The sequence below is a fragment of the Arthrobacter mobilis genome (assembly GCF_012395835.1).
Classification (GTDB): domain Bacteria; phylum Actinomycetota; class Actinomycetes; order Actinomycetales; family Micrococcaceae; genus Crystallibacter; species Crystallibacter mobilis.
In genome coordinates this window covers 27098-142440 of record NZ_JAAZSQ010000008.1, presented here as the reverse complement: position 1 = coordinate 142440, position 115343 = coordinate 27098, and the positions used below count along the sequence as shown (strand labels likewise).

Genomic DNA, 115343 nt, shown 5'->3' with positions numbered 1-115343 from the left:
CGAATAGATGTCGCTGCGCGCATCGGCCGCGGCATTGGAGACCAGCTCCGGGGCAATGTAGGCGACTGTGCCGATCAACGTGGCGGTGCTTGAACTGACGGAGGCTGCGCGCGCGAGGCCGAAATCGCTGATCTTGATGCGGCCGTCCGCGGACATCAGCACGTTTTCCGGCTTCACGTCCCGGTGCACCAGTCCTGCCTGGTGGGCGGCAGCAAGTCCTTCCACCACCGGATCCAGCAGGGCCAGGGCCAGCCGGGGCGTCAGGGCGCCCTTTTCATTGAGCGTATCGCGCAGTGTGTGGCCGGGGATGTACTCCATGGCCAGGTAGGCCACGTCGGCGTCATAGCCCTGGTCGAGGACGCCGACGACGTGGGGGTGCGACAGCTTGGCCGCGGACTTGGCTTCGCGTTCGAAGCGCTCGAGGAAAAAACGGTCCGCGGCCAGGTGCGGGTACAGGATCTTCAGGGCCACCGGCCGGTCCAGGCGGGTATCCGTGGCCAGGTAGACGGTCGACATGCCGCCGCGGGCCAGCCGCGAGGCCACCAGGTAGCGCCCGTCCACGGTGGCGCCGACCAGCGGATCTGCTACATGTTCCTGCACTCTTCGATACTAAGCCGTAGCGGCCTACCTGAAGTTCTTCATGTGGGCCTTCACAGCCTTCACATAGGCCTTGGTGTCGTCGTACATGCCATGCGTGGTCACCGAGTACTGGCCCTGGTAGTAGGAGGCGATGGCGATGTCCAGCGTGTCGCTGGTGCGGACCAGCGAGCGGATGATGGCAACGCCGGCGGCAGCGTTGTCATGCGGGTCCAGCAGGTTCAGCTTGCGCCCGACCAGCTCCGAGGCCCAGACACCCGAGGAGGGGATCACCTGCATGGCGCCGATCGCGTTGGCGGGGGAGACGGCGGTCTGCTGGAAGCCGGATTCCTGGTAGGCGAAGGCCAGGGCCAGGGCCGGGTCCACTCCCATGGCGACCGCCGTGTCCCGGATGATCTGCTTCATCTGCGACTGGTCCGGCTGCGGGGTGGACAGCAGCAGGGCTTTGTTCTTGTTTGCGTCGGCCACCACTTCGTCCGGGTAGGTGTAGTGCAGGAAGGTGTTCGGCACCAGCGGCTCGATGGTCGAGGAGGAAACATCCGTCGTCGCACCGCTGCCGGCCACCTTCAGCTGCTGGCCCGGGTAGATGATTGAGGACGCGGTCAGGCCGTTGGCCGCGAGCAGCTTGCTCAGACCGATGCCCAGACGTTCGGCGATGCCGGAGAGGGTGTCGCCGGCCTTGACCGTATAGCTGCCGGCGGCACCGGAGGTTGCGGCCGCGGCCGGTGCCTTGGCCGTGCCGGCGACCTTGAGCTTCTGGCCCGGGTAGATGATCGAGGTGGCCTTCAGCCCGTTGGCCGAGAGCAGCCGGGCCAGGGTGGTGCCGGGGCGGGCGGCGATGCCGGAGAGGGTGTCGCCGGCCTTGACCGTGTACGTCGAGGCCGCGGATGTCCTGGCCGGGGAGCCGGCCGGTGCCTTGGCCGTGCCGGCGACCTTGAGCTTCTGGCCCGGGTAGATGGTCGAGGTGGCCTTCAGCCTGTTGGCCGAGAGCAGCCGGGCCAGGGTGGTGCCGGGGCGGGCGGCGATGCCGGAGAGGGTGTCGCCGGCCTGGACCGTGTAGCTGCCGGAGGTCCGGGTGATCCTGGCAGTGCTCCCGGCGGCTGCCGGGGACGACTTGGCGGCGCCGGTGAGCCGGATCTTCTGCCCGGGGTAGATGGTCGAGGTGGCCTTCAGTCCGTTGGCCGAGAGCAGCTTGGCCAGGGTGATGCCGTAGCGCGAGGCGATCCCGGAAAGGGTGTCGCCGGCCTTGACCGTGTACATGGAAACGGCGGCGGAGGACCTGACCGCGGTCTGCGCGGCGCGGCCGGCGGTGCCGGGGAGCTTCAGCTTCTGGCCCGGATGGATGATCGAGGTGCTGCGCAGGCCGTTGAGGCTGAGGACCTTGGAGGTGCTCAGCCCGTAGCGGGCCGCGATCGCACTGACGGTGTCACCGGCGCGCACCACGTAGCTGGCGGGAACCTGGGCCGGACGGAGCATGGACGGCAGCTGTACGGCGACCTGGCCGGCGGGGACCACACGGGTTGGCAGGGAAGCGGCCGCGCCGTCGGCCAGCCGCGGCAGCAGGGACGCGCGGGGCGCCTGCTCGGCCGCCTGCGCAGGCAGCGCCAAGGCCGCGGAGGACAGGACGACGGCGGGAATGGCGGCGGTGGCGGCGGCGGAAAGGAACATCCTGGACGGCTGGCCGCTGGCCTCCGTCTGGGTGCCGAGCGGACTGATGGACGGTCGCTGGTCAGACATCGATGGTTCCTCACAATGGTCGGCGGCGTGTGCCGGGCCGGTGGGCTGGTACCGGACGGTGCGTGTGCTCCTGGGCGTCCCCGTTGTCGTTGCTGATGTTTCCGGTGTTATTGCTGTGACAACTGTGACTGTAGTGAATCTACACTATCGCCACATAACACAAAAGGTCGGGCGGGGGATCCAGTGGAGGCCGCGGCGTGTCGGCCGGGTGAATGGCTGCCGGTGCCCGGCCCGTGGCACGCTTGTTAAGTGAGTGAACTTGAAGAACTGATTACCGACTGGCTCCCCATCCCGGACGTTGCCGAACGGCTGGGACTGCCCTTGAAGAAAGTCCACAGCCTGATCGACGACCGTACCCTCGTCGCCGCCCGGGTGGGGGAGGGGAACATCCGCTGCGTTCCCGCGGAATTCCTGGTCGAGGACCATGTCCTGGAAAGCCTTAAAGGGACCATTGCCGTGCTGACGGATGCGGGCTTCAACGACGAGGAGATCCTCCGCTGGCTCTATACAGCCGACGAATCGCTTCCCGGACGTCCGATCGACGCCCTGCGCGAAGGCCGCAAGACCGAGATCCGGCGCCGGGCACAGGCCCTGGCCTGGTAACCGCGGGGCGGGGGCTGAACGCTAGGAATTCCGGCGGACGGCGGCGTCGGCGAGGGTGCGCAGGGCGCCTGAGACCTCGGGGCTGACCGCCAGCTGCTCCAGGTGGCCGTAGGCGGCCGAGGTCAGGTCCGCGATCATCCGCTCCGCTGCTGCCAAGGCTCCGGAGCGGATGATCAGGGCACGCAATTCCTCGATCGTCGAGTCCTCGATCAGCGGCGAGCCCAGATGCTCCTCGAGGTAGCGGCGTTCGGCCTTGGAGCAGTTGTTCAGGGTGTGGCCGATCAGCACCGTGCGCTTGCCTTCCCGCAGGTCGTCCCCGGCCGGCTTGCCGGTAGCTGCCGGATCCCCGAAGACCCCGAGCACGTCGTCGCGGATCTGGAACGCTTCCCCGAGAGGCAAGGCGAAGTCGGCGTAGGACTGCAGCAGCTGGCGGCTGCCGCCGGCCAGCGCACCGCCCAGACACAGCGGGTGCACCGTCGAGTACTTGGCGGACTTGAAGCGCAGGATCTGCAGGGCCCGCTCCACTGCGGTGCCTGCCGGCCGGGACGGGCCTGCCGCTTCCTCCAGGACGTCCAGGTACTGTCCGGCCATGACTTCGGTGCGCATCTGGTTGAAGATGCGCCGTGCCTCGCTGCCGCTGCCGGCCCCGGCATCGATGGAGCTGAAGGCTTCCTCGCTCAGCGACAAACACAGGTCCCCGGTCAGCAGTGCCGCGGCCAGGCCGTAACGGTCCGCGGCCAGCGACCAGCCCCGGCTGCGGTGCAGGCTTTCGAACTGCCGGTGCACGCTCGGCTTGCCGCGGCGGGTGTCCGACCGGTCAATGATGTCGTCATGGATCAGGGCGGCCGCCTGGAACAGCTCCAGGGCCACGCCGGCCCGGACGGCTTCCGGGGCGGCTTCACTGCCGCCGGCGCCGCGCCAGCCCCAGTAAGCCAGCAATGCCCGCAGCCGCTTGCCGCCTTCGGTCAGGTCGGCAATGGCATCAACCAGCGCAGCAGCATCCGGTGCCGCCGCCAGCAGTTCCCGGCGCTTGAGGTCCAGGAAGCTGCCCAGTCCGTCGGCGACGGCCTGGCGGTAGACCGCCTGCTCGGCCACGGTGCCGGCTGCGGGCAGGGGGCGAAGATGGTTCATCCGGCCAGTTTAGCGGCCGAGGGTCCCGCCGCGAGCTTGCGGGCGGGGGGAGGCCGCTGAACGTTAGCGGCCTAGGGTCCCGCCGCGAGCTTGCGGGCGGGGGGAGCCGGCAGCGGGGGCGGCCGGATGACGGTGGCGGGACCTACCATTGGGGGGGTGGGCAATGAACCGGCGGGCCAGAAGCAGGACGGCTCCGCGAACTGCAACATCATGCACGTGGACATGGACGCCTTCTTCGTGTCCGTGGAACTGCTGCAGCGGCCGGACCTGCGCGGCAGATGCGTCATCGTGGGGTCCGCATCCGGCCGGTCCGTGGTGCTGTCGGCCTCCTACGAGGCCCGCCGCTACGGGGTGCGCTCGGCGATGCCGATGGCCCGGGCACTGCGCCTGTGCCCGCAGGCGGTGGTCATCGAACCGAGCCAGGCAAAATACCGGGAGGTGTCGGCCCGGGTCATGCAGATCTTCAGGGACGTCACGCCCCAGGTGGAACAGCTCAGCGTGGACGAGGCCTTCCTGGACATCTCGGGATCCCGGCGCCGGCTGGGACCGCCGCTGCAGATCGGGGAGCTGATCCGCAGGACCATCCGGGATGAACTGGGAATCACCGCCACCGTCGGGATCGCCGCCAGCAAGTTCGTCGCGAAGATCGCCTCCACCCAGGCCAAGCCGGACGGCCTGCTGCTGGTGCCTGAGGACGACACCGTCCGGTTCCTCCATGCGCTGCCCGTCGGCGCGCTGTGGGGCGTAGGGGAGAAAACCCGGGAGATACTGGCCCGGCTGGGTATCCGCACGATCGCGGACCTGGCCCATACGCCGCCACCGGTGCTGCACAAGCTGCTGGGCGCGGCGGGGGACCAGGTCCACCAGCTGGCGTGGGGCATCGACGGCCGGCAGGTCACGCCCGAACGGGCCGGAAAGAGCATCGGCGCCGAGGAGACCTTCGAGGACGATGTGGACGGCACCGACCAGCTGCGGCGCGAGCTGCTGCGCCTGGCCCACCGGACTGCCGCCCGGCTGCGCGGTTCCGGGCAGCAATGCAGGACAGTGGCCCTGAAGCTGCGCTATGCGGACTTCACCACTATTAATAGATCGCGCCGGCTTCCGGAGCCGGCCGACAGTGCCCGGGAACTTTATGCGGCCGCGGTGCACCTGCTGGAGGCACTGGGCCCGCGGCCCCAGCCGGTCCGGCTGGTCGGGCTCCGGGCCGAGCAGCTCGAACCCTCCGGCGGCGGCCGGCAGCTCTCCTTCGACGGCAGCGAAGACCACTGGCGCAGCGCGGAGCAGGCCCTGGATCAGGTGAACCGGAAATTCGGCGGCGCACAGGTGGTGCCGGCAGCGCTTCTGGGCACTCCCCAGCGGCGGCCAAAGCCCGGTCTGCCGCGGCAGTAGCGGCCGCGCCAGCTTTCAGTTAGGCGCCTGGCAATCTATCCTTAGTGGTAAGGAAATACAGGTGTGCGGGAGGTTCCTGGAACTCTTCGCCCGCGGAGTTCGTTGAGCCGGTAGATGGCTCACGCAAGGGAATAACTCGTAGGGAATAAGGAGGCTCTGATGCCACTCTCAGAGCATGAACAGCGGTTGCTGGAGCAGCTGGAGCAGCAGCTGCATGCTGACGACCCGAAGTTTGCCAGCCACATGGAGGCTGCGGGCAGCAGGTCCCTTTCCACGCGGCACATCGTGGTCGGGTCACTGGTGGCCGTGGCAGGCATCCTTGTTCTGCTCATCGGGATCTGGAACCAGATTATTGCCGTCGGCGTCCTGGGCTTTGTGATCATGGGTGCCGGTGTCTACTGGGCCACCACCCGGCGGCCTTCCCGCGGCCAGGGCTCCGGTGCGCGCCGGACGTCCCAGTCCAAGGGCGGCTTCATGTCCGGCCTCGAGGACCGCTGGGACCAGCGCCGCAACGGCGAGGACCGCTGACCTTTCCCTCCCGAGCCTCCGCCGCGGAATGGACGCCGCGCGGAGTCCCTCCGCCTGCCAGGCCGGACGGCTACGACGGCGGCTTGACGTCCCGGAAGACCCGCACCTGCGGGTCTTCCGGCGTTTAACGACCGAAATCCCTCCACTTCGCTCCACCCCGGCGTGTCCGCCTTTCTTCCCTGTGCCGGCGCGGAATTCCCTGGTCCCGGAGGTGCGACACGCCCAGCAGTGGGGAGTGTGTCGTGTTGACCGGGGTAGTTGGTGGAGTAAAGTGGAGGACATCAGAGGGTAGTGGTGGACGTAGGGGGTCGACGGTCTCCTTTTGAGTCGGCAAGGCGGTGGGGATGTTCCTTGGAACGCACTCTCCGCGGCTCGACGAGAAGGGCCGCCTGATTCTTCCTGCCAAATTCCGTGAGGAACTGGCCGACGGCCTCGTGCTGACACGGGGCCAGGAACGTTGCATCTACGTCTTCAGCCAGAAGGAATTTGAACGGGTCCACGAGCAGATGCGGCAGGCGCCAATTTCGTCGCGGCAGGCTCGTGACTACATTCGGATCTTTCTGTCCGGGGCCTCTGATGAAATCCCTGACAAGCAGGGCCGGGTAACGATTCCGCCCGCGCTGCGTGCTTATGCAGGGCTGGACCGGGAACTGGCAGTGATCGGCGCGGGCACCCGCGCGGAGATCTGGGACGCCACGGCCTGGAATGCGTACCTGGAGGAGAAGGAAGCTGCCTTCTCCGAAACGGACGAAGAGGCTATACCCGGAATCTTCTGACCGCGGGCAGCCGGCCACAAGCCGGGGAACTCAGTCGGAAAACATAGTTGGACAGTGCGGGATTCTTGAATGAGATCTCCAGCCGCCCGGCGGTACCGTCCTGGCTCACCTTCCCCGGAGCCAGGCCGGTCGCACCAGGCGCGGATGGGGGTCTGGTCCAAGAATCCGCATGCTTAAAGGACTGATGAAGACCAAGCAGGACTGACGATGTGAGCGGCGGCCGGCACCGGCCGGCGGTAGAGGCAGCATGCCGGAGAGGACCAGACGCGGATGAGCGAGGAACGCCCCACCGCGGAACGGCATGTTCCGGTGCTGCGCGAGCGCTGCGTCAACCTGCTGGCCCCCTCCATCGAGCGCGCCGCCGAAGCGTCCGGCCGGGCCGTCGTCGTCGATGCGACCCTTGGCATGGGCGGCCACTCCGAAGCCATGCTCCGGCGCTTTCCGCGGCTGCACCTGATCGGCATCGACCGTGACGAGCAGGCCCTGGCCCTGGCCGGCGAACGGCTGGCGGAATTCCGCGACCGCACGGACCTGGTCCATGCGGTCTACGACCAGATCGGCGAGGTCCTGGCGGATCTGGGCGTGGAGGCGGTCGACGGCGCCCTGTTCGACCTGGGCGTCTCCTCGCTCCAGCTGGACGAGCGTGAGCGCGGCTTTGCCTATTCCTACGATGCGCCGCTGGATATGCGCATGGACACCAGCCGCGGGATGACCGCCGCCGACGTGGTCAACGGCTACAGCCAGGAGGAACTGGCCCGGATCATCAGGATGTGGGGCGAGGAGAAGTTCGCCGGGCGGATCGCCGCAGCCATCGTGGCTGCCCGGCAGGCCGAGGCATTCGCCACCACCGGGCAGCTCGTGGAGACGATCCGCAAGGTCGTGCCGGCGGCGGCTGCCAGGACCGGCGGGCATCCGGCCAAGCGGACCTTCCAGGCCCTGCGGATCGAAGTCAACGAAGAGCTCCACGTGCTCGAACGGGCCATCCCGGCGACCATGGAAGCCCTCGCACTGGGGGGCCGGATAGTGGTGATGTCCTACCACTCGCTGGAGGACAAGATCGTCAAGGGCTTCTTCGCCACCGGTTCCCGCTCCTCCGCACCGCCGGGCTTCCCGGTCGAGCTGGACGAGCACAAGGCCCAGTTCAAACGTCTAACCAAGGGCACCGAGGTGCCCACCGAGGAAGAAATCAGGGAAAATCCGCGGGCGGCGTCGGCCAGGCTGCGGGCAGTGGAACGGATACGGAACAGGAGCGCCTCATGAGTGCAGCAGCGATGAACGCCAGGGGCGGCCGCCAGCCTGCGGTCGTGGGCAGCAGCGCCCCGGCGCTGGCCGGCCCCCGGCAGCGCGGCAGCGTTGCTCCGGAATCTTCGCCGCGGCGCACCCCGCTGTCGCTGGTGGCCACCGCCCCGGCGCGCCGGCGGGTTCCGTTCGCCCTGTTCTGCTTTGCCGTGCTGGTCGCCGCACTCGGCTGCGTGCTGATGCTCAACATCTCCGTGTCCGGGGCCCAGTACGAGATCGTCGAGCTGCGCGGCCGGCAGGTCAGCCTCGAGCAGCAGAACGAGAAGCTGACCCAGCAGCTGGAAAACAACCGCGCCCCCCAGAATCTGGCGGCCGAGGCGGCCAAGCTGGGCATGGTGGCCTCGCCCTCGGTCGGCTCCATCGACCTGGAGACCATGAAGGTCGTCGGCCAGCCCGAGGCCGCCGCGGCCGGAACCTCGCCAGACGGGCTGGTAGCCCGCCCGGAGGTGCCGGGACAGGCGCCGGCCCGGACGGACCAGGACCGGGCCGCGGCGGCTGCCAAGGAGAAGGCAGCCAAGGAGAAGGCAGCCAAAGCCAAGCAGGCCAAGGAAGCGGCCGAGGCGGCCAGGGCCAGGCAGCAGCAGGGGGCACCGTCGTCGTCCGCCCGGACCGGCAGCGAACGCAAGTTCACCGAAGCCGAGCTGAACGGCGGCACCATCCCGGCGCCGCAGCAGCGGGGCGGACAGTAGGCAGGCAGCAGGTACAGGCAGGGAACGCATAGGACCGAACGTGGCAAAAGCGCAGGACGCAGGCCGGGACCGCAGATCGACGGTCATGGCCGCCAGGGTGCGGACCGGCCTGGTCCTGGTGCTGCTGGCCCTGGTGGTGCTCGGAGGCAGGCTCTTCCAGCTGCAGGGCCTGGACACCGCCGGCATGGCCCAGGCTGCGGTGGAGAAGCGGCTGCGGACCACCGAGATCCCTGCCCTCCGCGGGGAGATCCTGGACGCAAACAACAATGTGCTGGCCCGCAGTGTGCAGCGTTTCGACATCGTGGTGGACCAGCGCCTGGTCAAGGACTACACCCGGTTCAACCCGAAGACCAAGCAGCCCGAGGACGTCAGGATCACCGACGCCATCGCCCGGCTCGCGGAGGTGCTCGGCCAGGAAACGGACACCGTCGCCGATGCGGTGCTCGGTGACCGCCCGTTCAACTATGTGGCCAAGGCGGTGACCCCGGAGGTGAAGAACCGGGTGGAGCGGCTGTCCTTTCCAGGGCTGCAGGCCCGGGAGACCACCATCCGCAACTACCCGAACGGCGAGGTGGCCGGCTCGGTCATCGGCTTCCTGGGCTCGGACGGCAACCCGCTGGCCGGCATCGAGGCCACCCAGGACGAGGTCCTGTCCGGGACGCCGGGCGAGCGTACCTATGAGATCGGTGCGGACGGCATCCGGATTCCGGTGGCGACCAATGAGGAGGTTCCGGCCGAGGACGGCCGGAACGTCAAGCTGACGCTGAACACGGACGTGCAGTGGTTCGCCCAGGAAACCATCGCCGAACAGGTCAGGGACTACGGGGCCGAGTACGGCACGATCGTGGTCGTCAATGCCAGGACCGGCGACATTATCGCCATGGCGGAGTCCACCACCCCGGACCCGAACGACCCCGGGGCCACGCCGGTGGAACAGCGCCAGCCGTTCTCCGTCACCAAGGCGTTCGAGCCCGGCTCGACCACCAAGATGATCACCATGGCCGCGGCGATCGAAGAAGGCATCACCACCCCGACCACCCGGTACACCATTCCGCCCAGCTACTCGGTCAACGGCCAGCGGTTCACCGACGCGGTGCCCCACGGGACGGTGCAGCGCACGACGGCGGGCATCTTCGCCAAGTCCATGAACACCGGCACGGTGATGATCGGCCAGCACCTGACCCGGCAGCAGCGCTATGACTACCTGCGCAAGTTCGGCATCGGCGAGCTCTACGACATCGGCCTGACCGGCATGACCTCCGGCCTGCTGGCCAAGCCCGGGCAGTGGGACGGCCGGCAGGAATATACCGTCCTGTTCGGCCAGGGCCTGGCCCAGACCGCCCTGCATACGGCCATGGCCTACGCGGCCATCGCCAACGACGGCGTGCGGATGCAGCCTCGGCTGATCGACAGCTACGTGGACCCGGACGGCACCGAGCACAAGCTGCCGCGCGAAAAGGGCGTCAAGGTGGTCTCGAAGAAGACCGCCGGCCAGGTCCAGGACCTGCTGGAGACCGTCTCCACCCAGGGCGGCGGCCTGCCCGGTAAAGTGGAGGATTACCGGGTTGGCGTCAAGACCGGCACCGCCGAGGCGCCCTCGGACGACGGCGGCTTCAGCGGCTACACCATTTCGATGGCGGGAATAGCGCCCATGGAGGACCCCGAGTTCGTGGTCGTGGCCACCATCCAGCGGCCGAAGGGCGGGGTCTTCTCGCTGACGGCCGGCCCGCCGTTCAAGAAGGTCATGGGCCAGGTGCTCAGCACCTACAACGTGCCGCCGTCGACCACCAAGCCGGTGAAGCTGCCGCTCGAGTAGTCCCTGCCGCCGGCAGCAGCGACGTACAGCAACCAAGATGAAACCGGAGAAGTTCTTGCCCTCGACCACCCCGTCCCGCCGGTCCGCCCCGCCCATGCGCCCCGAGGTGGTCCGCCCCCTGCCCCTGGGCCGGCTCAACGCCGTGCTGCAACAGCTGGGCCTGCCGCCGATGGTGCCGGCCCCGGGCGCCGCGGTGGACTGGGAGCTCACCGTGACCGGCCTGTCCATCGACTCGCGCGCCGTGGAGCCGGGAGACCTGTACGTGGCGCTGCCCGGGGCCAGGGCCCACGGGGCACAGTTCGCCGCCGTGGCCGCCGCGGCCGGAGCGGCGGCCATGCTGACCGACGAGGACGGCGCCCGGCTGGCCGCCGCCCAGGACCTCGGCGGGCTGCCGGTGCTGCTGGCCCGGAACCTGCGGGCACTGGTGGGGCCGCTGTCCGCCGCCGTCTTCGACAGCCAGCCCGGCCAGGGGCCGCGGCCGGTGCTCTTCGGGGTGACCGGCACCAACGGCAAGACCACCACCACGTACTTCGTCAACTCCCTGCTGCGTGCCCTCGGACGCACCACCGGACTGATCGGCACCATCGAGATCCTGGCCGGCGGGGAGCCGGTCCCCAGCGCGCTGACCACTCCGGAGTCCCCTCAGGTGCACGGCATCCTGGCCCTGATGCGCGAGCGCGGGCTGGACGCGGCGGCGATGGAGGTTTCCTCGCACGCCGTCTCCTACCGCCGGGTGGACGGGGTGGTCTACGATGTGGCGGGCTTCACGAACCTGACCCAGGATCATCTGGACCTGCACGGCAGCATGGACGAGTACTTCGAGACCAAGGCGGAGCTGTTCACCCCCGCCCGGGCGCGGCGGGCCGTGGTCTGCGTCGACGATGCCTGGGGCCGGACGCTGGCCGCCCGGCTCGACGAGGGCGGCGCCGTGCCGGTACTGACCTTGAGCACGGCGGCACAGCCGGCCACCGGGCCGGAAACAGCGGACTGGAGCGTGCAGGCGCTGGTCCGCGACGGGCTCGGGCACCGCTTCGAGCTGCACGGGCCGGAGGGGGCGCGGCTGCGGCTGCGCACCGGCCTGCCCGGTACCTTCAATGTGGCCAATGCCGCCCTGGCCGCCGTGATGGTCCTGGCCTCCGGGGTGGAGCCGCGGGTGCTGCAGCAGGCCTGCGACGCGCACGACCCGTTCACCATCGAGGTGCCCGGCAGGATGCAGCTGGTCGGCAGGCGGCCGGCAGCGATCGTGGACTTCGCGCACAACCCCGATGCCCTCGAACGCACCATCTCCTCCGTGCGGACGCCGGGCACCGACGCCCGGGTGATCGTGGTCTTCGGGGCCACCGGGGAGCGCGACGCCGGCAAGCGCCCGCTGATGGGCGCCATTGCCGCGCGGCTGGCCGACGTCGTCGTCGTCACCGACGACGACCCGCACGGCGAGGACCCGGCGGCGATCCGCCGCGAGGTGATGGCCGGCGCCCTGGCCGCCCGGCAGCAGGAGCAGCTGGCCACCGAGATCCTGGAAGTCTTCCCGCGGGCCGCGGCGATCGAGCGCGCCGTCGCCCTGGCCGGTCCGGCGGACACCGTGCTGGTGGCCGGCCGCGGCCACGAAGTGTGGCAGGACGTCAACGGCGAGAACCTCGCGTTCGATGACCGGGTGGAGCTGCGCGAGGCCCTGCGGCGGCACGGATTCGAAGTGGCCGAGGGCGACACGGTAAAGTCCTGACTCGACATGATAGAACTTTCTGCAGCCGAAATTGCCGCCATTACGGGCGGAAAAGCCTTGGGAGAGACGGCCGGCGGTGCGGCAGCCGCCTCAGTCTGCGTGACAAGCGCCACTACCGACTCGCGCGAGGTCCGTCCCGGGGCGCTGTTCGTCGCCAAGCCGGGGGAATACGCGGACGGCCACCTGTTCGTGCCCCGGGCCTTCGAGGCCGGCGCCGTGCTGGCGCTGACCGAACGCGAAATCCGCGACGACGCCGGCCGGCTCCTGCCGCAGGTCGTGGTGCCGGATTCCGTCCTGGCCATGGGCGCCCTTGCTGCCGCGGTCGTGGCCCGGCTGCGGGCCGGGAGCGGGCTCCAGGTGGTGGGCATCACCGGCAGCGCCGGCAAGACCACCACCAAGGACCTGCTGGCCGGCATCCTGACCCAGGTGGCCCCCACGGTGGCCCCGGTGGGCTCCTACAACGGCGAGGTCGGCGTGCCGCTGACGGTGTTCGAGACCGACTATTCCACCCGCTACCTGGTGGCCGAAATGGGAGCCACCGGCATCGGTCACATCGAGTACCTGGCGCAGATGGTCAAGCCGGAGGTCGGCGTCGTGCTCGGCGTCGGCACTGCGCACGCCGGCGAATTCGGCGGCGTGGACAACATCGCCCGGGCCAAGGGCGAACTGGTCGAGGCGCTCGATGCGGCCGGCACCGCCGTGCTCAATGCCGACGACGCGCGGGTGCGCGCCATGGCGGCGCGGACCTCCGCGGCCGTCCTCTACTTCACTGCCGACGAAGGCTTCGAGCCCGCAGACGCCGGCGCCCGCGTGCTGCGCGCCGCCGGTGTCCGCACGGCCGCCGGCGGCCACCCTGAGTTCACCCTGCACTTCCCGGACGGCTCCGCCGAACACATCGTGTCCGGCCTGATCGGCAGCCACCACGTGGCGAACCTGCTTGCCGCGGCGGCAGCGGCCTGGGCCCTGGGCATCGACGCGAAGATGATCGCTGCCGGCCTCCGGGGGCGCGGCCCGGCCAGCCGCTGGCGGATGGAGCGCACCGAGCGGCCGGACGGGGTCACGGTGATCAACGATGCCTACAATGCCAACCCCGAGTCCATGCGGGCCGCGCTGCGCACGCTGGCCGAGCTGGGCCGGGGACGGCGCACCTGGGCGGTCCTGGGCGAGATGCTCGAACTGGGGGAGGACTCCGTCCAGGAGCACGACGCCCTCGGCCGGATCGCGGTGCGGCTGAACATTTCGCGGCTGGTCGTGGTCGGCGCCGGAGCCAAGGCAATGCACAACGCGGCAGTGCTGGAAGGGTCCTGGGGTGAGGAATCGATGTATGTCGACACCCCGGAGGAAGCCTACGACGTGCTGGCGGAGCAGCTGCGGCCGGGGGACCTGGTCCTCTTCAAGTCCTCCAACGGCGCCGGCCTGCGGTTCCTGGGTGACCGGATCGCCGCGGCTGCCGGCGGTGCCGGGGAAGGCGGGCCGGCATGATTTCCCTGCTGATCGGTTCCGCGCTCGCGCTGGTGCTGTCCCTGCTCGGCACGCCGCTGTTCATCCGGCTGCTGGTCAGCCGGGGCTACGGCCAGTTCATCCGCGACGACGGACCCACCGCCCACCACACCAAGCGCGGCACGCCCACCATGGGCGGGGCGGTGATTGTCGGCTCGGTGCTCGCGGCGTACCTGCTCACCCACCTGGTGCTCTGGCTGGCCGACGGCAGCCACACGGGGCCGACGATCTCCGGCGGAGTCCTGCTGCTGCTGACCGGGGGCATGGGTTTGGTGGGATTCCTGGACGACTTCATCAAGATCTCCCGCCAGCGCAGCCTGGGACTGCGGGCCCGCAGCAAGGTCATCCTGCAGGGCCTCGTCGGCACGCTGTTCGCCGTGCTGGCGCTGAACTTCCCGAACGCGCTCGGGCGCACGCCGGCGTCCATGAACATCTCGCTGGTGCGGGACATCCCCTGGCTGAACCTGGCCTTCGCCGGCACCCTGGTGGGCACCCTTCTGTTCATTGTCTGGTCCAACCTGATCGTCACCGCCGCGACCAACGGCGTCAACCTCACCGACGGTCTGGACGGGCTGGCGGCGGGGGCAGCGGTGATGGTCTTCGGCGCCTACATGCTCATGGGCATCTGGCAGTTCAACCAGAGCTGCGGCTCGGTCAAGGTCACCGGCGAGGTCTGCTACGAGGTCCGCGACCCGATGGACCTGGCGCTGCTCTCCAGCGCCATGGTCGGGGCCCTGATCGGCTTCCTGTGGTGGAACACTTCGCCGGCGAAGATCTTCATGGGAGACACCGGCTCGCTGGCCCTCGGCGGCGCCATTGCCGGCCTGGCGATCCTGTCCCGGACCCAGCTGCTGCTGGTGATCCTGGCCGGGCTGTTCGTGATCATCACGATGTCCGTCATCATCCAGGTGGTCTTCTTCCGGCTCACCGGCGGAAAGCGGGTGTTCAAGATGGCCCCGCTGCAGCACCATTTCGAGCTCAAGGGCTGGGCCGAGGTCACGGTGGTGGTCCGCTTCTGGATCATCGCCGGGCTGTGCGTGGCCGGCGCCCTGGGCATCTTCTACGCCGAATGGGTGGTCGGGCTATGACCGGGACAAACAGCGGCCGGCTTCAGGCGCTTGACAGCTGGGACGCCGACTGGGCCGGGCTGCGGGTGGTCGTCACCGGCATCGGGCTCTCCGGCTTCTCCGCCGCGGACACCCTGATCGAACTGGGCGCGCACGTGGTGCTGGTGGACGCCGTCGAGTCCGAGCAGACCCTGGCCAAGGCCGATACGCTCCGGATCGTCGGGATCAGGGACGTGCTGCTGGGCGAGGAGCACACCCGCACGCTGCCGCTGGTCGGCGGCCAGCCGCCGGAACTGGTGGTGACCTCGCCCGGGTGGAGCCCAAGGCATCCGCTGCTGGCGGCGGCTGCACAGGCAGGCATCCCCATCTGGGGGGATGTGGAGCTGGCCTGGCGGGTGCGCCGGCGCGCCGGCCGGCGGACCGCCGAGTGGCTGACGATCACCGGCACCAACGGCAAGACCACCACGGTGGGGCTGGTCGAATCCATGCTGCAGGCCGCCGGCCTGCGGGCCATCGCCGCCGGCAACGTGGGCACCCCGATCCTGGACGCGGTGCGCGACCCGGTGGGCTACGACGTGATTGCCGTGGAGCTCTCCAGCTTCCAGCTGCACTGGTCTTCCTCGCTCTCCCCGCTGGCCAGCGTCTGCCTGAACGTGGCCCCGGACCATGTGGACTGGCACGGTTCCTTCGGGCAGTACCTGGCGGACAAGGCCAAGGTCTACGCCAACACCCAGATCGCCTGCATCTACAACGCCGAGCAGCGCGAGACCGAAGCGATGGTGGAGGAGGCCGACGTCGTCGAAGGCTGCCGTGCGGTCGGGTTCACCACCGGGATTCCGGCGGTGAGCATGCTCGGCGTGGTCGACGACCTCCTGGTGGACCGCGCCTTCATCGAGAACCGCCGGACGTCGGCCGCCGAACTGGCCGCGCTCAGCGATTTGGGCGACGTCGTCCCCCGCCACCTGGTCGCCAATGCCCTGGCGGCCGCCGGGCTCGTGCGGGCCTACGGCATCGAACCCGGGGCGGTGCGGGCCGGGATCCGCAACTTCAAGCACGGTGCCCACCGGATCCAGCAGGTGGCCGTCATCGGCGGCGTGCGCTGGATCAACGACTCCAAGGCGACCAACCCGCACGCCGCGGCGGCGTCGCTGAGCGCCTACGATCCGGTGGTCTGGATCGCCGGAGGGCTGTCCAAGGGCGTGAACTATGACGTGCTGGTCACCGAGCATGCCACCCGGCTCCGGGCGGTCGTGCTGATCGGCCTCGACAGCTCGGACCTGCAGGGTTCGCTGCGGCGACACGCCCCGGATGTGCCGGTCATCAGCGTGCCGCCGGGAGACACTGAAGAAGGACAGCTTCCTGGCGGGGAGGTCATGGCTGCGGCCGTGGCCGCAGCGGCCGGGATCGCCGTCGCAGGCGACACCGTGCTGATGGCCCCGGCTTCCGCGTCCATGGACCAGTTCCCCTCCTACGCCCACCGGGGCGACGCCTTCATCGCGGCGGTCCGCCGGCTTCAGGAAGGACAGGAGCAGACCGCAGAGGAGCACTAGGTAAGTGAGCAGCCAGGGGTCCCCGCGCGCCAGGCGTGCGGGGGAGGCAGCGAACGGCAGCCAGGGGTCCGCGCGCGCCGAGAGTGCCGCGGAGCGGCTGAAGCGGTTCGTGGAATTCGTGGACGGCACCGGCAGGGAGCCCTCCGGCCTGAGTTACTACCTGATCCTGGGCACCGCGCTGGCGCTGACCGCCATCGGCCTGCTGATGGTGCTCTCCTCCTCCGCGGTCGAATCCATCGCCGAGGGTGAATCGCCCTTCGGACTGTTCCTGAAGCAGGGCATCTTCGCCGTGGTCGGCGTGGTGCTGATGCTGGTGCTGTCCCGGTTTTCCGTGGCCCGGTTCAAGGCGCTGGCCTGGCCGGCACTCGGACTGTCCCTGCTGCTGCTGTTGCTGGTCTTCACCCCGCTGGGCATCGACGTCAACGGCAACCGCAACTGGATCCAGCTGGGCCCGGGGATGACCGGGCAGCCGTCGGAGGCGGCAAAGCTGGGCCTGAGCCTGTGGATGGCCAACGTGCTGGTCCGCAAGGCGCACCTGCTGCACCAGTTCAAGCACGTGCTGGTGCCGGTCGGCGCCGTCGCCGGGCTGGTGGTCCTGCTGGTGATGGCCGGAAACGACCTGGGCACCACCATGATCATCCTGCTGATCGTGGCCGGGGCGCTGTTCATTGCCGGTGTGCCGATGAAGTTCTTCGCCATGGCCGGCGGGGCGGTCGCCGCGGTGGTGCTGCTGCTGGCGCTGACCAACTCGAACCGGCTCGGCCGCATCACGGTGTGGCTGGACCAAAGCTGCGAGGACACCACCGGCCTGAACATGCAGTCCTGCAACGGCCTCTTCGCCCTGGCCTCCGGCGGCTGGTGGGGAGTGGGCCTGGGCCAGAGCCGGCAGAAGTACAGCTGGATCCCGGAGGCGCACAACGACTACATCTTCGCGATCATCGGGGAGGAGCTGGGCCTGCTCGGCACGTTCGTGGTGCTCGCCCTGTTCGGCATCCTGGCCATCGCCCTGGTGCGCACCGTGCTGCGCCAGCCGGACCCGTTCGTGCGGATCCTGGCCGGGGCCATCATGGTGTGGATCATCGGCCAGGCGTTCGTGAACATCGGCGTGGTCACCGGACTGCTGCCGGTGATCGGCGTGCCGCTGCCGTTCATTTCCTACGGCGGTTCGGCGCTGACCATCACGCTCGCGGCGGTCGGTGTACTGTTGTCCTTTGCCCGGCCCGCCCGCAAGACCGCCAGGGCCTGACCTGAGCAACGACCGAAGGTGCATCAGCAAGAGATGAAGAACCAGAACCTGTCAGTGGTGCTCGCCGGCGGCGGTACCGCCGGCCACATCAGCCCCCTGCTGGCCATCGCCCGGGCCATCCGTGCCGGGGCGCCGGAAGCGGAAATCCTGGCCGTCGGGACCGCCGCCGGGATGGAGACACGCCTGGTACCGGCCGCCGGCTTCGACCTGGCCACCATCGAGCGGGTGCCGATGCCGCGCAGGCCGTCCCTGGACCTGCTGAAGCTGCCGCTGCGGCTGGCCGCCGCGGTCCGGCAGGCCGGACGGATCCTCGACGAAGCCGGCGCGGACGTCGTCGTCGGCGTCGGCGGCTATGTGAGCACGCCGATCTACCTGGCCGCGCGCCGGCGCGGCGTGCCGCTGGTGGTCCACGAGGCCAACGCCCGCCCGGGACTGGCCAACCGGATCGGTGCCCGGCTGACCAGCCATGTGGGAACCGCCTTCCGGAACACCCCGCTGCCCAATGCCCGCTGGGTGGGGATGCCGATGCGCCGGGAGATCGCCCGGCTGGACCGTCCGGCGGCCCGGGAGGAGGCCCGTGCCCGGCTCGGCTTCGAGCCCGGCCGGCCGGCGCTGGTCGTCACGGGAGGCTCCTCCGGGGCCGCCAGCATCAACCGCACCATCGCCTCGGCGCTGCCTGCCCTGGCCGCCGCCGGCATCCAGGTGCTGCACATTACCGGCCGCGGCAAGGTGCAGCTGGATGGATCCGGGGCGCCGCTCGCCGCTCCCGGTTACCGCCAGGTGGAGTACGTGGACGGCATGGAGGATGTCTATGCCGCGGCCGACGTGCTGCTGGCGCGCGCCGGGGCAGCCACGGTGTGCGAGGTGGCGGCGGTGGGTGTGCCGGCCGTGCTGGTGCCCTTGCCGCACGGCAACGGCGAGCAGGCCCTGAACGCCGCCAGCCTGGTGGAGGCGCACGCCGCCGTGCTCGTGGCGGACCGGGACTTCACGCCCGAATGGGCGGTCCGGGAGCTGGTGCCGCTGCTGCAGGACTCCGGCCGGCTGGCGGCCATGGAGGCCGCCGCCCGTTCCCTGGGCATCCGCGATGCGGACGAGCGCATGGCCGCGATGGTCTTCGAAGCCGCCGGCTACCGGACCGGGAACGGCGGCGCCGGGAGCGGCGGCACCGGGAACAGCAGCGCCGGAAAGGACACCGATGAAATCCGCTGACTTCCACACGACCGACCGGCTGCGTCTGGAGGACCTGGGGCGGGTGCATTTCATCGGCCTCGGCGGCGCCGGCATGTCCGCCGTCGCCCGGATCCTGCTGGCCCGCGGGGTTCCGGTGTCCGGCTCCGATGCCAAGGATTCGAAGGTCCTCGAACAGCTGCGCGGCCTGGGGGCGGTGGTCCATGTCGGCCATGACGCGGCGAACGTGGCCGGTGCCGACACCGTGGTGGTGTCCACTGCGATCCGGCCCGGGAATCCGGAACTGCAGGCGGCCGCCGCCGCCGGCCTGGCCATCGTGCACCGGTCGGTGGCGCTGGCCGCGTCCATGGGGACCCAGGAGCTGGTCGCCGTCGCCGGCACCCACGGCAAGACGACGACGTCGTCGATGACCGCCGTCATGCTCCGCCATGCCGGGCTGGATCCGTCCTTCGCCATTGGCGGGGACGTCGCGGCCCTGGGCGTGAACGCGGCCTGCGGCGCCGGCCGCTGGTTCGTGGCCGAGGCCGATGAATCCGACGGCTCCTTCCTGAACTACCGGCCGCGTATCGCCGTGGTCACCAACGTGGAGGCGGACCACCTGGACCACTACGGCACCGCCGAGGCCGTGCACGAGGCCTTCGGCCGGTTCGCCGCGCTGCTGCCGGCCGACGGCGTGCTGGTGGCGTGCGTGGATGATCCGGGGGCCCGCGCCCTGGCCGGACGCGTGGCTGCCGCGGCAGGCGGTCCGCGGGTCGTCGGCTACGGCTACGGCCCGGAGGCCGACGTGCGCATCACCGGCGGCGGCTTCTCCGCCACCTCGAGCACCAGCACGCTGGGCTACCCCGGCGGCGAGCAGCTGCTGCGGCTGCAGGTGCCGGGCGAGCACAACGTGCGCAATGCCGCGGCGGCCTTCGCCGCCGCGCTCAGCCTGGGCCTGGATGCGGCAGCGGCAGCCGCTGGCCTGGCGGAGTTCACCGGCGCCGCACGGCGCTTCGAGGCCAAGGGGCAGGGCCGCGGCGTGCGGGTCTTCGACGACTACGCCCACCATCCCACCGAGGTGGCCGCAGCCCTGCGGGCCGCCCGGGACGTGGCGGGCACCGCCGGAGTCCATGTGCTGTTCCAGCCGCACCTGTACTCGCGCACCCGCCAGTTCGCGGCCGAATTCGCCGAGGCGCTGTCCCTGGCCGATTCCGCGACCGTGCTGGAGATCTACGCGGCGCGCGAGGATCCGGTCCCCGGGGTGACCAGCGAGCTGATCGCCGGGCAGCTGCAGGTGCCCGGCGGCTATGAGCCCGATCCGCGCAGGGCTGTCGAGGCCGTGGCCCGGCGGGCCAGGCCCGGGGACATCATCCTGACTGTCGGCGCGGGCGACGTGACGCAGTACGGGCCGCAGATCGTCACCGCCCTGCAGGCAGGTGCCGCCGCGGAGCATCCGTGACCGGCCGCAAGCCGCGCCGTCCGGCCGCGGTGCCTGCCGGCGGGACTCCCCAAACCGGTGCGCCGAAGACCGGTGCATCCACCTCCGGTGCTGCCCCGCCCGGCCCCGCCAAGGCCGACCCAGCCAAGGCCAATGCCGCAAAAGCCAATCCTGCCAAGGCCAACCCTGCCAGGGTCCAGGTGCTGCGGGAGGAAACCGCCGGCCCCCGCGCAGCCGCCGGACCGACGGTACTGCGCTTTCCGGAGCCCGCGCGGCGCAGGGTCCGGCGGCGCCTGTGGATGGGCACGGCCGCCGTGCTGGTGCTGGCGGCCGCCGCCGTGGGCGTGCTGGTCTTCTCCCCGCTGCTGGCGGTGAAGTCCATCACGGTGCAGGGCACCTCGCTGGTGCCGTCGGCGAAGGTCGACGAACTGCTGGCGCCGCTGGCGGGCACGCCGCTGCCGCAGGTGACCGAGTCCGAGGTGCGTTCCCTGCTGTCCGGGCTGCCGGCAGTGGCGGATGTCAAGGTCGAAGCCCGTCCGCCGTCGGAGCTGGCGGTCCGGATCACCGAACGGGTGCCGGTGGCGGTCCTGCGCAGTGGCAAGCGCTACGCCCTGATCGATGCCGAAGGCCGCCGGCTGACCAGCGTGAAGTCCCGGGAGGCCGTGAAGCTGCCGCTGATCGACGCGGCCAAGGCCAAGAAGGACCCGGAGGTCTTCAAAACCATCGCCGCCGTGCTCGGGGCACTGCCGCAGAAGGTGCTGGCACGGCTGGACCATGCCTCGGCGAAATCCGTGGACTCGGTCCAGCTCGAACTCAAGGACGGCACCTCCGTGCTGTGGGGGAATGCGGGGGAGCGGGTGCTGAAGGCCAAGGTGCTTGAGGCGCTGCTGAACGCGGATCCCGAGGTGCCCATCCAGGTCTACGACGTGAGCACTCCGACCCGCCCGGTGACCCGGTGACGGTCCAGCGGCGGGGGCTATGGAAATATCCGCAACTTCATCCGACACGCGGAGCCGGTAATTGCATGAGGCCGGGCTTGCGCCTAGCGTCTCGGATTAGAAGTTACTTGACATAACTTTAACCCTCAAGCTGAAGGTTAGGGTTAGGTACGGTAAGCCGGCAGGCCGGATCCGCAGGAAGCGGCCTGAACGCCCGGCATCGATCAGTGCACAGATTCGAACAAGGGACACAGGACGTGGCAGCACCGCAGAATTACTTGGCCGTCATCAAAGTCGTCGGCATCGGCGGCGGTGGGGTGAATGCCGTCAACCGCATGATCGAGGTTGGTCTCCGCGGGGTGGAGTTCATTGCCATCAACACCGATGCGCAGGCTCTGCTCATGAGTGATGCCGACGTCAAGCTCGACGTCGGGCGCGAACTGACCCGGGGTCTGGGTGCCGGTGCGGACCCGGAGGTGGGCCGGAAGGCCGCCGAGGACCACTCCGAGGAGATCGAGGAGGTCCTGCGGGGCGCCGACATGGTCTTCGTGACCGCCGGCGAGGGCGGCGGCACCGGCACCGGCGGCGCGCCGGTAGTGGCCCGGATTGCGCGCTCGCTGGGCGCGTTGACCATTGGCGTCGTGACCCGTCCGTTCACCTTCGAAGGCCGCCGCCGCTCCAACCAGGCCGAGAGCGGCATCGAGACCCTGCGCGACGAAGTCGACACGCTGATCGTCATCCCGAACGACCGGCTGCTCTCGATCAGCGACCGCAACGTGTCCATGCTGGACGCCTTCCGCTCCGCCGACCAGGTGCTGCTCTCCGGTGTCCAGGGCATCACCGACCTGATCACCACCCCCGGCCTGATCAACCTGGACTTCGCCGACGTCAAGTCCGTCATGCAGGGGGCGGGTTCGGCCCTGATGGGCATCGGCTCGGCCCGCGGCGAGGACCGCGCGGTCAAGGCCGCCGAACTGGCCATTGCCTCCCCGCTGCTGGAAGCCTCCATCGACGGCGCCCACGGCGTGCTGCTGTCCATCCAGGGCGGTTCGGACCTGGGGCTGTTCGAAATCAACGAAGCGGCCCGGCTGGTCCAGGAAGTGGCGCACCCGGAGGCCAATATCATCTTCGGCGCCGTCATCGACGATGCTCTGGGCGACGAGGCCCGGGTCACCGTGATCGCGGCCGGGTTCGACCAGGTGGACGTGACCAGCGCACCGCAGGCGGCCAGGCAGGCTGCCGCCCCGGCAGTGCCGGCCAACGCGCCGCAGTCGCTGCCGGTGGCCCAGCCGGCCACCGCCCAGTTCGCCGCCGCCTCGGTGCAGAACAACGGCTGGGGACACCTGCCGCAGGGCCAGGGCGCTTCCGTGATCCCGGCCGACGGCTTCGAGGTGGACCTGCCGGCAGTGGTCGAACCCGACCTGGCCGCAGGCCGGACCGACGACCTCGACGTGCCCGACTTCCTCAAGTAGGACGGACAGGTGGGCGGATTGCCGGACGGTTTCTGGTGGCGCGGGGAAGTGGGGGACGGCCTGTGGGCAGCCTTCACGGACTCCGCCACAGGCAATCTCGCCCTGCACGTCGGTGACGATCCTGCCGCCGTGCAGGCGCGCCGGACGGGGCTGGAGGAGCGGATGGGCGTGATGCCCGGGTCCCTGCGCTTCATGAACCAGGTCCACTCCGCCCGGGTCGGCACGGTGGCGGCCGGGGATGGGCCGGCCGCCGGAACCGGTCCGGAGCTGGACGGGCTGCTCTGCCCCGATGCCGGCATTCCGCTGGCCGTCATGGTGGCCGACTGCCTGCCGGTGCTCTTCGCCGCCGAGGCCCCGGACGGCGGCTGGATGACCGCCGCAGTCCACGCCGGGCGCCGCGGGCTGCTCGGGGGCATCCTGGCCGCCACCGCCGCCGGCCTGGTCCGTGCCGGCGGCACCGGCCTGCAGGCCTGGATCGGCCCGTCCATCTGCGGACGCTGCTACGAGGTGCCGGCTGACCTGCAGGCCGAGGCCTGCGCCCAGTTGCCGGCGCTGCGCTCGGAAACGTCCTGGGGCACTCCGGCGCTGGACCTGGCCGCCGGGGCCGCCGCCGCGCTCGAGGAACTGGCGGTCCGGGTTCACCGGGTGCCCGGGTGCACCCGGGAAACCCCGGAGCTCTTCTCCTACCGCAGGGATCCCGGCTGCGGCCGGTTCGCCGGCCTGATCTGGGCTGCGGCGTGACCGCGCGCAAGGCCGAACTCGCGGCCAACCTTCAGCAGGTGCGCGCCCGGATCGACCGTGCGGCAGCCGGACGCACCGTACCCGAGCTGATTGTGGTCACCAAGTATTTCCCGGCATCCGACGTGGCCGCGCTGGCGGAGCTGGGTGTCCGGGACGTGGGCGAAAACCGGGACCAGGAAGCCTCCGCCAAGGCCGCCGAACTGTCCGCGCAGGCCGGCAGCCCCGCGGCGGACCTGCGCTGGCACTTCATTGGGCAGCTGCAGACCAACAAGGCCAAGTCGGTGGTCCGCTACGCCCACGCCGTGCATTCGGTGGACCGCGCCCCGCTGGTCGCGGCGCTGTCCAAGGCCATGCTGGCCGAGCAGGAACGCCGCCGCGACGCCGGCCTGCCCGCGCGGGCGGACCTGGTCTGCCTGGTCCAGGTGGACCTGGAGAACCGCCCGTCCCACGACCGCCCCCGCTCCGCCCCGGGCCGGGGCGGAGCATCCCCGGACGAGGTTCCCGGGCTGGCCGGCCTGATCGACGCGGCCGACGGCCTGGTGCTGGGCGGGCTGATGGCGGTCGCGCCGCTCGGCGCGGACCCGGCCGAGGCCTTTGGCAGACTGGCAGGCTACGCCGGCGAACTGCGCCGCAGCCATCCCGGCGCCACCATGATGTCGGCCGGAATGAGCCAGGACCTTGAGGCGGCCGTCGCTGCCGGTGCGACACACCTGCGTGTCGGATCAGATGTCCTCGGCGACAGACCCGCGGTGGGGTAGCGTTTTTCCAGACGGGCGGGCAGGACTGCGGGCTTGACGATCCGTGCGTCGGAACAGCCGCGGGTACGAGACGTGAGGAGCCAACCATGGCCGGTGCACTGCGCAAGACAATGATTTATCTTGGGCTTGCCGACGGCGACGAGCACTACGAATCCGAGCAGATCCGCCTTCCCGAGCGGACCGAGGCGCCGGAGCCCGAGCGCAAGGAACAGGACGGCCGGGAGGAGCCCCCGGCACGCGAGGAACGCCGCCCCGAGCGCGCCGAAACGGCGCCGGCAGTGCTGAAGCCGGTGCCGGAGGAGTACCGGGCCCCCGTGACCCCGATCAAGCGTGCCCCATCAACCCGCGAGGAGTCGTCCGTGCTGCGGCAGATCACCACCGTCCACCCGCGTTCCTACAATGACGCCAAGATCATCGGCGAGAGCTTCCGCGACGGCATCCCCGTCATCATGAACGTGACGGACATGGGCGAAGCGGACGCGAAGCGGCTCGTGGACTTCTCGGCAGGCCTGGTCTTCGGCCTGCACGGAAGCATCGAGCGGGTGACCAACAAGGTGTTCCTGCTGTCGCCCTCGACCATCGAGGTGCTGGGCGAGGACCGCAAGGCCACGGACCAGCAGTCCACGGTCTTCAACCAGAGCTAAGAAGTCCGGCAGCGGCCCGCTCTCCCGGGACGGCAGGTGCCGCCCCGCTGGCGGAAGGCCCCGGGCATGGGGCAATATTTAGCCTGAACAGTTCCTCTTCTACCGTTGGGAATCGCGGATCACCGGTGTCCATTATTTTTGCTCTGCTCTACCTCGTGCTGATGCTCTTCCAGACCGCGCTCATCGTCCGCATCGTCTTCGAAGTGGTGCAGAGCTTCGCCCGGCAGTGGCGCCCGCGCGGGCTGGCCCTGGTGGCCGCCTCGGCCATCTACGGCGCCACCGACCCGGCCCTGCGCGCCCTGCGCCGGATCATCCCGCCGCTGCGCATCGGCGGCTTCGCCCTCGACCTGGCCTTCCTGGTGCTGTTCATCGTGATTTCCATCGCCAAGGCCGTCGTTGCCGGCCTGGGCGCCAACGCGGCCGCAGCCCTGGCCTGACGCGGCGTTACACGCTGCAGCGGCTCTCCCGGCGGGGCTCCCCGGCCCCGCGTGTGTCGTTCGGTCGCGGGGTCGGCAAGGGGATATTCTGAGGTGAAGGCTCCTGTGCCTGTAAAGTGTCACAGAGAGTATTCGCAACCGTTGTCATGTGTCCGGTCAAGCAACCAGACCCGGAGCCATGATCCACACAGAACCAGTATGAGGTGACCAGATGGCTCTGACGCCAGAAGACGTTGTCAACAAGCGGTTCCAGCCCACGAAGTTCCGGGAGGGTTACGACCAGGACGAGGTCGACGACTTCCTGGACGAGATCGTCGTTGAGCTGCGCCGCTTGAACCAGGAGAACGAAGAGCTCCGCAAGAAGCTCGCCGAGGCCACCTCCCGGCAGGGCAGCGAGGCTGCCGCTGTCCCCGCCCCCGTTGCCGCCGCCCCGGCCGCACAGGAGGCACCGGCTGCCCAGAAGCCGGCGGCTCCGGCCGTCAAGGAACAGCCCAAGACGCAGGCCGCCCCGGCCGTTCCCGCCGCTGCCCAGTCCAGCACCCAGCACACGGCCGTCGCCGAATCCGCCGCCGGCGTGCTGGCCATGGCCCAGAAGCTGCACGACGAGTACGTCAATGCCGGTATCGAGCAGCGCGACAAGATCATCGCCGAGGCCCAGCTGGAGGCCAGCACCCTGGTCAACGACGCCCAGGAAAAGAGCCGCAAGACGCTCGGCGCACTGGAGCAGCAGAAGGCCGTGCTGGAGCGCAAGCTCGAGCAGCTGCGCGGATTCGAGCGGGACTACCGGTCCCGCCTCAAGGCCTACATCGAAGGCCAGCTGAGGGACCTGGAAGCGCGCGGTTCGTTCTCCGAAGCGAAGGACCCCGCCAACTCCTAGTTCCTCAGGGAGTCGCTGCCTCCGGTCCGGCCAGCGGGCCGTGCCGGAGGCTGTTGGCCGGTGCCGGGACCAGTGCCCGGTCACCGGCCAATCGTTTAGCCTGCGGCGCCTGCCGGCGCCGCGGGCCTACCGCACGGAAGTACTATGCCTGAATCACCGTCTGCCGAAGAACTCCCTACCGGCGGGACCGCCGGACCCTCCACCGGCTCCCCGCGGCCGCGCCGCAAGTTCGTGCTGATCCTGGCCGGCTGCGCTGCCTTCGCGTACGTGCTGGACCAGCTGACCAAGTTCTGGGTGGTCAGCACCATGACCGAAGGCCAGATCACCCCGGTGCTGCCGCCGCTGCTGAGCTGGCACTTCATCCGCAATCCGGGGGCCGCGTTCTCCATTGGCCAGGACTTCACCTGGGTCTTCAGCATCGTGATGGTGCTGGTGGCCGGGGCCATCCTGTTCTACGCGCGGCGGATCCGCTCCGTCTGGTGGTCGATCGCCCTGGGCTTCCTGCTGGGCGGCGCGCTGGGCAACCTGACGGACAGGCTCTTCCGCGAGCCGTCCTTCGGCATGGGCCACGTGGTGGACTTCATCGCCTTCCCGAACTTTGCGATCTTCAACATCGCCGATTCGGCCATCGTCGGCGCGGTGATCCTCTGGTGCATCCTGACCCTGATGGGCATTGGCATGGACGGCCGGCGGGTCCCCTCCCGCGGCACCGGGCCGGAGGAGGAGCCCGGAGCAGAGCGCGGGGACGGCGATGGCCGCCGCTGACGGTCCGCTGCGCAGCATCGAACTGGCGCCGGGGACTGCAGGCCAGCGCGCCGACGCCGGGCTGGCGGCGCTGCTGGGCATCTCCCGCTCCGCGGCGGCGGTGCTGCTGGGCGAGGGCAATGTGCGGCTGGACGGCCGCAGGATCGCCAAATCCGAGCGGCTGCCTGCGGCCGGCCTGCTCGAGGTGGCCGTTCCGGAACGCCCGGACCCGCTGAAGATCGTGGTGGAAGAGGTAGAAGACTTGAAAATCCTCGGCGACGACGAGGACTTCGTGGTGATCGACAAGCCCGTCGGCGTGGCGGCGCATCCCTCGCCCGGCTGGGTGGGACCCACCGTGGTGGGTGCGCTGGCCGCCCGCGGCTACCGGATTTCCACCTCCGGGGCGGCCGAGCGCGCCGGCATTGTGCACCGGCTCGACGTCGGCACCTCCGGGGTGATGGTCGTGGCCAAGACCGAGCACGGTTACACGCTGCTCAAGCGCGCCTTCAAGGAGCGCACCGTGGAGAAGGTCTACCATGCGCTGGTCCAGGGCCTGCCGGACCCGCTGGAGGGCACCATCGAGGCCCCGATCGGCCGGCACCCCGGCTACGACTGGCGGTTCGCCGTCGTCGAGGACGGCCGGCACTCGGTGACGCACTACGAGGTCCTGGAGGCCTTCGGCCGGGCCTCGCTGGTGGAGGTGCATCTGGAAACCGGCAGGACGCACCAGATCCGCGTGCATTTCGCCGCCCTGCACCACCCCTGCGCCGGGGACCTGACCTATGGCGCCGACCCGAAGCTGGCGGCCGACCTGGGGCTGACCCGGCAGTGGCTGCACGCCCGCCGGCTCGGCTTCGCCCACCCGCGTACCGGCGAATGGGTCGAATTCACCAGCGATTACCCCGCCGACCTGGCCTACGCGCTGCAGGCGCTGGCCGAGAATAGAATCTAGAAGCAGGACACGGAAGAGGTACGACGTGAGCAGCACCAAAACCGGCACGGATTCCTTCGTCCACCTGCACAACCACACCGAGTACTCGATGCTCGACGGCGCCGCCCGGCTCAACGACCTGTTCAGCCACGCCGGGGAGCTGGGCATGAACGCGCTGGCCACCACCGACCACGGCTTCGTGTTCGGCGCCTTCGACTTCTGGAACAAGGCCCGCAACGCCGGCATCAAGCCGATTGTCGGCGTGGAGGCCTACCTGACCCCGGGCACGGCCCGGCAGGACAAGACCCGCGTGCGCTGGGGCGACGGCGGCCGCGACGACGTCTCCGGCGCCGGCGCCTACACCCACATGACCATGTGGGCCCAGACCACCGAGGGCATGCACAACCTCTTCCGGATGTCCTCGCTGGCCTCGCTGGAGGGCTACCTGTACAAGCCGCGCATGGACCGGGAGCTGCTGCAGACCTACGGCAAGGGCCTGATCGCCACCACCGGCTGCCCCTCGGGGGAGGTACAGACCAAGCTGCGGCTGGGCCTGTACCGGGAGGCCAGGCAGGCCGCCTCGGACTTCCGTGACATCTTCGGCGCGGAGAACTTCTTCTGCGAGCTGATGGACCACGGCCTGGACATCGAGCGCGGTGTGCAGGCGGACCTGATCAAGCTGGCGCGCGAGCTGGACCTGCCGCTGGTGGCGACCAACGACCTGCACTACACCCATGCCGAGGACGCCGCCGCGCACGCGGCCCTGCTGTGCGTGCAGTCCGGCTCCACGCTGGCCGACCCGAAGCGGTTCAAGTTCGACGCCGACGAGTTCTACCTGAAGTCGCCGGCGGAAATGCGCGCGCTGTTCCGCGACTATCCCGAAGCCTGCGACAACACCCTGCTGATCGCCGAACGCTGCGACGTCGAATTCAACACCCAGGCCAACTACATGCCCCGCTTCCCCTGCCCGCCGGGGGAGAACGAGGAGTCCTGGTTCGTCAAGGAAGTCGAAAAGGGCCTGCACTACCGCTACCCCCAGGGCATCCCGGACGAGGTGCGCAAGCAGGCGAACTACGAGATCGGCGTCATCACCCAGATGGGCTTCCCCGGCTACTTCCTGGTGGTGGCCGACTTCATCAACTGGGCCAAGAACAACGGCATCCGCGTCGGACCGGGCCGCGGCTCCGGTGCCGGCTCGATGGCCGCCTATGCCATGCGCATCACCGACCTGGACCCGCTCCAGCACGGCCTGATCTTCGAACGGTTCCTGAACCCGGACCGCGTCTCCATGCCCGACTTCGACGTCGACTTCGACGACCGCCGCCGGCCGGAAGTGATCAAGTACGTCACCGACAAGTATGGCGACGAGCGCGTGGCCATGATCGTCACCTACGGCACCATCAAGGGCAAGCAGGCCCTCAAGGACGCCTCGCGCGTGATGGGCTATCCGTTCTCGGTGGGCGAGCGCCTGACCAAGGCGATGCCCCCGGACGTGATGGGCAAGGGCATCTCCCTGACCGATGTGCACAATCCGGAGGCCAAGCGCTACAGCGAGGCCGAGGAGCTGCGCGAGCTGCTCAAGTCCGATGCCGACTCGGCCAAGGTCTTCGAAACCGCGCTGGGCCTGGAAGGCCTGAAGCGGCAGTGGGGCGTGCACGCGGCCGGCGTGATCATGTCCTCGGACCCGCTGATCGACATCATCCCAATCATGCGCCGCGAACAGGACGGCCAGGTCATCACCCAGTTCGATTACCCCACCTGCGAAGGCCTGGGGCTGATCAAGATGGACTTCCTGGGCCTGCGCAACCTGACGATCATCTCGGACGCGATCGAGAACATCAAGCTCAACCGCCACGAGGACCTGGTTCTGGAGGACCTGGCCCTGGACGACAAGGCCTCCTACGAGCTGCTGGCCCGCGGCGACACCCTGGGGGTCTTCCAGCTCGACGGCGGGCCGATGCGCTCGCTGCTCAAGCTCATGCGCCCGGACAACTTCGAAGACATCTCCGCCGTGCTCGCGCTGTACCGGCCGGGGCCCATGGGCGCGAACGCGCACACCAACTACGCGCTGCGCAAGAACGGCCTGCAGGAGATCACCCCGATCCACCCCGAGCTCGAGGAGCCGCTGAAGGAAATCCTCGGCGGCACGTACGGCCTGATCGTGTACCAGGAACAGGTCATGGCGATCGCGCAGAAGCTGGCCGGCTACTCGCTGGGCCAGGCCGACATTCTGCGCCGGGCGATGGGCAAGAAGAAGAAGTCGGAGCTGGACAAGCAGTTCGCCGGCTTCTCCCAGGGCATGAAGGACCGCGGCTACTCCGAGGCGGCCATCCAGACGCTCTGGGACATCCTGCTGCCGTTCTCCGACTACGCCTTCAACAAGGCGCACTCGGCGGCCTACGGCGTCGTCTCCTACTGGACCGCGTACCTGAAGGCGCACTACCCGGCCGAATACATGGCCGCCCTGCTCACCTCCGTGGGCGATGACAAGGACAAGCTGGCCATGTACCTGAACGAGTGCCGGCACATGGGAATCACGGTGCTGCCGCCGGACGTGAACGAGTCCAGCGTCAACTTCACCCCGGTGGGCACGGACATCCGCTTCGGCATGGGGGCCATCCGCAATGTCGGGGCGAACGTGGTCCACGCCATGGTGGCCGCGCGCGAGGAGAAGGGCGCCTTCACCTCCTTCAGCGACTACCTGCAGAAGGTGCCGGCCGTGGTCTGCAACAAGCGCACCATCGAATCGCTGATCAAGGCCGGGGCCTTCGACTCGCTCGGCCACCCGCGCCGGGCCCTGGCCATGGTCCACGAAGAGGCGGTGGACTCGGTGATCGTGCTCAAGCGCAACGAGGCGGCCAACCAGTTCGACCTGTTCAGCACCCTGATGGGCGACGGCGACGGCGGCGGGGCGGCGGACGCCGGCCTGGCCGTGGACATTCCGGACCTGCCCGAATGGGAGAAGAAGGACAAGCTCGCCTTCGAACGCGAAATGCTCGGCCTCTACGTCTCGGACCACCCGTTGCAGGGCCTCGAAGGGGTGCTCAGCCAGCACGCGGACCAGTCCATCACCTCGGTGATCGGCGAAGACGGGCCCGCCGACGGCGCCATGGTCACCATTGCCGGCATGATCACCTCGCTGCAGCGGCGCATTGCCAAGAACAGCGGCAACGCCTACGCCCGGGCCGAGATCGAGGACCTCGGCGGCTCGATGGAGGTCATGTTCTTCGGCCAGGTCTACGGGCCGATCTCCTCGATCCTGGCCGAGGACCTGATCGTGGTGGTCCGCGGCCGGATCCAGCGGCGCGACGACGGGGCGGTGACGCTGAACGCCCAGGAGCTGACCGTCCCGGACCTCAGCGACGGGCACTCCGGGCCGGTGGTCATTTCGCTGGCCAACCACAAGGCCACCGAGGACGTGGTCACGGCGCTGGGCGATGTGCTCCGGACGCACCCGGGCAATACCGACGTGCAGGTGCGGCTGAACCATGCCCGGAAGATCGAGGTGATGCGCCTAGGGCTCAACTTCCGCGTGAACCCCACGCCGTCGCTGTTCGGCGACCTGAAGGTCCTGCTCGGACCCACCTGCCTCGACGTGTGAGCTGACGCGTGGGAAGCCGGCACCGGCGGCCCGGGGCCGCCGGTGCCCCGTCAGATTTCGTATTCGATCGGCTGCGGGCGGACGTAGCTGCCGCTGTGGTAGAGCAGCGGGGCCGTTTCGTCGCCCAGCGAGCCCTCGACCACGTCGACCACCACCACGGCGTTGTTCTCGAACGAGAGCCGCAGCCCGATCCTGCCCACCAGATAGGCCGGCACGTCCTTGAGCAGCGGCACGCCGTGCGGGCCGGTCTCCCAGTGGTCCCCGCCGAACCTGTCCTTGGTCCGGGCGAAGCGCTCGGCCAGCTCCCGGTTCTCCAGGCCCAGCATGTGCACGCCCAGGTAGGTGGAATTCGCCACCGCCGGCCAGGAAGAACTGGTCCGGGACATGTTGAAGGTGAACCGCGGCGGCTCCGCGGACAGCGACGCCACGGAGGTGGCGGTGAAACCGAACGGCAGCCCGCCGTAGTTGACCGTCAGGATCGCCACCCCGGACGCATGGCGCCGGAAGACTTCACGGAAAGTCCGGGCAAAGAGCTGGTCGTTGGCGGCATCGGCCGGGCTGATGGCATTCTCAGGTCTGGCGTTCACAGGTTCTCCCGGTGGTTCGACGGCGGGCGGCTGCCCAGGTCCCGTATACCAGCCTATTCCGGCAACGGACCTGCCGGACCTATTGTGTTACCGGCCGTGGCAAACCCGGCAGCACCTGCGTCAGTAGAATGAAGGGGTGAATGCTGAGACTGCTGCCGGGATCCCCGTCGATTTCCCCACCCTGGACCTGCGCGGCCGCCATCCGGGCCCTGCCGAGCTCAAGGCCGCCATGCCGCGTGCCGAGACAACGTTCGACGTGGCCACCGGAGCGGTCGAGGCGATCATCAAGGACGTGCGGGTACGCGGTTTCGAGGCGCTGGGCGAGCTGGCCGCGCGGTTCGACGGCGTGGCCCAGGAGCATCCGCTCGTTCCGGCCGGCGCCCTGGACGAGGCGCTGGAGTCGCTGGATCCGGCGGTCCGGGCCGGGCTGGAGGAGTCCATAGCCCGCGCCCGCGCCTTCGCCGCGGCGCAGAAGCCGGCCGATGCCGCCGTCGAAATCGCCGCCGGCGCCGTGGTCCGGCACAAGTGGGTGCCGGTGGCCCGGGTGGGGCTGTATGTTCCCGGCGGGCTGGCGGTCTACCCGTCCTCGGTGGTGATGAACGTGGTGCCGGCCCAGGCCGCGGGCGTGGGGTCGCTGGCGCTGGCCTCCCCGCCGCAGAAGGAATTCGGCGGCCTGCCGCATCCGACCATCCTGGCCGCGGCGAGGCTGCTGGGCATCGACGAGGTCTACGCCATCGGCGGTGCCCAGGCGGTGGCAGCCTTCGCCTACGGCATTCCGGCCGGCGAGGCGGGCCCGGCGCTGGAACCGGTGGACGTGGTCACCGGGCCCGGCAATGTCTACGTGGCCACGGCCAAGCGGCTGGTCAAGTCGGTGGTGGGCATCGACGCCGAGGCCGGAACCACCGAAATCGCCATCTTGGCCGACGACTCGGCGGTGCCCGCCTACGTGGCCGCGGACCTGGTCAGCCAGGCCGAGCACGATCCGCACGCGGCCTCGGTCCTGATCACCCCGTCGGTGGCGCTGGCCGACGCCGTCCGGGCCGAACTGGTCCGGCAGGTGGCGGCCACCAAGCACACGGACCGCGTGCGGCAGGCGCTCTCCGGGCCGCAGTCCGGCGTGATCCTGGTCGACGACCTCGAGCAGGGCCTGCAGGTCTGCGACGCGTACGCCGCCGAGCACCTGGAAATCCAGACCGCCAATGCCGCGGAACTGGCCGGCCGGGTCCGCAACGCCGGGGCCGTGTTCGTGGGTGACTACAGCCCGGTCAGCCTGGGCGACTACTGCGCCGGCTCCAACCACGTGCTGCCCACCAGCGGGACGGCCACCTTCGCCTCCGGGCTGAACGTGACGACCTTCCTGCGCGCCATCCAGGTCGTGGACTACAGCCGCGAGGCGCTGGCCGAAGTCAGCGGGCACATCGTGGCCCTGTCCCGGGCCGAGGACCTGCCGGCGCACGGGGACGCGGTGTCCGTGCGCTTCAGCCAGGGCTGAAGCACGGAACCACATCCTTGTAACTCCATTCGATGTATTCCTATGATGGGGCCGTAACCGGCGCCCACGAAGGAGGTGCGGCATGTATTGTCCGTTCTGCCGCAACCCGGATTCGCGGGTGGTGGACAGCCGGGTTGCCGACGACGGCTCGGCCATCCGGCGCCGCCGCCAGTGTTCGGAGTGCGGGCGGCGGTTCACCACCGTGGAGACCACGAGCCTGACCGTGATCAAGCGCTCCGGCGCGGGCGAACCGTTCAGCCGCAGCAAGATCATCAGCGGGGTGCGCAAGGCCTGCCAGGGCCGTCCGGTCTCGGACGACGACCTGGCGCTGCTGGCCCAGGAAGTCGAGGAAACGGTGCGGGCCAGCGGGGCGGCCGAGATCAACGCGCACGAAGTCGGGCTGGCGATCCTGGGTCCGCTGAAGAAGCTGGACCTGGTCGCCTACCTGCGCTTCGCCAGCGTCTACCAGGGATTCGAGTCGCTGGAGGACTTCGAGGCGGCCATTGAGCAGCTGCGCAGCGAGGCAGCGGCGGCCGCCGGCCGCAGCCCCGCCGGCACCCAGCGCCCGCTGACCGCCAAATAGCCGGCCCGAGTCCCCGTCCCTGGCCGGCGGGGCCGCTCAGGCCGTGCCGAGGCTGAGCGAGGACTGCAGGGCGGCGCCGACAATGCCCGCGTTGTTCTTCAGCTTCGCCGGCACAATCGGCGTCTTGAGCCTGAGCTTGGGCAGGAAATCCTCGCTGCGCTTGGAGATGCCGCCGCCGACGATGAACAGTTCGGGGGAGAAGAGGAACTCGAGGTGGGAGAAGTAGCGCTGCAGGCGCTGCACGTACCCGTCCCAGTCCAGGCCGTCCCGTTCCCGGGCCGAGGCTGCCGCCCTCGTTTCGGCGTCGAAGCCGTCCAGCTCCAGGTGGCCCAGTTCGGCGTTGGGCACCAGCACGCCGTTGAAAATGAAGGCCGAGCCGATCCCGGTGCCCAGGGTGATGACCAGCACCGTCCCGGCCACGCCCTTGCCCGCTCCGAAGCGGACCTCGGCCAGTCCGGCCGCGTCGGCGTCGTTGATCATCTGGACCGGCCGGCCCAGCTTGCCGGTCAGCAGGGTGTCCACGTCCGTGCCGATCCAGGACTTGTCCACGTTGGCCGCCGACAGCGCCACCCCGTGCCGGATGATCGCCGGAAAGGTGACCCCCACCGGGCTGTCCGGCGCCGGGGCCTCCGGGCGCGAGTCCAGTTCGGCGGCAATCGCCGCGACCACCTCGGCCACGGCGTCCGGCGTCGCCGGTTTCGGCGTATCGATCCGGTAGCGCTCGCCCACCAGCTTGCCCTTGCGCAGGTCCACGATGCCGCCCTTGATGCCGGTGCCGCCGACATCGATGCCCAGGCCGTGGCGCTCCTTGCGGACGACCTTCTCCGCCTTCTCTTTCTTGCCCATGTCCCCTCCGTCGGTCCCGGGCCGGGGGTCCGGCCGGCGCGTTCCTGCCGTGCAGACTACCCGAGGATCACGGCAGCGTCAGGATCTCCGCGCCTGAGTCCGTCACCACCAGGGTGTGCTCGAACTGGGCCGTGCGCTTGCGGTCCTTGGTCACCACTGTCCAGTCATCGTCCCACATCTCCCACTCGATGGTGCCCAGCGTCAGCATCGGTTCGATGGTGAAGACCATGCCCGGCTCCATCACCTTGCTGTAGGCCGGGGCGGCGTCGTAATGCGGGATGATCAGCCCGGTGTGGAAGGCTTCGCCCACGCCGTGGCCGGTAAAGTCACGGACCACTCCGTAGCCGAAGCGCTTGGCGTAGGACTCGATGGCCCGGCCGATGACGTTGATCTCGCGGCCGGGGGCCACTGCCTTGATGGCCCGCCTCAGCGCCTCCTGGGTCCGTTCCACCAGCAGCCGGGACTCCTCGTCCACGTCGCCGACCAGGAAGGTGTAGTTGGTGTCCCCGTGGACACCGTCCAGGTAGGCGGTGATGTCCAGGTTGATGATGTCCCCGTCCTGCAGCACGGTGCTGTCGGGGATCCCGTGGCAGATGACTTCGTTGACCGAGGTGCACAGGGACTTCGGGAAGCCGCGGTAGCCCAGGGTGGAGGGGTAGGCGTGGTGCGCCAGGAGGAACTCGTGCCCGACCCGGTCCAGTTCGTCGGTGGTCACGCCGGGACGGATGTGCCGGCCGACCTCGACGATGGCCTGGGCGGCGATGCGGCCGGCGGCACGGATCTTCTCGATGGTTTCCGCATCCTTGATCTCGGATCCGGTGAACTTGGCCGGCGCCGGCTTCCAGGCGTACTCGGGCCGGGGGATCGAGGGCGGAACCGGCAGGACGGGGGAGACGGTGCCCTGGACCAAGGTACCCAGGGGTGCTGTTGCTGCGATGTGGGGCATACCATCGATCTTATCGGTGCTTTGCCGCCGCCGCTTCGGGCTGCCGGCTGCCGGCCGGACGCCGGGACCGAACATCATCACAGGCTTCGGAAGAGCAGGAGGAACGCCCATGGCCAACTACTGGTTCAACGTCGTGACCCACCAGGTCGAGGAGGGGCCGCAGTCGGACTGGACGCAGCTGATCGGACCCTACGAGACCCGCGAAGAGGCCGAGAAGGCACTGGAGAAGGTCAGGGAACGCAACGAGGCCTGGGACGCCGGCGAAGAGGACTGAGCGCTCGGCGGCTGCCCCGGCCTCGCACGCTCGGCCGGGGGCCCTGCCGCTTCCCTTGGGGCGCTCCTGGGAAGCGCCTTAGAACGAGTGCTCGGGGCCGGGGAAGGCGCCGGAGCGGACCTCGTCCGCGTAGGCAGCCGCAGCACCGGCCAGCACCGTGCGCAGGTCCGCGTACTGCTTGACGAACCGGGCCATCCGGCCGCCGCGCAGCCCGGCCATGTCCTGCCAGACCAGAACCTGCCCGGTGGTGGCATTGCCCGCGCCGATGCCGACGGTAGGGACCGTGAGCGCCCGGTCCACCGCGGCCGCCGCCGCGGCCGGCACCATTTCCATCAGGACGGCGAAGGCACCGGCGTTCTGCAGGGCGACCGCATCCTCGATCAGCCGCTCGGCGTCGTCGCCGCGGCCCTGCACCCGGTAGCCGCCGAGGGCGTGTTCGCTCTGCGGGGTGAAGCCGATATGGGCCATCACCGGAATGCCTGCCTGGACCATGGCGCGGACGTGGTCGGCATAGAAGGCGCCGCCTTCCATCTTGACCGCATGGGCGCCGGCTTCCTTCAGCAGCCGCACCGACGATTCAACAGCCTGGGCGGGGGAAACCTCGTAACTGCCGAACGGCAGGTCGACGACGACGAGCGCGCGCCGGGTGCTGCGTGCGACCGCCCGGCACAGCGGGATCATCTCGTCGAGCGTCACCGGCAGGGAGGTCTCGTGGCCGAAGACATTGTTCGAGGCCGAATCGCCCACCAGCAGGACCTCGATGCCTGCCTCGTCGAAGATCTGGGCGCTGTACTGCTCGTAGGCGGTGAGCATGGCGAAGCGCCCGCCGGTGTCCTTGAGCTGCTGCAGGTGGTGGACGCGGACCCGGGCTGCGGGCAGGGGAGCCGGGGCCCCGGGGGTGGAAGACTGTGGCATGGTCTTCAGAGTAGTAGCCGAGGGCCCGGCCCTGAAACTCGTTTCGGGGCCGGGAGGCCGATGCCCCTCGGCGGGTCAGGCAGGACCTGCCGTGCCGTGCCGGGGGCGTGCTGCTGCGGTACCGACATGCAGGCCGGAATACGGCAGCTGCGGGCAGATCCCGGGCGGGACGATTAGGCTTGGGTACAAGAGAACTGTTCCCAAGCCGCCGGCTGCGCCCGTTGACGCTGACCAGCCGGAAAGGCTGCCCATGGAAGCAGCCGCGGCCGCACCTGGAAGGTGGCATATGGACCGTCAGCAGGAGTTTGTGCTCCGTACCATCGAAGAGCGCGACGTGCATTTCGTGCGCCTGTGGTTTACCGACGTGCTCGGCTCGCTTAAGTCCGTGGCGCTGGCCCCGGCCGAGGTCGAGGGCGCGTTCGAGGAGGGACTGGGCTTCGACGGCTCCTCGATCGAGGGCCTCGCCCGCGTGTTCGAATCGGACATGCTGGTCCAGCCCGATCCTTCCACCTTCCAGATCCTGCCGTGGCGCGGGGAACGGGAACAGACCTCGCGGATGTTCTGCGATGTGCTGACCCCGGACGGCGAACCGGCGGCCGCGGACCCGCGCAATGTGCTCAAGCGGACGCTGGCCAAGGCCAGCGGCATGGGCTTCACCTGCTACACCCATCCGGAGATCGAGTTCTACCTGCTCGAATCCAGCCAGCTCGGCCCCGACGGGGTGCCGGTGCCGGTGGACGGCGCCGGCTATTTCGACCACGTGCCCGGCGGCGTGGCGCAGGATTTCCGCCGCATGGCCGTGGCCATGCTTGAATCGGTGGGCATTTCGGTGGAATTCAGCCACCACGAGGCGGGGCCGGGCCAGAACGAGATCGACCTGCGCTATGCCGACGCCCTGCAGACGGCCGACAACATCATGACCTTCCGGACGGTGGTCAAGGAGGTGGCCCTGATGCAGGGCATCTACGCGACCTTCATGCCCAAGCCCTTCTCGGAGCATCCCGGGTCCGGCATGCACACCCACTTCTCGCTCTTCGAAGGGGATACCAACGCCTTCTTCGAGGCCGGGGCAGAGTTCCAGCTCTCCAAGACGGCGCGCCAGTTCATCGCCGGCATCCTGCGCCACGCCCCCGAGTTCACCGCCGTGACCAACCAGTTCGTCAATTCCTACAAGCGGCTGTGGGGCGGCGGCGAGGCCCCGAGCTTCGTCTCCTGGGGCCACAACAACCGCTCGGCACTGGTCCGGGTCCCGCTCTACAAGCCGGGCAAGGGCCAGTCTTCCCGGATCGAGTACCGCGGCATCGACTCCGCGGCCAACCCGTACCTGGCCTATGCGGTGCTGCTCGGGGCCGGCCTGAAGGGCATCGAGGAAGGCTACGACCTGCCTGCCGGGGCCGAGGACGACGTCTGGAGCCTCAGCGGGGCCGAACGCCGCGCGCTGGGCCTGGACCCGCTGCCGACCAGCCTGCACGACGCGGTCGGGAAGATGGAGGAATCGGACTTCGTGGCCGAAGTTTTGGGCGAGCAGGTCTTCGAGATCTTCCTGCGGAACAAGCGCGCCGAATGGCACGAATACAGCCTGCAGGTGACCCCGCATGAGCTGAAGCGGAACATCGGACTCCTGTAGGACACACCATGAGCCTGAACCGCCAGCTGATCGCCACCGGCTTCAACGACCTGGAGAAGGCCAACCGTTTCCTGGCCGCCCGCGAGTTGGAGGGCATCGACCGGGGGCTGCTGCTGGAAGGTTTCGCGCTCTCCGCCGATCCGGACCTGGCGCTGGTGTCGCTGGTGCGCCTGCTGGAGAGGTCCCCGCAGCTGGCCGAGCTGGTCAACGGCGGGGAACGCCGCAGCGAGGCACTCTTCCGGCTGCTCGGTGCCTCCGAAGCCCTGGCCGACTTCCTGCTGCGCCGGCCCGAGCACCTGGACGTCCTCGAGGCGAAGGTCAGCCCGGAGCCGGCCGGCGTGCCGGCGCCGCTGCTGCGCCGCAGCCTGCTCGAGGCCGTCGGAGCGGACCCGGAGGCGGAGAACCCGGTGGCGGCGGTGACCGGGACGGCCGCCTACACGGCGCTGCGGGCCTCTTACCGCAGGCATCTGGCCGAGCTGGCCATCCGCGACCTGGGGGCGGCCTCGCCGGAGGACTTCATGCCGACTGCCGGGCGGGAGCTGGCGGACCTGGCGGCTGCGGCGCTGGAGGCGGGACTGGCGGTCTCGCGGGCGGACCTGGCCGGACGGTATCCGCCCGAGGACGTCGCGGCGGTGCGCCTGGCCGTGATCGGCATGGGCAAATGCGGGGCCGCGGAACTGAACTATATTTCGGACGTGGACGTGGTCTACGTGGTTGAGGCGGACGGCATGGACGAGGCCAGGGCCGCCGCGATCGGTACGGGCCTGGCCGCGGGCATGACCCGGGCCGTGTCCTCGCCCGGGCCCGAACCGGCCCTTTGGGAGGTTGACGCCAACCTGCGCCCCGAGGGCAAGGACGGCCCGCTGGTGCGCACCTTGGATTCGCACCTGACCTACTACCGGCGCTGGGCCCACAGCTGGGAATTCCAGGCCCTGCTCAAGGCCCGGGCCGTCGCCGGCGATCCAGGGCTCGGGAAGCGCTATGAGGAAGCCGTCGCGCCGCTGATCTGGACGTCGTCCGAACGCGAAGGCTTTGTCGAATCGGTCCAGGCCATGCGCGGACGGGTGACCGAGAACATCCCGGTCAACGAGCGCGGCCGCCAGATCAAGTTGGGCCGCGGCGGACTGCGGGACGTGGAATTCACCGTCCAGCTGCTCCAACTGGTGCACGCCAAGGTGGACGAATCGATCCGCGTCCGGGATACGACGTCGGCGATCGCAGCACTGAGCGCGGCCGGCTACATCGGCCGCGCCGATGCCCGCGAACTGGACGCCGCCTACCGCTACCTTCGTGTGCTGGAACACCGGATCCAGCTGGTGCGGCTGCGCCGCACCCACCTGATGCCGGAGGCCCCGGATGCCCTGCGGGCCTTGGCTAAGGCAGCGCTCGGCTCGCTAAGCACCCACCGGCCTGCCCCGGAGGCCCTGCTGGAGTCCTGGCAGCGGACCAAACGCCGCGTGCGCGCGCTGCATGAAAGCATCTTCTTCCGCCCGCTGCTGGCCACTACCGCCACCCTGAGCGCGGACGAGGTGCAGCTGACGCCCGAGGCCGCCCGGGCCCGGCTGGCCGCGCTGGGCTACCTGGATCCGCGCGGGGCGGTGCGGCACATCGAGGCCCTGACCGCCGGCATCAGCCGGCGCTCGCAGCTGCAGCGGCAGCTGCTGCCGGTGCTGCTGGAATGGATTGCCGACGGCGTGGATCCGGATGCGGGCCTGCTCGGCTTCCGCCGGCTCAGCGAGGCGCTGGGCGATTCCCACTGGTACCTGGGCATGCTGCGCGACTCGAGTTCGGCGGCCGAGCGACTCTGCCATGTGCTCTCCAGCAGCCGGTTCATCACCGACCTGCTGGAGGTCTCGCCCGAATCGGCTGCCTGGCTGGGGACCGACAAGGACCTGGCGCCGCGGGACTTCGACACGCTCTGGCAGGAGATCCGGCACCAGATGTCCCGCCACCCGGAGGCGCGGGAGGCGATGCGCCTGATCCGGCTGATCCGGCGCCGGGAGATGCTGCGGATCGCGATTGCCGACGCGGCCGGGATCCTGGACCAGACCCAGGTCGGCTTCGCGCTCTCGGACGCGGACCGGGCGGCCATCCTGGGCGCCCTGCACGTGGCCGAGGCCGGGGTGGCCGGGACCGAAGGCCGGCTCACCAACATGCTGGTGGTGGCCATGGGCCGGCAGGGCGGACGTGAAATCGGCTATGGGTCCGATGCCGACGTGATGTATGTCCACCGGCCGCTGCCCGGGGCCGACCCGGACGCTGCCCAGCAGCAGGCACTGCGTATTGTCAGCCAGCTCTCGGCCCTGCTCCAGCAGCCCTGCACTCCGCCGGTGCTGGCCGAACGCCCGCTGGAAATCGACGCCGCGCTGCGGCCGGAAGGCAAGAACGGGCCGATGGTGCGCTCGCTGGACTCCTACCGGGAGTACTACCAGCGGTGGTCGCTGATCTGGGAAGCGCAGGCGCTCCTGCGGGCCCGCCCGATCGCCGGGGACGATGCCCTGGCTGCCGACTTCCTGGAGTTGGTCGACCCGATCCGCTACCCGGAGCAGATCACCGCCGACGATGTGCGCGAGATCCGCCGGATCAAGGCGCGGGTGGAGTCCGAGCGCCTGCCGCGGGGCGCCGATCCGGCCCGGCACCTCAAGCTGGGGCGCGGGGCGCTCAGCGACGTCGAATGGCTGGTCCAGCTCAAGCAGCTCCAGCACGCAGCCGCTGTGCCCGCGCTGCGCACCACCAATACCCTCGAAGCCCTGGCCGCCATCGAGGAGGCGGCGCTGCTGCCGGCAGCCGACGTGCGGACGCTGCGCGAGAGCTGGTGCCTGGCCACGCGGATCCGCTCCGGCAATATCGTCTCCAGCGGCAGGAGCTCGGACCTGCTGCCCTCCTCGCGCCGGGACCTGGAGGCGGTGGCGCGCTGGTGCGGGTACCGGCCGGGCGGGGCCGGTGCCCTCGAGGAGGACTATCTGCGCGTGACCCGCCATGCCCGCGGGATTTTCGATCGGCACTTCTACGGCGAGCCCGCCTGAGCCTGCGGTTCCTCCGCCCGGGCTTTGTGGGTAGGCTCGGGGCAGCATCACCGCCGGCGGACGGCTGCCGGCGGCCGGGAAGGGGAGGCGCGATGACCGATATTGACCTGGTAGCGCGGGAGCATCTGGCCGCGGCCGTGGACTCGCCGCACGGCCGCAGCGCCGTGATGGTGGCGCAGGATGGTCCGCTGCGGCAGACAGTCATCGCGCTCAAGGCAGGAACCGTGATGGGCAAGCACAATGCGCCGCTGGCCGGCACCATCTACGTGCTGGAGGGATCCATCACCGTGGTGTCGGCCTCCGGGCGGACGCCCATCCACGAAAACCAGCTGTCGCTGGTGCCGCAGGAACGGCATTCGGTCGAGGCTGCGGAGGACGCTGTCTTCCTGCTCACCGCCGTCACCGAGACATAGGCGCGGGAAGGGCCCGGCAGAACGAAGAGGACACGGCTACCAGGACGCGTACTAGGCAGGACACGGCGAAGGCCGGTGCCCCGCGGCGATCCGCGGGGCACCGGCCTTCGTGCCGGTGCCTGGTCGATCAGGCCTTAGCAGCCGTAGTACAGCTCGAACTCGTAGGGGTTCGGACGCAGCAGCAGCGGGGCGATTTCGTACTCGCGCTTGTAGGCGATCCAGGTGTCGATCAGGTCCTGGGTGAAGACGCCGCCGGCCTGCAGGAACTCGTTGTCCTCCTCCAGGGCGTTCAGCGCCTCCTCCAGCGAACCGGGGGCCTTCTGGATGTCCTTGGCCTCCTCGGCGGGCAGCTCGTAGAGGTCCTTGTCGATCGGGTCGGCCGGTTCGATCCGGTTCTTGATCCCGTCCAGGCCGGCCATCAGCTGCGCCGCGAAGGCCAGGTACGGGTTGGACGAGGCGTCCGGAGCGCGGAACTCGATGCGCTTGGCCTTCGGGTTGGACCCGGTGATCGGGATGCGGATGCCGGCGGAGCGGTTGCCCTGCGAGTAGACCATGTTCACCGGGGCCTCGAAGCCCTTGACCAGGCGGCGGTAGGAGTTGACCGTCGGGTTGGTGAACGCCAGCACGGCGGAGGCGTGCTTGAGCAGGCCGCCGATGTACCAGCGGGCGGTGTCGGACAGGCCGGCATAGCCCTTCTCGTCGTAGAACAGCGGCTGGCCGTTCAGCCACAGGGACTGGTGGCAGTGCATGCCGGAGCCGTTGTCGCCGAAGACCGGCTTGGGCATGAAGGTGGCGGACTTGCCCCAGGCGTCGGCGACGTTCTTGACGATGTACTTGAACTTCAGCAGGTCGTCGGCAGCGTGGACCAAGGTGTCGAACTTGTAGTTGATCTCGGCCTGGCCGGGGGCACCGACCTCGTGGTGGGAGCGCTCGACCTCCAGGCCCACGGCGTCCAGCTCGACGCAGATGGCATCGCGCAGGTCCGCCTGCTTGTCGGTCGGGGCCACCGGGAAGTAGCCGCCCTTGACCGCGGTCTTGTAGCCCTGGTTGCCGCCTTCGTCCTTGCGGCCGGAGTTCCAGTGGGCCTCGATGGAGTCCACCGCGTAGAAGGAGCCCTGCGGGCTGGATTCGTAGCGGACATCGTCGAAGATGAAGAATTCGGCTTCGGGGGCGAAGAAGGCAGTGTCGGCGATGCCGGTGGAGGCCAGGTAGGCCTCGGCACGCTCGGCGACGCCGCGCGGGTCACGGTGGTAGGGGTCGCCGGTGCGCGGGTTCACGATGGAGAAGTTCAGCGCCAGGGTCTTCTCGACGCGGAAGGGGTCGATGAACGCGGTGGTGACATCCGGGATCAGCTGCATGTCGGATTCGGCGATGCCCTGGAAGCCGCGGATGGAGGAGCCGTCGAACAGCTGCCCGTTGACGAAGAAGTCCTTGTCCACGGTCTTGGCCGGCACATTGAAGTGCTGCTGCACGCCGGGCAGATCCGTGAACCGGATGTCGACGAACTTCACCTCTTCGTCGGCGATGTACTTGAGGACCTCGTCCGCATTGTTGAACATCTTCGGTCATGCTCCTTACACATTCAGGGGATCGGCCGGCCGCCGCGCGGGCACCGGCATTGCGTCCAGAGTAGGGGGAGGGAATTTCCCGCTGGTGTCGCCATTGTTTCCGGCTTGTTACATACGCTTCCCAGCCTAACCGTCCTTGGAATCCGACACGCCCGGCCACGGGTACAGGGCCGCTCCGGCCGCGAATGGTGCCTGCCGCCGGGCCGCCGGTAATCTTGAGGGGTGGTTGACAGAAGAGACTTAGCATCCTGGCTGGAAGGCCCGCCCACTCCGGCCGGGCAGTGGCCCGGCCGCCGGCTGGGACTGCCCCAAAGCGGATCCGGTTCCATTGCCCGCCCGGGCCGGCGCCTGGCCGCATTGTGCATCGACTGGGGCATGAGCTACCTGATCGCCTGGTGGCTGGCCGGCGGCAACCAAGGCAACGAATTCCTGATCCTGGCCGTCTTCGCCGCCGAACAGATCCTGCTGCTGGGCACCTTGGGCTACAGCTTCGGCCACCGGCTGCTGGGCCTGCGCGTCCGCCGGCTCGACGGCGGTGCCCCGGGACCGCTGGCCGCCATTGTGCGTACGCTGCTGCTGTGCCTGGTCATCCCCGCCCTGGTCTTCGATGTCGACCAGCGCGGGCTGCATGACCGGGCGATGGGCACGGTGCTGGTACGGAACTGAGCCAGCACCCCCGGAGGCTTAAAGACCGGGCAGGGCCCGCCGTACGGCGGGCCCTGCCCGGTCTTTAAGCTGTGTCCGCAGACTGCCGGCTCAGCGGCCCCGCATCGCCCGGCGGTCGGGACGCACCCGGAACGGGTCCACGCCCTTGGGAATCGGCAGCTTGCTGCTGCCCAGGGCCTGCAGCCGCTTGTCCACGGCGGCGACTTCCTGCTTGGTCAGTTCCTTCTTGAGCTTCTGCACGGTCTTGGCAACCTTGCTCAGCTCCACCTGGCCTTCGCCGCGTCCGGTCTCGATGACATGGACCTTGACGTTGGGCAGGATGCGGTTCAGCTTGCGCCGCTCGGCGTCCACCAGCTGCTTGACCCGGTGGGAGGGGCCCTCGGTTACCAGGACCACGCCCGGACGGCCGACGGCCCGGAAGACGGCGTCCTGGGTGCGCGGGTTCACGGCCACCGGCTGCTCCTGCAGGATCCAGCCGCGGCGCAGCACGCTCAATGCAGCGCCGGAAGCACCGGGCTGGCCCTCGATCTGGGCGAAGGCGGCACGCTCGGCCCGGCGGGACAGGATGAAGGTGGCCGCGAGCAGGCCCAGCGGCAGGGAGATGATCAGCAGGGTGATCCAGTTCTGGATCAGCAGGCCGATGATCAGGCAGACAGCCACCACGGCCAGGAAGGCCAGCAGCATCAGCCAGACGACGTTCGGGTCGTTGCGCCGGGTCATCTGGAAGACCTGGGCGATCTGCTTCAGCCGTCCGGGCTGCTTGTTCGCCTTGGCGGCGGCTTTGTCCGCGGCGGACTTGCGGGAAAAGAGTCCCCGCCGGCGGTCCGCAGCTGAGTTGGCAGGGGAATCGGTGCTATTGGCCATAATGGCTCAATTCTAACCTGTGCGGGCCCGTGCTCCGAGTCCTGCACAGGCATGACGGGGCGGCCCCGGCCACCGGCCGGAACCGCCCCGTCATGCCCGAAGTATGGCGTCCGGGTCCTAGCGGGGGAGCAGGCTGGCTGCTTCCTGGCGGGTGGAACCGGAGTCTTCGATGCCTTCGGCAATGTGCGCGAGCTGTTCGGGCAGTGCGCGGCCCTTCTTGCGCATGGCGGTGGCCCAGAGCCGGCCGGCGCGGTAGGAGGAGCGCACCAGCGGTCCGCTCATCACGCCCAGGAAGCCGATCTCCTCGGCCTCGTCGCGCAGTTCGACGAACTCTGCCGGCTTGACCCAGCGCTCCACCGGGTGGTGGCGCTCGGTCGGGCGCAGGTACTGGGTGATGGTGATCAGGTCGCAGCCGGCAGCGTGCAGGTCGGCCAGGGCCTCGGAGACCTCCTCGCGGGTCTCGCCCATGCCCAGGATCAGGTTCGACTTGGTGACCATGCCCGCGGCCCGGCCCTGGCTGATCACATCCAGGGAGCGCTCGTAGCGGAAGGCCGGACGGATGCTCTTGAAGATCCGCGGGACGGTCTCCACGTTGTGCGCGAACACCTCGGGGGCGGCCTCGCAGATGGCCCGGATGTGCTCGGGCTTGCCGGAGAAGTCCGGAATGAGGATTTCGACGCCGGTGCCCGGGTTCAGCTCCTTGATCTTGCGGATGGTTTCGGCGTACAGCCACGCGCCCTCGTCGGGCAGGTCGTCCCGGGCGACGCCGGTGACGGTCGCGTAGCGCAGGTTCATCTGCTGGACGGAGCGGGCGACCTTTTCCGGCTCGAGCAGATCCAGCGGCGAGGGCCTGCCGGTGTCGATCTGGCAGAAGTCGCAGCGCCGGGTGCACTCGGAGCCGCCGATCAGGAAGGTGGCCTCGCGGTCCTCCCAGCATTCGAAGATGTTCGGGCAGCCGGCCTCCTCGCAGACGGTGTGCAGGCCTTCCTTTTTGACCAGGTTCTTCATCCCGACGTACTCGGGACCGATATTGACCTTAGCCTTGATCCAGTCGGGCTTGCGCTCCACCGGCGTGGCCGCGTTGCGGGCCTCGATGCGCAGCATGCGCCGGCCTTCGGGGGCGAGCGTCACAGCAGGGCTCCTTCCTGGGCAGCGGCGTCCTTGACCAGCCGCGCCTCGAATGTACGCAGTTCTTCTTCCACCCGGCCGGCAATGTCGGCGGGAAGCACCTTCTGCCCTGTTTCGGCCTCGATCGAGGTGGTGCCGGCGTCGGTAATGCCGCAGGCGATGATCTGCGAGTACGGGGCCAGGTCGTTGCTGCAGTTCAAGGCAAAGCCGTGCATGGTCACCCGCCGGTTGACCCGGATGCCGATGGCGGCGATCTTGCGCGCTGGCCCCTGGGCGTCGGCCTCGATCCATACGCCGGAGCGGCCCTCGATCCGGGTGCCCGCAATGCCGAAGCCGGCCAGGACGTTGATCAGCACCTGCTCAAGGATCTCCACGTAGTCGGCAACCCTGGTCGGGTCCGGAAGGGCGACGATCGGGTAGCCGACCAGCTGGCCCGGACCGTGCCAGGTGAGCTTGCCGCCGCGGTCGACATTGACCACCGGGGTGCCGTCGAAGGGACGTTCATGGTCTTCGGTGCGCTTGCCTGCAGTGTAGACCGGGCTATGTTCGAGCAGCAGGACGGTGCTGGATGCCGCACCGGCCACCACTGCTTCATGGATCCGGCGCTGTAGCGCCCAGCCCTCCTCGTAATCAACGTAATCGGGGGCAAATCCAACCCGGGAAAACTCAAGAGTCATGGGCCAAGCCTACGCCGCGGGCTCGGTCGGACTCCATTCGGGCCGTCGATTGTGTACGAGTGGGCGGTTCCGGGCGGCTGTGGATAACTTCTGCACGCCAGCCGCCGGGCGTGTAGAACATCCTTCCATGGATGCACTGCAGCCTTCCGTCCAGCTACAGCAGCCGGAGCCTCCCGCCGGACAGAGCGGTCCGGAACCGCCGCGGCCGGAAGCGGCCGGCCTGCGGATCGTGCGTTGGCTCGGCAGCGGGGCATCGGCGTCGGTCTGGCTGGCGGCGGCCGAGGACGGGACGGAATATGCGCTCAAAGTCTTCACCGGGCCGGACGGTGCCCGCGGCAGCGCAGGCGGCAGCGGGGCAGACGGGGAGCAGGTACTGCTGGCCGGGGTGGAGCACGAGCACCTGGTCCAGGCCTACCGGCAGGTGGCCACGAGCCTGGGCCCGGGACTGCTGCTGACGTTTGCGGCCGGCGGTTCGCTCGCCGGGCTGGTGGCCGCCCGCGGTCCGCTGTCGACCGGCGAGACGGTCACCGTGCTGACCCCGCTGGGGCAGGTACTGGCGTTCCTGCATGCCCAGGGGATTGCCCACGGGGACGTTTCCCCCGGCAATGTCCTCTTCACTGCGGCCGGCAAGCCCCTGCTGGCGGACCTGGCTGCAGGACAGGTGGCCGGTTCGGCCCCCGTCCGGCCGGCCGCGACGCCCGGCTTCCACCCGGGCACCGAAGCCGCCGGGCCCGCCGCGGACGTCTATGCGCTGGCCGCGCTGGGCTGGTACGCGCTGACCGGGCGGGTTCCCGCGGCCACCCAGGCCCGTCCGCCGCTGGGCATTCTCTGTCCGGGCGTGCCCGCCGAGCTGGCGGAGGTGCTTGAAGAAGGCCTGGACGACAGCCCGGCCGCACGTCCGGCCGCCGCCGAATTCGCCCGGCGGGTGTACCGCTGCGCGGCGGCCGAGCCGGTGGACCTCGCCGCCGCGGTGCACCCCAGCGTGGTGCCCCAGCTGCTGACCCGGCGGCGCCCGGACCAGCGGGAACGGTCCGGGCGCCGCCGTTCCGTGCCGCCGGAACCGGCCGGGGCCGGCAGGACCCGGGCCGGCAGACCGCGGCCGGACCTGGGCCGGCTGCTGCTGGCGGGCACCGCCTTGACGGCGGGCCTGGGCCTGGTTGCTGCGCTGCTGGGGATGCTTGCCGGCGGTCCGGGGCCCGGGGCCGGTGCTGCCCCGGCGGCGGGACCGGCTGCGTCCCCAGGACCGGCTCGGCCTGCGGGACGGCCGGTGCCGGGCAGGATCAGCGCCGCTCTGGCCTCGAAGGATCCGGTGGCGGCGCTGTCCGGATTGGCCTGGCTGCGCACCGAAGCCATCCGCATGCGCAGCACCACGCTGCTCCAGGACGTCAACGTTGCCGGTTCGGCGGCCATGGAGGCGGACCGCCGGATCATGGCAGCCCTGCTGGACCAGGACCATTGGTTCAGCGGACTGGATGCGACCGTGCAGAAGGCCGAGCTGGTGGCTGCCTCCGATACCGAGGCGGAGGTTTTCGCGGTCGTGTCCACCTCCGCGTTCCAGGAGCACAGTGCGGCGTCGGGGCTGGTCCGGGAGGTAGCCGGACCCAAGCAGCAGCAGCTGACGCTGAGGCTCGAGCAGTCAGGCGGACGCTGGCTGGTCAGCGCGGTGCTGCCGCCCCCGGATCCGGCGGAGGACTGAGCGTCCATGCTGTCCGCGGCGGCCGGTCAGGCGGCCCGGCCCGCTACCCAGCGGGCGAGGTCCGCCACCGCGGGCTGGGCGAACGCGAACCCTGCGGCAGTCAGCCGCGACGGCAGCATGCGGGCGCTGGGCAGCACCAGGTTTTCCGCCATTTCCCCCAGGGCCGCCTTCAACACTGCCTCCGGGGCCCGGAACCGGGCCGGCCGGCCCAGGGCCGCGGCCACGGCCGCGACCAATTCCCCGGCCCGGGCTGGTTCCGGGGCGCAGAGATTGACCGGGCCGGACAGGTCAGCCTCGAGCAGGAAGGCCAGCGCCGCGGCTTCATCCTCCAGGGTGATCCAGGGCCACCACTGCCGGCCGCTGCCGGGCGGACCGCCGACCCCGAGCCTGACAGGCAGCAGCAGCCGCGGCAGGGCGCCGGCCTGCGGGGCCATGACGATGCCCGTGCGGGTCACGACGGTCCGGCCCGGGGCACCGAGGACGGCGTGCTCCCAGGCACGGCAGACAGCCGACATGAACAGGTCCCCGGACGCCGCTTCCTCCGTCAGCACCTCGTCACCCCGGTCCCCGTAGTAGCCGGAACCGGACTGGCTGATGAAGACGCCCGGCGGTTGTTCGGCGGCGGCCATGGCGGCGGCCAGAGTGCGGGTGCTCCCGACCCGGGACGAGAGCAGGTCTTCCTTGGTGGACCGGGTCCACGGGCGCAGGTGCAGGGCGGAGCCGGCGAGGTTGACCACCGCGTCCTGGCCGCTCACGGCCCGGGGATCCAGGCTGCCCGCGGCAGGATCCCACGGTACTTCCGCTGCGCTGCGGGCCGGCCGCCGGACCAGCCGGCTGACCGTGTGCCCCCGGGTTTCCAGCAGCCGGGCCAGTGCGCTGCCGATCAGGCCTGAGGCGCCGGCGATCAGGACTTTCATGGCTACATCCCAGCATGTAAAGCTGCGGGTGGGAACATGGCAGCAACAGATCGGCCAGCGGGCAGCAGCAGGGCACCCCCGCTGTCCGGGGCCGTAACAGCGGCCCGGCCCCGCCTGCAACGGTGGCTAAGATCGATCCCATGACTTCGTCGAGCTACTTCCGTTATCCCCATCTGCACGATGATTTGCTGGCGTTCGTCGCGGAGGACGACGTCTGGGTGGCTCCGCTCGACGGCGGACGGGCCTGGCGGGTCTCCTCGCTGCAGCTGCCGGCGCGGAACCCCAGGTTTTCCCCCGATGGCCGGAGCCTGGCCTGGAGCGTGGTCCAGGGCAGCGCCCCCGAGGCCGTCACCGCCGCCGTGGACGGGGGCGGCTTCCGGCGCCTGACCTTCTTCGGCCACCCGTCCACGCGCGTGAAGGGTTTCACCGCAGCCGGTGAAGTCATCGTCACCAGCGCCTACCAGCGCGAGGAACCGCGCCACACCTGGGCACATGCGGTGCCGCTGGACGGCTCGGCGGGCCGGGTGCTGCCGTTCGGTCCGGTGGACTCGATCACCTTCGGGCCGGCCGTCGGGGACGAGCGTCCCGTAGTGGTCGGCAGCGTATGCTCGCGCGAGCCGGCCTGGTGGAAGCGCTACCGGGGCGGAACCACGGGCAAGCTCTGGCTGGACCGCGACGGGTCGGGGGACTTCGCGCGGCTGGTCCCGGAACTGGCCGGGAACCTGGTGGACCCGATGTGGATCGGCGGGCGGATCGCCTTCCTGAGCGACCACGAGGGCTATGGCAACCTGTATTCGGTGGCAGCCGACGGGACCGGGCTGCGCCGGCACACCGACCATGAAGACTTCTATGTCCGCCATGCGGCCAGCGACGGCCGGCGTGTGGTCTTCGAATCGGCAGGCGGGCTGTGGCTGCTGGAGGACCTGGACTCCGAGGCGCGGAAGCTGGAGATCACCCTCGGCTCGGCGTCCACGGCCCGGCGGCCGGCTCCGCTGAATGCCGCCGCGCACCTGAAGGCAGCGGTCCCGAATGCCGACGGCACTGCCTCCGTGGTGGAAACCCACGGCACGGTGCACTGGCTCACGCACCGGGACGGGCCCTCCCGCTCCGTCGAATCCACGCCCGGCGTGCGTGCGCGGCTGGCCCGGCCGCTCGGAACGGACAAAGTCATCTACGTGGCGGACCACGGCGGCGAGGAGGCCCTGTACATCCGCAACGTCTTCGACGCCTTGGGCTGGGCCGCCGGCAGCGCCGCGCCTTCCCAGGCAGAGCTGCCGGAAACGGAGCTGGCGGAATCGGGCGCGGCCCTGCCGCGGCCGGTCGCGGCCTCCGCCGTCGTCGCCGCGGACGGCCTGCCGGCACGTCCGGCGCCGGAACCGCCGGCTTCCGGGCCGGACGGCGCCGGCAGCGCCCGGGAGGCCGAACCCAGCGGCACGGCCCCGCTGCGGCGCGTGGACTTTGACGGACCGACCCGGGTCAGTGCGGTCTGCCCCAGTCCGGACGGCACCTTCGCTGCCGTGGCCACCGAGTTCGGCCAGCTGCTGGTAGTGGCCGCCGATACTGGCGCGCTGACCGAGATCGCTGCGACCGACCACGGTGCCATCGAGGAAGTGGCTGTGTCCCCGGACTCCCGCTGGCTCCTGTGGGCCGAACCGGTGACCACCGAGGGCACGCGCACGCGGCTGCGCCTGGCCCCCGCCTCGGGCGAAGGGCAGCCGGTGGACATCACCGACGGGCGCTTCCGCGACCACGGCCCGGCGTTTACCCCGGACGGAAAGTTCGCTGCCTTCCTGTCCGAGCGCAGCTTCGACCCGGTCTACGACACGCACAGCTTCGACCTGAGCTTCCCGCAGTCCACCAAGCCCTTCCTGGTGGCGCTGGCTGCCGGCACGCCCTCGCCGTTCGGTCCGGCCGTGCATGGCACGGCACCGGCCGGTGACGGGCACGACGCCGGGCACAATGCCGGCGGGGCAGCGGGCGGCACCGTCCCCAAGGTCGCCGTCGATCCCGAACAGATTGCCGGACGGATCATCCCGCTGCCGGTCCCGCAGGGACGCTACAGCCGGCTCGCGGCCGTGGACGGCGCGCTGCTCTGGCTGGCCACGGACGCCGCCGGGGTGACCGGGGAAGGCCGGGCCAGTGCGGAGGAGCCGGCGCAGCCGCACCGGCTGGAGCGCTTCGACCTGGTCCGCCGCGAGGTCAGCACGCTGGCGCCGGCGCTGTCCGCCTACGAGGTTTCCGGGGACCGCAAGCGCATTGTCTACATCAACAAGCAGCAGGTGCGTGCCGTGCCGGCCGCCGGGAAGGTCGAGGACGAGTCTCCGGACAGTGTGGCGGTGGACCTGGGCCGGATCCGGGTCATGCTGGATCCGCTCAAGGTCTGGGAACAGGCCTTCGACGAGACCTGGCGCCTGCAGCGGGACTTCTACTGGGATGCCGACATGGCCGGGCTGGACTGGGAAGGCGTCCGCCGGCGCTATCGTCCGCTGGTGCAGCGGCTGGGCTCGCACGATGATCTGGTGGACCTGCTCTGGGAGGTGCACGGGGAGCTGGGCACCTCGCATGCCTACGTGAGCCCGCCTCCTGCAGCCGAACCTGGTGCCGGCAGGCAGGGCCTGCTCGGCGCCGACCTGGAGCGTACCGGCGCCGGCTGGGCGGTGCGCAGCATCCTTCCGGGCGAGTCCTCGGATCCGCTGGCGCGCTCGCCGCTGGCCGCTCCTGGCGCCGCGGTCCGCAGCGGGGACATCATTGCCGCGGTGGACGGGCTTCCGGTGGACCTGGCGGCCGGACCCGGCCCGCTGCTGGTCAGTGCCGCCGGGCGGACCGTGGAACTGACCATCGTCAACGGCCCGGGACCGGACGAGGGCCGGCAGCGCCGGATCGCAGTGGTGCCGGTCGCCGACGAGGAGCGGCTGCGCTACCAGAACTGGGTGTCGGCCAACCGGCGTGCCGTGCGGACCGCTTCCGGGGGCCGGTTCGGCTATCTGCACATCCCCGACATGGTGGCCCGGGGCTGGTCGCAGCTGCACCGGGACCTGGACGTGGAGACCGCCAAGGACGCGCTCATCGTCGATGTCCGGCGCAACCGCGGCGGACACACCTCGCAGCTGGTGGCGGAGCTGATCGGCCGGAAGGTCACGGCCTGGAACCTGGCCCGCGGCGAGCAGCCGGGCACCTACCCGGCGCACGCCCCGCGCGGACCGGTTGTCGTGCTGGCAGACGAGTACGCCGGGTCCGACGGAGACATCATCACCCAGGTCTGCAAGCTGCGCGGGATCGGCCCGGTGATCGGCGTGCGCACCTGGGGAGGCGTGGTCGGCATTGACGGCAAGTTCACGCTGGCCGACGGCACGGGGGTGACCCAGCCGCGCTATGCCTTCTGGTTCACCCAGGGGGTCGGGTGGAACGTGGAGAATCACGGAGTGGATCCGGACATCGAGGTGCCCTACCCGCCGCACGCCTACGCCGCGGGCGAGGACCCGCAGCTCGAATACGGCGTCGGGGTCCTGAAGGAGATGCTCCAGGAACTGCCCACCGACAGGCCGCCGGCGCGCACCGGCCACCCGTCGCTGCGGCCGGGGCCGCTGCCGGCGCGTCCGCAGCCGGCCGGCCTGGCAGGCCGCTGACACAGCCGGCAGGCAGCACCCGGTTAAACCAAAGCTGCCGGTTGATCCTGTTGCCGGCGCCGCCGGGGCGGGCGCCCGGCCGTTAGCTGTTGAGCGCGGCCTGCAGGGTGATGCTCGGTACCGAGGCGAGAGCCTGGGAGACCGGGCAGCCGGTCTTGGCCTCGCCGGCGATGCGCTGGAAGTCCTCCTCGCTGATGCCCGGGATGCTGGCGCTGACAGCCAGGCGGATCTCAGTGATGCCCTGGCCGGGCACGAAGTCCACGTCGGCACGGGTCTCGATGCTGTCGGCCACGTGGCCGGCTTCCTTGAGCATGTTGCTGAAGGCCATCGAGAAGCAGGAGGCGTGGGCAGCGGCGATCAGCTCCTCGGGGCTGGTCTTGCCCTCGGACTGCTCGGCACGCGCCTTCCAGGTCACGTCGTAGGTGCCGAGACCGGAGCTGTCCAGGGTGGTCTGGCCGGAGCCAGTGAACAGGTCGCCCTTCCAGATGGTGTGGGCAGAACGGGTTGCAGCCATGTGTGTTCCTCCTCGTACAGGGAATGGGTGCCGTGGCATGCGTAGCCACCGGTGCCCGGCGGTGCCGGGGCCTCTGCTTCATCCTATGGGGGAGCAGGCCTGCTGGCTACCGGACGCGCGGCGGCCGGCTCCCCGAGGGGAGCCGGCCGCCGCGCCCGGTGCTAGTTCCAGAGCGTTGCCAGCGCGATGTTCAGCAGCGCGAGGCCGCCGACGGCGTGCGCCATGCCGGCTGCCACGGGCTGGTTCCGCTTGTACTTGCGCGCACCGAGGAAGGCCAGGACGGCTACCACGAGCCCGATGGCGAGCTTGATGCCGAGCTTGACGTAGTTCGCATCGATGTCCAGGGCGGGAATGAGGCCCATCATGGCAACGCCGGTGAGCACCTGGAGGGCTGCGCCGTCGAACTGCCGCGGGTGCACGGTGGGCTTCTTCATATTGCCGATCCAGATGCCCACGATCATGGCCGCACCGACGATGTGCAGGAAAACGAGAATGTTGTAGAGGATCTGCATAGAGTCGATCCTACCGACCCCGCACTGCCATCCGGGCGGATCTTTGCCCATGTCGCGGCAACTTTTCTACCCTCTGTAGTAGGAAAGCTGCGGGTGCGGCGACGGCGGGTGCCGCCTCCCGTACGGAAGCGGCACCCGCCGTCGTCTTGGAATGGAGCGGGCCCTGCTCCCTAGAGGCCGAGGTCGGACTCGAAGGCACCCTCTTCCAGCCGGGCCTTCAGCGTCTGCAGGAAGCGTCCGGCATCGGCGCCGTCGACCAGGCGGTGGTCGTAGGTCAGCGACAGGTAGACCATCGAACGGATGGCAATCGTGTCGTCGCCGTCCGCGTTGGTGATCACCACGGGCCGCTTCACGATCGCGCCGGTGCCCAGGATGCCCACCTGCGGCTGGTTGATGATCGGGGTGTCGAACAGCGCGCCCACGCTGCCGATGTTGGTGATGCTGAACGTACCGCCCGAAAGCTCGTCCGGGGCGATCTTGTTGCTGCGGGTGCGCGCGGCAACGTCGGCGATCCGCCCGGCCAGGCCGGCCAGGTTCAGGCTGCCGGCGTCGTTGATCACCGGAACCAGCAGGCCCTTGTCGGTGTCCACAGCAATCGCCAGGTGCTCGGCGTTGTGGTAGGTGATTTCCTGCGTGGCCTCGTCGTAGGAAGCGTTCAGCTTCGGGTGCTGCTTCAGGGCCTCGGCCACGGCCTTGGCGAAGAAGGGCAGGAAGGTCAGCTTCACGCCGTTCTGAGCCAGGAACTTGTCCTTGGCAGCCGCGCGGAGCTTGGCGATCCGGGTCACGTCCACCTCGATGACCTGGGTCAGCTGGGTGGAGATGTCCAGGGACTCGCGCATGCGGCGGGCGATGACCTGGCGGATGCGCGAGGCCTTCTCGACAGTGCCGCGCCGGGCGTCGGGGGCCGGAGCCGCTGCCGACGGCGCCGCAGCGGCCGCAGCGGCCGCAGGGGCTTCCGCCGGGGCGGCTGCCGGGGCCTTGGCCACGGCGTCGAGTACGTCCTGCTTGCGGATGCGCCCGCCGACGCCGGTGCCGGAGACGGCAGCCAGGTCCACGCCGTGCTGGTTGGCCAGCTTGCGCACCAGCGGGGTGACATAGCCGGCGTCGCCGGATTCGGCAGCAGCAGCCGGGGCGGCCTCGGCCGGAGCGGCAGGCCGGGCCGGAGCCGCGGGCTGGGCCGGGGCAGGAGCGGCTGCGGCGGCCGGCTGTGCCACCGGGGCTTCGCGTTCTTCGGCGGGGGCAGCGGCGACCGGCTCGGCGGCAGCCGGCGCGGCAGCAGCCGGGGCAGCGGCAGCGGGCGCGGCGCCGGAGCCGATCACGGCCAGGACGGAGCCGACCTCGGCGGTCTCGTCTTCCTGGACCCGGATCTCCAGCACGGTACCGGCAACGGGGGAGGGGATCTCGGTGTCGACCTTGTCCGTGGAAACCTCCAGCAGCGCCTCGTCCACTGCCACGGTGTCGCCGACCTGCTTCAGCCAGCGGGTCACGGTACCTTCGGTGACGCTTTCACCCAGGGCCGGCAGTGTCACGTCGGTGCCCTCGGCGGCGCCCGCCTGCGGGGCAGCCTCCGCGGCGGGGGCCGGGGCGGCTTCGGCGGCGGGGGCCGGGGCGGCTTCGGCAGGGGCCGCTTCGGCAGCGGGAGCGGCCGGTGCGGCGGCAGCAGCAGTTCCCTCGCCGGTGCCGATCCGGACCAGCGGGGCGCCGACGTCGGCGGTCTCATCCTCAGCCACCAGGATTTCCTCGATCACGCCGGCGACCGGGGACGGGATTTCCGTGTCGACCTTGTCGGTCGAAACCTCCAGCAGGGGCTCGTCTACTGCGACCCGGTCACCGACCTGCTTCAGCCAGCGGGTCACGGTACCTTCGGTGACACTTTCACCGAGGGCGGGCAAGTTCACGGTTTCAGACATTTCGTCCCCGTTTCTCCTTATTAGTGTTTCTCCAAGTCAGCGCGCGGCTGAGGAATGATGCGGGCCCGGCAGACCCCCGGACACCAATGGTCCGGGGGCGTGGGCGGGGGACCGGTGCTAGCCGTGCAGCGGGCGGCCGGCCAGGGCCATGGCGGCCTCGCCCAGGGATTCGTTCTGCGTCGGGTGGGCGTGGATCAGGGCGGCGACATCCTCCGGGTAGGCTTCCCAGCTGACGATCAGCTGGGCCTCGCCGATCTGCTCGCCGATACGTCCGCCGATCATGTGCATGCCGACGATGGGGCCGTCCTTCTGGCGGACCATCTTGATAATGCCGCTGGTGCCCAGGATGGAGCTCTTGCCGTTGCCGGCCAGGTTGTACTCGGCGGTCTCGACGTTCTCCTTGCCGAACTTCTCCTCGGCCTGGGGCTGGTTCAGGCCGACGGAGGCGATCTCCGGCTCGCAGAAGGTCACCTTCGGGATGTTGATGTCCTCGACCACCGCCGGGTTGCGGCCGGCGATTTCCTCGGCCACGAAGATGCCCTGCTGGAAGCCGCGGTGGGCCAGCTGCACGCCCGGGACGATGTCGCCGACGGCGTAGATGTTGCCCACACCGGTGTGGCAGCGCTCGTTGGTGATCACGAAACCGCGGTCCACGGTAATGCCGGCGTCCTCGAAGCCCAGCCCGGCGGTGCTCGGGCCGCGGCCAACGGCCACCAGCAGCAGGTCGGCTTCGAACGTCTTGCCGTCGGCCAGGGTGACGGTGACGCCATTGGCCGTCTGCTCGACCTTCTCGAAGAAGACGCCCGTGTTGAACTTGATGCCGCGCTTCTTGAAGGCCCGCTCGAGGTTCTTGATGATCGCCGGGTCTTCGTTCGGGACCAGGGAGGGCAGGCCCTCGACGATGGTCACGTCCACGCCGAAGGACTTCCAGACCGAGGCGAATTCGACGCCGATGACGCCGCCGCCGAGGATCACGACGCTCTGCGGCAGTTCGGTCATTTCCAAGGCCTGGTCGGAGGTGATGACGCGGCCGCCGATTTCGAGGCCGGGCAGGGTGCGGGAGTAGGAGCCCGTGGCCAGGATGATGTGCTTGCCCTTGTAGGCGGTGCCGTTGACCTCGATGGTGTCCTGGCCGGTGAGCTTGCCTTCGCCTTCGATGACGGTGATGCCCTTGGCCTTGATCAGCCCGGACAGGCCCTTGAACTTGCCGGCGACGATGCCGTCCTTGTAGGCCTTCACAGCGTTCAGGTCGATGGAGTCAAGCGTGACGTTGATGCCGTACTTCGCCGATTCCCGTGCGTGGTCGGCCAGCTCAGCCGAGTGGAGCAGCGCCTTGGTGGGGATGCAGCCGTTGTGCAGGCAGGTGCCGCCCAGCTTGCCCTTCTCGACCAGACCTACGGTGAAGCCCAGCTGCACGGCACGCAGGGCAGCTGCGTAACCGCCGCTGCCGCCACCGAGTACCAGGATGTCGAATTCTTGCGCAGTTGCCGAATCGGCCACTTGAACGCTCCCTCGTGTGATCAGGACGTGCTGGTGCACATCGACTGGTGATGGGCTGTAGTGATGCTAACTGACCACCTTAGACCTACGTTCTACCATCATCTACTTGGTTAAGGCCGCTGGGGGCCGGAATGTGCGCGGGCTCACGCTGCGGCGCCCGTCCGGCTTCCGCAGCGTGGAAAACGAGGCCCCGGAGCACCCTCCAGGGCAGCCGGTCAGCGGGCCCGGGCCGCCACGTCTTCCGCATAGGCCAGCAGGGTCCGCACGGCCATGCCGGTGCCTTCCTTGGGGGTGTAGCCGTAGGCGGCACCCTCGTTGAAGGCAGGCCCGGCAATATCCAGGTGGGCCCAGGGGATGCGCTCGCCGCGGACTTCGCCCACGAACTCGCGCAGGAAGACTGCGGCAGTCATCATGCCGCCGAACTTCTCGCCCATGTTGGCCAGGTCCGCGACCTGGGAGTCCAGGCTGGGGCGCAGTTCCTCGGGCAGCGGCATCGGCCAGAACAGCTCGCCGGCACGATCGGCCGCGGCCTTGACCGCGTCCCGGACGCCGTCGTCGCCCATTACCGCGCCCACGCGGCTGCCCAAGGCCACCATCTGCGCGCCGGTCAGGGTGGCGACGTCGATAAGCACATCCGGGGTCTCTTCGCTGGCCGCAGCCAGGCCGTCGGCCATGACCAGCCGGCCCTCGGCGTCGGTATTGAGCACTTCCACGGTCTTGCCGCCGTAGACGGTGAGCACGTCCGAGGGCCGCTGGGCCGTGCCCGAGGGCATGTTCTCGGCCAGGCACAGCCAGCCGGTGGCTTTGAGCGGCAGGCCCAGTTCGGCGATCGCCAGGACGGTGTTGAGCACGACGGCGGCACCTGCCATATCGCACTTCATGGTCACCATGCCGGTAGCCGGCTTCAGCGACAGGCCGCCGGAGTCGAAGGTGATGCCCTTGCCCACGAACGCGAGCCGGGCCTTGGCCCGGGCGGGGGAGTATTCGAGCTTGACCAGGCGCGGCGGCCGGGTGGATCCCTTGCCGACGCCGGTCAGGCCGCCGTAGCCGTCCTTTTCCAGCCGCTTTTCGTCCAACACGGTGACCTTCACCGGCAGGTTCCCGGCCAGTTCCTTGGCCGCCGCGGCGAAGGTCTCCGGGTACAGGTGGCTCGGCGGCTGGTTCACCAGGGTGCGCGTGGCGTTGACGGCGCGGCCGATCAGCCGTGCGCGGTCCAGGGCGGCCGGCAGGGCTTTCTCGCCCGCCGCCGGCGTCAGGATGGTGACTTCCCGCACCGCCGCAGGGGCCTTGGCGGCGGTGCGGCTGCGGTGTTCGGTAAAGGCGTAGGCGCCCAGGGCCGCCCCCTCGGCGACGGCGGCGGCCGCCTCGACGGTCGCCGCCGGCAAAGCCAGGGCCACCGTGGACAGGCCGGCCAGCTGCCGCACGGCCGAACCGGCGGCGCGGCGCAGGTCCTCGCCGGGAGCTGATCCGTCGGCAGCTGCCTTGCCCAGCCCGGCCAGGACCAGGACGTCCGCATGCAGCTCGGGCAGGCCCGGCAGGCGGCGCACTTCGTCGCGGGCGCCGGTGATGCCCAGCGCCCCGAGCGAGTCATTCAGGGCCTTGGAGGACGCCGACGGCAGCGGGTTCTCGAGCAGGACCGGACCGCCGGGTCCTTCGGCCACGCCCACCACCAGCGCATCGGCGCGGACCTTCCTGTCCTTGGCAGCGGCACTGATTTTGAGCTCGGGGGTTGTGGCCACGCAGATCCGTCCTCACTTCGCGTCGTCGATGTACGTCACAATGCGTTCTGTCCCGGGGTCTGGCGCGGTGCCGCCCGGCAGCAGGGCCTGCGCCGGACGGGCGCGGCGCCGTCCCCTAACGTTGTGTCTACAGTAGTGCCGCCGAAGATGCTTCGGAATTATTTCGCCCCCGTGCGCGCTATGCGGAGGCGATGTCGTCTCGCAGCCGGACGCCGTCCGGGCCATGGTGTCCGGCCGGCGCGGCTGCCGGAATGGAGAAAGTGATGCTGGATCCCCAAGCCCTGGTCAGTACGAACCCGCAGTTGATTGATGCCGATGCACTGCGCGGACTGAACCTGATCGTGGGGTTCACCGGCGTTGCCGAGGCCGGCCACGTGGTCTCCCAGATCGGCAGCGAGCTGCTGGGGCAGCTCGACCACGTCCGGGTGGCACGGTTCGACACCGACCAGCTGGTGGACTACCGCGGCAACCGGCCGCGGATTTCCTTTGTCGGGGACCACTTCGGGGACTACCAGGCACCGGCGATCGAGCTGTACCGGGTCCGCGACGGCCTGGGCAGGCCCTTCCTGCTGTTGACCGGCGTCGAGCCCGACTACCAGTGGGAGCGCTTCTGCCGCGCGGTGCTGCGCCTGGTGGAGCGCCTGGATGTGCGCCTGGTGGCGTGGGTCCAGTCGCTGCCGCTGCCGGTCCCGCATACCCGCCCGATCGGGGTGACCGCGCACGGCAACCGGCCGGAGCTGATCGAGGGGATCACGTCCTGGAAGCCGACCGCTGACCTTCAGGCCGGCGTCGCGCCGCTGCTGGAGGTGCGGCTGGCCGAGGCCGGCCGCGACGTCGTTGGCTATTCGGTGCACGTGCCGCACTACCTGGCGGACTCGGTGTACCCGCAGGCGGCCGTGGCGGCCCTGGAGTATCTCGGGGCGGCAACGTCCCTGGTGCTGCCCACGGACAAGCTGCGTGAGGCCGGCCGGGACGTGGGGGTCCAGATCGCCGAGCAGGTCAGGGACTCGGCCGAAGTGGCCCGGATCGTGGACAGGCTGGAACAGCGCTACGACGAACACGCGCACACCACCTCCCGCCGCTCCCTGCTGACCAAGGAGAACGACGAGCTGCCGGACGCCGACGAAATCGGTGCGGCGGTGGAAGCTTTCCTGGCGGCCCGCCCCCAGGAGGCGGAAGGGCAGCCCGGGGCGGCGGACTAGTGCGGCGCTGTCCCGTCCGTTTCGTGTCCGCGTCCGGGCGCGTCGATAATGGCGGGGTGGATACGCGGCGTGCATGGTGGGTATGGGGAACCGGAGTCTTCGCCTATCTGGTGGCCATCACGCAGCGGACGTCCTTCGGGGTCGCGGGGCTGGCCGCCACCGAGCGGTTCGATGCCTCCGCGGCCGCCCTGTCCGCCTTCACCGTGATCCAGCTGATCGTCTATGCCGGGCTCCAGGTCCCCGTCGGCCTGCTCGTGGACAGGTTCGGTTCCCGCGTGATGATCGCCGGCGGGGCGGTACTGATGTGCCTGGGCCAGCTGCAGCTGGCTTTTGCCGCCACGGTGCCCGGGGGGCTGGCCGGACGCCTGCTCGTGGGTGCCGGCGACGCCATGACCTTTGTCTCGGTGATGCGCCTGCTGCCGGTCTGGTTCGGCCCGAAGCGTATTCCGGTGCTGACACAGCTGACCGGCATGCTGGGGATGCTGGGGCAGATCATCAGCGCCGTGCCGTTCGCGGCCCTGCTGCACCTGCGCGGCTGGACGGGTGCGTTCCTCGCCGCCGGGGCGCTGTCCGTGCTGGCCGCGGTGCTGGCCGCCGCGCTTATCCGCGATGTTCCCGCCGGCGCAGTGCGGCCCGTACCCCAGACACTGCGGCAGACCGGCCTGTCCCTGTCCGGGGCGTGGAAGCAGGCGGGCACGCGGCTGGGGCTCTGGTCGCACTTTACCGTGCAGTTCGCGGGCAACGTGTTCGTGCTGGCCTGGGGCTACCCCTTCCTGGCTTCGGCGCAGGGCCTGGGGCCGGGCACGGCGTCGGTGCTGATGACGCTCTTTGTCCTGGTGGCGCTGGTCTGCGGGCCGTTCGTGGGCACGTTCGTCTCCCGCCATCCGATGCGCCGCTCCAGCCTGGTGCTGCTGATCACCGCCGCCACAGCGGCGGTGTGGCTGGCCGTCATCCTGTACCCGGGACGGGCGCCGCTGTGGCTGCTGGTGCTGCTGGTGGTGGTGCTCGCGGGGGGCGGACCGGGGTCGATGATCGCCTTCGATTTCGCCAGGACCTTCAACCCGGTCAGCCGGGTGGGTACGGCGACCGGGATCGTGAATGTGGGCGGATTCGTCGCGGCGCTGCTGGTGATGTTCGGCATCGGCCTCATCCTGGACGCGCTCCTGGCCGGAGGGTTCTCCGGCGGCCAGCTGTACGCGCTTGAATCGTTCAAGCTGGCCCTGAGCCTGCAGTTCGTGTTCCTGGCCGGCGGCGCGGTGGCGCTGCTGGCCACGAGGCGGCGGGTCCGCGCCCAGTTGGCCGAGCAGGGCGTGATCATCCAGCCGCTGTGGAAGGTCCTGGTGAGCCGGACCCGCACCGTGCGCCCGGACGCGCGGACCGGACGCAACAGCCGCCCTGGCGCACCCCAGGATGCAGGGGAGCCCGGCGCCCGCGGCTGACCGGTCCTCCACAGGCAGCCGCCGAAGGCCCGGCTGCCCACACCCGGGCCTTCGGTCCTTATCCAGTCCCGGTCCGGCGGCCAGACTCGGGGCATGGATACCACACCCGCCCCGGCGCCGCTGCCGGACCCCTTCAAGGCACAGCAGGCCCGGGACATCCTCGGCTACGTGCCCCATGCCCTGGGCTTTGTCCCGGCCGAAAGTGCCGTGCTGCTGTCCCTGGCCGGCCGCCGCCTGGGGGCGACCCTGCGGCTGGACCTGCCGCAGCGCCGCGACCCGGAGACCCTCAACCGCTTTGTCGCTCTTGCTGCCGGCTACCTGCGCCGGCACCGGGCGGCCGACGGCTCGCTGCTGGTCATCTATACGGGAGCGGGCTGGGAGGGTGCCGGGCCGGTGGCCGGGGACCTGGCCACCCCGCTGTGTGCGGCGCTGGCCCGTGCGGGGCTGCCGGCGAGGGACGGCTGGGTTGTCGGCCCGCACTACTGGCGCGGGCTGTACTGCGCCGATCGGGACTGCTGTCCTTTCCCGGGGCACAGCATCGACAGCATCGCCGACAGCGCCTTGAATGCCGAGATGATCTACCGGGGGAGCCGGGTGGCCGCGAGCCCGGAAGCTGCCCTCTGCCTGCCGGAGGCCGTGCCAGGCTGGACCCCGGAGCGGCTGCGGGCGGCAGCACGCGGATATGCCGGCAGCTTCGCGGGCCGGTGGACCGAGGCCGGCACCTTCCGGCGGACCCTGGACTGCTGGGAGCGGGCCGCCACCGGCGCCGGCCTGCCGGACCAGGACATGGCGGCGTTCCTGCTGGCCAGCCTGGAATGCACCGCGGTGCGCGATGCGCTGGTGGTCCAGATCTGCCTGGGCCTTGATGCTGCCTGCGGAGGCGCGCACAGCTGCGGCCTGCTCACCGGGACTACGCCCGGCACTGACTTCCCGGCCGGCGCCCGGACAGCGCTGCCGGAATGGTCGCCGGGCCGGTCCCCGCAGGAGTACGGCAGCGACTTTGCCCGGATCCTGACCGGAAGCACCGCCGCACCGCCGGACTGGGGCCGGGTGGAGGCGGCCGCCCAGCTGCTCGGCTGCCTCTATGCCGCCGCCGGGACGGTATCCAGGGCCGCCTGCGGAACCATCCTGACCTGGCTGGAATGGGCCCGTGCCCGCGGTTCTCGGGCGCAGTCGATGGTCGACGCGGTCCTGGCCGAATGTCCGGATTACCGGCTGGCGGTTTTGGTGGACGGATTGCTGGCCACCGGAATGCTGCCCGAGTGGTCCTTCGATCCGGACACTGCCTGGCCGGGGGCGGCACCGCGGGTGGCCTGAGTCCTGCGCACGGGCCGACCGGGAACGGGGTGCTACCGGGGCGCAACGGTTCCATTCACGCGGGATGGGAAATCATGAGACAATGGGAACCGAGACCCGGTCGGGTTCGTGTTTCAGGCGGTATTCCCAAGATTCTTCACGGAGACGGGAATACCTGTACCGCGGGACAGGTTCTGTTGTGCAGACCCTGCGTCCGCGGATCGATCTTGAATCAAAACACGGACTTGACAGGGTCATAGTGGTGTTACCCGCAGGTAGCTCCGCAGAACGCCGTATGAAAGGTTCTCTGTGTCACCCGACAAGAAGACTGCAGCAGCTCCTGCCGAGGAGACTGCGACCTCTGCGACTACGTCGTCGACCAAGACCGCGGGCGCAAAGCCGGCCGCCGCCCGTTCAGGAACCAAGGCCCGGACCCGGCAGGCTGCAGGCCCGGACGATGCCCCCAAGCGCCGCGGCCGCAAGCCCGGCGCCGCAGCTGCCAAGAAGGGCCAGGACACGGCTGCCGCCCCCGCCGAAGCGGAAGAGGAGGTTGGGGAGCTCGACGACGAAAACCTGGACATCGAGCCGGACCTGAGCGACGTCGAGGAAGTCGATGTGGCCGAGGACGCCGAGGAAGTTCCGGAGAAGAAGGCCTCCGAAACCGGCACCGGCTTCGTGTACTCGGATGCCGACGACGACGACGCCCCGGCCCAGCAGGTCGTCTCCGCCGGCGCCACTGCCGACCCGGTCAAGGACTACCTGAAGCAGATTGGCAAGGTCGCGCTGCTCAATGCGGAGCAGGAGGTGGACCTGGCCCTGAAGATCGAGGCGGGCCTGTTCGCCGAGGAGAAGCTGGCCAAGGACGACGGCAGCATGGACATCCGCCTGCGCCGGGACCTGGAGCAGATCGTCCACGAGGGCAAGCGCGCCAAGAACCACCTGCTCGAGGCCAACCTGCGCCTGGTCGTCTCCCTGGCCAAGCGCTACACCGGCCGCGGCATGCTCTTCCTGGACCTGATCCAGGAGGGCAACCTGGGCCTGATCCGCGCGGTCGAGAAGTTCGACTACACCAAGGGCTTCAAGTTCTCCACCTACGCCACCTGGTGGATCCGCCAGGCCATTACCCGTGCCATGGCGGACCAGGCCCGCACCATCCGCATCCCGGTGCACATGGTCGAGGTCATCAACAAGCTCGCCCGCGTCCAGCGCCAGATGCTCCAGGACCTGGGCCGGGAGCCCACTCCGGAAGAGCTGGCCCTTGAACTGGACATGACCCCGGAAAAGGTGGTCGAGGTCCAGAAGTACGGCCGCGAGCCCATCTCGCTGCACACCCCGCTGGGCGAGGACGGCGACTCCGAGTTCGGCGACCTGATCGAAGATTCCGAGGCCGTCGTGCCTGCCGACGCGGTCAGCTTCACGCTGCTGCAGGAGCAGCTGCACTCCGTGCTGGACACCCTCTCCGAACGCGAAGCCGGCGTGGTCGCCATGCGCTTCGGGCTCACCGACGGCCAGCCGAAGACTTTAGACGAAATTGGCAAGGTCTACGGCGTGACCCGCGAACGCATCCGCCAGATCGAATCCAAGACCATGTCCAAGCTGCGCCACCCCTCGCGGTCGCAGGTGTTGCGCGACTACCTGGACTAGAAGCCGGCAAGGCATCCCGGGGCAGCCCCGGGATGCCGCCGCAGGGGCGGTGCCCCTCCCGCTGAGGGAGGGGCACCGCCCTTTCGCATTGCCGCCCGGGCGGGCCGGCAGGGCCGGACTGGGGGCAGGCCGCCAACAAGCCGCTAAACCCGTTAAGCACGGAAGGAGGGGACCGGCCAGGTCCCCTCCTTCCACAGGCGTGTGGTGCTGCCGCGCAGCGCCGTCAGTCGGCCGCTGCCGCCGACTTCTCCTGCAGCCGGCCGGTCTCGTCCTGCCATTCGGCGGCAATCGGGCGCAGCTGCGGCTCGTGCTGGCGGGCGTGGTGGCCGCAGAACAGCAGCTCACCGCCGGAGGAACCCAGCACGACGCGGACGTAGGCCTGGGCTCCGCACCGGTCGCAACGATCCATTGCGGTCAGTTCGCGGGTGGCTACTGCTGTTGTCATGACGGCCTCCTTCATAAGCGTTATGCCTATATAACCACCCGGCCGCCGGATTCCTTCATGTTCCTGGCCCACTTTCGCTCAGCGCGTAGAGCTTGCCCTCCGGGGCGGCCGCAGCCGACGCGCGGGACGGGGTGTGCAGCAGGGCGGCCCAAGGGGGACTAGCCTAGTAATGGCCTGTTTTCCGAAGCATACGGCCGTCAGGGACTTGCCAGTGCGGTCCCCACACCCCGTACAAGGAGTAGCTTTACCTGTGACGCCCCCGAGTTCCGACTACACCGCCCGGCATCTGTCCGTCCTGGAAGGCCTCGAGGCCGTGCGCAAGCGGCCCGGCATGTACATCGGGTCCACCGACTCGCGCGGCCTGATGCACTGTCTGTGGGAGATCATCGACAATTCGGTGGACGAGGCCCTGGCCGGGTTTGGGCAGAACATCAAGGTCATCCTGCATCCGGACGGCTCGGTGGAGGTCCACGACGACGGCCGCGGCATCCCCGTCGACGTCGAACCGAAGACCGGCCTGAGCGGCGTCGAGGTCGTCTTCACCAAGCTGCATGCCGGCGGCAAGTTCGGCGGCGGGTCCTACACCGCCTCGGGCGGCCTGCACGGGGTGGGCGCCAGCGTCGTCAACGCGCTGTCGGCCCGGCTCGACGTGCAGGTGGACCGGGGCGGGAAGACCTACCAGATGTCCTTCCGCCGCGGCGAGCCCGGCAGCTTCGCGGACACCGGCAGGACTCCGGACCCCGCGGCCAAGTTCGAGCCGTTCGTCGACAGTTCCCGGCTCGCCGTCGTCGGCAGCACCAAGCGCGGGGTGACCGGCACCCGGATCCGCTACTGGGCGGACCGGCAGATCTTCACCCCCGACGCCAGGTTCTCCTACGAGGAGCTGCAGGCGCGGGCCCGGCAGACGTCCTTCCTGGTGCCGGGGCTGCGCCTGACGCTGCGGGACGAGCGCCGGCTGCCCGGCACCCCGGGGGAGGACGGGCCGGTGGAGGAGGTGTTCCACCATGACGGCGGCATTTCCGAGTTCGTCGACTTCCTGGCCGCGGACAGTGCCGTCACCGATGTCTGGCGGATCCACGGGGCCGGCAAGTTCAAGGAAACCGTGCCCGTGCTGGACGAGAAGGGGCACAGCCGGATTGCCGAGGTGGAGCGCGACTGCGAGGTGGACGTGGCCCTGCGCTGGGGCATCGGCTACGACACGACGGTGCGCAGTTTCGTCAATATCATCGCCACACCCAAGGGCGGCACGCACCAGAGCGGCTTCGAGCAGGCCCTGCTGAAGACCTTCCGCAAGGTCATCGAGGCCAACGCGCGCAAGCTGAAGGCCGGCAACGACAAGATCGAGAAGGACGACGTGTTCGCGGGACTGACCGCGGTGCTCACGGTCCGGCTGGCCGAGCCGCAGTTCGAGGGCCAGACCAAGGAGATCCTCGGCACGTCCGCCGTGCGCGCGATTGTCTCGCGCGTGGTGGAGAAGGAGATCACCGCGAAGCTGAACTCGACCGCGCGCGCGGACAAGGCGCAGTCGGCGCTGCTGCTGGAGAAGGTCGTCAACGAGATGAAGTCGCGCATCTCCGCGCGCGTGCACAAGGAGACGCAGCGGCGCAAGAACGCGCTGGAGACTTCGACCATGCCGGCCAAGCTGCTGGACTGCCGCACCGACGACGTGGAGCGTTCCGAGCTGTTCATCGTCGAGGGCGACAGCGCGCTGGGCACGGCCCGGCTGGCCCGGTCCTCCGAGCAGCAGGCCCTGCTGCCGATCCGGGGCAAGATCCTCAATGTCCAGAAGGCCTCGGTCGGGGACATGCTCTCGAATGCCGAATGCGCGGCGCTGATCCAGGTGGTCGGCGCCGGCTCCGGGCGCAGCTTCCAGCTGGAGGCGGCCCGCTACGGCAAGGTGATCCTGATGACGGATGCGGACGTGGACGGGGCGCACATCCGCACGCTGCTGCTGACCCTGTTCTTCCGCTACATGCGGCCGCTGGTCGAGGCCGGCCGGGTATACGCGGCCGTGCCGCCGCTGCACCGCGTGGAAGTGGTCAACGCCGGATCCAAGCCCAACGAGATGGTGTACACCTACTCGGAGGGCCAACTGGTACAGCTGCTGGCCACGCTGGAGAAGGACGGGCGCAAGTACAAGGAGCCGATCCAGCGCTACAAGGGCCTGGGCGAAATGGATGCGGACCAGCTGGCCGAGACCACCATGGATCCCCGCCACCGCACGCTGCGCCGGGTCCGGATCGAGGACGCGGAGGCCGCCGAGCGTGCCTTCGACCTGCTGATGGGCTCGGATGTGGCCCCGCGCAAGGAGTTCATCATCGCCGGGGCTACCATGCTGGACCGCGAGCGGATCGACGCCTAGGATCGCGGTCCGGCCGGGACGTGGGGCGCCCGCGGCGGCGGGCAGGAGTTGACACGGGAGTGTGATCCGTGACATCTTTTTGCACGTGAACCTGTCAGACAGCTGGACAGCAGGACAGCCGATTGCACGAGTGAGTGCCGCCGAGGCCGTATTCAGTTCCCTGCGCCAGGCCATCGAGGATGGCCGGCTCGCCGTGGGGACGCGGCTGAGTTCGGAGGCGGCCCTGGCCCAGCAGTTCGGAGTCAGCAGGTCGGTGGTCCGCGAGGCGCTGCGCTCCTGCGCGTCGCTGGGCCTGACCGAAACCCGGACGGGCAAGGGCACTTTCGTGATTGCCGACCGGGTGGGCGGCGACCTGACGCTGGGCCAGTATTCGGCGCGGGAGCTGACCGAGGCCCGGCCGCACATCGAGGTACCTGCCGCGGGCCTGGCGGCCCGGCGCCGCAGCGAGGACGACCTGCAGCACCTGCGCGACATCGTGGACTCGATGAGCCGCGAGGACGACCCGGAGGCCTGGGTGGCCCTGGACGCCGCCTTCCACGCGGCAATTGCCCGGTTCAGCGGCAACCGGGTCTTCGAGAAGGTCGTGGCGGATATCCGCGACGCGATGGCGAACCAGTCGGAGACCCTGAACATGGTGGCCGGACGGCAGCAGGATTCGGATGCCGAGCACCGGGAAATCCTCGCCGCCATCGAGACGGGATCTGCGGCCCAGGCCTCCGAAGCCATGCGCCGGCATCTTGAAGCGGTGGACGCCGCCCTTGGCCTGATCCTGGGCAGCTGACCGGCCCCTTCCCCGCAAGCCTTCCCGGGCCGGCCGAAGCCGGGCACCGGGTACCCAACACGAACCAAAGGACATTATCTCTATGCTGCCCCAGCCCCTTGCGACCGATCCTGCCATCGTGCGGCCTGCCCACGTTCCGGTGGCGGAACAGATCCGCGACGGACTGGTGGAGAGCGTCCACTACGGCTCGGTAATCGCCCTGGCGGCCGACGGCGGCACGATCTTCTCCGCCGGAGATCCGCTGGCGCTGTTCTATCCGCGGTCCTCGCTCAAGCCGCTGCAGGCCGTCGCCATGGTGCGCGCGGGGCTCCGGCTGCCGGCGCCGCTGCTGGCGCTGTCCGCTGCGAGCCACTCCGGTGCCGGCATGCACCAGGACGGGGCCCGGCGGATCCTGGACCTGCACGGACTGGACGAGCAGGCCCTGGAAAACGCACCGGACCTGCCCTACGGCCGCGCCGAGAGCAGCGAGTGGCTGCGCGGCGGCGGAGCGGCCAGCCGGCTCGCGCAGAACTGCTCGGGCAAGCACGCGGCCATGGCCGCGACCTGCGTGCTCAACGGCTGGCCCGTGCGCGGCTACCTGGAGCCGCAGCACCCACTGCAGCAGGCGATTGCCGGCGTCGTCAGCGAGCTCACCGGCGAGGAGCCCGCCCTGGTCAGCACCGACGGGTGCGGAACCCCCTTGTTCGCGCTGACGCTGCGCGGCATGGCCCGGGCCTTCGGGCTGATCGCTTCCGCCGCCCCGGGAACTGCCGAGGCAACGGTGGCGGCGGCGATGCGGGCGCATCCGGAGCAGGTGGCCGGCGATGGCCGGGACGTCACCGAGCTCATGCGCCGGCTGCCGGGCCTGCTCGCCAAGGACGGCTTCGAGGGCCTCCAGCTGGCCGGGCTGCCGGACGGGCGCGCCCTGGCCATCAAGATCGCCGACGGGTCCGACCGTGCCCGGCTGCCGGTTACCCTCCATGCCCTGCAGGCCATGGGGCTGGACGACGGCGCGCTCGGCGTGCTGGGACCGGAGCCGGTCCTCGGCGGCGGCCGGCCGGTCGGCCGCCTGCGCGCCGTGGACTTTACCCGCTGACCACTTCCCTGCGACCCCTTCCTGCGACAACGACGTCACCCACCGAAGTAAAGGACATCATGACTGCTGCCTCTTTCCGCTCCGACCACGACCTGCTGGGGGAGCGCGACATCCCTGCCGACGCCTACTGGGGCGTGCACACCCTGCGGGCGGTGGAGAATTTCCCGATCACCGGCCAGCCCCTGTCCACCAACGCGCAGCTGGTCCGCGGCCTGGCCGCGGTCAAGCTGGCCGCGGCCCGCGCGAACCAGGAACTCGGACTGCTGGATGCGGTCCGGGCGGACGCCATTGCCCAAGCATGCCGGGAGATCCTCGACGGCAAGCTGCACGGGCAGTTCATCGTCGACGTCATCCAGGGCGGTGCCGGCACCTCGTCGAACATGAACGCGAACGAGGTCATCGCCAACCGGGCGCTGGAGATCCTGGGCTACGGCAAGGGCGACTACTCCCGGCTGCACCCCAACGACCATGTCAATCTGAGCCAGTCCACCAACGACGTCTACCCGACGGCCGTGCGCGTGGCCACGATCCTGGGCGTGCGCGGGCTGCTCGACGCGCTCGAAACCCTGGAGGCGGCCTTCGCCGCCAAGGCGGCCGAGTTCCGCACCGTGGTCAAGATGGGCCGGACCCAGCTCCAGGACGCGGTGCCGATGACCCTGGGACAGGAATTCGGCACGTACGCGGTCACCATCGGCGAGGACCGGCAGCGCCTCGCCGAGGCCGGGCTGCTGATCCATGAGATCAACCTGGGCGCCACCGCCATCGGCACGGGCCTGAACGCCCCGGCCGGCTACAGCGCCGCGGCCTGCCGGCACCTGGCGGCGATCACCGGCCTGCCGCTGGTGACCTCGCCCGATTTGATCGAGGCCACCCAGGACGTCGGCGCGTTCGTGCACCTGTCGGGGGTGCTCAAGCGGGTGGCACTGAAACTGTCCAAGATCTGCAACGACCTGCGCCTGCTCTCCTCCGGCCCGCGCGCCGGGCTGGGCGAGATCAACCTGCCGGCAGTGCAGTCCGGTTCCTCGATCATGCCGGGCAAGATCAACCCGGTCATCCCCGAAGTCGTCAGCCAGGTCGCCTACGAAGTCGTCGGCAACGACGTCACCATCAGCATGGCCGCCGAATCCGGGCAGCTGCAGCTGAACGCCTTCGAACCGATCATCGTCCACAGCCTGGACAAGAGCATCTCGCACCTGGAGAACGCCTGCCGCACCCTGACCGAACGGTGCGTGCGCGGCATCACCGCCAACACCGAGCGGCTGCGGCTCTCGGTCGAGCAGTCCATCGGCCTGGTCACCGCCCTGAACCCGCACCTGGGCTACGCCGCCGCCACCGCCATCGCCCAGGAAGCCCTGGCCACCGGCCGCGGCGTGGCCGACCTGGTCCTCGAACACCGGCTGCTCTCCGCCGACCGGCTCGAAGAACTGCTCCAGCCCCAGCGCCTGGCCAACCTCAGCAACTAAGACCCCCGTTCACAGCATCTTCCCCTCCACCCCGCAAGGATTGTCATGACTTCCTCCCCCCAGGGAGTGCGCCGCGCTGCGCCCTCCGACGACGGCCACATCTCCGAAGCCGCCCTGCACGCCGAGGACCAGGGCTACCACAAAGGCCTCAAACCCCGGCAGATCCAGATGATCGCCATCGGCGGTGCGATCGGCACCGGCCTGTTCATGGGAGCCGGCGGCCGGCTGGCCAACGCCGGCCCGGCCCTGGTGCTCACCTACGCGGTCTGCGGCCTGTTCGCCTTTTTGATCCTGCGGGCCCTGGGCGAACTGATCATGCACCGGCCCTCCTCCGGCTCCTTTGTGTCCTACGCCCGGGAGTTTTTCGGCGAGAAGGCAGCCTTCGCCACGGGCTGGCTGTACTGGCTGAACTGGGTGATGACCGCCATCGTCGACGTCACGGCAGTGGCCCTGTACATGAACTTCTTCGCCAAATACTGGGAACCCATCGGCGACGTCCCGCAGTGGGTCTTCGCCCTGGCCGCGCTGCTGCTGGTCCTCGGCCTGAACCTGGTCTCGGTGAAGGTCTTCGGCGAACTTGAATTCTGGTTCGCGCTGATCAAGGTCGTTGCGTTGGTGGCCTTCCTGCTCGTGGGCGTCTACTTCGTCATCTTCGGCACGCCGGTTGACGGCCAGGAGGTCGGCTTCAGCCTGATCTCCGGCAACGGCGGGATCTTCCCCAACGGCCTGATGCCCGCCATCGTCGTCATCCAGGGCGTGGTCTTCGCCTACGCCTCGATCGAGCTGATCGGTACCGCCGCCGGCGAGACCCGGAACCCGGAGAAGGTCATCCCGCGCGCCATCAACACCGTGGTGCTGCGCATCGCAGTGTTCTACGTCGGTTCGCTGATCCTGCTCTCGCTGCTGCTGCCCTACACCGCCTACAAGGCCGGGGAAAGCCCGTTCGTGACCTTCTTCGGCACCATCGGGGTGGCCGGCGTTGATGCCATCATGAACCTGGTGGTCCTGACCGCGGCCATGTCCTCCCTGAACGCCGGCCTCTACTCGACCGGGCGGATCCTGCGCTCGATGGCGGTTGCCGGTTCCGCCCCGCGTTTTGCGCTGCGGATGAACAAGTCCGGCGTCCCCTACGGCGGCATCGCGCTGACCTCGGTGATCGCCCTGTTCGGTGTCGTGCTCAACGCCGTGGTGCCCGCCCAGGCCTTCGAGATCGTGCTCAACGCCGCCGCCATCGGCATCATCAGTGCGTGGGGCATGATCATCCTGTGCCAGCTGAAGCTGGCGCACTGGGCCAAGCAGGGCCTGGCCGCCCGCCCGTCCTTCCGGATGCCCGGTGCCCCCGTCACCGGCTACGTCACCCTGGCCTTCCTGCTGGCGGTGCTGGTCCTGATGGCGTTCGATTCCCCGGTGGGCACGTGGACCGTGGCCTCGCTGGCCATTATCGTCCCGCTGCTCATCCTCAGCTGGTACCGCTGCCGCGACCGGATCCGGGCCATCGCCGCCGCCCGGGAGGAAGAAGAGGAGGCCCGCCGGCCGGTGGCTGCGCAGGGCGCACCGCACAGCCGCTGACAGCTGACCTCCGGCCGGTGAAGCCCGGCGGCGGGACCCTTCCGGGGTGCCGCCGCCGGGCTTTTCGCGCGCTGGGGGCGGGACGTCCGTGCTCAGTACGTCTAGCCGGCGAGGCCGGGGGCGATGAGCAGGACGGTGGGTACCGACAGCAGCAGTGCCGCGCCGAGCACGACCAGGGACTGCCCGCCGGCGGCCAGCGCCGGCTGCGGAGTGAGCAGGCGGCGCAGTCGGTGGGCGGTGCTGGCTGCTTCCGCTTCGGCCGCGCCGGGCAGCCCTGCCGCAGGGCCGGCCGGCGGCAGGGCTGCCGCACCGGCATCCCGCCCGCCGGAGGCAACGACGGCGATGGCCCGGATCAGGGTTTCGCGCCGTGCGCTGCCCAGGGCGGCGTCGTCGGCCAGCATCTCGGTCAGTTCGCTCACTGCCCGCTGGGCCAGCTGCGAGGTCGGCAGCCAGGGCAGCGCGGTGCGCCAGGCGGCGAAAGCCAGCAGCAGCAGGTCATGGCGCTGGGCCAGGTGCGCCCGCTCATGCGTGAGCACCGCGTCAAGTTCCTCGGGGGAGAGCAGCTCGAGCAGTCCTTCGGAGAGCACGGTCACCGGCCCTTCGCCGCCGGGCAGGCAGTAGGCCACCGGGGCCGGGTGGCTGATGACCAGCGTGGCGGGCGAATGGGCCGAGGGGGAGCTGAGCAGGTTCAGCAGGTCGCGGTGGCGGTTGCGCTGCCGGCGGATGCGCAGGTAGGTCAGCAGCAGGGTGAACACCAGATGGACGGTCAGCAGCAGCGCCGCGCTGAGGGCGAAGACATGGACCGGGTCCAGACCATGGTCGGTGGCCGGGCCGGCCGGGCGGCCGACCAGCAGGCCGGCCAGGCCCCGCAGGCCCGCCAGCAGGTTCTCGCCCAGCGGCTCCAGCCCCCAGGTCAGCATGGCCCCGATCATCGACAGGCCGCCGGCAAGCGCGATCGCCTGCCAGAGGATGAGCGCGGCCATCGGGGCGCGGGCGGTCCAGCGGGCCTTCGAGAGCAGGACCGGGACCGGCCAGGCCAGGAGGACCGCCAGGGCGGCCAGCAGGTAGGAGGCCCAGAACATCCTCAGGCTAGCCGGCGGCGAGGATCTTGCGCAGCGTTTCGGCTTCCTGCTCGCTCACCGTGCCGATGAAGCGGGCCAGCACGGCCTCGCGGTCGGGCGCGGACCCCAGGACCTCGTGCATCAGTTCGACGGTGTGCTCCTCGCGGCTGGTCACGGCCCGGTAACGGTGCGGGCGGATGTCCCGCTCGCGCTGGACCAGCCCCTTCTTCTCCAGGCGGGAGAGCACGGTGAGCACGGTGGTGACGGCCAGTTCCTTGCCGTCGGCGGAGCTGCTGCGGGCCAGCCGGTCGCGCAGCGTGTTCGCCGTCAGGGCGGCATCCTCCGCGCCGGCGGAGTCAATCTGGTTCCACAGCAGGTCCATGACTGCGCGCTCCAGTTCGCCGAGAGTGGCCATGTGTTTCCTCCGTTTACCCCAGGTGCTGTACTGCGTGGCTCTGTCCGACCGCACAGTCCGGGCCGGCCCGGTTTGTGCGCTCACTATCCAATTTACGGCCTTCCGGAAAATTGTTCTACAGTACGTAGAAAGAGACATTTCTACCGAGTGTAGAAGTTGGCGCCACCCCGCCCGGATGGCCCGTCTGGAGGACAGTTCCATGGAAGCTCTCGAGATTGCCCGCTGGCAGTTCGGCATCACCACCGTCTACCACTTCCTGATGGTCCCGCTGACCATCGGCCTGGGACTGGTGGTGGCGTCGCTGCAGACTGCCTGGTTCGTGACCGGCGGGGAACAGTACCTGCGGATGACCAAGTTCTGGGGCAAGCTGTTCCTGATCAACTTCATCATGGGCGTGGCCACCGGCCTGGTCCAGGAATTCCAGTTCGGCCTGGCCTGGAGCGAGTACAGCCGCTTCGTCGGGGACGTGTTCGGTGCCCCGCTGGCGATGGAATCCCTGCTGGCCTTCTTCACCGAGTCCATCTTCCTGGGCCTGTGGATCTTCGGATGGCAGCGCCTGCCCCGGGCCGTGCACCTGTTGAGCATCTGGGCCGCGACCCTGGCCTCGATCGGCTCGGCCTACTTCATCCTGGCGGCCAACTCCTGGATGCAGCACCCCGTGGGGGTGGAAATGGTCGACGGCCGGCCGGTGCTGGTGGACATCTGGGCCGTGCTGACCAACAACACGCTGCTGGTGGCCTTCCCGCACACCGTCCTCGGTGCCTTCTCCGTCGCCGGCGGCTTCCTGCTCGGCATCGCCTGGTACCACCTGTGGAAGCGCCGCCGGGACGGCATCGACACGGTGGACGCCGGCGGCCGGGTGGTGGTGGGCTCGCAGCCGGCCACCGGCCGGGACGCCGCCGACCACAAAGTCTGGCTGCAGTCGCTGCGGATTGGCGCCGTCGTCGCCCTGGTCTCCTTCGCCGGGGTGTCGCTGACCGGAGACGTGCAGGCGAAGCTGATGTTCCAGCAGCAGCCGATGAAGATGGCCGCCGCCGAGGCTGCCTGCCACGACGGCACCGGGTTCTCCGTGCTCTCCGTCGGTGACCTGGGCTCGCAGGACTGTGACGAAATCGTGGCGGTGATCGAGGTGCCCGGCCTGCTCTCCTTCCTAGCCAACGGCGACTTCACCACCGAGGTCAAGGGGGTCAATACGCTGATCCCCGAATATCAGGAGCGGTACGGGACCACCGTGCCGGAGAACCCGGCCTACGGCGAGCGCGCCGGGCAGCCGGTCGATTACGTGCCGGTCATGGAGGTGACGTACTGGGGCTTCCGGATCATGATCACCTTCGGCATGCTTGCTGCCGCGGCCGCGCTGGTGGCGCTCTGGCTGGTCCGCAAGGGCACGGTGCCGGCGTCCCGGTGGCTGATGCGCCTGGCGGTGCTGGGCATCCTGGCTCCCTTCGGTGCGAATTCCGCCGGCTGGATCTTCACCGAGATGGGCCGCCAGCCGTTCGTGGTGGCGCCGAATCCTGATCCGAACGGCATCGACGACGTGTTCATGTTCACCGCCGCGGCGGTCTCGCCGGGGGTTTCACTGCCCGAGCTGGTCTTCTCGCTCAGTGCCTTCACCCTGGTCTACCTGGCACTGCTGGTGGTGGAGGTGAAGCTGCTGGCCGCCTACTGCCGGGGCGGGGTGCCGGCGGCCATGCCGGAGCTGCTGCCCGGGCACGGCGGCAGCAGCCAGGACCGCCACGATGACGGCGACGGCGGCAGCGGCCCCGGCACCGGCGGCAAGGACGGCGGCGATGTGCTCGCCTTCGCCTACTGAACCCGGCCCGGCCCGGCTGACCGCACCCGTGAAGATCCAATTGGAGAACTGAGATGGAATCCCTGCCCACCCTGTGGTTTGTCATGATCGGGTTTTTCTTCACCGGCTACCTGTTCCTGGAGGGCTTCGACCTGGGGGTCGGGATGCTGATGAAGCTCTTCGCCCGCAGCAATACCGAGCGCCGGGTGCTGCTGAACACCATCGGCCCGGTGTGGGACGGCAACGAGGTCTGGCTGATCACCGCCGGAGCCATGCTCTTCGCCGCCTTCCCGCACTGGTACGCCTCGCTCCTGGCCGGCCTGTACGTGCCGCTGGTGCTGGTGCTGCTGGCGCTGATTTTCCGTGCCGTCGGCTTCGAATACCGGGGCAAGGCGGATTCGGACCGCTGGCGGGCCGGCTGGGACTGGGCCATCGCCCTCGGCTCGCTGGTCTCGGCCTTCGGGGTCGGCGCCATGCTGGCGGTGACCACCACCGGCCTGCCGCTGGATGCCAACGGGGACCGGGTGGGCGGGCCGTTCGTGTGGCTGACCGGCTACGCCGTGCTGGGCGGGCTGGCCGTGACCGGATTCTGCCTCATCCATGCGCTGGCGTTCCTGATGCTCAAGACCGACGGCGAGGTGCGCCACCGCGCGCGGCGGGCGCTGTGCCGGTGGCTGCCCCTGGGCCTGGTGCCGCTGGCGGCCTGGGCGCTGCTGGTGGTCTTGGCCCACGGCAAGGCCACCACATGGGCGGCGCTCGCCGTCGCGGCCCTCGGCGCCGCGGCCGCCCGGCTGCTGGCCGGCCGGGGGCTGGAGGGGCCGGCCTTCGCGGCCCTGGGCGTCTTCCTGCTGGCCGGCGCCGGGGCCATCTTCGCCGCCGTCTACCCCACGGTGCTGCCCTCGACCGTCGACCCGGCCTTCAGCCTGACGGTGGCCAACGCCTCCTCGTCGGACTACACGCTGGGGGTGATGAGCGTGGTGGCGCTGTTCGGCATCCCGGCCGTGCTGGCCTACCAGATCTACACCTACTGGGTGTTCCGCAAGCGGGTGGGCCCGGCCCACATTCCGGCGGCGCACGCGGTCCGGCCGCAGTGAAACGCGCCCTGGCAATCACCCCTGCCGGCCGGCGGGCGCTCTACCTGCTGGGCCTGCTGGCTGCGGCCAAGGCCGCCGGACTGGTGCTGCTGGCCGGAGCCGTGGCCGCCGGCATCGCCGGACTGGCCGGCGGCGGCCTGGACTGGCAGGCCGTCACGGCTGCCGGTGCGGCCGGTGCGCTGCTGCGCTCGCTGTCCGTCTGGGGCCAGGAGACGGTGGCCCAGCGTGCGGCCGCCGGGGTCAAGAACGAACTGCGGGCCGCGCTGGTGGACACGGTGCTCGACGCCGGCGGCGGTGTTCCCGGCGGCGAGGCCGCGGCAGGCCATGGTGCGCTGAGCGTGCTGGCCACCCGGGGCCTGGACGCCCTGGACGACTATTACTGCAAGTACCTGCCGGCCCTGGTCACCTGCGCCGTGGTGCCGCTGCTGGTGGGGCTGCGGATCCTGGCCGCGGACTGGATCAGCGCGCTGATCGTGGTGCTGACCATCCCGCTGGTGCCGGTGTTCATGGTGCTGATCGGCCTGCACACCCAGGACAAGGCGCGCGAAGCCGCCGAGGCGCTGCACCGGCTCTCGGACCACCTGCTGGAGTTGGCCCGCGGCCTGCCGGTGCTGGTGGGCCTGGGCCGGGCCGCGGCGCAGACCCGCGCGCTGGCCGACGTCGCCCGCGCCTACCGCACCCGGACCATGGCCACCCTGCGCGTGGCCTTCCTGTCCTCGCTGGCACTGGAACTGATCGCCACCTTGTCCGTGGCCCTGGTGGCCGTGTTCATCGGCGTGCGCCTGGTGCACGGCCAGATGCCGCTGGAGGCAGGGCTGCTGGCCCTGATCCTGGCCCCGGAGTGCTACCAGCCGCTGCGGGACCTGGGCGCCGCCCACCACGCGAGCGAGGACGGCATCGAGGCACTTCGGCGCACCGGCAGCATCCTGCGCGCCCCGGCCGGCCGGGCCCTGGCAACCGGCACGGACACCCGGTGCGGCACCGTGGGCGTCCGCGGCCTGAGCGTGCGCTACCCCGGCCGGCCGGAGGCGGTGCTCGACGGCCTGGACTTCACCGTGCCGGCCGGCAGCATCGCCGCGCTGGCCGGAGCCAGCGGCACCGGCAAGACCACGGTGCTGGAGGTCCTGGCCGGGCTGCGCCGGGACGGGGCCGGCGCAGAGATCTCCGGGACGGTGGAAGGCATCCGGCCCGCAGCCGTGGCCTGGATCCCGCAGCACCCGGTGCCGGTGGCCGCCACCGTGGCCGCCGAAGTCGCCCTGTACGCGGGACTGGCCGACGGCCCGGAGACCCGGGAGGCCGTTGTCCGCGCCCTGGCCGGGGCCAATGCCGCCGGCCTGGCCGACGCACAAACCGGGGAGCTGAGCCCGGGGGAGCTGCGCCGGGTGGCGGTGGCCCGCGCCCTGGCCCGGCTGGAGCACGTCCCCGGCGTGGACGTGCTGCTGGCGGATGAGCCTACCGCCCATGTGGACGAGGTCTCCGCCCGGACCATCGAACGGTCCCTGGCCGGGCTGCGCGGCCGGGCGACGGTCATCCTGGTCTCCCACGACCCGGCCACCGCGGCGCTTGCGGACCGGATCATCCCGGTCACCGGTTCCGCCGGTGCCCCTGCCCCGCTGCGCGCCGGCATGCCGGATAACTTCGTTTCCACCGCGGAACAGGGGGGCCTGGCCGGACCGGCCGGCCAAAGGAGCCGGAACGGGGCCCGGAGCACCGCCGGGCGTGCTGCGGCGGCCGGTGCCGCCCGGCAGCGGCCGGGTCTGGGGCGACACCTGGCCCTGCTGCGGCCCCGGAACCGCCGGTTCGCCGCCGCGCTGTGCTTCGGCGTGGGGGCCACGCTGTGCGCCATCGCCCTGGCCGGGCTCTCCGGCTGGCTGATTGTCGCCGCCAGCGAACAGCCGCCCATGCTGCACCTCATGACGGCGGTCGTCGGCGTGCGCTTCTTCGGCATCGGCCGCGCGGTGCTGCGCTACCAGGAACGGCTGCACCTGCATGAGGCGGTCTTCGAAAGCACCGACAGGCTGCGCGTGCAGCTCTGGAACGGCCTGCTGCAGCGTCCGGAAGGCTGGCGCCGGCTGGCCCGCGGCGGCGGTGCCCTCGAACGGCTGGTCGGCGATGTCGACGAGCTGCGCGACGTCGCCCCGCGCGCGGTCTTCGCCCCGCTGGTCGGGCTGCTGACCACCGCGGCCTCCTGCCTGGTTACCGCGCTGCTGCTGCCGGCGGGACTGGGCTGGCAGCTGCTGCTCGGGCTCGCCGGAGTACTGGGTGCCCCGGCCCTGACCCGGTGGGCCGACCGCTCGGCACAGGCCGCCGCCGTCGGCCTCAAGGGCCGCTCGCTGACTGGCGTGTCCCGGCTGCTGGGCGCAGCCGGGGACCTGGCCGCCAATGGCGCCGCCGGCCCGGTGCGGGCCGAGGTGCTGGCCCTCGGGGACGCCACGGTGGCGCAGCTGCGGCGCAGCGCCTGGGCGCAGGGCCTGGGGCACGCGGTGACGGCACTGGCCTGCTCACTGTCCGCGCTGGCAATGACCGCGGCGGCGGAAACAGCGGTAGCCGGCGGAACGGCGCCCGGCGCCGCCGCCGTCGTCATCCTGATGCAGCTGGCGCTGATCGAGCCCTACACGGCGGTGAACACCGCGGTGCAGCAGTGGGGTGCCTGGCGCCGGCTGGGGGAGCGGGTGCTGCCGGACCTGGGCAGCCCGGACCCGGATGCTGCCCGGCCGGAGGTTCCGGGGCCGGAAGCCGGCCCGGTCGCCTCGCTCGCGCTGCGCGGGACAACCTACCGCTATCCCGGGCAGGCGCAGCCGGTGTTCGCCGGCCTGGACCTGCAGGTGCGGCGCGGGGAGTGGCTGGCGGTGACCGGGACCTCGGGCAGCGGCAAGTCCACCCTGCTGGGGGTGCTGCTCGGCTTCCTGGCACCCGAGGAAGGCAGCTGCCTGGTCAACGGCCGGCCCGGCAGTGCCGCCGGCCGGCTGGCCTGGACTCCGCAGGAAGCCCACCTGTTCGATTCCAGCCTGCGCGCGAACCTGCTGCTGGCCCGCAGCCGGCAGGATCGGCCTGCGGAGGAGGACCTGCTGGCCGTGCTGGAGGCCGTGGGCCTGGGATCCTTCGTCGCGGGACTGCCGGACGGCCTGGAGACGCGGATCGGCCCGGGCGGGCACCACCTCTCCGGGGGCCAGCGCCAGCGGGTGGCGGTGGCACGCGCCCTGCTCACGTCCGCCGACGTCGTGCTGCTGGACGAACCGGCGGCGCACCTGGACCGGGAGGCCGCGGCGGACCTGCTGGCCGACCTGCGCCGCGCCCTCGCGGACAAGGCAGTGGTCCTGGTCACCCACGACCCGCGGGAGGCAGCCGCCTGCGACCGCCAGCTGCGGCTGGGTTCCGCCAATCCGGCAGCCGCGCTAGCCTAGGCCGATGACCATCGCGAGGCCGAACTACCCGGATACCGCCGGCACCGGGCTGCACTGGCGGGCGCTGACCCCGGCGGACACCGCGGCCTGGTACGGCCTGGTCCGCCGGATGGCCGCGGTGGACCAGCCGCCGTGGTCCGAAACCCGGGAGGACCTGGCCGAGTACCTCGCGTCCGCAGCCAACGACCCGGAGCTGACCACCGTGGCCGGCTTCGACAGCGGCGGCGTGTTGCGGGCGGCCGGCCGGGTGGCCGCGAACCCGGGCTCCGCCGTCGCCCACACCTGGGGCGGGGTGGATCCGGCCTGGCGCCGCCGCGGCATCGGTGCCGCCGTCTACGCCTGGCAGCGCGAATGCCAGCGCCGCCGGTTCGAGGCAGCCGGGATCACCGGCGGGGTGCTGCGCACGCACGCCGAGGAACAGGACCAGTCCCACAACGCGCTGCTGGCCGCGGCCGGGGCCGCGGTGGTGCGGTATTTCACCGAGATGACCCGCCCGCTCGCCGGTCCGCTGCCGGAACCTCCGCTGCCGCCGGGCTTCAGCTTCGCTGTCCTGGACCCGGAGGACAGCGAGCCGGTGCGGCTGGCCCACAACGAGGCGTTCGCCGACCACTGGGGCAGCGAGCCGCGGGACGCGCAACGCTGGGCCTTCACCGTGCGGCACCCGCAGCTGAAGCCGGAATGGAGCCTGTCCGTGGTGGAGACCGCCACCGGCGAAACGGTGGCCTACCAGCTGGCCAGCTTCGATCCGGAATTCCGGCTGCGGCACGGCTACGACGAGGGCTTCACCGACCTGCTCGGGGTCCGGCGGGCCTGGCGGGGCCGCGGACTGGCCGCTGCGCTGCTGGCCGAGGCGATGCGGCGGTTCAAGGCCGCCGGCATGGACCATGCAGGCCTGGGCGTGGACACGGAGAACCCCAGCGGGGCGCTCGGCCTGTACACGCGGCTGGGCTACACCCCGACCACCCGCAGCCTTGCCTGGGAGTTCCCGCTGACCTGAAATTGGGACGCTCCCGCAGGTGGCCAGGGCCCCTGCTCAGGCGCCGACGTCGTACATGTGGTGTACGACTTCGTGCAGGAAGTAGGACCCCAGCGTGGTCACGGTGAAGGGCGTACCGTTGCTGCGCCGGCCGGGCCGCTGCCACTGCTCCGGGGTGACTGCTTCGAAGGCCGAGGCCGTGGCGGTGGCGGCGGCCTCGAGCTGCCGGGCCACCTCGGCCGGATCCTGCTCGCCGTAGCGCCCGTCGACGGCGGCCGCGTCCGCGTCCCAGTTCGCGAAGCCCGGATCCTCCTGCGTCAGCATCTGCTCCAGCCGCGAGCGGAACAGCGTGCAGACATCCCGGACATGGGAGGCGTATTCCAGCGGCGACCAGGTGGAGTCGTCCGGCCGCTCGCGCACCTGCGGGCGGGCCAGCACCTGGTGCCAGCGCGGTACCGCGGCGCGCAGCGCCGGGCCCACGGTGGCCGGGGTGACGCCGGCCGGGTCGAACCCGCAGTCCGGGCAGCTGCGTCCGGTGACCCACATCCAGTCCTTGGTGTCCGGAATGATTGCCATGCCGCCAGTTTATGCCCGCCCCGGCGCCGCGGTGCCCCGGAGCGGGCGGGCTGCGAAGCCGGCACTGCGGGCGCGCCCCACTCCCTAGCTGAGGCTGGGACCGATGGCGTCGACGGTCTGGCTCAGCGGCACGCCGGAGCCGTCGCGGCGGCCGTGCTCGGTGGGCAGGGCCCGGGAGGCTCCGTTGTCCGCGGCGGCCTTGGCCGGTCCGTGGCCGGCCCAGGCCAGGCTGAGCAGGTCCTCGCCCTTGAGGAAACGGTGGGCGCGCACGCCGCCGGTGGCCCGGCCCTTCACCGGGTATTCGGCAAGCGCCGTCACCTTGGCGGAGCCGGCGGACAGCCCCGGCAGGGACTCCGAACCGGAGGCGATGGTCACCACCACCGCTGCCTCGTCCGCGGGGGAGACGGGGCCGAAGAAGATCACCGAGTCCCCGCCGGCCAGGCGGATGCCGGCCATGCCGCCCGCGGTCCGGCCCTGCGGGCGGACGGCCGTGGCCGGGAAGCGCAGCAGCTGGGCCTGGGCGGTGAGGAAGACCAGATCGTCCTCCTCGGTGGCCGCGGCGGCGCCAACCACCGTGTCCTTGTCCTTGAGGGTGATGATCTCCCAGTCCTCGCGGTTGAGCGGGTAGTCGGGGGTGACCCGCTTGACCACGCCCTGCGTGGTGCCCACGGCCAGCACGGTGTTCAGCGGCACCAGCGAGACCAGGGACTCGCCCTTGGCCAGCGTGAGGAATTCCTTCACCGGCACACCGCCGGTGAGGTTCGGCACACCGGCGGTTGCCGGCAGCACGGGCATGTCCATGACCTGCAGCCGCAACATCCGGCCGGCGGAGGTGACGGCGCCGATCTCGCCGCGGGCCGAGCTGGGGACCACGGAGGTGAAGACGTCGTGGCGCACCCGCTGGCCGCCGTCGGCGAACGGGTCCTGGGTCATGGTGCGGGCCAGCTGCCCGGAGGCCGAGAGGATCACCCAGCAGGGATCGTCGGGAATCTCCAGCGGCAGCACCGCCTTGGCGGCCTTGCCCGCGCTGGCGGACGTGCCGCTTCCGCCGGCCAGCGCGGCCGCCCCGGCCGGGTCGACGGCCTCGGATTCGAGCAGCACGGTGCGCCGGGGCGTGGCATGCAGCGCGGCCATCTCGCCCAGCTCGTCCGAGACGAGCCGGCGCAGCCGGGTGTCCGAGCCGAGGATCTCCTCGAGCACGGCGATGTCGCGGCGCAGTTCCTCCTGCTCCTTCTCCAGTTCGATCCGGGAGAACTTGGTCAGCTGGCGCAGGCGCAGTTCGAGGATGTAGTTGGCCTGGATCTCGGTCAGGTCGTAGATGGACATCAGCCGTTCGCGGGCCGCGCTGGCCTCATCGGAGCTGCGGATGATCTGGATGACCTCGTCGATGTCCACGATGGCCACCAGCAGGCCCTCGACCAGGTGCAGGCGGTCCTTCTTCCGCCCGAGCCGGTAGGCGGTGCGCCGGCGCACCACGGACAGGCGGTGGTCCACGTAGACCTGCAGCAGCTCGAGCAGGCCCAGCGTGCGCGGCTGGCCCTGGACCAGGGCGACGTTGTTGATGCCGAAGGAATCCTCCAGCGGCGTGTACCGGTAGAGCTGTGCCAGCACCGCCTTGGGGTTGAAGCCGTTCTTCAGCTCGATGACCAGGCGCAGCCCGTGGGTGCGGTCGGTCAGGTCCACCACGTCCGAAATCCCGGCCAGCTTCTTGGAGGTCACCGCGTCCTTGATCTTCTCGATCACCTTCTCCGGCCCCACCATGTAGGGCAGCTCGGTGACCACCAGGCCGGTGCGCCGCGCGTTCAGCTGCTCGATCTCCACCTTCGCGCGGGTCTTGAACGAACCGCGGCCCGTGGCGTAGGCGTCCCTGATGCCGGCCAGGCCCACGATCCGCCCGCCCCCGGGCAGATCCGGGCCGGGGACGAACTCCATGATCTCGTCCAAGGTGGCGTCCGGATGCTGGATCAGGTGCCGGGCGGCGGCCACCACCTCGCCCAGGTTGTGCGGGGCCATGTTGGTGGCCATGCCCACGGCAATGCCCGCCGAGCCGTTGACCAAAAGGTTCGGGAAGGCGGCCGGCAGCACCTCCGGCTGCATCAGCTGGTTGTCGTAGTTGGGCACGAAGTCCACCACGTCTTCGTCCAGGTGGTCCGTCAGCGCCAGGGCCGGGGCGGCCAGCCGGGCCTCGGTGTAGCGCGGGGCGGCCGGGCCGTCGTCGAGCGAGCCGAAGTTGCCGTGGCCGTCAATCAGCGGGATGCGCAGCGAGAAGTCCTGCGCCATGCGCACCATGGCGTCGTAGATGGCCGCATCCCCGTGCGGGTGCAGCTTGCCCATGACCTCGCCCACCACGCGGGCGGACTTCACATGGCCGCGGTCAGGGCGCAGGCCCATGTCGGTCATCATGAACAGGATGCGGCGCTGGACCGGCTTCAGCCCGTCCCTGGCATCGGGCAGGGCCCGCGAGTAGATGACCGAATAGGCGTACTCCAGGAAGGACCCCTCCATCTCCGAGGTGACGTCGATGTCGACGATGTTCTCGGTGAAGTTCTGCGGGTAGTCCTTGCCGGAGGCGGGTTTCTGACGGCGGGCCATGGGAAAAGCGCGGATCCTTTGCGTAAATGATTGCGGATACAGTGAGTTTATGTCTGATGCGGCCGAATCCGAGGATTATCCCGAATACTGGGAGGCGGACGTGGTCCTGCGCGACGGTGGCACGGCCCACCTGCGGCCGATCACCCCCGCCGACGCCGATGCCTTGCAGGCCTTCCACGCGGGCCAGTCGGAGAGCTCGATCTACCTGCGGTTCTTCACCTACAAGTCGAGCCTCAGCCCGCGGGAACTGGAGCGCTTCACGAACGTGGACCACCACAACCGGGTCGCCTTCGTCATTACCATCCGGGGCCAGATTGTCGCCGTCGGCCGCTACGACCGGCTGGACGATCCCACGGATGCCGAGGTGGCATTCAACGTCTCCGATGCCCACCAGGGCCGGGGCCTGGGCTCGATCCTGCTCGAGCACCTGGCCGCCGCCGCGCGCGAGCACGGCATCCGCAGGTTCTCCGCCGAGGTGCTGCCGGAGAACCGCAAAATGCTCACCGTCTTCAACGACGCCGGCTACGAGGTCAGCCGCCATTTCGAAGACGGCGTGGTCATGCTCGAGTTCGGCATCGACCCGACCGAGCGCTCCCGGGCCGTAATGGAATCGCGCGAGCACCGGGCCGAGGCCCGCAGCGTCGCCTCCCTGCTGGCTCCCGGCACGGTGGCCGTCATCGGCGCCGGCCCGGACGCCGGCGGCATCGGGCAGGTCCTGCTCGGGCACATCCTCGAGGGCCGCTTCTCCGGCCGGGTCTACGCCGTCACCCCCGGGGGTGCGGAACCGGCCGGCCTCCCCGCCGGTATCCCCTGCTACTCGGGCATCGCCGAGGTGCCCGAGCCCGTGCAGCTGGCAGTCGTGGCGGTGCCCTACGAGCAGGTGCAGCAGGTGGTGGCCGACTGCGCCGCCGCGGGCGTCAGGGGCGTGGTGGTCGCCACCGCAGGCTTCGCGGACGACGGCGCGCGGGGGCTGGCCCGGCAGCGGGCCCTGGTGCGCAATGCCCGCGCCTACGGGATGCGCGTGATCGGCCCGGCCTCGCTGGGCATCCTCAACACCGATCCCGCGGTCTCGCTGAACGCGTCCCTGGTCCCCGGGCTGCCGCGCACCGGCCCGATGGGCCTGTTCAGCCAGTCCTCGGCGATCGGCGTGCTGCTCGACGCCGCGGCCCGGCGGCGCGGGATCGGAGTCTCCTCGGCGGTCTCCGCGGGCAACCGGGCCGATGTTTCGGGCAATGACCTGATGCAGTACTGGGAGGACGATCCGGCGACCCTGGCGGCCGGCCTCTACCTGGAATCCTTCGGCAATCCGCGCAAGTTTTCCCGGATTGCCCGCCGGCTGGCCCGCAGCAAACCGGTCGTCGTCGCCAAGTCGGACCTGATGGGACTGCGGCTGCCCCCGGGCCACTCGGTGCGCACCACCCAGGCCCCGGCCGGCGCCCTGGACGCGATGCTGCGCCAGTCCGGGGTGATCCGGGTGGCCACCAACGAGCAGTTGATGGACATCGCCCAGATCCTGGTCAGCCAGCCGCTGCCGGCCGGGCCGGGCCTGGCGGTGCTGGGCAATTCCGGCGCCCTCGGCCGGGTCGTGGCGGATGCGGCGACCACCCACGAACTCATTGTGGAGGAAATGGACGCCGGCCTGGACCTGGCCGGCGGCCAGGCGGCCCCGGTGCTGGGCGGGCGGCTGGCCGCGGCGCTGGCCGGGGACCGGATCCATGCCGCCGTCGTCGTCCTGCTGCCGGTGCCGGGAGCTGCGGTGGAGGAGCTGGCCGCGGCCCTGCAGCAGGCAGCCGCGGCAGCCGGCAAGCCGGTCGTCGCCGCCTTTACCGGGCTGGCGGACCCGGCCCAGAGCGTCGAGGGGCTGCTCGGCGACGGGCCGGCCGCCGCAGCGGGGCAGCGGCAGCAGGCCGTGCCCTGCTACGCCAGCCCGGGGGCCGCCGTTGCCGCGCTCGCCGACGTCGTCCGCTACACGCAGTGGGCGGCCCGGGACCAGGGCGAACCGGCAGTGGCCGCCGGACTGCAGACGCACCGCGCGGCCGCGCTGATCGATACCCTGGTGGAGGGCATCGGCGGCACCGAACTGCTTCGGCCCACCCTGGAACAGACGGCAGAACTGCTGGCCTGCTACGGGATCAGCGTGCTGCCCTCGGCCGGTTTCGACACCCCCGACGAGGCGGTGGCGGCCGCGGACCGGCTCGGCTGGCCGGTGGCGCTGAAGACCACGGATGAGCGGCTGCGCCAGCGGCTGGACCTGGGCGGGGTCCGGCTGAACATCGTGGACGCGCAGTCCCTGCGGCGCAATATCGAGCAGATGCGCCGGCTGCTGGCTCCCTTCGGGGACGTGCCGCTGGAAGTGCAGTCCATGGCGCCGGCCGGCCAGGCCTGCGTGCTGCGCGCGATCGAGGATCCGCTGCTGGGCCCGGTGGTGTCCTTCGGGCTGGCCGGGGACGCGGTCAACCTGCTCGAAGACTGGGCGCACCGCATCCCGCCGCTGACGACGGTGGACGTGGCCGACCTGGTCCGCGGCCCGCGCGCGGCGCGCAAGCTCTTCGGCTACCAGGGGCTGCCGCCGGTCGACGTCGCCGCACTGGAGGACCTGGTGGGACGGGTGGCCGTGATGAAGGACGAGCACCCGGAAATTGCGCTGCTGGAGTTCAACCCGGTACTGGTGGCCGGAAACTCGCTGACGGTGCTCAGCGCGGACCTGCGGCTGGGCAACCACACCCAGCGCACCGACAGCGCCCGGCGGGCCATGCGGGACTAGGCGTTGCCGCCGGTTCGCGTTCCCCGCACCGGCTTTGCGAGAATGGATCCATGACTCCTTCCGCGACTTCCGCACGCCGCAGCCTCGACGAGGACCTGAACCGGGCAGGTTTCTACCCGCTGCTGGTGGCCGACGTGGTGCACGACGCGCTGGACGAGCGGACCCCGCTGTCCCACCTGGTGCATCTGGAAACGCACATCGACCGCAACGCGGTGCACCGGCACATCACCGTACTGGTGCTGACCGAGGACATGCTGGTGGTCACCCACGTGGACGACCAGCAGCTGGACGAGGCCGGCGAGCAGGTGATGGCCCAGATCTCCACCGAGTCCGTGCCGGTGAGCCAGATCCGCTCCGTGGTGCTCAGCTACGTGTACGCCCAGCCGCAGAACTACCAGCCCTCGGACCCGGCCCGCGAACTGACCCTGTCGATCGCCTGGTCCGGCGGGCAGCGCCTGGACATGGGGCCGGCCGGCTGCGCGGACCCGCAGTGCGACGCCGACCACGGCTACACCGGCACGATTGTCCAGGACGACATCGTGATCCGGGTCAGCGCCGAGGCGGACGGCCAGCAGGCGGTGCTCAACGCGAAGGCCTTCGCGCGCGCCCTGCGCAAGCTCAGCACGGCTCCGGCCGCCGCGCCCCGGGCCCCCGAACTGGCCGGAGCACGCCCGCGGCTGGCCGGCCGGCTGACGCGCAGCCACCACCAGCGGTGATGCCCGGCACCGTGCCGTCCCTGCAGGAGCCGCTGCCTGCGCCGCCCGGTTACGGCCGGGACAGCATCGCCGATGTCTTCACCAGCGCGGCCGCCGCGCTGGGCCTGGATTCCTTCCCCAACGCGCTTGGCCTGCCCGCGGCCCGGCGGGTGTGCGTGGTCATGGTCGACGGACTCGGCAAGGCGCTGCTGAAGCAGCGCGGCGGCCATGCGCCGTTCCTGCGCAAGTGCCTGGAGAATTCGCGCACCCTCGGCAGCGCCTTTCCCTCGACGACCGCGGCGTCGCTGGCGTCCCTGGGTACCGGCCTGGAGCCCGGGCGGCACGGCATGGTCGGCTACGATGTGCTGGATCCGCAGCAGGACAAGGTGGTGAACCAGCTCGGCAGCTGGGACGACGGCGTGGATCCGCTGCGCTGGCAGCCGAACCCCACCGTGCTGGAACAGGTGGCGGCCGAGGTGCCGGTGGTGACCGTGAGCCTGCCGCAGTTCGCCGCCTCCGGGATGACCCGGGCGGCACTGCGCGGGGGAGCCTTTGTCCCCGCCTCCTCCGGGCACGCCCGCACCGGCGCGGCCGCCGAGCAGCTGGCCGGGCAGGACAAGATGCTGATGTACCTGTACTTCAACGAACTGGACAAGGCGGGCCACCGGCACGGCTGCGGATCAGTGCAGTGGGGGCACGCGCTGGAGGAACTGGACTCGGACATGCGCCGGCTGAGCGCGCACCTGCCGGCGGATACGCTGCTGCTGCTGACCGCGGACCACGGAATGCTGGATGTGGCCCCGGAGCACCGGATCGACTTTTCCGCGGATCCGGCGCTGACGGCCGGACTGCGCCACACGGCCGGCGAGCCGCGGATGCTGCACTTGTACTTCGAGCCGGATGCCTCCGCCGCCCACCGGGAACAGCTGCTCCGGGCCTGGCAGTCGGCCTATGGCCGGCGGGCGTGGATCCTGACCCGGGACGAGGCCGTCGCCCACGGGCTCTTCGGCCGGGTGGAACCGGCGGTGATGCCGCGGATCGGGGACGTGCTGGTGGCCGCGCGGGAGCCGCTCGCGCTCTACGACATGCGCCGGCTGCCTGCTTCGGCGCTGGAGCTGGTGGGCCAGCACGGTTCGCTGACCCGCGCCGAGCGCGACGTGCCGCTGCTGACCTTGGCCCATACCGGCCGGGGCGGATCCTCCGGCCATTTGGTCGGCACCAAAACCGCCCGCAAGGGGCGCACCCGGCACTGAGCGGACGCGGCGCTAATCGCCCTTGGTGCCGAAAACGATCTCGTCCCAGCTGGGAATGGAGGAGCGCTTCGGCTTCACCGTCCGCTTGGCCGGGGCTTCGTCGCGCAGTGTGCCGTCACCGGCCGGTTCTCCGGAGTACGGGACCGGTTCCGCAGCCTCCGGCTCTGCTGCCGGCTCTGCAGCCGGTTGGCCGGACTGCTCCCCGGACTGGGTGGACTGCGCGGCAGTGTCCCCGGAAACGGGTTCCGGCCCGCTGTCAGGTGCCGTGTCCCGGACGGCGTCCTGGACCGGCGCGGTCCGCGGTTCGCCGGAGAGGGTGATTTCGCGCGTGATGGTGCTGATGCCGGCATGCAGCTCCAGCGGCGACGGGCCGGTGCCGCGCACCGAGGCCAGGCCCAGCGGCGGGAAGAGCGGATTCCGCAGCCCCGCGCCGGAGTCCTCCGGCGGCAGCACGCCCATGACCGGCAGCTTGCCGGTGGACGGATGGGCCTCGGTGGACTCGCGGCGCGGATGGGCGGGGGGAATATGGCCGCGGTTGAGCATCAGCGCCAGTGCGTCGTCGGGTTCGTCGTCGATTCCCAGCCGGTGTCCGCGGCGCGAGCGCAGCACCTCCAGCAGATTGTCCGAGGCCGAGGTTTCCTGCTCCCCGGCGTCGTCCTGGCCGCCGTCCGCTTCGTCGGCGCTGTCGGCCTCGAAGTCGAACACCCGGTCCGCGACGGCCGCCAGCCGGCGGGCCGGCAGGGCCCCGTCCACGGGTTCCAGCTCGCTCAGCTGCTGGGCCCAGCGGTTGGCGTTGCGGATGGTCTTGCGGAGGGGGCTGTAAATCCAGCGCGCGGGCGGTTCCTCACCGACGCTCGGCGTTCCGTCCTTGGGCAGGGTGAAGGCGGCCACCACTTCCCAGGTACCGTCCTGCAGGCGCCAGGCGTCCCAGACGAGCGACGCCTCATCGATGCCGAAGTCCCGCAGCCGGTGGCTGACCATATCGCCCAAGGTCGCCGGTTCGTCATCGAAGGACGAGCGGCTGCCGTCGGCTGCCGGCAGGGCGGACGAGAGCTCCACCTGCCGGGCCATGGCGGCCATGTAGTCGCGCTCGGCCCGGACCGGGCCCTCGAAGCGCATGATCCGCTGCAGGTCCTCGCCGGATTCGGCCGCAACCTCTTCCACCGTGGCGCCGGCACGGATGCGCGCCTGGATTTCCCGGGGGGTCATGGCCGCACCGGAATCCGCGCCCGCCTGGACCCGGGGTGCCGGCCGGGCCGCGGCGCGGAGAGCCTCGTCGATGGCCAGCCGGTAGCTGGCTCCGCTTCCACCGCTCAACAGCAGATGTTCGCCATCCTCATGGACACCCACCAGCCGCAGATCCTGCATGAAAACCCTCCACTGAACGACATTGCCTGCCTGAAACTCTGCCACCGAAAGTAACCATTTCCTATTGTTTTCGGCGGTGTGGCGCGCAGAGAATACAGGTTTCACCGTGCCGCAGCGGGCGCCGGGAACAGAAGGTTTGGCAGAACCGGACCCCGTGCGCCAAAATCTTCGCGTCACGGGCACAAAATCGGGCATCAGGACGTTGTGTTGTGACAGGTTGGCGGGCGCGCGGCCGGGGAAGGCCGGCAATCAGCCGATCACAGGAAGCAGGCCTGCTTCATAACTGCAAACGACTCGGAGCGTGAACAAACAATTATGGCGACTGACTACGATGCGCCGCGTAAGACTGAAGAGGACCTCACCAGTGAGGAATCCATCGAGGAACTGAAGACCCACCGTTCCAGCAAGCAGTCTGCCGTCGTAGATGAGGATGAGGCGGAAGCGGCCGAGGGATTCGAGCTTCCGGGCGCTGACCTCTCCGGCGAGGAGCTGATGGTCCGCGTCCTGCCCGCCCAGGCCGACGAGTTCACCTGTGCCTCCTGCTTCCTGGTGCGCCACCGCTCCCAGGTGGCCAGGGAAAAGGACGGACTGCTGTACTGCAAGGACTGCGAGGGTTAACGGCCAAAGATTAGCGGCCGGGATTAATGGCCGGAGCTTAATCGCGGAGATTAACCGCCGGAGATCAGCCGCCGGAGGCGGTCAGGAACGTGCCGGGGCGGTCAGCGCGGCGACGAGCTGCGCCGGCCGCCTCGTCGACGTTAACCAGTAGGGCGTCAGGTCGGCCTCGTCGGTGATTTCGATCTTGACCACCGGGTCGATCCAGCCGCGGATGCACAGGTAGGCCGTGCCGTTGAGTGCCGGGCCGCGCTGGTGCGTGGCATCCTCGCCGCGGAAAGCTTCGACAGCACCGAGATGGCGCCGTTCGATCCGGGCGCGTCCCACCTGCAGGGTGTTGGCCGTGACCACCAGCCGCGGGGTGGAGGCGACCAGCAGCACCGTGAGGATGACGGCGACCACGCCGGCGGCCACGTAGCCGACCACGAGGTTGATGGGCGCCAGGACCACGATGACGGCGGCGGCCATGCCGGCGGCGACGATCCAGACCCATGCCGAAGGCCAGAGCCGCTCCTCGAAGAGGACAGGGTCGGCTGCTCCTGCGGCTGCCCCGTCGGCGGCGGGGACTGGTTGTGCGCTCATAGGTTCAGCTTTCCACCTTTTGCCGGGCATTTCATCTTCATAGGTGGGGCCCGGCAAACGCGCTAGAGTGATGTGCGGACCAATCCGCCGGAATGGGAATTCCGGACAGGACAGGGCCGGTCGGGAGATGACCGGAGAACAGCCGGCGGACACGACGGAACGGAAACTACACAGCAGTGCAACACGTACAGCCCACGCTCAACGTCCAGCTGAAAATGCTCGACGACGGCCTGGAGCCACCCGCCTATGCGCACCCCGGCGACGCCGGCGCGGACTTGCGGACGCGGATCGACTTCCGCCTGGGTCCGGGGGAGCGCATCCTCGTACCCACCGGCGTTTCGCTGGCTCTGCCGCACGGCTACGTGGCCCTGATCCATCCCCGGTCCGGCCTGGCAACGAAGCACGGGCTGACGATCGTGAATGCGCCGGGCACGGTGGACGCGGGCTACCGCGGGGAAATTGCCGTGACCCTGCTCAATACGGACAGCTCGGAGACGCTGACCTTCAAGCGCGGGGACCGGATAGCCCAGATGGTGATCCAGCGCGTGGAAACAGCTGCCTTCGAACTGGTCCAGGATCTTCCGGACTCGGTGCGCGGCGAGGGCGGTTTCGGCTCCACCGGCGGGTACGGCCGCCCGGCCTAGCCGGCAGCGTTCCGCTGGACTTATCAGCAGACCGGTGAGGAACCGGAGAGAGGGATCCGTGATGGTTTTTGGCCGCCGGAAAAGGCACAGCGAGAAGACCGGGCCCGGGGCCGGGGGCCATGAGGCTCGCGGCCAGGAGGCAGCCGCGGACGAGGCAGCCGTGGACGAGGCGGCGGACGGGCGTGTCGAAGGCCTGCGCCGCAACGGCCCGTTCGACAGCTCCGAGAAGGCCGGCGCCGACGGCTATCTGGACCTGGGCGCCCTGCGGATCCTGCCGCGGGAGGGACTGCAGCTGCGGCTGGAGGTCGAGGAAAACACCCAGCGCGTGGTGGCGGTGACCCTCGACTACGGCGGGTCGAGCCTGCAGCTGCAGGCGTTCGCCGCGCCGAAGTCGGAAGGGCTGTGGGACGAGATCCGCGGGCAGATCGGCTCCTCCGTCGGCTCCGAAGGCGGCACCGTCGAGGAGATCGAGGGCCCGCTCGGTACCGAAGTGGTGGCCAGGCTGCCGGTGCAGATGCCTGACGGGCAGCGCGGCTACCGGGTGGCACGCTTTTTGGGCGTGGACGGACCGCGCTGGTTCCTGCGCGGGGTCATCGGCGGGCCGGCGGCCCTGGACCGCGAGCAGGGGGCGGTGCTGGAGGAGATGTTCCGTTCCACCATCGTGGTCCGCGGGGATGCCCCCATGCCTCCGCGGGACCTGCTCGTGCTGCGGCTGCCCCAGGGCGCGACCCGTGAACGGCCTGCCGCCCCGGCTCCGGGCCCCCGCCTGGCGGCGCCGGAGCGGGGACCGGAAATTACCGAGATTGGCTGAGCAGCCCCGGCAGTCCGCAGCCGGCCTGCAGGCCGAACGGGTGGATCTGGCGCACCTGCCCGTCCGGGGCCGCGTGGCCTCCAGCGGCTATGTGGACGCCATCACCATCCTGCCCGCCGACCAGGCACCAAAGTTCTCGGCAGTGGTGACGGAGGCAGAGCCGGACCGGCGCAGTGCCGGCGGTCCGGCCCGGATCCGGCTGGTCTGGCTCGGCCAGCACCGCGTGCCGGGCATCGAAGCCGGCATCCGGCTGGGTTTCGAGGGCATGGTGTTCGTGGTGGACGGCATGCCTACGATGTACAACCCGCGTTATGAAATCCTCAGCCCGACGGAGGCCTGACACCATGGCAGAACCACCCCGCCCCGGCGACCAGCCCGGCGAAGCGGCCGGCCGGCCCGACGACGACGCGCAGGCAGGCAGTCCGGCGCTGGGCGGGCTGGCCGGGGCCTACGCGGCCAAGGCAGGGGTCAGCCGCGGCGCGGACGGCAGGATCGACGTGCTGAAATCCATTGGGGGCATCCGCGGCCTGGCCGAGAGCATCCTGCCCGGACTGGTGTTCCTCGTCGTCTTCACCGCCGGCGGGCAGCTGGGGCCGGCGCTGATTGGGTCACTGGGGGTGGCCGCGGTCTTCACGGTGGTCCGGCTCGTCCAGCGCGGTACCGTCACGCAGGCCTTTTCGGGGCTCGTCGGCGTGGCCATCTGCGCTTTCGTGGCCAACCGCACCGGACAGCCCAAGGACTTTTATCTCTGGGGCTTTGTCACCAATGCCGGCTACATCGTTGCCATGGCCGTTTCGGTCTTCGCCAGATGGCCGCTGGCCGGCCTGCTTTTCGGCTTCATCCGCGGCGAGGGACTGGACTGGCGCAAGGACCGCCGCCGGATCCGCCTCTACAGTGCGGCGACCTGGATCCTGGTCACCGTGCTGGCGCTGCGCCTGGTGGTCCAGGTCCCGCTGTACCTGGCGGACAACCTCGTGGCCCTGGGCACCACGCGCCTGGTCATGGGCCTGCCGCTGTACGCACTCGGGCTGTGGCTGGCCTGGCTTGTCTCACGCCCCGCCGGGCAGGGAGTTGTCGGGAACGGCACCGGTACGGGGCGCCAGGACTAGGCGCAGCTCGTCCTCGGCCGCGATGGTGGTGATGAAGAAGAGCTCGTCCCTGACCTCGATCACATCGTCCGGGCTGGGCGTGATCGGCGCGTCGTCGCGCAGGATCGCCACCACCGTGCTGTCCTGCGGCCAGTCGATGGAGCCCAGGGTGCGCCCAACCAGGGCCGAGTCGGCCGGCACGGTGAATTCGACCAGCGAGGCGACACCTGTCTGCAGCGTCAGCAGCCGCACCAGGTCCCCGATCTCCACCGCCTCCTCCACCAGCGCGGTCATCAGCCGCGGGGTATTGACTGCGACGTCCACGCCCCAGGAATCGTCGAACATCCAGTCGTTCTTCGGATTGTTCACCCGTCCCACCGTGCGGCCCACACCGAACTCGCTCTTGGCCAGCAGCGACACCACCAAATTGACCTTGTCGTCGCCGGTGGCGGACACGACGACGTCGGCTTCCTCGAGCTTGGCGTCGCGCAGGGTGGTGATTTCGCAGGCGTCACCGATCAGCCAGCGGGCGCCCTTGAGCCCGCTGCGGCCGATGACTTCGGGCTTCTGGTCGATGAGCAGAATGTCGTGGTTGTTCGACAGCAGTTCGCGGGCGATGGAGGAGCCCACGCTGCCGGCACCGGCAATGACTACTTTCATTCGGATTCCTCCACAGGCGGCTTGGAGAGCACGCGGCTGATCTCGGCGGTGCTGTCCACACGGATCATCGCGTGGACGATGTCGCCCTGCTGGTAGCGGGCGTCCGGGGCAGGCAGCGTCCCCTCGCCGAAGCGGGTCAGGTAGGCCACGCGGACGCCCGAGGCCTCCTCGATTTCGGCGAAATTGTGCCCGACCCAGCCTTCGTGCAGGGAAATTTCGCCCAGCATCAGGCGCCCGGAGGCCTCCCGGAAGTCCCCGTTGATGCTTTGTTCGGGCAGGATCCGGCGCAGTACCTGGTCGGCGCTCCAGCGCACGGCGGCGACGGTGGGGATGCCCAGGCGCTGGTAGATCTCGGCGCGGCCGGGATCGTAGATCCGCGCCACCACATGGGGCACGTGGAAGGTTTCCCTGGCCACCCGGGTGGCCAGGATATTGGAGTTGTCGCCGCTGGAAACAGCGGCAAAGGCGTAGGCCTGCTCGATGCCGGCGTGCCGGAGCGTGTCCCGGTCGAAGCCGACGCCGGTGACCTTGCGTCCCGAGAAGCCGCTGCGCAGCCGGCGGAAGGCACGCTCGTCCTGGTCGATGACGGCGACGCTGTGGCCGGAGTCGTCCAGCGTGTGCGCGAGCGTGACGCCGACGCGTCCGCATCCCATGATCACAAAGTGCGCCATCGGCGACCGTTCCTCCGAACCGTTCCGGCCGGTTGGTCCGGCCGGATATTCTGCCTACAGAAGCAACAATATCCCCTGCGCTGCCGCCCGGACGTCCGCCGGCCCGCGGCAGGATCCGCGGCGCCGCCGGCGGACGCTAGACTCGTTTCCTGATGATGTATGCAGGCAGGCCCGTCCGGACGCCCATGCAGGAGAGTGCGGTACGTGCTGACATTCCTTGATGCCCTCAAACGGCTGCTCGTGGGCAAACCGTTCCGCAGCGAGCGGCTGAAACAGCGGCCGCTGCCCAAACGGGAGGCATTCGGGCTGTTCTCCGCCAATGCGCTCTCCTCGGTGGCCTACTCGCCGGACGAGATCCTGCTCACCCTGGCCTTGGCCGGGGTGGCCGCCCTGGCACTTTCGCCCTGGGTCGGACTGGCCGTCATCGTGGTCCTGCTGGTGATCGTCGCCTCCTACCGGCAGAGCCTGCAGGCCTATCCGTCCGGCGGGGACTACCAGATCGCCAGTGAGAACCTCGGCAAGAAAGCCGGGATCGCGGTGGGTTCGGCCCTGATGCTGGACTACGTGCTCACCGTGGCCGTGTCCATGTCCTCGGCCGCGCACTACGTGGTGTCCGCCGTCCCGGTGCTGCACGGCTGGCAGCCGGCGGTGGCCAGCGCCGGCGTCGTAATCCTGGCCCTGATGAGCCTGCGCGGGGCGCGCAAGACCGGGCCCGCCGCGGCCGCCCCCACCTATATCTTCACGGCGGCGGTGCTGCTGCTGTGTGCCGCCGGCTTCGTCCAATACCTCACCGGCAACCTGGGCCTGGCCCCGAGCGCAGCGTTCGACATCGTCCCCGAACCCGGCCTGGAGGCAGGCCTGACGGGCCTGGCCGGGGCGCTGCTGGTGCTGCGGGCCTTTTCCACCGGCGCCGCCGCACTGACCGGGGTGGAAACCCCGTCGAGCAATGTGGCCTCCTTCCAGCCGCCCCGGGCCCGCAACGCCGCCACCACGCTGCTGGCGCTGGGTGTCGCCGCGGCGGTCATGACCATGGCAGTGATCTATCTGGCCCGGCTGACCGAGGTGCACGTGGTGCAGTCCCCGGCCCAGCAGCTGCGTCTGGACGGCGGGCCGGTACCGGCGGACTACTTCCAGATGCCGGTGCTCAGCCAGCTCGCCGGCACCGTCTTCGGTGCGGGCCACCCGCTGTTCTACCTGGTCATGGCGGCCACCGTGCTGGTGCTGGCACTGGCCGCCCACATGGCCTTCGGGTCCTTTCCGACCCTGGCCTCCATCCTGGCCACGGACGGCTTCCTGCCCCGGCAGCTGCGCACCCGCGGGGACCGGCTTGGCTACAGCAACGGGATCCTGACCCTGGCCGGCGCCGCCCTGGTCCTGGTGCTGCTCTTCCGTGCGGATGTCACCCAGCTGATCCAGCTGTACGTGGTAGGGGTCTTCGTCTCGTTCACCATCAGCCAGCTGGGCATGATCCGGCACTGGGGGCGCCAGCTGCGTGCCACCGGGCACCGCCGGGTGCGCCACCGGATGGCCCGGTCCCGGATGGTGAACCTGATCGGCTTTGCACTCACAGCCACCATGCTGGTGGTGGTCCTGGCCAGCAAGTTCATCTTTGGCGCCTGGCTGGTGGTGCTGGGCATCGTGGCCTTGTCCCTGGTGATGTACAGCATCAACCGCCACTACGAACGGCTGGCCCGGGAACTGGCAGTGGATCCGGACCAGCCGGCCACCGCGCTGCCGTCCCGGGTGCACGCCGTCATCCTCGTCTCGCATGTGCGCAAGCCGGTGCTGCGGGCGCTGGCCTTCGCCCGGGCCTCGCGCCCGTCGAGGCTGGACGCCGTGGTGGTGGACATCGACCCGGCCGAGACCGCCGCCACGCTGGCCGACTGGGAGCGGCTGAAGATCCCGGTGCCTATCACCGTGCTCGCCTCGCCGTACCGGGAGACGACGACGCCGATCCTGGACTACATCAAGAACATCCGGCGCGAATCGCCCCGGGACCTGGTGGTGGTCTACATCCCCGAATACGTGGTGGGCCGATGGTGGGAGCAGCTGGTGCACAACCAGACCGCCCTGCGGATCAAGACCCGCCTGCACTTTGAACCGGGCGTAATGGTCGCCAGTGTGCCATGGCAGCTGGCCTCCTCCGACGCCGTCCGCAAATACCAGGAGCTTGGCTGAATGGCAGAACCGGCATCGAGCGCAGCGGCGGAGAACGACCGCCCGCTGCTCGAACTGAGCATCGGCAACCCCGCCCACGGCGGGCATTTCGTGGCCCGGCATGAGGGCCGGGTGATCTTCGTCCGGCATGCGCTGCCGGGCGAGCGCGTGCTGGCCCGGGTGACCGACGGCGGTGCCGGCTCGGGCTTCTGGCGCGCCGACACCGTCGAGGTGCTCGAGCCGTCGGCGCACCGGGTGGCCCATCCCTGGCAGCCGGCCGATGCGCTGCTGGCCGCGGCCGACGGCCGCGCGGCCGTCGGCGGGGCCGAGTTCGGTCACATCGAACTGGCGGAACAGCGGCGGATCAAGGCGGCAGTCTTCGCCGAGCAGCTGCAGCGCCTGGCCGGCGTCCGGCGGGAGGTGGAAGTGGAGCCGGCCCGGGAGGAGCACGCGGGCGGACTCGGCTGGCGCACCCGCGCAGGCTTCGCGGTGGACGCGGCCGGACGCCTGGCCATGCACGCGCACCGCTCCGGCGAACTGGTCCCGGTGCAGCAGATGCCGCTGGCCGTGGATGCCATCAACGCGCTCACGCTCTGGGACACGGACCTGGCCGGGGTGGCCCGGGTGGAAGTGGCCGCGCCGGCCAACGGCAGCACGCCGCTGGTGCTGCTGATCCCGCAGCCCGGCACCCCGCCGCAGCGGCTGCCCGCGGTGGCCGCAGCCATCGGCCAGGACCGGGCCGTGTCGGTGGCCGCCTGGGAGCCGGAGCAGGGGAGGCTGACGCGGCTGCGCGGACGGACCTGGGTGCAGGAAAGCTGCGGTGTGCACCAGTACCGGGTGACCGGCGAGGGGTTCTGGCAGATCCACCGCCAGGCCCCGGCAATCCTGGCCGCGGCCGTGCTCGAGGGCATCCGGCCCCAGCCCGGCGACCATGTGGCGGACTTGTATGCCGGCGCCGGACTGTTCAGCGCGCCGCTGGCAGCCGCGGTGGGGGAGGGCGGCCGGGTGCTCTCCGTCGAAGGCTCGCCGGGCACCAGCCGGGACGCCCGCAAGAACCTGCACGACGCACCGCAGGTGGACATCGTCCAGGGCAAGGTGGACCGGGTGCTGCGCGCCGAATTCCCGCAGCGGCGCGGCACGCCCGGACGGCAGGTGCGCCGCGGCCTCGACGCCGTGGTGCTGGATCCGCCGCGGGCCGGGGCCGGGAAGACGGTGGTGCGCCAGTTGGACGAGTTGCGCCCGCGGGTGGTGGGCTACGTCTCCTGCGACCCGGCCTCCTTCGCCCGGGATCTGGGGTACTTCCTGGCCCTGGGCTGGGAGCTGGAGACGCTGCGGGTCTTCGACCTGTACCCACACACCCACCACATGGAGACCTTCGGCCTGCTGGTGCGCGCCTGACCCGCGGAAGGGCCAGAGAGATGCCCGGGGTCCCCGCGCGGAGCGTGCGGGGCAGGCATCGAACGCTAGGTGTATTAGGCCTCGATCCGTGCCAGCAGCTCGCGCAGCCTGTCCACCAGCGGCTGGCGGTCGGCGTCGCGTATGGAGCCCAGGAGCTCGTGCTCGATGCGCAGGAGCTCGACGAATGCGGCATCGACGATCCGCCGCCCCTCCGGGCGGAGCTGCACCCGGACGATGCGCGCGTCGGCGACGTCCGTCGAGCGGGCCACCAGGCCCCGCGCCACCAGCCGGTCGATGCGGTTGGTCATGGTGCCCGAGGTCACCAGGTTCTCCTTGGCCAGCTGCCCGGCGGTCAATGCGCCGTCCGGGCAGCGCCGGATGGCCGAGAGCACATCGAAGTCACCCAGCTGCAGACCGTGGGCAGCCAGGGCATTGCGTCGCAGAGCGTCGAAGCGCTGGGCCAGCCGGCTGATCCGGCTGAAGACGCCCATCGGCTCGACGTCCTCCGACGGCATAACGCGCTGCCACCCGTCGATGATTTCGTCCACCGCATCCATGTGCCGCTCCATGTCCCCTTGGTTCCTTCGCGCCGGCCCTGTCCATCCAACGTTATCTTGACATCAAGATATTCGGAAAGTATGGTGGTCGTAAATCTTGATGTCAAGAGATCCCCGGCCCCGGGGGTCCACCCAACGGCTGCGGGGATAGACTGGCAACAGCTCTGCCGCAATCCAAACCGGACGCTTGGCCAGAAGGCCCGCCTAACTGGCGGTGCGCCCGGACAGGCAACCAAGATGTGAATCTGGCGAGAGGAGTCCCACAGTGAGCAATGTGGACAGCTTCGGTTCCAAGGGCGTGTTGAGCGTCAACGGAACCGATTATGAAATTTTCCGGCTGAGCGGCATCGAAGGCGCCGAAAGCCTCCCGTTCAGCCTCAAGGTCCTGCTGGAGAACCTGCTCCGCACCGAGGACGGAGCGAACATCACCGCGGACCACGTCCGTGCCCTGGCAGGCTGGGATCCGGATGCCCAGCCCGACACCGAAATCCAGTTCACCCCTGCCCGTGTGATCATGCAGGACTTCACCGGCGTGCCCTGCGTGGTGGACCTGGCCACCATGCGTGAGGCGGTCAAGGACCTCGGCGGCGACCCCAAGCGCGTCAACCCGCTGGCGCCGGCCGAAATGGTCATCGACCACTCGGTGCAGATCGATGTCTTCGGCAACGCCGGCGCGCTCGAGCGCAACATGGAGATCGAGTACCAGCGCAACGGCGAGCGTTACCAGTTCCTGCGCTGGGGCCAGACCGCGTTCGACGACTTCAAGGTCGTCCCTCCGGGCACCGGCATCGTGCACCAGGTCAACATCGAATACCTGGCCCGCACGGTGATGACCCGGGAAGTGGACGGCAAGCTGCGCGCCTACCCGGACACCTGCGTCGGTACCGACTCGCACACCACCATGGTCAACGGACTGGGCGTGCTCGGCTGGGGCGTCGGCGGCATCGAGGCCGAGGCTGCCATGCTGGGCCAGCCGGTTTCCATGCTGATCCCGCGCGTGGTCGGCTTCAAGCTCACCGGCTCCATCCCTGCCGGTGCCACCGCCACCGACGTGGTGCTGACCATCACCGAGATGCTGCGCCGGCACGGCGTCGTGGGCAAGTTCGTCGAGTTCTACGGCGAGGGTGTGGCCGAGGTGCCGCTGGCCAACCGCGCGACCATCGGCAACATGAGCCCGGAGTTCGGTTCCACGGCCGCCATGTTCCCGATCGACGACGTGACCCTGGACTATCTGCGCCTGACCGGCCGCTCCGAGGAGAACATCGCCCTGGTCGAGGCCTACACCAAGGAACAGGGCCTCTGGCACGACCCGTCGCGCGAGCTGCGCTTCTCCGAGTACCTGGAACTGGACCTGTCCACCGTGGTTCCCTCCATCGCCGGCCCGAAGCGTCCGCAGGACCGCATCGAGCTGACCCGCGCCAAGGAGCAGTTCCGCAAGGACCTGGGCAGCTATGTCAAGGCCTCCAACGAGGACGCGATCGACGAGGCCAGCGAAGAGTCCTTCCCGGCCTCCGATCCGCCAGCGATCACCTCCGTCTTCCGTCACTCGGCTGCGGCCAGCGCCAACGGCCGCCCGAGCCACCCGGTGGAGGTCAAGATGGCCGACGGCCGCGCGTTCGTGCTGGACCACGGCGCGGTCTCGATCGCCTCGATCACCTCCTGCACCAACACGTCCAACCCCTCGGTGATGCTGGCCGCCGCGCTGCTGGCCCGCAACGCCGTCAACAGGGGCCTGACCTCCAAGCCGTGGGTCAAGACCTCCGTGGCCCCGGGCTCGAAGGTGGTCACCGACTACTACGAGAAGTCCGGCCTGACCCCGTACCTGGAGAAGCTTGGCTTCTTCATCGTCGGCTACGGCTGCGCCACCTGCATCGGCAACTCCGGCCCGCTGGAGCCGGAGATCTCCGAGGCGATCCAGGCCAACGACCTCTCCGTGACCTCGGTGCTCTCGGGCAACCGCAACTTCGAGGGCCGGATCAACCCGGACGTGAAGATGAACTACCTGGCCTCCCCGCCGCTGGTCATCGCCTACGCCCTGGCCGGCACGATGGACTTCGACTTCGAGGCCGAGCCGCTGGGCCAGGACTCCGACGGCAACGACGTGTTCCTGCGGGACATCTGGCCGAACCCGACCGAGGTCCAGCAGGTCATCGACGCGTCCATCGACGAGGAGATGTTCGCCAAGGGCTACGAGGGCGTCTTCGAAGGCGACGAGCGCTGGAAGTCGCTGCAGACCCCGCAGGGCGACACCTTCGCCTGGGACGAGAAGTCGACCTACGTGCGCAAGCCTCCGTACTTCGAGGGCATGAAGGCCCAGCCGGAGCCGGTGGCCGACATCACCGGCGCCCGCGTGCTGGCCAAGCTGGGCGATTCGGTCACCACCGACCACATCAGCCCGGCCGGCTCCTTCAAGTCCGACAGCCCGGCAGGCCGCTACCTGCTCGAGCACGGCGTGGAGCGCAAGGACTTCAACTCCTACGGTTCCCGCCGCGGCAACCACGAGGTGATGATCCGCGGCACCTTCGCGAACATCCGCCTGAGGAACCAGCTCCTGGACGGCGTGGAGGGCGGCTTCACCCGCGACTTCACCCAGACCGGCGGCCCGCAGACCTACATCTACGACGCCGCGATGAACTACCAGGCCGCCGGTACCCCGCTGGTGGTCCTGGCCGGCAAGGAGTACGGTTCCGGGTCCTCCCGCGACTGGGCGGCCAAGGGCACCGCGCTGCTGGGCGTCAAGGCCGTCATCGCCGAGAGCTTCGAGCGCATCCACCGCTCCAACCTGATCGGCATGGGCGTGCTGCCGCTGCAGTTCCCGGCCGGCCAGAACGCCGCGACCCTGGGCCTGACCGGCGAGGAAACCTTCGCCGTCGAGGGCGTGACCGCGCTGAACAACGGCACCACGCCGAAGACCCTGAAGGTCACCGCCACTGCCGAGGACGGTTCCACCAAGAGCTTCGACGCGGTGGTGCGCATCGATACCCCAGGTGAAGCCGACTACTACCGCAATGGAGGCATCCTGCAGTACGTGCTGCGCCAGATCTCCGGCGCCAAGTAAAGCAGGTGGGCTGACGAAGGCCCCCGGCCCGCCGCACGGCGGGCCGGGGGCCTTCGGCGCGCTATGGTTAAGTGTTTGGGTGCATGCCCGCGACGCCCCGGACAGGGAACGGTTGCGTGCGTGCCGCCCGCGCTGGGGGGCAAAGTGCAGCAAACGTTAGGAAGGCTTCCATGGGTCTACTCGAGACAATCCGCAGTCCGCAGGACCTGACCAAGCTCAGCGGCGGCCAGATGGCAGCCCTGGCGGCGGAGATCCGCCGGTTCCTGATCGCCAACGTCTCCCGGACCGGCGGCCACCTCGGCCCGAACCTCGGTGTGGTGGAACTGACCCTGGGCATCCACCGCGTCTTCGATTCCCCGCGCGACAGCATTGTCTTCGATACCGGCCACCAGTCCTACGTGCACAAACTGGTCACCGGACGGCAGGATTTCGGGACGCTGCGCCAGCAGGGCGGGCTCTCCGGCTACCCTGACCGGGCCGAGTCCGAACACGACATCGTGGAAAGCTCGCACGCCTCCTCCTCGCTGTCCTGGGCCGACGGCATCTCCCGCGCCCGGCAGCTGACCGGCGAGGGCGACCGGTACGTCGTCGCCGTGGTCGGCGACGGTGCCCTGACCGGCGGCATGACCTGGGAAGCGGTGAACAACATCGCCGCGGACAAGAAACGGCGCGTGGTGATCGTGGTCAACGACAACGGCCGTTCCTACGCCCCGACCATCGGCGGGCTGGCGGACCAGCTGGCCGCGCTGCGCTCGACCATCGACAGGTTCCGCACGGCCAAGGCCTACGAAGACACCATGGACTGGTGGAAGCGCAAGCTGCAGAACGGCGGCCTGGTCGGGCGGCTGGCCTACAAGAGCCTGCATGCGGCGAAGAAGGGGATCAAGGACTGGTGGGCCCCGCAGGGACTCTTCGAGGACCTGGGCATGAAGTACATCGGCCCGATCGACGGCCACGACCAGCACGCCGTCGAGGACGCGCTGCGGCAGGCCAAAAACTACGGCGGCCCGGTCATCGTGCACGCCATGACCGAGAAGGGCCGCGGCTATGCCCCCGCCCGTGCGCACGAGGCGGACCAGTTCCACGCGGTCGGGGTGATCGACCCGGAAACCGGCGAGCCGCTGGCGGCCGGCGGCGCCCGGTCCTGGACCTCGGTGTTCGCCGACGAGATCGCCGACATCGCCGATGAGCGCGAAGACATCGTGGGCATCACGGGGGCCATGCTCATCCCGGTGGGCCTGCACAAGTTCGCCGCCAGGCATCCGGACCGGGTGTTCGACGTCGGTATTGCCGAACAGCACGCCCTGGCCAGTGCCGCCGGCATGGCCTACGGCGGCCTGCACCCGGTGGTGGCCCTGTACGCGACGTTCCTGAACCGGGCCTTTGACCAGCTGCTGATGGACGTGGCCCTGCACAAGGCCGGCGTCACCGTGGTGCTGGACCGGGCCGGGGTGACCGGACCGGACGGGCCCAGCCACCACGGCATGTGGGACCTGTCCATGCTGCAGATCATCCCCGGCCTGCACCTGGCCGCGCCGCGTGATGCGGCCCGGCTGCGCGAGGAACTGCGCGAGGCAGTGGCCATCGGCAACGCCCCCAGTGTGGTGCGCTACTCCAAGGGTTCCGTGGGCCGCGGGATCGAGGCCATCGAGCGGCTGGCCGACGGCGTGGACGTGCTCGCCCGGCGTCCCCCCGGCACGGACCTGTCGGCCGAAGACCATGACGTGCTGATCGTCAGTGTGGGGGCGATGGGCGAACTGGCGCTGGATGTCGCCGGCCGGCTCGGCGCGCAGGGCATCAGTTCCACCGTGGTGGACCCGCGCTGGGTCCTGCCGGTGCCGCGCTCGATCATCGGCCTGGCCGCCCGGCACCGGATCGTCACCGTGATCGAGGACGGCGTCCGGGCCGGCGGTGTGGGCTCCCGGATCCGGCAGGAAATGCGCGCCGCCGGCGTGGACACGGCCCTGAACGAGGTGGGCCTGCCGGTCGAATTCCTCGCCCACGGCACCCGCGCCGAAGTGCTTGAACGCGTCGGGCTCACCGCTCAGCAGGTGACCCACGACATCGTCGCCCAGGTGCTGGGCACCAAGGTGCCGTTCGCCCGGCCGCTGCCGGGCCAGAACCTGCCCACCGGGCAGCTGCCCAAGATCCCGTAGGAAGGAAACCGCCCCGCCATGGAATACCGGCGCCTCGGCACCTCCGGACTCACCGTCTCGGCGGTGGGCCTGGGCTGCAACAACCTCGGCCGCCCCGGAACCGCGACCCAGACGCAGGAGGGGACCGACGCCGTCGTGCACGCAGCGCTCGAGGCCGGGGTCACCTTCTTCGACGTCGCGGACACCTATGGCCGGGAGCCGGGCCTGAGCGAGCAGTACCTGGGCAAGGCGCTGGCCGGCCGGCGCGCGGATGCGGTGGTCGCCACCAAGTTCGGCATGGACATGCGCGGGGCCAACGGCCGGGACTTCGGCGCCCGCGGCTCCCGGCGCTACATCATCACGGCGGCCGAGGCCTCGCTGCGCCGGCTGGGCACCGACTGGATCGACCTCTACCAGTTCCATACTCCGGACCCGCTGACCCCGATCGACGAGACGCTCTCGGCCCTGGACGATCTGGTCCGTTCCGGCAAGGTGCGCTACATCGGCCACTCCAACCGGGCAGGCTGGCAGATCGCCGAGGCGGAGTTCACCGCCCGGATCGGCGGCTACACCCCGTTCATTTCCAGCCAGAGCAACTACAACCTGCTCGACCGCCGGGCCGAACTGGAGGTCATTCCCGCCGCCGAAGCGTACGGGCTGGGCGTGCTGCCGTACTTCCCGCTGGCCAACGGCCTGCTCACCGGCAAGTACCGGGCCGGCCAGGCGCCGGAGGGCAGCCGGCTGACCCATTCGCGCACCAACCTGCTCAAGGATGCGGACTGGGCCCAGCTCGGGCAGTTCTCCCGCTTCGCCGCCGACCGCGGCCTGACCGAGATCCAGGTGGCCTTCTCCTGGCTCGCGGCCCAGCCGGCCGTCGCCTCGGTGATCGCCGGGGCCACCCGGGCCGGACAGGTGCAGCAGAACGCCGCGGCCGTGTCCTGGTTCCCCAGCGAGGAGGACCTGGCCGAGCTGGACGACATCTTCCCGCGCGAGCCCAAGGTGGCCCTCTTCTAGCGGTGGCCGGGCACATGACCGAACGCATCCTGTTCGACAACGACACCGGGATCGATGACGCGCTGGCGCTGGTGTACCTGCTGAGCCTGCCCCAGGTGGAGCTCGTGGCCGTAGCCAGCACACCGGGGAATGTTTCCGCCGACCAGGTGGCACGCAACAACCTGGCGCTGCTGCAGCTGTGCGGCCGGACGGGGGTCCCGGTGGCCGTCGGTGCCGCCGCGCCGCTGGAGATACCGCTGGTGACGACGCCGGAGACCCACGGCCCGCAAGGGATCGGCTATGCCGAACTGCCACCGCCATCCGGGCAGACCGCGCGGGCCGGCGCCGTCGACCTCTGGATCGACGCCGTGCGGCGGAACCCGGGGGAGCTGACCGCGCTCGTGACCGCGCCGCTGACGAATTTCGCGCTGGCCCTGCGGAAGGAGCCGCGGCTGCCGGAACTGCTCAAGCGGGTAGTGGTCATGGGCGGCGCCTTCTACTACCAGGGCAACACCACGCCTACCGCCGAATGGAACACGCACGTGGACCCGCATGCGGCCGCCGAGGTGTTCGCGGCCTTCGAAGGGCTGCCGGAGGAGCGCCTGCCGATTGTCTGCGCGCTGGAAACCACCGAGCGGATCGAGCTCCGCCCCGGACACGTGGCCAGGCTGGCCCGGGAAGCCGGCTGCGCGGAACCGGAACTGGTGCTGCCCGAAGACCCCCCGGGCAAGCGCAGCACCGCTTCGGTCCCGCTCATCCGGGTGCTCTCCGATGCGCTGCGGTTCTACTTCGAGTTCCACCGGCACTACGACCAGGGCTACCTGGCCCATGTCCACGACGTGTTCGCCGCCGCCGTCGCAGCGGGCACGGCGGACTACCGGACCCGCAGCGCCACCGTGCACGTGGAAACCGGCCCCGGCCTGCTGGCCGGCACCACGGTACCGGACTTCCGCGGCCTGTGGGGCCGGAAGCCGAACGCCCGGATTGTGTCCTGGAACGATCCGCCCGCAGTGTTCGACGAAGTGCTCGGCTCCATCGGGGCACTGGCCAGGCGGCTGGGCGGGGACCGGACGGTGCCGGTCCGGTAAGCTGGATGACCGGGTCGAGGTGACATAGGCCTGTCCTGCGAACGTCGCATCCGCCAAGAAACTCCAAGGAAAACCTGTGTCCGAATCCCTGACGCTGCCTTCTGCCGGCGCCGCCGTGCCGCTGCGGGCCCGCCTGCTGCCCCTGCTCGGGGCACTGGTCATCGCCGCCACCTACCTGATGCTGGTCCTGCTCCAGCCTGCCGAGGCCGCCGCCGGCCTGGCCAGCTGGCCCGCCGTCGCCGCCTTCGCCGGTTACCTGGCCGGTGCGGTGCTGCTGCTGGCCGGCGTCCTGCCGCAGCTGCCCACCTCCGTGGTAGCCCTCATTCCCGCGGCCCTGGTGCTGAACATCGTCCTGGGCCAGTTCGTCGGCAGCACCCTGGTGCCGCTGTACCTGGACTCGATTGGCACCGTGCTGGTCGGCTTCCTGGCCGGCCGGTCCGCCGGTGCCGCCACGGGCGTGCTTGGCTCGCTGGTCTGGTCGCTGTTCAACCCCACCGTGCTGCCGTTTGCCGCCGGCGCCGCGCTGATCGGGTTCCTGGCGGGCAGCGCAGCGCGCCTGGGCGCGCTGCGGCCCTATGTCGCCGTCGTCGCCGGGTTCATCACCGGCATCGTGGCCGGGGTCGTCTCCGCCCCGGTGGCCGCTTTCGTCTTCGGCGGCACCTCGGGTGCGGCCACCGGAGCGCTGGTGGCGATGTTCCGGGCCATGGGGGACTCGCTGCTGGCCTCGGTGACCAAGCAGGCGCTGATCTCGGACCCGGCCGACAAGGCGGTCACCTTCCTGGTCGCGGCCCTGCTGGTCATGGCCCTGCCGCGCCGGATCCGCCTGCAGTTCCCGCTGCCGGCCCGGGCTGCCGCCCGGCGCGCACGCAGCTGACCGCAGGTCGGCATGACAGGACTGCATCCGTTCACCGGGCTGGCCCTGGCGGCGTCCGCCGTGGCGGTTACCCTGGCGGCCAGCCAGTGGTGGCTCAGCCTGGGCATGGCCGCGGCGGCCCTGGTCCTGGGGGCGCTGGCCGGCACTGCCCGCCGGCTCGCCGTGCTGTCGGCGGCCGTGCTGGCGCCGCTGTGGCTGTCCCAGCTGATGGTCCACGCCCTGTTCGACCGCACCGGCAGCCATGTGCTCGCGGCCGCCGGCCCGGTCCGGGTCACGGCCGAGGGGCTGGCGGCGGCCGGCGGGCTGGGCCTGCGCACCGCTGCCTTTGTGCTGGTGTTCCTGCTGTACTCGCTCACCGTGGACCGCGCAGGCCTGATCCGTACGCTGGACGCCGCCGGGATTCCCGCCCAGCTGGGCTACATCCTGGCCGCCGCGCTCGCCCTGGTCCCGGCCACCGCTGACAGGCTTCGGGCCATCGCCGCCGCCCAGGCCGTGCGCGGGGCCGGCGGCAGGGGAGTTGCCGCGCGCCTGCGCACGGCCCGGCTCCGGGCGGTGCCGCTGGTGCTCTCCGCCGTCCAGGATGCCGCCGAGCGGTCGGTGCACCTGCAGCTGCGCGGTTTCCCCGCAGGAAAGGACCGGACCCAGTACCGCAGCCTGGTGTTCAGGCCGTGGGAACGGACGGTGAGCGTGCTGGCGCCCTGTCTGGCGGCCGCCGCCGTGGTGCTGCTGGTTCTGCCGCGGGGCGCCTGATGGAGGTGGAGGTCGGCAGCTACCGGTACCCGGACAGTACGCGGCCGGTACTGTCAGGACTGCGGCTGTCGGTCGCGCCGGGCACGCTTACCGTGGTGGCCGGAGCATCCGGCAGCGGCAAGAGCACCCTGGGCGGGATCATGGCCGGGTACCTGCCGGCCGGCACCGGCGGCCGGCTGGCCGGGCGGATCCGCCTCGCCGGCCAGACCGTGGAGTACGACGGCGGCGGCGAGCCGCCGGTGGTCAACCTGCGCCAGTGGGCGCGGCACGTGGCGTACGTGCCGCAGGACGCGCGCACTTACCTGTCCATGATCCGCTCCACGGTGGAGGAGGAACTGGCCTTCGGGCTGGAGAACTTTGCCGTCCCGCCGGAATCCATGTCCGCCCGGATAGCCGCCGTCGCCGCACGGCTGGACCTGGAGCCGCTGCTGCAGCGGGATCCGGCCCGGCTCTCGGGCGGCCAGGAACGGCTTGTGGCGATCGCCGCCGCCGCCGTTTCCGGCGCCGGCGTCCTAGTGCTTGACGAACCGCTGGCGGGCCTGGATGAAGGCGCCGCGGCCCGGGTTGCCGCTACCGTCGGGGTACTGCGCGCCGCCGGGACTGCCGTCGTCGTGCTCACCCAGGCCCTGGACGCGCTGGCCTCCGGCGCCAGCCACGCGCTGCTGCTGCAGGACGGGACGCCGGTGGCCTGCGGCCCGGACCCGGTCCGGCGGCAGGCGGCCGGCGTCGGCGTCGTTGTCCCCGGCACCGCCGTCGGTGCTGCGCTGCCTGCTCCGCCGTCCGGAGCGGAGGTGCTGCTGGAATACCGCGGTGTCGGCTTCGGTTATCCTGCGCCCGGACGGCCCGGCCGCCGGAAGCGCATCCCGTCCGCCGGACCCCGGCTGCTGGACGGGCTGGACCTTGCCGTGCACGCCGGCGAATGCGTCGCCCTGACCGGAGCCAACGGGACCGGCAAGACCACGCTGCTGAAAATGGCCCTCGGCCTCGTCCGGCCGGACGCCGGCACCGTGCGGGTAGCAGGGTTCGACGCCGGCACCGCGGCGGTGGCGGCATTGGCCTCGGTGGCAGGCTTTTTGTTCCAGAACCCCGCCGACCAGCTCTTCGAACGCACCGTCCGCCGGGAAGTGGCCTTCGGGTCGCCGCGCTCGCGGCCTGGTCCGGAAGCTGTGCACGCGGCATTGGAGGCCTGCGGGCTCACCGGGTCCGCGGAGGCGCACCCCTACGAACTGCCCGCCGCCCGGCGGCGCCTGGTGGCGCTGGCCACCGTGCTGGCGCGCGCACCCAAGGTGCTGGTGCTGGACGAGCCGACGGTCGCGCTGGACGGACACGGCCGCCAGCTGCTGGGGAAGGTCCTGGCCCGGGCCGCGGAACAGGGCGCCGCCGTGCTGCTGTCCACCCATGATCCCGACTTCGCCCGCAGCCACTGCCACCGGACGGTGGCGCTGGAAGGGGCCATGCAGCGGAGTGCTTAGCCCGGCGGTCCAGGGATCTGCGGGGCGCCTTGGCATATCCCCTCTCAGCCCGGCAGCAGGGTTTTCACAGGTCAGGGAGCATACAGTGCTTCCATGGCACCGGATGCCGGCCCTGCCGGCGACCAGCTTCCCTCCCGAGGGAACAGACAGGGCGCCGTCCCGGTCCGGCCCCGACCGGGACGGCGCCCTGTCTGTGCGAACCCGGTCTTGCGCCTGGAGCGAGGGCATCAGCCCGGGCGTTGGCGGTGCCGCGTGCGTACGGCGTCAGCCCCGCCCGGTGAGGAGTTTCTCCATGGCGTCAAAGAAACCGCCATAGCCTGCTCTGGTCTGCTCCAGCTGCTCGTCCGTGAAGTCGCCGCGGGGCTGGGTGAGTGTCATCTCCGTGCCCCCGCCTGCCTGCCTGAGCTCGACCACGACCGGGGAGGGGTCCGCCGGGGCGGCCGGGTCGTCGTTCATGGTCAGCGCCAGGCGCCGGGGCGGGTCGACCTCCGTGTATTCGCCCGTCCAGTTGATGGAATTGCCGTCCGGCAGCCGCATCTCCGCAGCCCAGGCTCCTCCGGGCCGCACATCCAGCGATACTGTCTCCAGCGGCACCTCGACCGCCTCGGTCCCGAACCACGCGGCGAAGAGTTCCGGCCGGGTCCAGGCCTCCCAGACCTGCTCGACGGGGGCCTGGAAATTCCGGGTGATGGTCAGGGCATTGGGCATGGTCTGGATCCTTCCGGTACGTGGGACGTGTCATGTTGGACCCTACCCCGGAGGCAGCCTGCCGCGGAAGAACGCGCCGGCCCCCGCAGTGACAGGTGCTTCTCCATTGGATAGATTTGCTGCACCGCGGAACCGGCGGCCGGCCCGGGACAGCTATTGGCGCCGGCTTCCCCATCGTCTGAACAGACGTCCGCCGGCAAACCCGGCACCCATACAGGCCAGCCCTGTCCCGGCCCTGGGTGGGGCCAGGCACCTGCCGCCGCCCACCTGCCGGGCAGAGCAGGACAGAATCGGTCAGCCATGCCTACCTGCCACAACACCGCCCGCTGCCGCCGGCTCTACCCGGCGCTCACTCTTGCCGGGCTGCTTGCCGCCGGATGCGCCGGCGGCGCAGACCAGGCCCAAACAGCCTCGCCCGGGGCAAATACGACCCCGCCGGGACCGTCCGGCCCCGGTGCGGCGCCAACCAGCGGCCCGGCAGTTTCCGACTGGACGCAGGAGGATACCGGGGGAAAGTTCGTGCCGGCCCCGGAGGATTACTATCAGCCCTTCGAGGTGGAGGCCTGCGGGGGGACCGTGACCATAGCCGCCGGCGACGTCCGCAGGACCGAGTACAAGGCCAGCCGCCAGGAGGACGGATCCATGCGCCTCGATTTCAGGGGCGGCCTGACGCTCGACGTGTCGCGGGACTCGGACGGGGCGCGGCTGGATGAGCTGGAAGCATCCGGGCCCGGCTACGAACTGCGTTCCCGGGACGGCCTGACCGCCATCTGGTCCTGGGACGGGCCCTCGCTGGTCACGGCCTTTGATGACGTGGAAAACAGCGCATTCCAGAAGGAAGGGCTGCCCAGGATGGTCTATTTCACCGGGGGCAGGATTGCGGGAAAGACCGTCTCCCCGGAGACGCCGGACGCCGGAACCGTGTCGGCCGAAATCACCCAGAACAGCGCAAAAGGTGTCCAGGACGTGTGCCGGATGCTGGACGCCGCGGCGAACACGCCGCCTGCCGAAACGGTTTCACCCTGACAATCCGGACCGCCGCCCCCAGTACATCCGGATCCCGCCGGCCCGGACGAAGGCGTGCAGGCTGCCGCTTGGCACACGCCACGCCGGGGAAACGTTTGATCATGCCTCCTGCCCCATACCCCGGAAAACCCGGGCGACAATGGCAGTCTGGCACCGGCTCCGGAAGCTGCCGGTGATCGACGTCGAGGGGGAGCCATGATCCACCGGAACACCCAGACAGGGCGGCTGACGTACCTGTACCGGATCTACGACCGGCACGGGGAGCTGCTGTACGTCGGCACCAGTGCCGGTCCCGGCCTGAGCCTGGGGGCGAACGGCAACCGGCACCGGCACTGGTGGTCGGAGGCGGCGTCAGCCCGCTGGGAGGAGTACCCGGACCCCGACGAGGCCGCCTACGCCGAACGGGTCGCGGCGGTCCTGGACCGGCCGCGGTATGCCCCCTCCGGGGGCCGGCTGCAGCCGGAGGCCTACACCCGGGGCGGAAACCTGTGCCGGGAACTGGAGCTGGAGGAGGAGAACTACGCGGTGGCGGACACCGCCCGCTACCGCAGCCTTCGCCTGCTGGCGGCCCGCAAGTGGGACGAGGCCCTGGACCTGTGGCGGCGCGGCCGCCGGGAGGAGGCGGCCAGGGCCTGCGATTGGATCAACTGGTTCGGCGCCGAACTGCGGAAGATCAGCACGCTCACCGACGAGGAATTCGAGAAGATGCTCACCAGCCGGGTGCGGTAGCGCCTGCGGCTACTGCCCGGCGGCGGCGCGCAGCCGCCGGAACTCGACGGGGATGCCGGAGGCCGTTCCCTCCCGGTCGATCTTCCGCGCCCGCAGCAGGGAGTTGGCCTTCTCGGCGTCGGACCGCTCGACGTCGTTCAGGATTTCGTGCAGGTCCGAGGCCAGCGCCTCCTGCTGGTCCGGCGGCAGCACCGACATACGCCGGCGCCCGGGCGCGGCCAAGGGGTCCTCCTTGCCGCGTACCGCCCGGACAAGCGCGGACTCCAACCGGGCCGCAGCCGCCTTCAGCTCATCGATGCCCGGTTCCCAGCCGGTGCCGCCGAATCCCTCCATAGGGCCAGCTTACGACCGCTGCCTGACGCAGGACGCGGCACAGCACACCGCCAGCCGGCCGGATCCCCTTCGGCGGCAGGTTCGGCAGGCATGAGGTCACCGGCGGAAGAGGGACACCAGGAACATCAGGATGCTGACCACGGCGGAGACCACAAGCATCGAGACCCACGGGACGTACACACGCACGCCCTCGCGCTCGATCCGGACGTCTCCGGGAAGACGGCCGAACCAGGACAGTCCGCCGCTCCACGCCAGCACACCCACCAGGACCACCAGCAGCCCGAGGGCCACCAGCAGTGGACCGAGATCACGTTGCACTTACCAATTCCAGCATGTCGGCCATAATGGGCACCAGTTGATCGACTACCGGATCCAGTGGCCGGCGCAGCTGGTGCCGCCGGCACACGGGAGCCTGGGCGAGGAGAGGAAGACCCGCATGAACCCACGGTACGAGCTCCGGCCGCTGGAAGAGATCGATGGCCTTGGCGGGGCGAAGATTGAGCCGCGATGGACCCAATACGACTGGCCTTCTGCTCCAGGGCTGGACAAGGGGTATCTGGAAAGCGGGCGGCTGGCGGCTTTCCGGATAGACCGCGGCAATCCGCTGGAGGGCTGGTCGGCGCTCGACGATCTCGTGGGTGTCGTCAGCGGCCAGCAAAAGATCGGGACCGGTGGGTACTGGTACCTTCTTCCCCCGGTCGAGATGATCAGGGCTTTGGTGGTCATCCGGATGCTCGGTGCCGATGAGCGGTTCGAGATCTGTGTGCCTCCCGAGTACCGGGAGATCCTCGACTCGGGAAACCACGCCGCGGCACAGATCAGTGAGGCCATGCGGCTGACCCGCAGCGCCGCCGACGAGGACTAGCAGCCGGATCCCGACCATCACAGCGGCAGCCGGCAGCCGGCAGCTGGTCAGCCGGCGATGGCGGGCATCGGTGCGGGCACGAGCGCGATAGCGAGCGCTGCTGCGGCCGGCGCGGCCGCCACCGAACGGCTGGCCAGCCGCTTCCACGGGAGCATCTTCTCGGCCGCGATGAACGCCCCCACCAGCGCCATCCAGCCGACGTTCATCATCCCGAGTGGGAACAGGGCCACCATGAGCGCCCAGCAGCACCCGACACACCACGCCCCGTGCTCGGCGCCCATGCGGAGCGCCCTGAAGTATCCGTGACGCATGCGGTGGAGGATGAAGTCCACCGGCGTCCGGCATTTCATCAGGCAGATGTCCTTGGCCCCGGTGAGCTGGTAGGCTGCGGCCGCCAGAACCACCCCGGCCGCCAGATAGCGGCCGCCCGGCTCCGAGGCCAGGAACCCGGGAAAGAGCGCGGCGGCTGATACGTAGAGTACATAGGCGGCCGTGCCGAAGAGCGTCCACGCGGCCAGATAGCCGGCCACGAACACGGCCGTGCACCCGTACGGCGCGTACCTTCCCGATTTGCGGCGGCGGTGGATCCGTACGTAGGCGACGACCATGGGTGCCACCGACGGACACATCATGGCCGCCAGCATGATGACCCAGGTGGTGAGGAAGAAGGCCGGCGGACCAGGATCGGTCCAGCGCCCCATGTCCATGCCGTTCATCCGCGTGGCCGTGGAAATCCAGCTCCCGCCGGCCAGGGCGAGCAGGACGGCGACCAGCGCGGCCTCGCGCGGATCGATCCGGGCCATGGCGCGTGGGCGTGCGCCATGGCCCGGATGATGGTTGCTGCGTGTCATGTGCGGCCGGCCGTCAAACCCGGCCCCTGGGGGCCTCTTCGGCCATGTCGCTGGTGAAGGTGAACTCCGCGCTCTCGGCGTAGACGCCGTCAAAGCCCAGGCCGAACAGGTCCGAGTGTGCCTGGGCTTTTCCGATCCGGAACTCGGGGGGCGAATCCGAACATTGCGTTCCTGACGGTGGTGGCTCCTCCCGCTGGCCCGGGCAGGGGCTCGAAGGTGAAGTCCACGCGCCCCGCGACCGAGCCGGAGGGGGTGGCGCCGTCGGAGAAGGTGACGTTGGCGCGTTCGACGCCCAGCCATTCCCCGTACAGGGCCGCGAGGTCTCCGAACGGGCCGCCGGCATCACCGCGCAGGATCCGTTCGAGGGCCGCCGCCTGGTCATCCGACGCGGCTTCGTCGATGACGACCCCAACCTTCCAGCCGCCTGCGCTGAGGTTCGAAGGGAACCAGTTGCAGAAGACGAAGTCGATGCCCGACAAGTCGGTGCCGTCGACATCCCCCTGAGCGACATGGAAGACGGCCACGGCGTCGTCCCCGGCTCCGGCGCGACGGCGGCGCCCGGGGGTTCCGCAGCAACGGAACCCCCG

At 70.2% G+C, this 115343-nt stretch carries 98 protein-coding genes (1 of these 98 cut by a window edge); 66 read left to right on the top strand and 32 right to left on the bottom strand.

Annotated elements, in window-relative coordinates; translation table 11 throughout:
- Positions 1-600, bottom strand: partial view of a Stk1 family PASTA domain-containing Ser/Thr kinase gene (gene pknB, locus HGG74_RS10455; RefSeq protein WP_168486294.1) — the 5' portion only. Its footprint begins 1461 nt before the window's first position; 600 of the gene's 2061 nt are visible here — the first part of the coding sequence; its start codon is at positions 598-600; the stop codon falls past the left edge of the window.
- Between the two features lie 24 nt (positions 601-624).
- Complete coding sequence (locus HGG74_RS10450; protein WP_246262825.1) at positions 625-1857, bottom strand: LysM peptidoglycan-binding domain-containing protein; 1233 nt, start codon at positions 1855-1857, stop codon at positions 625-627.
- A 726-nt stretch (positions 1858-2583) separates the two neighbouring features.
- Here HGG74_RS10450 and HGG74_RS10445 point away from each other — a divergent pair.
- Positions 2584-2937: an Rv2175c family DNA-binding protein gene (locus HGG74_RS10445; protein ID WP_168486292.1), complete on the top strand. Its 354-nt coding sequence runs from the start codon at positions 2584-2586 to the stop codon at positions 2935-2937.
- A gap of 21 nt (positions 2938-2958) precedes the next feature.
- Here HGG74_RS10445 and HGG74_RS10440 read toward each other — a convergent pair whose 3' ends face one another.
- On the bottom strand, positions 2959-4068 hold the full coding sequence (locus HGG74_RS10440; RefSeq protein WP_168486291.1) for a polyprenyl synthetase family protein: 1110 nt from the start codon (positions 4066-4068) through the stop codon (positions 2959-2961).
- Positions 4069-4194: 126 nt separating this feature from the next.
- On the opposite strand from HGG74_RS10440, the gene dinB reads away from it, so the two are divergent.
- From dinB to dnaE, 23 genes are all read left to right on the top strand, one after another.
- The gene (gene dinB / locus HGG74_RS10435) at positions 4195-5457 is read left to right on the top strand and encodes a DNA polymerase IV (protein WP_376766132.1); all 1263 of its coding nucleotides are present in this window, start codon (positions 4195-4197) and stop codon (positions 5455-5457) included.
- Positions 5458-5616: 159 nt separating this feature from the next.
- Positions 5617-5985, top strand: a complete 369-nt coding sequence (locus HGG74_RS10430) for an SCO2097 family morphological protein (RefSeq protein WP_168486290.1) — start codon at positions 5617-5619, stop codon at positions 5983-5985.
- A gap of 344 nt (positions 5986-6329) precedes the next feature.
- Positions 6330-6761 carry a division/cell wall cluster transcriptional repressor MraZ gene (mraZ, locus tag HGG74_RS10425; protein WP_168486289.1) on the top strand — a complete coding sequence of 144 codons (432 nt, stop codon included), beginning with the start codon at positions 6330-6332 and terminating at the stop codon, positions 6759-6761.
- A 270-nt stretch (positions 6762-7031) separates the two neighbouring features.
- On the top strand, positions 7032-8021 hold the full coding sequence (gene rsmH / locus HGG74_RS10420) for a 16S rRNA (cytosine(1402)-N(4))-methyltransferase RsmH (RefSeq protein ID WP_168486288.1): 990 nt from the start codon (positions 7032-7034) through the stop codon (positions 8019-8021).
- Complete coding sequence (ftsL, locus tag HGG74_RS10415) at positions 8018-8749, top strand: cell division protein FtsL (protein WP_246262814.1); 732 nt, start codon at positions 8018-8020, stop codon at positions 8747-8749. The genes rsmH and ftsL overlap by 4 nt, the downstream gene beginning before the upstream one ends.
- 40 nt (positions 8750-8789) lie before the next feature.
- Positions 8790-10565 carry a peptidoglycan D,D-transpeptidase FtsI family protein gene (locus tag HGG74_RS10410; RefSeq protein WP_312856813.1) on the top strand — a complete coding sequence of 592 codons (1776 nt, stop codon included), beginning with the start codon at positions 8790-8792 and terminating at the stop codon, positions 10563-10565.
- 37 nt (positions 10566-10602) lie between these two features.
- A complete protein-coding gene (locus tag HGG74_RS10405) occupies positions 10603-12288 on the top strand; it encodes a UDP-N-acetylmuramoyl-L-alanyl-D-glutamate--2,6-diaminopimelate ligase (protein ID WP_168486287.1) in 1686 nt (561 codons plus the stop codon).
- Between the two features lie 6 nt (positions 12289-12294).
- Complete coding sequence (locus HGG74_RS10400; protein WP_168486286.1) at positions 12295-13770, top strand: UDP-N-acetylmuramoyl-tripeptide--D-alanyl-D-alanine ligase; 1476 nt, start codon at positions 12295-12297, stop codon at positions 13768-13770.
- A complete protein-coding gene (gene mraY / locus HGG74_RS10395) occupies positions 13767-14876 on the top strand; it encodes a phospho-N-acetylmuramoyl-pentapeptide-transferase (protein ID WP_168486285.1) in 1110 nt (369 codons plus the stop codon). Before HGG74_RS10400 ends, mraY begins: the two co-directional genes overlap by 4 nt.
- Positions 14873-16405: a UDP-N-acetylmuramoyl-L-alanine--D-glutamate ligase gene (gene murD, locus HGG74_RS10390; RefSeq protein WP_246262813.1), complete on the top strand. Its 1533-nt coding sequence runs from the start codon at positions 14873-14875 to the stop codon at positions 16403-16405. Before mraY ends, murD begins: the two co-directional genes overlap by 4 nt.
- Before the next feature lie 4 nt (positions 16406-16409).
- Complete coding sequence (gene ftsW / locus HGG74_RS10385) at positions 16410-17651, top strand: putative lipid II flippase FtsW (protein ID WP_168486283.1); 1242 nt, start codon at positions 16410-16412, stop codon at positions 17649-17651.
- A gap of 33 nt (positions 17652-17684) precedes the next feature.
- Positions 17685-18860, top strand: coding sequence for an undecaprenyldiphospho-muramoylpentapeptide beta-N-acetylglucosaminyltransferase (murG, locus tag HGG74_RS10380; protein WP_168486282.1), 1176 nt, complete (start codon positions 17685-17687; stop codon positions 18858-18860).
- Entirely contained in the window at positions 18847-20277 is a 1431-nt protein-coding gene (murC, locus tag HGG74_RS10375; RefSeq protein ID WP_168486281.1) for a UDP-N-acetylmuramate--L-alanine ligase, read from the top strand. Before murG ends, murC begins: the two co-directional genes overlap by 14 nt.
- Positions 20274-21215 (top strand): cell division protein FtsQ/DivIB, encoded by a 942-nt coding sequence (locus HGG74_RS10370; RefSeq protein ID WP_168486280.1) that lies wholly within the window; start codon positions 20274-20276, stop codon positions 21213-21215. Before murC ends, HGG74_RS10370 begins: the two co-directional genes overlap by 4 nt.
- Before the next feature lie 236 nt (positions 21216-21451).
- Positions 21452-22666 (top strand): cell division protein FtsZ, encoded by a 1215-nt coding sequence (gene ftsZ, locus HGG74_RS10365; protein ID WP_168486279.1) that lies wholly within the window; start codon positions 21452-21454, stop codon positions 22664-22666.
- A gap of 9 nt (positions 22667-22675) precedes the next feature.
- Positions 22676-23407: a purine nucleoside phosphorylase YfiH/LACC1 family protein gene (locus tag HGG74_RS10360; RefSeq protein ID WP_312856812.1), complete on the top strand. Its 732-nt coding sequence runs from the start codon at positions 22676-22678 to the stop codon at positions 23405-23407.
- Positions 23404-24165, top strand: a complete 762-nt coding sequence (locus HGG74_RS10355; protein ID WP_312856811.1) for a YggS family pyridoxal phosphate enzyme — start codon at positions 23404-23406, stop codon at positions 24163-24165. The genes HGG74_RS10360 and HGG74_RS10355 overlap by 4 nt, the downstream gene beginning before the upstream one ends.
- Before the next feature lie 86 nt (positions 24166-24251).
- On the top strand, positions 24252-24809 hold the full coding sequence (locus tag HGG74_RS10350; protein WP_168486278.1) for a cell division protein SepF: 558 nt from the start codon (positions 24252-24254) through the stop codon (positions 24807-24809).
- A 125-nt stretch (positions 24810-24934) separates the two neighbouring features.
- Entirely contained in the window at positions 24935-25246 is a 312-nt protein-coding gene (locus HGG74_RS10345; protein ID WP_168486277.1) for a YggT family protein, read from the top strand.
- 211 nt (positions 25247-25457) lie between these two features.
- Positions 25458-26123: a DivIVA domain-containing protein gene (locus HGG74_RS10340; RefSeq protein ID WP_168486276.1), complete on the top strand. Its 666-nt coding sequence runs from the start codon at positions 25458-25460 to the stop codon at positions 26121-26123.
- Between the two features lie 144 nt (positions 26124-26267).
- Complete coding sequence (gene lspA, locus HGG74_RS10335; RefSeq protein ID WP_168486275.1) at positions 26268-26888, top strand: signal peptidase II; 621 nt, start codon at positions 26268-26270, stop codon at positions 26886-26888.
- On the top strand, positions 26875-27819 hold the full coding sequence (locus HGG74_RS10330) for an RluA family pseudouridine synthase (RefSeq protein ID WP_168486274.1): 945 nt from the start codon (positions 26875-26877) through the stop codon (positions 27817-27819). The genes lspA and HGG74_RS10330 overlap by 14 nt, the downstream gene beginning before the upstream one ends.
- A 25-nt stretch (positions 27820-27844) precedes the next feature.
- Positions 27845-31399: a DNA polymerase III subunit alpha gene (gene dnaE / locus HGG74_RS10325; protein ID WP_168486273.1), complete on the top strand. Its 3555-nt coding sequence runs from the start codon at positions 27845-27847 to the stop codon at positions 31397-31399.
- 50 nt (positions 31400-31449) lie between these two features.
- Here the strand turns inward: dnaE and HGG74_RS10320 are convergent, their stop codons facing one another.
- Positions 31450-31986 carry a flavin reductase family protein gene (locus HGG74_RS10320; RefSeq protein ID WP_376766131.1) on the bottom strand — a complete coding sequence of 179 codons (537 nt, stop codon included), beginning with the start codon at positions 31984-31986 and terminating at the stop codon, positions 31450-31452.
- A gap of 136 nt (positions 31987-32122) precedes the next feature.
- On the opposite strand from HGG74_RS10320, the gene hisD reads away from it, so the two are divergent.
- Both hisD and nrdR read left to right on the top strand, forming a co-directional pair.
- Positions 32123-33478 carry a histidinol dehydrogenase gene (gene hisD, locus HGG74_RS10315; RefSeq protein ID WP_168486272.1) on the top strand — a complete coding sequence of 452 codons (1356 nt, stop codon included), beginning with the start codon at positions 32123-32125 and terminating at the stop codon, positions 33476-33478.
- Between the two features lie 82 nt (positions 33479-33560).
- Entirely contained in the window at positions 33561-34061 is a 501-nt protein-coding gene (gene nrdR, locus HGG74_RS10310) for a transcriptional regulator NrdR (RefSeq protein WP_168486271.1), read from the top strand.
- Between the two features lie 36 nt (positions 34062-34097).
- Here the strand turns inward: nrdR and ppgK are convergent, their stop codons facing one another.
- Positions 34098-34907, bottom strand: coding sequence for a polyphosphate--glucose phosphotransferase (gene ppgK, locus HGG74_RS10305; protein ID WP_168486270.1), 810 nt, complete (start codon positions 34905-34907; stop codon positions 34098-34100).
- A 67-nt stretch (positions 34908-34974) separates the two neighbouring features.
- Positions 34975-35853: a type I methionyl aminopeptidase gene (gene map / locus HGG74_RS10300; RefSeq protein ID WP_168486269.1), complete on the bottom strand. Its 879-nt coding sequence runs from the start codon at positions 35851-35853 to the stop codon at positions 34975-34977.
- Between the two features lie 109 nt (positions 35854-35962).
- Between map and HGG74_RS10295 the strand changes: the two genes are divergently transcribed.
- Positions 35963-36127, top strand: a complete 165-nt coding sequence (locus HGG74_RS10295) for an SPOR domain-containing protein (RefSeq protein WP_168486268.1) — start codon at positions 35963-35965, stop codon at positions 36125-36127.
- A 78-nt stretch (positions 36128-36205) separates the two neighbouring features.
- On the opposite strand, the gene panB is transcribed toward HGG74_RS10295, so the two are convergent.
- Positions 36206-37042, bottom strand: coding sequence for a 3-methyl-2-oxobutanoate hydroxymethyltransferase (panB, locus tag HGG74_RS10290; RefSeq protein WP_168486267.1), 837 nt, complete (start codon positions 37040-37042; stop codon positions 36206-36208).
- 286 nt (positions 37043-37328) lie between these two features.
- Between panB and HGG74_RS10285 the strand changes: the two genes are divergently transcribed.
- The 3 genes from HGG74_RS10285 (at position 37329) to HGG74_RS10275 (ending at position 42108) form a co-directional block, all read left to right on the top strand.
- Positions 37329-38669 carry a glutamine synthetase family protein gene (locus HGG74_RS10285; protein ID WP_168486266.1) on the top strand — a complete coding sequence of 447 codons (1341 nt, stop codon included), beginning with the start codon at positions 37329-37331 and terminating at the stop codon, positions 38667-38669.
- Positions 38670-38677: 8 nt separating this feature from the next.
- Positions 38678-41695, top strand: coding sequence for a bifunctional [glutamine synthetase] adenylyltransferase/[glutamine synthetase]-adenylyl-L-tyrosine phosphorylase (locus tag HGG74_RS10280; RefSeq protein ID WP_168486265.1), 3018 nt, complete (start codon positions 38678-38680; stop codon positions 41693-41695).
- Between the two features lie 92 nt (positions 41696-41787).
- Positions 41788-42108, top strand: a complete 321-nt coding sequence (locus HGG74_RS10275) for a cupin domain-containing protein (RefSeq protein ID WP_168486264.1) — start codon at positions 41788-41790, stop codon at positions 42106-42108.
- Positions 42109-42242: 134 nt separating this feature from the next.
- Here HGG74_RS10275 and glnA read toward each other — a convergent pair whose 3' ends face one another.
- Positions 42243-43667, bottom strand: coding sequence for a type I glutamate--ammonia ligase (gene glnA / locus HGG74_RS10270; RefSeq protein ID WP_168486263.1), 1425 nt, complete (start codon positions 43665-43667; stop codon positions 42243-42245).
- A gap of 231 nt (positions 43668-43898) precedes the next feature.
- Between glnA and HGG74_RS10265 the strand changes: the two genes are divergently transcribed.
- Positions 43899-44342 (top strand): RDD family protein, encoded by a 444-nt coding sequence (locus tag HGG74_RS10265; protein WP_168486262.1) that lies wholly within the window; start codon positions 43899-43901, stop codon positions 44340-44342.
- Positions 44343-44432: 90 nt separating this feature from the next.
- Here the strand turns inward: HGG74_RS10265 and HGG74_RS10260 are convergent, their stop codons facing one another.
- From HGG74_RS10260 to lipB, 3 genes are all read right to left on the bottom strand, one after another.
- Positions 44433-45206 carry a DUF4191 domain-containing protein gene (locus tag HGG74_RS10260; RefSeq protein ID WP_168486261.1) on the bottom strand — a complete coding sequence of 258 codons (774 nt, stop codon included), beginning with the start codon at positions 45204-45206 and terminating at the stop codon, positions 44433-44435.
- A gap of 117 nt (positions 45207-45323) precedes the next feature.
- Complete coding sequence (lipA, locus tag HGG74_RS10255) at positions 45324-46337, bottom strand: lipoyl synthase (protein WP_312856810.1); 1014 nt, start codon at positions 46335-46337, stop codon at positions 45324-45326.
- Positions 46334-47011 (bottom strand): lipoyl(octanoyl) transferase LipB, encoded by a 678-nt coding sequence (gene lipB, locus HGG74_RS10250; protein WP_168486260.1) that lies wholly within the window; start codon positions 47009-47011, stop codon positions 46334-46336. The genes lipA and lipB overlap by 4 nt, the downstream gene beginning before the upstream one ends.
- A 127-nt stretch (positions 47012-47138) precedes the next feature.
- Here lipB and HGG74_RS10245 point away from each other — a divergent pair, with 127 nt between their 5' ends.
- The gene (locus HGG74_RS10245; protein ID WP_168486259.1) at positions 47139-48707 is read left to right on the top strand and encodes a serine/threonine protein kinase; all 1569 of its coding nucleotides are present in this window, start codon (positions 47139-47141) and stop codon (positions 48705-48707) included.
- A 26-nt stretch (positions 48708-48733) separates the two neighbouring features.
- On the opposite strand, the gene HGG74_RS10240 is transcribed toward HGG74_RS10245, so the two are convergent.
- A complete protein-coding gene (locus HGG74_RS10240; RefSeq protein WP_168486258.1) occupies positions 48734-49624 on the bottom strand; it encodes a TIGR01777 family oxidoreductase in 891 nt (296 codons plus the stop codon).
- Between the two features lie 140 nt (positions 49625-49764).
- Between HGG74_RS10240 and HGG74_RS10235 the strand changes: the two genes are divergently transcribed.
- Complete coding sequence (locus HGG74_RS10235) at positions 49765-53250, top strand: S41 family peptidase (protein ID WP_168486257.1); 3486 nt, start codon at positions 49765-49767, stop codon at positions 53248-53250.
- A gap of 82 nt (positions 53251-53332) precedes the next feature.
- On the opposite strand, the gene HGG74_RS10230 is transcribed toward HGG74_RS10235, so the two are convergent.
- The 5 genes from HGG74_RS10230 to HGG74_RS10210 form a co-directional block, all read right to left on the bottom strand.
- Positions 53333-53764 carry an OsmC family protein gene (locus tag HGG74_RS10230; protein ID WP_168486256.1) on the bottom strand — a complete coding sequence of 144 codons (432 nt, stop codon included), beginning with the start codon at positions 53762-53764 and terminating at the stop codon, positions 53333-53335.
- A gap of 161 nt (positions 53765-53925) precedes the next feature.
- Entirely contained in the window at positions 53926-54276 is a 351-nt protein-coding gene (locus tag HGG74_RS10225) for a hypothetical protein (RefSeq protein ID WP_168486255.1), read from the bottom strand.
- Positions 54277-54446: 170 nt separating this feature from the next.
- The gene (gene sucB, locus HGG74_RS10220) at positions 54447-56186 is read right to left on the bottom strand and encodes a 2-oxoglutarate dehydrogenase, E2 component, dihydrolipoamide succinyltransferase (RefSeq protein ID WP_168486254.1); all 1740 of its coding nucleotides are present in this window, start codon (positions 56184-56186) and stop codon (positions 54447-54449) included.
- A gap of 117 nt (positions 56187-56303) precedes the next feature.
- Positions 56304-57686: a dihydrolipoyl dehydrogenase gene (gene lpdA, locus HGG74_RS10215; protein WP_168486253.1), complete on the bottom strand. Its 1383-nt coding sequence runs from the start codon at positions 57684-57686 to the stop codon at positions 56304-56306.
- A 215-nt stretch (positions 57687-57901) separates the two neighbouring features.
- Positions 57902-59425 carry a leucyl aminopeptidase gene (locus HGG74_RS10210; RefSeq protein WP_168486252.1) on the bottom strand — a complete coding sequence of 508 codons (1524 nt, stop codon included), beginning with the start codon at positions 59423-59425 and terminating at the stop codon, positions 57902-57904.
- A gap of 263 nt (positions 59426-59688) precedes the next feature.
- Here HGG74_RS10210 and HGG74_RS10205 point away from each other — a divergent pair, with 263 nt between their 5' ends.
- From HGG74_RS10205 to HGG74_RS10190, 4 genes are all read left to right on the top strand, one after another.
- Entirely contained in the window at positions 59689-60627 is a 939-nt protein-coding gene (locus tag HGG74_RS10205) for a proteasome assembly chaperone family protein (RefSeq protein WP_168486251.1), read from the top strand.
- Between the two features lie 56 nt (positions 60628-60683).
- Positions 60684-62066: an MFS transporter gene (locus tag HGG74_RS10200; protein ID WP_168486250.1), complete on the top strand. Its 1383-nt coding sequence runs from the start codon at positions 60684-60686 to the stop codon at positions 62064-62066.
- Between the two features lie 93 nt (positions 62067-62159).
- Positions 62160-63383: a DUF4192 domain-containing protein gene (locus HGG74_RS10195; protein ID WP_168486249.1), complete on the top strand. Its 1224-nt coding sequence runs from the start codon at positions 62160-62162 to the stop codon at positions 63381-63383.
- A gap of 288 nt (positions 63384-63671) precedes the next feature.
- Positions 63672-65006 carry an RNA polymerase sigma factor gene (locus HGG74_RS10190; RefSeq protein ID WP_168486248.1) on the top strand — a complete coding sequence of 445 codons (1335 nt, stop codon included), beginning with the start codon at positions 63672-63674 and terminating at the stop codon, positions 65004-65006.
- 223 nt (positions 65007-65229) lie between these two features.
- Here the strand turns inward: HGG74_RS10190 and HGG74_RS10185 are convergent, their stop codons facing one another.
- Entirely contained in the window at positions 65230-65451 is a 222-nt protein-coding gene (locus HGG74_RS10185; RefSeq protein WP_168486247.1) for a DUF7455 domain-containing protein, read from the bottom strand.
- A gap of 250 nt (positions 65452-65701) precedes the next feature.
- Between HGG74_RS10185 and HGG74_RS10180 the strand changes: the two genes are divergently transcribed.
- The 5 genes from HGG74_RS10180 to HGG74_RS10160 all read left to right on the top strand — a co-directional run bounded on the left by HGG74_RS10180 (position 65702) and on the right by HGG74_RS10160 (position 72701).
- Positions 65702-67813 (top strand): DNA gyrase/topoisomerase IV subunit B, encoded by a 2112-nt coding sequence (locus tag HGG74_RS10180; protein ID WP_168486246.1) that lies wholly within the window; start codon positions 65702-65704, stop codon positions 67811-67813.
- Positions 67814-67898: 85 nt separating this feature from the next.
- Positions 67899-68594: a FadR/GntR family transcriptional regulator gene (locus HGG74_RS10175; RefSeq protein WP_168486245.1), complete on the top strand. Its 696-nt coding sequence runs from the start codon at positions 67899-67901 to the stop codon at positions 68592-68594.
- Between the two features lie 82 nt (positions 68595-68676).
- Positions 68677-69669 (top strand): asparaginase, encoded by a 993-nt coding sequence (locus HGG74_RS10170; RefSeq protein WP_168486244.1) that lies wholly within the window; start codon positions 68677-68679, stop codon positions 69667-69669.
- A gap of 59 nt (positions 69670-69728) precedes the next feature.
- Complete coding sequence (locus HGG74_RS10165; protein WP_168486243.1) at positions 69729-71132, top strand: aspartate ammonia-lyase; 1404 nt, start codon at positions 69729-69731, stop codon at positions 71130-71132.
- 45 nt (positions 71133-71177) lie between these two features.
- A complete protein-coding gene (locus tag HGG74_RS10160; RefSeq protein WP_168486242.1) occupies positions 71178-72701 on the top strand; it encodes an amino acid permease in 1524 nt (507 codons plus the stop codon).
- A 101-nt stretch (positions 72702-72802) separates the two neighbouring features.
- Here the strand turns inward: HGG74_RS10160 and HGG74_RS10155 are convergent, their stop codons facing one another.
- Together HGG74_RS10155 and HGG74_RS10150 are read right to left on the bottom strand one after the other, a co-directional pair.
- A complete protein-coding gene (locus HGG74_RS10155) occupies positions 72803-73783 on the bottom strand; it encodes a M56 family metallopeptidase (protein WP_168486241.1) in 981 nt (326 codons plus the stop codon).
- Between the two features lie 7 nt (positions 73784-73790).
- A complete protein-coding gene (locus HGG74_RS10150) occupies positions 73791-74177 on the bottom strand; it encodes a BlaI/MecI/CopY family transcriptional regulator (protein ID WP_168486240.1) in 387 nt (128 codons plus the stop codon).
- Between the two features lie 199 nt (positions 74178-74376).
- Between HGG74_RS10150 and HGG74_RS10145 the strand changes: the two genes are divergently transcribed.
- The 4 genes from HGG74_RS10145 to HGG74_RS10130 are packed head-to-tail and all read left to right on the top strand — an operon-like array spanning position 74377 to position 81464.
- Positions 74377-75990: a cytochrome ubiquinol oxidase subunit I gene (locus HGG74_RS10145; RefSeq protein ID WP_168486239.1), complete on the top strand. Its 1614-nt coding sequence runs from the start codon at positions 74377-74379 to the stop codon at positions 75988-75990.
- Between the two features lie 53 nt (positions 75991-76043).
- Positions 76044-77063 (top strand): cytochrome d ubiquinol oxidase subunit II, encoded by a 1020-nt coding sequence (gene cydB / locus HGG74_RS10140; RefSeq protein WP_168486238.1) that lies wholly within the window; start codon positions 76044-76046, stop codon positions 77061-77063.
- Complete coding sequence (gene cydD / locus HGG74_RS10135; RefSeq protein WP_312856809.1) at positions 77060-80467, top strand: thiol reductant ABC exporter subunit CydD; 3408 nt, start codon at positions 77060-77062, stop codon at positions 80465-80467. The genes cydB and cydD overlap by 4 nt, the downstream gene beginning before the upstream one ends.
- 4 nt (positions 80468-80471) lie before the next feature.
- Positions 80472-81464, top strand: a complete 993-nt coding sequence (locus HGG74_RS10130; protein WP_168486237.1) for a GNAT family N-acetyltransferase — start codon at positions 80472-80474, stop codon at positions 81462-81464.
- Between the two features lie 36 nt (positions 81465-81500).
- Here the strand turns inward: HGG74_RS10130 and HGG74_RS10125 are convergent, their stop codons facing one another.
- Together HGG74_RS10125 and HGG74_RS10120 are read right to left on the bottom strand one after the other, a co-directional pair.
- A complete protein-coding gene (locus HGG74_RS10125) occupies positions 81501-82019 on the bottom strand; it encodes a DinB family protein (RefSeq protein WP_168486236.1) in 519 nt (172 codons plus the stop codon).
- 84 nt (positions 82020-82103) lie between these two features.
- Positions 82104-84611: a DNA gyrase/topoisomerase IV subunit A gene (locus HGG74_RS10120; protein WP_168486235.1), complete on the bottom strand. Its 2508-nt coding sequence runs from the start codon at positions 84609-84611 to the stop codon at positions 82104-82106.
- 49 nt (positions 84612-84660) lie between these two features.
- On the opposite strand from HGG74_RS10120, the gene HGG74_RS10115 reads away from it, so the two are divergent.
- The 3 genes from HGG74_RS10115 to HGG74_RS10105 are packed head-to-tail and all read left to right on the top strand — an operon-like array spanning position 84661 to position 89323.
- Positions 84661-87375: a bifunctional acetate--CoA ligase family protein/GNAT family N-acetyltransferase gene (locus HGG74_RS10115; RefSeq protein WP_168486234.1), complete on the top strand. Its 2715-nt coding sequence runs from the start codon at positions 84661-84663 to the stop codon at positions 87373-87375.
- 50 nt (positions 87376-87425) lie between these two features.
- Complete coding sequence (locus tag HGG74_RS10110; RefSeq protein WP_168486233.1) at positions 87426-88091, top strand: DUF5998 family protein; 666 nt, start codon at positions 87426-87428, stop codon at positions 88089-88091.
- Complete coding sequence (locus HGG74_RS10105) at positions 88091-89323, top strand: alkaline phosphatase family protein (RefSeq protein ID WP_168486232.1); 1233 nt, start codon at positions 88091-88093, stop codon at positions 89321-89323. The genes HGG74_RS10110 and HGG74_RS10105 overlap by 1 nt, the downstream gene beginning before the upstream one ends.
- Positions 89324-89335: 12 nt before the next feature.
- Here HGG74_RS10105 and sepH read toward each other — a convergent pair whose 3' ends face one another.
- A complete protein-coding gene (gene sepH, locus HGG74_RS10100; protein ID WP_168486231.1) occupies positions 89336-90691 on the bottom strand; it encodes a septation protein SepH in 1356 nt (451 codons plus the stop codon).
- Between the two features lie 315 nt (positions 90692-91006).
- Between sepH and HGG74_RS10095 the strand changes: the two genes are divergently transcribed.
- Entirely contained in the window at positions 91007-91309 is a 303-nt protein-coding gene (locus HGG74_RS10095; RefSeq protein ID WP_168486230.1) for a DUF4193 domain-containing protein, read from the top strand.
- Between the two features lie 81 nt (positions 91310-91390).
- Here the strand turns inward: HGG74_RS10095 and HGG74_RS10090 are convergent, their stop codons facing one another.
- Positions 91391-91888, bottom strand: a complete 498-nt coding sequence (locus HGG74_RS10090) for a DUF3093 domain-containing protein (protein WP_168486229.1) — start codon at positions 91886-91888, stop codon at positions 91391-91393.
- A gap of 176 nt (positions 91889-92064) precedes the next feature.
- Between HGG74_RS10090 and dut the strand changes: the two genes are divergently transcribed.
- From dut to HGG74_RS10070, 4 genes are all read left to right on the top strand, one after another.
- Positions 92065-92532 carry a dUTP diphosphatase gene (dut, locus tag HGG74_RS10085; protein ID WP_168486228.1) on the top strand — a complete coding sequence of 156 codons (468 nt, stop codon included), beginning with the start codon at positions 92065-92067 and terminating at the stop codon, positions 92530-92532.
- Between the two features lie 61 nt (positions 92533-92593).
- A complete protein-coding gene (locus tag HGG74_RS10080) occupies positions 92594-93343 on the top strand; it encodes a DUF3710 domain-containing protein (RefSeq protein WP_168486227.1) in 750 nt (249 codons plus the stop codon).
- Positions 93336-93683: a hypothetical protein gene (locus HGG74_RS10075; protein ID WP_246262811.1), complete on the top strand. Its 348-nt coding sequence runs from the start codon at positions 93336-93338 to the stop codon at positions 93681-93683. Before HGG74_RS10080 ends, HGG74_RS10075 begins: the two co-directional genes overlap by 8 nt.
- A 4-nt stretch (positions 93684-93687) precedes the next feature.
- On the top strand, positions 93688-94452 hold the full coding sequence (locus tag HGG74_RS10070; RefSeq protein ID WP_168486226.1) for a DUF3159 domain-containing protein: 765 nt from the start codon (positions 93688-93690) through the stop codon (positions 94450-94452).
- Here the strand turns inward: HGG74_RS10070 and HGG74_RS10065 are convergent.
- Both HGG74_RS10065 and HGG74_RS10060 read right to left on the bottom strand, forming a co-directional pair.
- Positions 94393-95091: a potassium channel family protein gene (locus HGG74_RS10065; protein WP_168486225.1), complete on the bottom strand. Its 699-nt coding sequence runs from the start codon at positions 95089-95091 to the stop codon at positions 94393-94395. The two genes, HGG74_RS10070 and HGG74_RS10065, sit on opposite strands and share 60 nt — an antisense overlap.
- On the bottom strand, positions 95088-95762 hold the full coding sequence (locus HGG74_RS10060) for a potassium channel family protein (protein ID WP_168486224.1): 675 nt from the start codon (positions 95760-95762) through the stop codon (positions 95088-95090). The genes HGG74_RS10065 and HGG74_RS10060 overlap by 4 nt, the downstream gene beginning before the upstream one ends.
- Positions 95763-95966: 204 nt before the next feature.
- Here HGG74_RS10060 and HGG74_RS10055 point away from each other — a divergent pair, with 204 nt between their 5' ends.
- Both HGG74_RS10055 and HGG74_RS10050 read left to right on the top strand, forming a co-directional pair.
- Positions 95967-97940 (top strand): APC family permease, encoded by a 1974-nt coding sequence (locus HGG74_RS10055; RefSeq protein ID WP_312856808.1) that lies wholly within the window; start codon positions 95967-95969, stop codon positions 97938-97940.
- Complete coding sequence (locus HGG74_RS10050; RefSeq protein WP_168486222.1) at positions 97941-99317, top strand: class I SAM-dependent RNA methyltransferase; 1377 nt, start codon at positions 97941-97943, stop codon at positions 99315-99317. It abuts the gene before it with no gap.
- Between the two features lie 74 nt (positions 99318-99391).
- On the opposite strand, the gene HGG74_RS10045 is transcribed toward HGG74_RS10050, so the two are convergent.
- Positions 99392-99886, bottom strand: a complete 495-nt coding sequence (locus HGG74_RS10045) for a MarR family winged helix-turn-helix transcriptional regulator (RefSeq protein ID WP_246262810.1) — start codon at positions 99884-99886, stop codon at positions 99392-99394.
- A gap of 253 nt (positions 99887-100139) precedes the next feature.
- Between HGG74_RS10045 and acnA the strand changes: the two genes are divergently transcribed.
- The 7 genes from acnA to HGG74_RS10010 all read left to right on the top strand — a co-directional run bounded on the left by acnA (position 100140) and on the right by HGG74_RS10010 (position 110244).
- Positions 100140-102932 (top strand): aconitate hydratase AcnA, encoded by a 2793-nt coding sequence (gene acnA / locus HGG74_RS10040; protein WP_168486221.1) that lies wholly within the window; start codon positions 100140-100142, stop codon positions 102930-102932.
- Positions 102933-103102: 170 nt separating this feature from the next.
- Positions 103103-105088: a 1-deoxy-D-xylulose-5-phosphate synthase gene (gene dxs / locus HGG74_RS10035; protein ID WP_168486220.1), complete on the top strand. Its 1986-nt coding sequence runs from the start codon at positions 103103-103105 to the stop codon at positions 105086-105088.
- Positions 105089-105106: 18 nt separating this feature from the next.
- Entirely contained in the window at positions 105107-106081 is a 975-nt protein-coding gene (locus tag HGG74_RS10030; RefSeq protein WP_168486219.1) for an aldo/keto reductase, read from the top strand.
- A gap of 14 nt (positions 106082-106095) precedes the next feature.
- Positions 106096-107148, top strand: a complete 1053-nt coding sequence (locus tag HGG74_RS10025) for a nucleoside hydrolase (protein ID WP_168486218.1) — start codon at positions 106096-106098, stop codon at positions 107146-107148.
- 76 nt (positions 107149-107224) lie between these two features.
- Positions 107225-108022, top strand: a complete 798-nt coding sequence (locus tag HGG74_RS10020; protein WP_168486217.1) for a phosphatidylglycerol lysyltransferase domain-containing protein — start codon at positions 107225-107227, stop codon at positions 108020-108022.
- Between the two features lie 12 nt (positions 108023-108034).
- Entirely contained in the window at positions 108035-108772 is a 738-nt protein-coding gene (locus HGG74_RS10015; protein WP_168486216.1) for an energy-coupling factor transporter transmembrane component T family protein, read from the top strand.
- The gene (locus HGG74_RS10010; protein ID WP_168486215.1) at positions 108772-110244 is read left to right on the top strand and encodes an ABC transporter ATP-binding protein; all 1473 of its coding nucleotides are present in this window, start codon (positions 108772-108774) and stop codon (positions 110242-110244) included. The genes HGG74_RS10015 and HGG74_RS10010 overlap by 1 nt, the downstream gene beginning before the upstream one ends.
- 264 nt (positions 110245-110508) lie before the next feature.
- Here HGG74_RS10010 and HGG74_RS10005 read toward each other — a convergent pair whose 3' ends face one another.
- The gene (locus HGG74_RS10005) at positions 110509-110952 is read right to left on the bottom strand and encodes an SRPBCC family protein (protein ID WP_168486214.1); all 444 of its coding nucleotides are present in this window, start codon (positions 110950-110952) and stop codon (positions 110509-110511) included.
- A 300-nt stretch (positions 110953-111252) separates the two neighbouring features.
- On the opposite strand from HGG74_RS10005, the gene HGG74_RS10000 reads away from it, so the two are divergent.
- Positions 111253-111978, top strand: a complete 726-nt coding sequence (locus HGG74_RS10000) for a hypothetical protein (protein WP_168486213.1) — start codon at positions 111253-111255, stop codon at positions 111976-111978.
- Positions 111979-112173: 195 nt separating this feature from the next.
- Entirely contained in the window at positions 112174-112707 is a 534-nt protein-coding gene (locus tag HGG74_RS09995) for a hypothetical protein (RefSeq protein WP_168486212.1), read from the top strand.
- Positions 112708-112716: 9 nt separating this feature from the next.
- On the opposite strand, the gene HGG74_RS09990 is transcribed toward HGG74_RS09995, so the two are convergent.
- Together HGG74_RS09990 and HGG74_RS21570 are read right to left on the bottom strand one after the other, a co-directional pair.
- Entirely contained in the window at positions 112717-113040 is a 324-nt protein-coding gene (locus HGG74_RS09990; RefSeq protein ID WP_168486211.1) for a hypothetical protein, read from the bottom strand.
- A gap of 96 nt (positions 113041-113136) precedes the next feature.
- Positions 113137-113358: a DUF2905 domain-containing protein gene (locus HGG74_RS21570; RefSeq protein WP_168486210.1), complete on the bottom strand. Its 222-nt coding sequence runs from the start codon at positions 113356-113358 to the stop codon at positions 113137-113139.
- 37 nt (positions 113359-113395) lie between these two features.
- Between HGG74_RS21570 and HGG74_RS09980 the strand changes: the two genes are divergently transcribed.
- On the top strand, positions 113396-113905 hold the full coding sequence (locus tag HGG74_RS09980) for a hypothetical protein (protein ID WP_168486209.1): 510 nt from the start codon (positions 113396-113398) through the stop codon (positions 113903-113905).
- Positions 113906-113952: 47 nt separating this feature from the next.
- On the opposite strand, the gene HGG74_RS09975 is transcribed toward HGG74_RS09980, so the two are convergent.
- Together HGG74_RS09975 and HGG74_RS09970 are read right to left on the bottom strand one after the other, a co-directional pair.
- Positions 113953-114708, bottom strand: a complete 756-nt coding sequence (locus tag HGG74_RS09975) for a DUF2182 domain-containing protein (RefSeq protein WP_246262809.1) — start codon at positions 114706-114708, stop codon at positions 113953-113955.
- A 137-nt stretch (positions 114709-114845) separates the two neighbouring features.
- A partial coding sequence (locus HGG74_RS09970) for a DUF1326 domain-containing protein (RefSeq protein WP_246262808.1) occupies positions 114846-115343 on the bottom strand: 498 nt, incomplete at its 5' end.

Bases quoted from the DNA above. Each gene is read 5' to 3' on its own strand.
- HGG74_RS10450 (WP_246262825.1), bottom strand. From the start codon at position 1,857: ATGTACACGGTCAAGGCCGGCGACACCCTTTCCGGGATCGCCTCGCGC.
- HGG74_RS10440 (WP_168486291.1), bottom strand. From the start codon at position 4,068: ATGAACCATCTTCGCCCCCTGCCCGCAGCCGGCACCGTGGCCGAGCAG.
- dinB (WP_376766132.1), top strand. From the start codon at position 4,195: ATGACGGTGGCGGGACCTACCATTGGGGGGGTGGGCAATGAACCGGCG.
- HGG74_RS10430 (WP_168486290.1), top strand. From the start codon at position 5,617: ATGCCACTCTCAGAGCATGAACAGCGGTTGCTGGAGCAGCTGGAGCAG.
- mraZ (WP_168486289.1), top strand. From the start codon at position 6,330: ATGTTCCTTGGAACGCACTCTCCGCGGCTCGACGAGAAGGGCCGCCTG.
- rsmH (WP_168486288.1), top strand. From the start codon at position 7,032: ATGAGCGAGGAACGCCCCACCGCGGAACGGCATGTTCCGGTGCTGCGC.
- ftsL (WP_246262814.1), top strand. From the start codon at position 8,018: ATGAGTGCAGCAGCGATGAACGCCAGGGGCGGCCGCCAGCCTGCGGTC.
- HGG74_RS10405 (WP_168486287.1), top strand. From the start codon at position 10,603: ATGAAACCGGAGAAGTTCTTGCCCTCGACCACCCCGTCCCGCCGGTCC.
- HGG74_RS10400 (WP_168486286.1), top strand. From the start codon at position 12,295: ATGATAGAACTTTCTGCAGCCGAAATTGCCGCCATTACGGGCGGAAAA.
- mraY (WP_168486285.1), top strand. From the start codon at position 13,767: ATGATTTCCCTGCTGATCGGTTCCGCGCTCGCGCTGGTGCTGTCCCTG.
- murD (WP_246262813.1), top strand. From the start codon at position 14,873: ATGACCGGGACAAACAGCGGCCGGCTTCAGGCGCTTGACAGCTGGGAC.
- murG (WP_168486282.1), top strand. From the start codon at position 17,685: ATGAAGAACCAGAACCTGTCAGTGGTGCTCGCCGGCGGCGGTACCGCC.
- murC (WP_168486281.1), top strand. From the start codon at position 18,847: ATGAAATCCGCTGACTTCCACACGACCGACCGGCTGCGTCTGGAGGAC.
- HGG74_RS10350 (WP_168486278.1), top strand. From the start codon at position 24,252: ATGGCCGGTGCACTGCGCAAGACAATGATTTATCTTGGGCTTGCCGAC.
- HGG74_RS10340 (WP_168486276.1), top strand. From the start codon at position 25,458: ATGGCTCTGACGCCAGAAGACGTTGTCAACAAGCGGTTCCAGCCCACG.
- lspA (WP_168486275.1), top strand. From the start codon at position 26,268: ATGCCTGAATCACCGTCTGCCGAAGAACTCCCTACCGGCGGGACCGCC.
- HGG74_RS10330 (WP_168486274.1), top strand. From the start codon at position 26,875: ATGGCCGCCGCTGACGGTCCGCTGCGCAGCATCGAACTGGCGCCGGGG.
- nrdR (WP_168486271.1), top strand. From the start codon at position 33,561: ATGTATTGTCCGTTCTGCCGCAACCCGGATTCGCGGGTGGTGGACAGC.
- ppgK (WP_168486270.1), bottom strand. From the start codon at position 34,907: ATGGGCAAGAAAGAGAAGGCGGAGAAGGTCGTCCGCAAGGAGCGCCAC.
- map (WP_168486269.1), bottom strand. From the start codon at position 35,853: ATGCCCCACATCGCAGCAACAGCACCCCTGGGTACCTTGGTCCAGGGC.
- HGG74_RS10295 (WP_168486268.1), top strand. From the start codon at position 35,963: ATGGCCAACTACTGGTTCAACGTCGTGACCCACCAGGTCGAGGAGGGG.
- panB (WP_168486267.1), bottom strand. From the start codon at position 37,042: ATGCCACAGTCTTCCACCCCCGGGGCCCCGGCTCCCCTGCCCGCAGCC.
- HGG74_RS10285 (WP_168486266.1), top strand. From the start codon at position 37,329: ATGGACCGTCAGCAGGAGTTTGTGCTCCGTACCATCGAAGAGCGCGAC.
- HGG74_RS10280 (WP_168486265.1), top strand. From the start codon at position 38,678: ATGAGCCTGAACCGCCAGCTGATCGCCACCGGCTTCAACGACCTGGAG.
- HGG74_RS10275 (WP_168486264.1), top strand. From the start codon at position 41,788: ATGACCGATATTGACCTGGTAGCGCGGGAGCATCTGGCCGCGGCCGTG.
- glnA (WP_168486263.1), bottom strand. From the start codon at position 43,667: ATGTTCAACAATGCGGACGAGGTCCTCAAGTACATCGCCGACGAAGAG.
- HGG74_RS10260 (WP_168486261.1), bottom strand. From the start codon at position 45,206: ATGGCCAATAGCACCGATTCCCCTGCCAACTCAGCTGCGGACCGCCGG.
- lipB (WP_168486260.1), bottom strand. From the start codon at position 47,011: ATGACTCTTGAGTTTTCCCGGGTTGGATTTGCCCCCGATTACGTTGAT.
- HGG74_RS10245 (WP_168486259.1), top strand. From the start codon at position 47,139: ATGGATGCACTGCAGCCTTCCGTCCAGCTACAGCAGCCGGAGCCTCCC.
- HGG74_RS10240 (WP_168486258.1), bottom strand. From the start codon at position 49,624: ATGAAAGTCCTGATCGCCGGCGCCTCAGGCCTGATCGGCAGCGCACTG.
- HGG74_RS10235 (WP_168486257.1), top strand. From the start codon at position 49,765: ATGACTTCGTCGAGCTACTTCCGTTATCCCCATCTGCACGATGATTTG.
- HGG74_RS10230 (WP_168486256.1), bottom strand. From the start codon at position 53,764: ATGGCTGCAACCCGTTCTGCCCACACCATCTGGAAGGGCGACCTGTTC.
- HGG74_RS10225 (WP_168486255.1), bottom strand. From the start codon at position 54,276: ATGCAGATCCTCTACAACATTCTCGTTTTCCTGCACATCGTCGGTGCG.
- sucB (WP_168486254.1), bottom strand. From the start codon at position 56,186: ATGTCTGAAACCGTGAACTTGCCCGCCCTCGGTGAAAGTGTCACCGAA.
- HGG74_RS10205 (WP_168486251.1), top strand. From the start codon at position 59,689: ATGCTGGATCCCCAAGCCCTGGTCAGTACGAACCCGCAGTTGATTGAT.
- HGG74_RS10195 (WP_168486249.1), top strand. From the start codon at position 62,160: ATGGATACCACACCCGCCCCGGCGCCGCTGCCGGACCCCTTCAAGGCA.
- HGG74_RS10185 (WP_168486247.1), bottom strand. From the start codon at position 65,451: ATGACAACAGCAGTAGCCACCCGCGAACTGACCGCAATGGATCGTTGC.
- HGG74_RS10170 (WP_168486244.1), top strand. From the start codon at position 68,677: ATGCTGCCCCAGCCCCTTGCGACCGATCCTGCCATCGTGCGGCCTGCC.
- HGG74_RS10165 (WP_168486243.1), top strand. From the start codon at position 69,729: ATGACTGCTGCCTCTTTCCGCTCCGACCACGACCTGCTGGGGGAGCGC.
- HGG74_RS10160 (WP_168486242.1), top strand. From the start codon at position 71,178: ATGACTTCCTCCCCCCAGGGAGTGCGCCGCGCTGCGCCCTCCGACGAC.
- HGG74_RS10155 (WP_168486241.1), bottom strand. From the start codon at position 73,783: ATGTTCTGGGCCTCCTACCTGCTGGCCGCCCTGGCGGTCCTCCTGGCC.
- HGG74_RS10150 (WP_168486240.1), bottom strand. From the start codon at position 74,177: ATGGCCACTCTCGGCGAACTGGAGCGCGCAGTCATGGACCTGCTGTGG.
- HGG74_RS10145 (WP_168486239.1), top strand. From the start codon at position 74,377: ATGGAAGCTCTCGAGATTGCCCGCTGGCAGTTCGGCATCACCACCGTC.
- cydB (WP_168486238.1), top strand. From the start codon at position 76,044: ATGGAATCCCTGCCCACCCTGTGGTTTGTCATGATCGGGTTTTTCTTC.
- HGG74_RS10130 (WP_168486237.1), top strand. From the start codon at position 80,472: ATGACCATCGCGAGGCCGAACTACCCGGATACCGCCGGCACCGGGCTG.
- HGG74_RS10125 (WP_168486236.1), bottom strand. From the start codon at position 82,019: ATGGCAATCATTCCGGACACCAAGGACTGGATGTGGGTCACCGGACGC.
- HGG74_RS10120 (WP_168486235.1), bottom strand. From the start codon at position 84,611: ATGGCCCGCCGTCAGAAACCCGCCTCCGGCAAGGACTACCCGCAGAAC.
- HGG74_RS10115 (WP_168486234.1), top strand. From the start codon at position 84,661: ATGTCTGATGCGGCCGAATCCGAGGATTATCCCGAATACTGGGAGGCG.
- HGG74_RS10110 (WP_168486233.1), top strand. From the start codon at position 87,426: ATGACTCCTTCCGCGACTTCCGCACGCCGCAGCCTCGACGAGGACCTG.
- HGG74_RS10105 (WP_168486232.1), top strand. From the start codon at position 88,091: ATGCCCGGCACCGTGCCGTCCCTGCAGGAGCCGCTGCCTGCGCCGCCC.
- sepH (WP_168486231.1), bottom strand. From the start codon at position 90,691: ATGCAGGATCTGCGGCTGGTGGGTGTCCATGAGGATGGCGAACATCTG.
- HGG74_RS10095 (WP_168486230.1), top strand. From the start codon at position 91,007: ATGGCGACTGACTACGATGCGCCGCGTAAGACTGAAGAGGACCTCACC.
- HGG74_RS10090 (WP_168486229.1), bottom strand. From the start codon at position 91,888: ATGAGCGCACAACCAGTCCCCGCCGCCGACGGGGCAGCCGCAGGAGCA.
- HGG74_RS10080 (WP_168486227.1), top strand. From the start codon at position 92,594: ATGGTTTTTGGCCGCCGGAAAAGGCACAGCGAGAAGACCGGGCCCGGG.
- HGG74_RS10070 (WP_168486226.1), top strand. From the start codon at position 93,688: ATGGCAGAACCACCCCGCCCCGGCGACCAGCCCGGCGAAGCGGCCGGC.
- HGG74_RS10065 (WP_168486225.1), bottom strand. From the start codon at position 95,091: ATGAAAGTAGTCATTGCCGGTGCCGGCAGCGTGGGCTCCTCCATCGCC.
- HGG74_RS10060 (WP_168486224.1), bottom strand. From the start codon at position 95,762: ATGGCGCACTTTGTGATCATGGGATGCGGACGCGTCGGCGTCACGCTC.
- HGG74_RS10050 (WP_168486222.1), top strand. From the start codon at position 97,941: ATGGCAGAACCGGCATCGAGCGCAGCGGCGGAGAACGACCGCCCGCTG.
- HGG74_RS10045 (WP_246262810.1), bottom strand. From the start codon at position 99,886: ATGGAGCGGCACATGGATGCGGTGGACGAAATCATCGACGGGTGGCAG.
- dxs (WP_168486220.1), top strand. From the start codon at position 103,103: ATGGGTCTACTCGAGACAATCCGCAGTCCGCAGGACCTGACCAAGCTC.
- HGG74_RS10030 (WP_168486219.1), top strand. From the start codon at position 105,107: ATGGAATACCGGCGCCTCGGCACCTCCGGACTCACCGTCTCGGCGGTG.
- HGG74_RS10025 (WP_168486218.1), top strand. From the start codon at position 106,096: ATGACCGAACGCATCCTGTTCGACAACGACACCGGGATCGATGACGCG.
- HGG74_RS10015 (WP_168486216.1), top strand. From the start codon at position 108,035: ATGACAGGACTGCATCCGTTCACCGGGCTGGCCCTGGCGGCGTCCGCC.
- HGG74_RS10010 (WP_168486215.1), top strand. From the start codon at position 108,772: ATGGAGGTGGAGGTCGGCAGCTACCGGTACCCGGACAGTACGCGGCCG.
- HGG74_RS10005 (WP_168486214.1), bottom strand. From the start codon at position 110,952: ATGCCCAATGCCCTGACCATCACCCGGAATTTCCAGGCCCCCGTCGAG.
- HGG74_RS10000 (WP_168486213.1), top strand. From the start codon at position 111,253: ATGCCTACCTGCCACAACACCGCCCGCTGCCGCCGGCTCTACCCGGCG.
- HGG74_RS09995 (WP_168486212.1), top strand. From the start codon at position 112,174: ATGATCCACCGGAACACCCAGACAGGGCGGCTGACGTACCTGTACCGG.
- HGG74_RS09990 (WP_168486211.1), bottom strand. From the start codon at position 113,040: ATGGAGGGATTCGGCGGCACCGGCTGGGAACCGGGCATCGATGAGCTG.
- HGG74_RS09975 (WP_246262809.1), bottom strand. From the start codon at position 114,708: ATGGCCCGGATCGATCCGCGCGAGGCCGCGCTGGTCGCCGTCCTGCTC.